This window comes from Calditrichia bacterium (assembly GCA_020634975.1).
Lineage (GTDB): Bacteria > Calditrichota > Calditrichia > RBG-13-44-9 > J075 > JACKAQ01.
In genome coordinates this window covers 1,637,056-1,752,398 of sequence record JACKAQ010000001.1, presented here as the reverse complement: position 1 = coordinate 1,752,398, position 115,343 = coordinate 1,637,056, and the positions used below count along the sequence as shown (strand labels likewise).

Below are 115,343 nucleotides of genomic sequence, written 5' to 3'. Positions count from 1 at the left end.
ATCTGCGCCGGCGTTCATTCCCACAACCAGATCTTCCTTTTTGGAATTGGCTGTCAGCATGATGATGTAGACATAATCCCGGTTATTTGTGTTGCGAATTTTTTCAACCAACTGCACACCGTCCATTTCCGGCATCATCCAGTCGGTTATCACCATCGAAAAATCATTCTGCTGAAAAGCACTTAACGCTTCAACGCCATTTGCGGTGGATACCACTTCGTATCCCCACTTTTCGAGCGTTTTTTGCAGCATCCGGCGCGATACGTTTTCGTCTTCAGCAATCAGCACTTTCATTAAATCAATCCTCCAGAGTCGAAAGGCAGCAAAACGATTTTTCACTGCTGATCTAATTATCGAAAATTATGTGAACTTCTTAATTTAATTTTTTTGAAGTTTTTTTGGGGATTATCATTTTGATGGTTAAATTCTGCAACTTTGTCGCGCTGATAAATTTTTGGTAACTTCAAGTTTTAAAACAGGTTAGCTGGTATAGCAGATGAAAGTTTTGCCGTTTATCAAATTTTCTTACAAAAATTATATGCGCCAGCACCGCTATCTGCGGGACCTTGCTGCGGTTGTTTTGTTCAGTATTTTTTTTGGTGGATTTTTAACCAGCGACCAGCTGCAAGAAGGTATTTGGTGGGTATTTGCCGTATTTGCGCTCATCCTCAATTTGCTAACGGCGCCATCCGTTTTTTTTATGGATAACGGCAATACGCTCTATTTTCTGTTGGGACAGCCGCACGGGCGCCGGCGATTGCTGATTGCCAAAATTGTGCTGATTGTGCTGATCGATCTCGCCTGGGTGGCAATTTTTGCGCTGGCTTACGGGCTCCGTTTTGCCGATGCCGGCTATTTTCTGCTGCTGCCGTTCCGGCTGATCATCATCGCGATGGTGCTGACCTTATCCACCCTTCTGCTCAGTTTCAGCTATACGTATCACCCGCAATTGAGCTGGTTAATTTTTTTGGTGCTGATTTTCGGGAACATTGTCAACAAAGAAAAGTTGTTTCCCATTGAAAAACTTTCGGATCTTCCCGGATTGCTGGCGTTATTGCTGCCGCCGTTTTTCGAAATCAACTTTATTTCCGTAGCGGTGGATGTTACTGTTTGGCATGCCGCATTTGCCGGGTTAGCAATCGTTCAGGGTGCCATCCTGTTTTGGCTGACATCCCGGAAAATGATGCAAAAAGACTTTTTTTAAATGGATATACGTCTGAAAAACGAACCATTGGGAATTGCAAAGTTACGCTGTTTCTGTTGAAAAGGAGAAAATGCGAATGTCGAAGTTCAGGAAAACCCGCTGGCAAATGATAATCGCCGTTTGCTGGATTACCTTTTTCGCCATCCAATCGGCTGCCGGTAAAGATGATGCCCAAACAGCAGATAAACCCGATGTTCCCGAAAACCGGCTGTATATCGATCCCCAAAGCCGCGATTTTGCTGCCAATCCTGAACTGCTGGACCGCATTTTGAAAGATCCGCACGGCTATTTCCGGTTTATAAATGTGTTGTTTAGCGAAGAAGTGTGCCGGCGGTTTTCGACAAAATTGCCCAATTCGCCATCGCTGAATTTGCATGGCGACGCCCATATAGAGCAATACGCGATCACCGATCTCGGGCGCGGGCTGACCGATTTTGACGATGCATCCAGCGGACCCGGATATCTGGATCTGCTGCGGTTTGGCGTATCGCTGAACCTGACCTGCCAATTGAATAACTACCCGGATTCCGCAAAAATTGCCTTCAACGAATTTCTGCGCGGCTATCGCGATGCGCTGAAAGACCCGGCGTTCGAAGTGCCGGAATGCGCATTGGTGCAAAACATTCGCAGCAAATTTTTCATCGATCGTGAAGCATATTTTAAATGGGTGGCAACCGTTGCAGACACAATGCCGGAAGCAGAAAAAGATACGCTGAAACGCGCGCTTCAGCCGTATGTTGATATGCAACTGCTGGAAAATCAATCGCTTACGCCGGAGTATTTTTCGATCGTTTCGCTCGGGTATTTGAAAATGGGTATCGGCAGCGCGTTGGATATCAAATATTTGGCGCGGATAAAAGGAAAAACGGACGACCCGATGGACGACGTTGTGCTGGAACTTAAGGAGGTGCGGGACTTGAGCGGCATTTCCTGCATCAACACCCAACACACAACCGATCCGTTCCGGATTTTGGTCGGGCAAACCCGGATCGCCTATCAGCCATTCAAGCACCTCGGCTATTTTCGCTTTCACGGACGCACATTTTGGGTGCATTCGTGGGTCGATAATTATAAAGAAGTAAACGTCAACAAATCCTTCCATAATTTTTCAGATTTACGGGATGTGGCATACGATGTGGGCATCCAGCTTGGCAAAGGGCATGTAAAACACATTGCCGCACCGCTGGATTTACAGCTCCGTCGCGAGCAGCAACTGCTTGTCCAGAAAAACCAGAAATTGCTCTGGCAAACCTGTGTAAATCTGTCCGAAGAAGCCACCAAAGCATGGGAGATGTTCCGCGATCAGGTCGCAAATCAGCAATAAAAGCACCACCCCCAAATGGCGTTAGAATTTCAATTTGGTAAATTCCGGGCAGTTGCGGCTCGATAAAAAAATCACGCTGCTGTCCAAAAAAAGTGCATATTCCCAATCAGTTTACAGCATTTCTTGAAAACGGGTGTTTCGCTCGCTAAATTGGCATCCTAATTAAAAATAATGGAATTGCATATGAAAAGTCGGTTGTTACACCGGCTCAATCCGTTTTTGGATATCGCCAAAACGGGATGGGAAAATCGCGATCAGCTGGGATACGCCTGGCGAATTTTGAACAAAGGCGTTTGCGACGGCTGTGCGCTGGGCACAAACGGCATGCGCGACTGGACGATGGATGGCATCCACCTTTGCTGGATTCGCCTGAATTTGCTGCGATTGAACACCATGCCCGCATTCGATACCACAATATTACGTGATATTTCCGCACTGCGGCAGCAATCCGAAAAAGAACTTCGCAAACTGGGGCGCATCCCCGCGCCGTTGCTGCGGCTGGCAGGTCAACCCGGTTTTACGCCCGTCAAATGGGAAAAAGCATACGAATTGATGGCGGATAATATTCGCCAAATTGATCCGGAACGGCTGGCATTTTATCTCGTTTCCCGCGGAACTGTAAACGAAACCTATTACGTTGCCCAAAAAGTTGCCCGGTTTTTGGGAACCAACCACATCGATAATTCTGCGCGGGTGTGCCACGCACCGAGCACCACCGCGCTGAAACAGACCATCGGATACGCCGCAACCACCTGCAGCTACAAAGATATGATCGGTTCGGATTTGATCGTATTTTTCGGCAGTAATCCCGCCAACAACCAACCGGTTGTGATGAAATATTTGCACTACGCCAAAAAGAAGGGCACCAAAATTATTTGTGTGAACACCTTCAAAGAACCGGGAATGCAGAAGTATTTTGTGCCGTCGGCGATCGATTCTGCGCTGTTCGGCACCGAAATCGCGGATGATTATTTTGTCATCAAACCGGGCGGCGATATCGCGTTTATCAACGGTGTGCTCAAACACCTTATCGAAAACGATTGGGTGAGCCATCGGTTTATCGAAGAAAATACCGGCAGTTGGGATGCACTGGTTCGCCTGCTGAAAAACCAGACATTCGAAGAGTTGGAAATGCTTTCAGGTGTTTCAACTTACGAAATGTTGCGATTTGCCCGAAAATACGCCGCGGTTTCTTCTTCAATTTTTGTGTGGTCTATGGGCATTACCATGCACAAACACGGTGTGGAAAATGTCAAAAGCATCGTTAACCTGGCGCTGTCGCGCGGGATGGTCGGCAAACCGAAAAGCGGTTTGATGGCTATTCGCGGGCATTCCGGCGTTCAGGGCGGTGCGGAAGTTGGCGCTGTGCCCAACCAGTTTCCCGGCGGATTTTCGGTAAACCCCGAAGAAGCGCGGCGCTTCGCCACATTTTGGGGATTCAAAGTGCCGGAAAAACGCGGTTATTTTGCTGCCGAAATGCTCGATGCCGCGCACGATGGAAAGCTCGATTTCCTGTATTGCATCGGCAGCAATTTGTTTGGCATTTTGCCGGACAGTCATTACGTAAAACAGGCCATCGGAAAAATTCCGTTCCGGGTGCATCACGATATTGTGTTGAACCCTCAAATGCTGCTCGATCCGGCGGAAACCGTACTCATTTTGCCCGCCACCACCCGATACGAAATGGCCGGCGGCAATACCGAAACCACCACCGAACGGCGGATCATTTTTAATCCGGAAATTCCCGGTCCGCGCATTTCCGGTGCACGGGACGAGTGGCAGGTGTTGATGAATCTTGCCAAATTGGTGAATCCGGATCATGCGAACCGTATCCATTTTGACGACACCGCCGCCATTCGCGAGGAAATTGCGCAGGCTGTGCCGTTTTATCGCGGCATCGAACAGTTGACGATGCCCGGTGACCAGTTTCAGTGGGGCGGCGAACGGCTGGGCAGCGGCGGGCTGTTCCCAACAGGTAATCGAAAAGCCAGTTTTGCACTCATCGTTCCGCCGCAAAAAGAGGTGCCGCCCGGTTACTTCCGGCTATCTACGCGACGCGGTAAACAGTTTAATTCTATGACATTTAGCGATACAGATCCGCTGGTAAACGGCAAGCGCGAAACGATTATTTTTTCACCGCAGGACCTGCGCGAAACCGGACTGACATCCGGCGATCCGGTGCGGCTGCACTCCGCCACCGGCGAATTTGTCGGCATCGCCGTAGCCGGCGAAGTGGTTCGCGGCACAATAATAATGTATTGGCCGGAGGCAAATGTGCTCATTCCCCGGGGCGTCAGCGATCCGCTTTGCGGCATTCCCGCCTATCGCGATGCCGTTGTCCAGATTGAAAAACTACCAAAATCCCAACCCGTTTCCTGATCCCCAAATTCTCAAAAGGAGTCGCCTGTTGAAACGAAAATTGTTGATTGTTCTGGCTGCATTGCTCATCGCCCCAATATTAATATGGTTTGTGGGACGATTTGTCCTCTCGTTTTCCGTCGCGGATTACAGCGGCGAAATCGCCATTTCCGGCGTAAAAAATCCCGTGGAAATTACATTTGACGAACGCGGCATCCCGCAAATCTGGGCGGAAACGGATGACGATCTGAACTTTTCGCTCGGCTGGCTGCACGCTTCCGAACGCCTGTTTCAGATGGAATTGACCCGCCGATACGTTCGCGGCGAACTCTCCGAAGCCTTTGGCGAAGCCGCATACGAAGTGGACAAACGCCAGCGGCGATTGCGGTTCAAACGCATCGGGCGAATGGCGGAAGCGGATTTGACGCCGGAAACCGCGCAGGCGCTGGAAAGCTATTGCGCCGGCATCAACGCGTGGATTGAACACAAATCCATTTTGCCGCCGGAATTCGTGATTTTGGGGATCGATCCCGAACCGTGGAAAATAAAGGATTGTTTGAGCATCGCCAGCTATCAGACGTGGTATGCGCATTCGCTGATGGATCGCGAGCCGGAATTTCGCGCACTCGCCGACAGCCTCGGCGAAGCCGTTTTCGAGAAATTGCACCAGCCGCAAAACTGGTCGCCGGCAACTGTGCCGCCAATCAGCGAAGATGCAATGTTCAGCGCAATCAACTACGATTTCCGGATGACCGAAGCCTCCAATTCCTGGGTCATCGCTCCGCAAAAATCCGCTTCCGGTGCAGCCATCCACAGCAGCGATCCGCATTTGGAAGTGCGTCGTGTGCCGGGATTCTGGTATCTCGCCGGGCTGCATTCCGCGCAGGGCACCGATGTTTTGGGCGTCACCGTTCCGGGCATTCCGGGCGTGGTGATGGGTCACAACGGAAAAATCGCTTTCGCGTTCACCGTCGCATCGGTAGATGTGATTGATTATTATCGATTTACGCGCGATCCGCAGGACAGCCTGAAAATTATCACGCCCGAAGGCAGCGTGGCGCTGGAAGTGTTCGAGGAAAAAATCCCCGTGAAAGACGAATCGCGCAGCCGCAGCGAAACAATGTTTGCCACACCGTTCGGTCCGGTGATCGACATGCAAAAAGATCATGTGGTGGTGATCCGCTGGGCAGGTTGGGATTTTTCGCCAGCGAAAATGATGGCATCGTCGCTCGAATTGCAAAACGCGGATAATTTTGCCGATTTCCGCAAAATCGTCACCAATTTTGGCGCGCTGGATGTCAACTGGACGTATTCGGATATCCGCGGGAACATCGGTTACCAGCTTGGCGCACCGATTCCGGTTCGCAACGATATCAACACGTACGCGCTGCTTAACGGTGCGGACAGCGTTCAACATTGGTCGGGATATCATCCGCTGGAAGAAACGCCGTATGTGTTCAATCCGCCTTCCGGATGGGCGGCAACCTGCAACAACCGGATCGTTTCGGAAAGCGAGTGGCCATATCCGCTGCCGGGATTTTACGATCCGTACCGGATTACTCGCGCAACGCAATTATTGCAGGAAAAACAACAGTTTAGCGTCGAGGATTGTTTCGCGATGCAGATGGACGATATCTCCGGCGTAGCGATGCGCTGGAAGCAACTGATGGCAGACGGCGCACGCACGCTGAACAACACGGAGCTGGCCGCGGAAATCGACAATTGGAACGGCGCGATGACTGCCGACAGCAAAACCGCGGCAACATTCCGGCTGTGGTGGGAATTTCTGCCAAAACCGGTATTTGAAGATGAGCTCGGCGATGGCTGGAAAACCGGCAAACGCATTTTGGAAGAAACGCTCAGCGATGGCTGGGCAACGGTTATCGACGATAAACGCACCGGCGACAAAGTGGAAAATATGGCGGATGTTTCCGGCAGCGCGTTGCAATATGTGCTCGATACTTTCGGTCGTCCGGCGTATGGCGAAATCAACAAATTGGTGATCGATCACCCGTTGGGTGTGGTCAGCATTTTGGACACATGGCTGGGGCTGAATCGCGGGCCGTATCCCATCGGCGGTGACAATGGCACGTTGAACGCCAATTTCAATTTCTGGATTGCCGACGAACAGGAATTCCACTGCGCTGCCGCGCCGAGCATGCGGTTTGTGCTGGATTGGGCAGATGTGGACGGCTTCACCATCAACGGAAATTTGGGACAATCCGGCAACCCGTTCAGCCCGCATTACGATGATTTTTTGAAAATGTGGCAGGAAGGCAAACGATGGAACGTGCCGTTCAGTAGGGAAAAAGTGTTCGCGCGAAAAACCAGCTTACTGAAATTACTGCCCGAGAAATAAGGATGAAGGTTGAAGGATAAAGGATAAAATTGGCTTAGAGGGAATAATGATTCGGGCGCTTCATGAAGCGCCCCTACTTTTGCCTTTATCCTTTATCCTTTATCCTTTAACCTTTTTCCTTGCCGCATATTCCTTTTTGCGCTTTTCAATCACCGCCACAATTCACTATATTGCCTGTCGAAAATCAGAATTTTGTCCTTCAGTGAACCTCAAAAAAACGGGAATTTTTGCCAATGGCTCGCAAACGTTTATTTTTGATAGATGGCTCCGCCCTGTTTTATCGCTCGTATTTTGCGTTTATCCGCAATCCGCTGATCAATTCCAAAGGTGAAAACACCAGTGCGGCGTGGGGATTTGCGCAATATTTATTGCGCATCATTTTGGATGAAAAACCCGAATACCTGGCAGTAGTTTTTGACCCGAAAGGTCCCACATTTCGTCACGAAATGTATGCGGATTACAAAGCCACCCGCGAAAAAATGCCCGAAGATATGGCGGTGCAATACCCGCGAATTGTGGAACTGACCAAAGCGTTCGACGTGCCGTTGCTGGAGAAAAAAGGATTTGAGGCAGATGATGTGATCGGAACGCTGGCCAAACGCGGCGAAGAGCAGGGCTTTGAGGTGTTCATGGCAACATCGGACAAAGATATGATGCAGTTGCTTTCCCCGCACATCCACATGTATAGCATGCGTCCCGGCTCCGATTCCGAAATTATGAACGAAGCGTATGTGATGGAAAAATTTGGACTTACGCCGGTGCAGGTGATTGACTATCTGGCGTTAATGGGTGACAGCAGCGACAACGTTCCCGGCGTTCCGAAAGTGGGCGACAAAACCGCCCGCAGCCTGTTGCAGGAATTCGGCTCGATCGATAAAATTTATGAAAATCTGGAAAATATCACCAAAAAAGCGGTGAAGGAAAGCCTCGCAGAAAACCGTGCCAAAGCGGATCTTTCGCGAACGCTGGTGACCATCAATACGGAAGTGCCGATCGATTTCGATTGGGAATCGATCAAAATTACGCCGATCAAACCGGATCTGCTTGCGCCGCTGTTTGAGGATCTGGAATTCCGCACGCTCATCCCGAAATTGTATGAAAATATGGGCGCCGAGCCGCCAAAAGCGGAGCAATCGTTTGACGATGCAAAACAAAATTATCATTTGGTGGACACGCCGGAAAAATTAAATTCGCTCGTCGAACTGCTGAAAAAACAAGCGTTTATCGTGTTCGATACGGAAACCACCGGACTGGATGCGTTCCGCTCAGACGTGATCGGTGTTGCCTTCAGTTGGCAGGCGAAAACCGCGTATTACGTAGCGTTCGGTCATCCGGAAAGCAAGCTTTCTCGCGACGAAGCGCTGGCTGCGCTAAAGCCCATTCTCGAAAATCCGGAGATCAAAAAAGGTGGGCAGAACATCAAATTTGATGCGCTGATGCTCTGGCAACACGGCATCGCGGTGCAGGGGATGGATTTTGATACGATGATTGCCAATTGCCTCGCCACCTCCGAAACCCGCCAGAACAAACTGGATGTGCTTGCCGAAAAATATCTCGGCTACAAAATGATTCCCATCGAGGAGCTGATCGGCAAAAAGGGCAAGAACCAGAAAAGCATGGATGAAATCCCGATAGCAGAAACCAGCCCGTATGCCTGCGAAGATGCGGACATCACGTTGCAATTGAAAGAAATTCTCGCGGAAAAATTGAAGGAATCTGAAACCGAAAAGCTGTTCCGCGAAGTGGAAATGCCGTTGGTGAATGTGCTGCTGAAAATGGAAATTAACGGTGTTGGGCTAGACACGGATTTTCTCGCGGAGATGTCCGTTCAGTTGGGCAACGATGCGGAACGGCTGACCGCGGAAATTTCCGAAATTGCCGGGGAAGCGTTCAATTTGAATTCGCCGCAGCAGTTGGGCAATATTTTGTTCGAGAAGCTGGAAATCCACAAAGAAATCGGTAAACGCGCGCCGAAGCGCACCGCAACCGGGCAATTTTCCACCGCGGAAGATACGCTGATGAAATATGAAAAACATCCGGTGGTGCACAAAATTTTGGAATATCGCAAGATGACCAAATTGAAATCGACGTATGTGGATGCGCTGCCGCTGCTGATCAGTCCGCGAACCGGTCGATTGCACACCTCGTTCAATCAGACCATCGCAGCTACCGGGCGGCTCTCCAGCAGCGATCCGAACCTGCAAAACATTCCCATTCGCGGTGAACGCGGGCGGGAAATTCGCAAAGCGTTTATCCCGGCGGATGCCAACAGCGTCATCCTTTCGGCGGATTATTCGCAGGTGGAATTGCGGATGGTTGCGCATATTTCCGGCGACGAAGCGCTGAAAGAAGCGTTCGTTCGCGGCGAAGATATTCACAGCAGTACGGCTGCGGCGGTGTTCAGCGTGCCGATTGCCGAAGTGACCGCCGATATGCGCCGCAAAGCGAAAGAAGTGAATTTCGGGATTATTTACGGCATCTCGCGATTCGGGCTGGCCGGACGGCTGGATATCGGTGTGGACGAAGCGGAAATGATTATCACCAATTACTTTGCGCGATTCCCCAAAGTGAATGATTATATTAGAGATACGATTGCGATGACCCGCGAACAATTGTATGTGACTACGCTGTTGAATCGCCGCCGCTACATTCCGGATATCGCCAGCCGCAACGGCACGCAGCGGCAAATTGCCGAACGTGTGGCTATCAACACGCCCATTCAAGGCAGCTCTGCTGATCTCATCAAACTGGCGATGATCAACATTCACAACCGTTTGGCGAACGAAAAACATCAGGCCAAAATGATTTTGCAGGTGCACGACGAACTCGTCTTCGAGGTGCCGAAAAGCGAAATCGATGCGGTGAAAAAACTGGTGGTCAGCGAAATGGAAAACGCCATGCAACTGGATGTGCCGCTGAAAGCGGACGCCGGTGTCGGCGCCAATTGGCTGGAAGCGCATTAATTTTGGCTATTGATAAAATCATTTTTCATCGCTATTCTCTAACGCAACTGCGAATCGGCAAAAATCACCGTATTTTGCCGTTTAACGTTTACAAATATTCATTGGAGATACACCTATGCGTTGGCAAGGCAGAAGACAAAGTTCAAACGTAGAAGATCGGCGCGGCAGCGGCGGCTCCGCACCGCGCAAGCTGTTTGGTGGCGGGATGGGCACAATCGTCATTTTGCTGATTGTGTGGATGCTTGGTGGTAACCCGCTGGATTTCCTGAATTTAACGGATTTGGGAAGTGCGCCTTCGGCGTCGAGCAATTATCAACCCTCTGCGGAGGAAGATCAACTGGCGCAATTTGTGTCCGTGGTTTTGGCGGATGCGGAAGATGTTTGGGAGAACCTGTTCCGGCAATCCGGTAGCAATTATCGCAAACCGACGATGGTGCTCTATAGCGGAATGGTGCAATCCGCCTGCGGGATGAACAGCTCCGCAACCGGACCGTTTTATTGCCCCGGCGATGAAAAAATTTATATCGATTTGTCATTTTACCAAGAATTGCAGCAAAAATTTAAAGCGCCCGGCGATTTCGCGATGGCCTATGTGATCGCCCACGAAGTCGGGCATCATGTGCAAAATTTGTTGGGCACATCGCAACAAGTGATGTCGCTGCGCAACCGGCTCAGCGAAGCGGAGTTTAACAAATATCTGGTGCGGCTGGAATTGCAGGCTGATTTTTATGCCGGCGTGTGGGCAAATCACGCCCAGAAAATGAAAAATATTCTCGAAGAAGGCGATATCGAGGAAGCCATCAACGCAGCCAGCGCCGTTGGCGACGACCGCATCCAGAAGCAAATGCAGGGTTACGTTGTGCCAGATGCATTCACCCACGGAACCTCCGAACAGCGGATGCGTTGGTTTTTGAAGGGCTTTAAATCCGGTGATGTGAATCAGGGCAACACATTTGAAGCTTCGTCGTTGTAATTACAATAAAAATAGATGGATACGCAGGGAAATTTTAACCGGAAGCCAGATCGCAAATGAGTAACGAAACCCGCCAAATGATGATTCGCGATTCGCGGATTATGATAACCCTGCTCAGTATTTTAACTGTGATGGGTGTTGGCGCTGTGCTGTATCAGGCACGCGGAATTGTATTACCATTTGCGTTGGCGGTGTTTTTTGGCTACATCCTTAATCCGGTTATTTTGTTTTTTGAGCACCGTAAACTGCCGAGCGCCATTGCCATTCTTATTTCAATAATTATTACTTTTATCATATTGTTGATGGTCGGGCTTCTCATCAACCAAAGTATTCAGTCGTTTGCAGAAGAATTCCCGTTTTACGAAGACCGCTTCAGCAAATTGATGGCAAATGTGTTCACCAATTTGGCAAAAATATTCAAGATTCCGCCGGAGTTGTATAACGAGCAGCTCGGCGGTTCCGAACGGTTTCAAATGTTGGCCGATCTGAACCAGCTTTCGATGACGGATATCATCACCACAACCCTCAGTTCCATTACCCGCTTTTTGTCCAACACGGTTTTGGTAATCCTGTTTCTGTTTTTCATTTTGCTGGGACGCAACCAGTTTATCAAAAAGCTGGATTTGGCGTTTGACGGCAAACGCTCCGCAAAAATTGTGGCGCTTTTTTCAAATGTGAACGAACAAATTCAAAAATATATTTTGATGAAAACCCTCATCAGTTTGGCGACGGCGGCTTTGGCCGCGGCGATTTTGTTCTATTTTGAGGTAGAATTTGCCATGATTTGGGTGATCCTCACGTTTCTGCTCAATTTTATTCCCAGTATCGGTTCGGTGATCGCTACCGTTTTGCCGCTTACTATTGCACTTATTCAATTCGAAAGCTACCTTACCATTTTGATGGTTGCGCTGTCGCTGACCACCATTCAGTTTATAATGGGCAGCGTGCTGGACCCGCAAATTGTCGGTGGCAGTGTCAATCTCAGTCCGCTGGTTGTGCTGTTCTCACTGATTTTTTGGGGCTGGTTGTGGGGAATTATCGGTATGTTTCTGGCTGTCCCGCTTTCTGTAATTATCAAAATTATTTTCGAAAACATCGACGAGCTACGGTTTCTCAGTATTTTGATGAGTAACGGCAAATAACTTCTGTTTCTATCGTAGGTTATCCCTTCTCAATTTCCCCCGGTAATGATATTTTTAAATTGAAAATTTTTAAACTAACGACCAAAAGTGGCGATGTTTATATATGTGGCCAAGACTCAGGGATGAGGCAAAGCTTAAAAATTACGATAGGGAATGTCGGAACAAAACAGGGGAAAGAAAATGCAATCGTTGTCGCATTCGTACGCAATGAAATCAAATCCGGAAATTTCATCGGTTACGCAGGATGCTTTGGTGTTGGCTTTTATCCGAAACCGGTTGAACGTTATTGGAACTTCGATGTATCTATTGGAAAATGTGGGCGAAAGCGACCCGTTTTCACGCCAGAAATATATAAATAAAATTAAATATGAGCTGGAAATCATCCGAAAATCCATTAATGAATAGACTGAAACCGGTTTATTCGGTAATTTGTGAACAATATTACGGCAGAAATTGACACAAATAAGCAATGCTTCTTTGAAAAACAAATGAAGTCCGCTCGATATTGTGAAGTGCCAACTAATTGATTTTTAGAAGTTTAAGCGAACAATTTAACGTTATTAAATAAATTATGGACGAATCTCAAATCCGGTTGTTGTTGGTTGATGATGAGGCAATCATCCTCACATTATTCAAAAGCGCCCTGCAAGCGTGGGGTTACACCGTAGATATTGCTGAAGACGGCAAAAAAGCCCTGCAACTGTGCAACGAGAATAATTACCATATTATGATCACGGATTTAAACATGCCAAATATGGATGGCATGGCGCTGTTGAAGCGTGTAAAATCCCGCTGGCCGATGATGGAAGTGATCGTTGTTACCGGTTATGGCACTATTGAAACCGCCATCGAAGCGATGAAAATGGGAGCGTCCGATTTTATTTTGAAGCCGGTAAACTTTGAACAAGTGCAGTTTACCATTAAAAAATGTTATCAGAAAATTAAAGCCGAGAGCGAAAATCAGGAGTTGCGGGAAATTAATGCCCAGTTGCGCTCGGTGAACGAAATGAAAGATAAATTTCTGGCGATCACCAATCACGAAATCCGGACACCGCTGACGATTATCAAAGGGTATCTGGAAATTTTGGAAATGATAATGGAATCCGATGATCCGGAAATTGCTGAAACCATCGATATTATCCGGCGAACCACGCTGGATTTAAACAGCACTGTTGAACGGATGCATGCCCTCAGCCGGGCCAATCAAATCACCTGGCAGGGGCGGAAAGAATCTGTCGATTTAAAGGAATTTCTCATAAAAATTCGCGAAGATATGAGCGGATTGTTTAAACATCGCAATATTACATTAACGGTTCAAACACCGGAAAAACAACAATTTGTGATGGGAACTACGCCCAGCATTCGCATCATTTTGCAGGAGTTGTTGCAAAACGCTCTCAAATTTACGCCGGATGAAGGCAAAGTAATCGTATCTGTAAAAGAGAAAGATGAGCACTTTGTGATTTCTGTTCAGGATACGGGCATCGGCATTCCGTATGAAAAACAGGACCTCATTTTTTCCGATTTTTATGAAGTGCAGGATACTATCAACCACAAAACATCCAAAGCTGAATTTATGGGCGGCGGAATGGGTATCGGATTATCGCTGGTTAAAGAAGTGGTGACTTCGCTGCGTGGCCAAATTGAGCTCGAAAGCGAACCGAACGTCGGATCAACCTTCAAAGTATATCTGCAAAAAGCGACGCTGCCGGAAATGCAGGATTAAAAAAATCTCGCCAAAGCTTCAAAATCACCTCCAAATTTCCAGATTAAGTGAATTTTTGTTCACTTAATTAAAATCAGTTTGCCATTTATACCGCTCTATCGTTATATTCTCGCCGCAAGATTATCAAAATACGAAATCGTTACCGGCTGCCATTTGGGTGTTGCGATTGCCGCCGGCAAGCGTTGTAGCGTTAAACACAATTGAAGAAGAGGTTCGCTGCATGTCGGAAAAAGATTTTTACGGATTAATAGCTCAGGAACTCAACTTACGCGCCATTCAGGTTGCCAACACAGTGGAATTGCTGGACGATGGCAACACGGTGCCGTTCATTGCGCGATACAGAAAAGAGCGCACCGGTAAAATGGACGAAGAGCAAATTCGCGCGGTTGAGGAGCGCATCAAATATTTGCGGATGCTGGAAGAACGTAAAACCACCATTCTCCATTCGATTTCCGAACAGGGCAAACTGACGCCGGAGTTGGAATCGAAAATCCGCGAAACCATGAAAATGCAGGAATTGGAAGACCTCTACCTGCCGTATCGTCCCAAAAAACGCACCCGCGCAACCATTGCCAAAGAAAAAGGGCTGGAGCCGTTGGCGGAAATTATTCTGAAACAGGATGTCAACAGCGGTAATATTTTAGATTTCGCCGCAAAATTTGTGGACGCGGAAAAAGAAGTGAATTCACCGGAAGAAGCTTTGGCCGGTGCCCGCGACATTATCGCGGAAGCCATTTCCGATGATGCAGAGGTGCGCAAAGCTGTTCGCGAACGCACCCGTTACGCCGGCATTCTCGTCAGCAAAGCCAAAGATCCTGACGCACAAAGCGATTACGAAATGTATTACGATTATGCCGAACCGGTGAAAAAAATTCCGCCGCACCGCATTCTGGCAATCAATCGCGCCGAGCGCGAGAAAATTCTCAAAGTGAGCATCGAAGTGATGGAAGAGGAGATGTTCGAGGAAATTCGCCGGCGGCATCTCAAAAATCCCAAATCCATTTTTGCAAATGAAATTGAAGCTGCGCTCACCGATAGCTACAAACGGTTGATTGCGCCCTCCATTGAACGCGAAGTTCGCTCGGAACTTTCGGAAGTTTCGGATGAACACGCCATCGGCATTTTTGCAACAAACCTCAAAAATTTGCTGCTGCAACCGCCTGTAAAAGGTAAAGTTATCATGGGTATCGATCCCGGATACCGGACCGGTTGCAAAGTTGCCGTTATCGATGAAACCGGCAAATATCTGGAAGGCGAAACGATTTTTCCGCATCCGCCACAAAACCAGGTGTTCCAATCCAAAGCTGTGCTGCGGGGAATGGCGGACAAATACGGCGTGCAGATTATCGCCATCGGAAACGGCACCGCCTCCCGCGAAACAGAGGCGCTTACCGCAGATTTGATCAAAGAAATTAAAGAAGGCGATCCGGCGCGCGAACTGATGTATATCATTGTGAACGAAGCCGGTGCATCGGTGTATTCCGCGTCGAAAGTGGCAAAAGAGGAATTTCCCGATCTGGAAGCCAGTTTGCGCGGGAATATTTCCATCGCGCGGCGATTGATGGACCCGCTGGCGGAATTGGTGAAAATCGATCCGAAACACATTGGCGTGGGGCTGTATCAGCACGATGTGAACCAGAAAAATCTGGATGGCGCGTTGACCAACGTTGTGGAATCCGCGGTGAACGCGGTGGGCGTGGATTTGAACACTGCGTCCGCCAGTTTGCTGCGCTACGTTTCCGGATTAACCAGCCGCACGGCGACCAGCATTGTTAATTTCCGCGACAAAAACGGTAAATTTAGCAGTCGCGAAGAGCTGCAAAAGGTATCCGGCGTTGGCGATGTGGCGTTCCAGCAAGCCGCCGGATTTTTGCGAATTCCCGATGCGACAGATCCGCTGGACAATACCGGCATTCACCCGGAATCTTATGAGGCAACACATAAATTGTTGAAATTGTTCAAGTTAGAGAATGATCGAAAATCGTGGAGTACCTTAAAAAATACCATTCGCCGGGAAAAACGCAGTCTGAAAGAAATTGCCGAGCAGATCGGTGTTGGCGAACCGACGCTGGAAGATATTCTCAACGATCTCGAAAAACCGGGGCGCGATCCGCGCGATGAGATGCCCAAACCGATTTTCAAAAGTGATGTGCTGAACATCGAAGATTTGCGCGAAGGCATGGTGCTGAAAGGCACGGTGCGCAACGTGGTGGATTTCGGCGCATTTGTGGATATCGGCGTAAAGCGCGACGGGTTGGTGCACGTTAGCGAAATGGCGGATCGTTACATCAAAAACCCGATGGAAGTGGTTGCGGTTGGCGATATTGTCAGCGTAAAAGTAATTGAAGTAGATATGCAGCGCGGCCGCGTGAAGCTGTCGATGAAAATTTGACTATTGCTCAAAGTCGTCATTCCCGTCCCGATAAATCGGGTCGGGTATGACAAGCTTAAAGTATGTTATTTGGGGCGAACGAACGGTTCGCCCTTTTTTTTATGCATCCAGATCGATCACCATTTTGCCATCTTTCAAAATCACGACATCGTCGATGGTGAGCGTGGGGTTGAGCAAAATGCCGTCCACATGAAACCCGACATCGCAGGTGCCGCCCATCGACATGTTATTTCCCAATGCCAGATGAACCGTGCCGAGTACTTTTTCATCTTCCAGAATAGTGCCGTTTATCTGTGCGGAATCGTTAGTGCCAACGCCCAGCTCCGCCAAATTGCGGGCTTTCGGCCCGACAGATTCGACAGTTTTGGCAAATTCGCGGGCTTGCTCGCCGCCCTCAATTTTTACGGCCATCCCTTTTTCAATCGTGATGCGCACCGGTTCGCCGGTGATCATCCCGATGCCGGCCAATGAGCCATCGACCACATAAACGCCTTCCGCTTCATTTTCGCGGGGCATCAGATACGCTTCGCCGGAAGGCAAATTGCCAAATTTGCCGCTATCCAACACCATTCCGGTAGATGGGATGCCGTTAATCCCAGCGATCGGCAAATAAATATCCGTGCCGGCGGGCGTAGTAACATGAGCCATTTTGCCGTTCGTGAGCAGCTCAGCCACTTTGTAGGTGCGTTTCGCGACAGATTTGTAATCCGCTTTCATGGTTCGGATCAAAATATCTTCGGTAATGCCGGGCATTGTGCCCACCCTTCCGCCGGCAGCGCAGGCGGTTCGCCGGGCGTTGGTGTGCGTCAGCGATGTGCTGGTCGGGCAAATGGAAACATCTACCGCCTTCATCGCCTCGGTAATTGCCGGCGGCGGTTCTTCGCCGTTTACCCGGCGCGGGGTCATTTCCATCAGCAGCACTTCTTTGGCAATGTCCTGGCATACCTCAAACAGCGCCATTCCAATACTGCGTCGTTTGATATCGGTAACGATCAAAACGCTTTCGTTTTTTTGAACACCCAAACAATCGCGCGCGGCAACCAGGGCGGCTTCGTGTAATGCGCTCATAAATATTCCCCATTTTATCCAGTTTGATTTTTGCGAAAAAATATACTTGAGTTTCCCGAAAATTAACCTTAGTTTCAACGTAAGATAAAAAATACATAATGTCAGTTTAGCGATTGAGGGTTTTATTTAAAAGTTCAAAGTGAAATTTGTGGCTTTGATAATTTCCCGTTTGGATGAGTGACTTAAATTATTCATAATATTATAGATGATGCGGTTTTATTTTACGCATCCGGAGTAACGGGCGAAACAAATTTTCGGTGTTGGGAAGGCTTAAATCCCCGAAAAACCGCAAATTCAAAATCCGAAAACGATTGCAGTGCACACAAAAACGGCTAATTAGCCGTTTAATTTATTTTAGGCGTTTTTTATTACCAAGGATTGCGTATGGGCGTGCTCGATACGGTAGACACGCAAAATGCTTTGTATCAGGATTTGCGCAAGCAGTTCGATCCACTCTATGAGCAGCTGATCAAAATTGTTCGCGAATATAATCCGCAATTCAACGAAGAAATGTTATACAAAGCCTATACTTTTGGGCTTTGGGCGCACCGGGAACAGAAGCGCCAATCCGGTGAGCCATACTATTTGCATTGCATGAACGTGGCAACCATTTTGGCGGAAGTAATGCGGATGGACAGCACAACCATCGCCGCCGGTTTGCTGCACGATGTTGCGGAAGATACAACCTATACGCTTGATGAAATTGAAGAAGAATTTGGACCGACCATTCGTTTGCTGGTAGATGGTGTTACAAAAATTACCGAAATGAGCGGCAGAAAAGGGCTAAGCCGGGAGTTGCGGCAGGCAGAAACATTTCGCAAAATGTTGCTCTCAATGGCAAAAGACCTTCGGGTGATTTTGATAAAACTGGCAGACCGGTTGCACAATATGAAAACGCTCGGCGCCATGCCGCCGGAAAAACGCAATCGCATTGCCATCGAAACCCGGGAAGTATATGCGCCGTTAGCCAACCGGTTCGGGATGCAGCGCGTCAAAAGCGAACTGGAAGATTTAACATTCAAATATCTGGACAACGCCGCGTTTCTGGATCTCAAAAACCGGCTGAACCAGAAAAAAGAAGAACGCGAAGCGTATATCCGCAAAATCATTAAACCGATCGAAGCGGAAATTGCGGCACATAATATTCAGGCATCTGTATACGGGCGACCGAAACATCTGTATTCCATTTACAAAAAAATAAAGGTGCGCAATAAGCCGTTTGAAGAAATTTACGATCTGCTGGCGATTCGGATTATCGTTACAAAAGTGGAAGAATCTTATTACGTGCTGGGGTTGGTTCACAACCTCTATACACCTGTTTATGAACGATTTAAGGATTATATCGCGATGCCGAAAATAAACGGCTACCAATCATTGCACACAACGGTGGTGGATAAACAGGGGCACATGGTAGAGATTCAGATTCGCACGCAAGAGATGCACAACATCGCCGAAATGGGGATTGCCGCACACTGGCGATACAAAGACGGCATGCCCGATCGTAAAAAAGATGAGATGGATCAGCAGCTAAACTGGGTTCGCCAGTTGCTGGATCAGTATAAAGAAAAAGAAATGGTTGATGCACAGGATTTTCTGGAATCGCTGAAAATTGACCTGTATCAGGACGAAGTATTTGTATTTACGCCGCGCGGCGATGTGATGCGGTTGCCGCTCGGATCAACGCCGGTGGATTTTGCATTTCAAGTGCACTCGAATGTGGGAATGCACTGCATCGGCGCAAAGGTGAACGGCCGCATTGTGCCGTTGAAATCTACGTTGAACAGCGGTGAAATGGTTGAGATTATCACAAGTTCTAACCAGCGCCCCAGCCAGGATTGGCTCACGTTTGTAAAAACCAGCAAAGCGCGGCATCATGTGCGGCGCTATTTGCGGGATATCCAGTTTGAACACAGCCTGAAACTTGGCGAAGAGATCATTGACAAATATTTTAAGCGCTTCAAAATAAAACATCAGGATGATAAGCTGGATGAAGCGGCTAAAAAACTGGGTGTCGAAGATGTGCCCAGCCTGAAGGCGGCTGTCGGACGTGGTGAGCTAACTATCGAAAAAATAATGGCTTCCATCTCCGAAAAACCGGTGGAAGATCTGCCAAAAGAATCGCTGTTGCAGCGCATTCTGCAAAAGAATCGCAAACATTCTGCCATTCGCGTTCAGGGAATGGATAATATTATGATTAACCTCGGGCGTTGTTGCCAGCCGGTTCCCGGCGACGATATTTTGGGATACATTACCCGTGGTAAGGGTGTGACCATCCATCGCCGCAACTGCCCGAACATGCTCAATCTGGTTGACCGGAAGGATCGCACCATTTCGGTAAACTGGACGGTGGAAGTAGAGGAAGAATTTCGGGTGCAACTGTCGCTGTTGGGTGAGGATCGCAAATATTTAATTCGCGATATTACTCAGGCACTTGCAACAAATAACATCAATATATTAAATTTGGACATCCGGGCGAAAGACAAAGTTGCGCTCGGCAAAATTATTCTCGAAGTCAAAAATCTGCCGCATCTTACGCGAGTGATTAATGCGCTCAACCGGGTGAATGGTATAATCAGCGTTGAACGTATAGAGCCTGCATCACGTAAAAAAGATTCGTAATTCCTATTCGTAATTTGGATATTTTAACCGCTTTTGTGGTAAAAGCGGTTCATTATTTTTGTGCCAGTTTGAAATAAATGTATAGCGAAGTTAAAGATTCGGAGGACTGCAAATGTCAAGTTTTATGTATATCTCCAAAGAAGGATTGGAGAAATTGAAAGCCGATTTACACTATCTGAAAGCCGAAAAACGCCCGGAAATTTCCAAAAAAATATCTGAGGCACGCGACTTTGGCGACCTTAAAGAAAACGCGGAGTACCACGCCGCCAAAGAGGCAATGGGATTGCTGGAATCCAAAATTACCCAGTTGGAAGAAAACATCCGCCGCGCCAAAGTGGTTGATACGAGCAAAGTGACCAATGAGCAGGTTGCTATTTACACCACCGTTGTGATGAAGGATTTGAAGCGCAACCAAACTGTGGAATATACATTGGTTTCGCAGGAAGAATCCGATTTCCGGGAATCAAAAATTTCCACGACATCGCCGGTTGGCAAGGCATTGCTCGGTAAAAAAGCCGGCGAGGTTGTCGATATCAAAGTGCCTGCCGGAATTATGAAGTATGAAATTCTCGAAATCAAAGCGCCAACAGCATAAACCGCGAAACTCTGACGGGTTTTTTACGTGTTATTAAATGGGAAAAACCCGTATGAAGGAGTGAAAATGGAAATGAATAACAAAACTCAGAAACTGTATCGTTCCAAAACCGATAAATACATCGGCGGGGTTTGCGGTGGATTAGCAACATACACCGGGCTGGAAAGCAATATGATTCGGCTGTTGATGGTCATCAGCGTGTTTGTCGCCGGTATCGGATTTGTTTTGTATATCGCCGCGTTGCTGATCGTTTCCGAAAACCCGAACGAAACAGAACCGGAACGCCCCGAGCGTCCGGAAACCGACAAAACCTTTTTGTGGGGCATTATTTTTGTCAGCATCGGCGCGTTAATTTTACTTCGCGAGATGGATTTATTTGACCTGATTTTTATCGATTTACCGTGGTCAACCATTTGGGCAATCCTGTTGATCGCCGCCGGTGCAGCGTTGATTTACCGGCAATATCAACAAAAAGAAACCCAAACAGAGATTGCCGAAATAGACCCGGATGCCGCATCGTCCAATGCTTCAACATCGCAAAAAAGCACATTCGATATCTATCGTTCCCGGAGCGACAAAAAAATCAGCGGTGTGTGCGCCGGAATAGCCAAACATTTTAACGTCGATCCGACACTCGTGCGGCTGGGTTGGGTGGTGCTGAGCATCGCCTCCAAAGGATTGGGCGTGCTGATTTATTTCGCGTTGGTATTTATACTTCCGGAAGAAGAATCGACCGAACAAACCGTTTGATACCGGGAAAATATGAGAAGGTAAGCAAAATGAAAAACAAGACATCTGCATTTATCGGTATTTTTCTGATACTTATTGGCGTGGTGCTGTTGCTGCGCGATTATATTGATCTGGATATCAATAAATACACTGTGCGCAGTTACGGGCTGCTTTTTCTCGGAATCGCCGGATTTTTGATGAATCTGCAGCGCAAACCGCGTCGCGGTATGTTTGTCTTCCCATTTCTTGGGCTTATCGGGTTGTATTACACGCTCGGTGAACTGGATATTTTGTCCACCACTCGCGGGATGACCTTATCCGCATTTACGATCGCTTTTGGTTTGGCGCATTATCCGGCATACATTTTTGGATCAATCCGCAGTCTCAACAAATTAATTGTAGGTAATATCGTATTGCTTGTCGGGTTGATTTTTTTAAGTTACGAACTGGAATATATTTCAACGCGGTTGTTTGTTACGATTATTGATGACTATTGGCCGGTGGCACTGATTTTGGTAGGTGTCGGGTTTATCATCAACAGCATTATCCAGCGGCGTTCGACAAATGGTCCGGTTTCGTCGAAAGAATTGCAACATCACCCCTGATTTTACTGAAAAAAAGAATCCTTTTGATACAGCCCGTAAACACAGATAACTGGTTTGCGGGCTTTTTTTTGCCGATTTTTTCGCATTTTTGAATAATCGGCGTGTGATTGCGCACGATTTTGTTTAAATTCCATACTTATTTTTTAAACGCATCGCATCAGTTTAGCAGAAATTGGCGCAGCGGAACAGATTACAGAGGGTTCTGTGGAAAATTTTGGATTACACGACAAGATTGAGATTTTTGACCGGGAATTTCACATTCACACCGGCGCAATGATTGAGCACAATCGTATCATCACCGAAGTTTTTGAGCGAGGGATGTTCCTGCTTTCCCGCCAATACGATATCAATTTGCGAAAAGACCGCATCGGGCACGATTACGATTTCCTGAGCAAAGTGACCGAAAATTTTCATCAGAATGTAATCGATGAACTGGAATCGCTGTATTTGGTTCAGGAAAAATTGATGCGCTACCGCCACCCGAAGTCGCATTATTATCTGGGTATTTTGTTCCTGAAGCGCAATTTGTTTGAAGAATCGATCCGCGAATTCAAAACCTCACTGGAGCAGGATCACAGTTTTAACCGGGCATTTATCGGATTGGGCGTCAGTTACTTGAAATCCCGGAAATTTGTAACCGCCAAAGAAACGTTCAAAACCGCGCTCAACATGAGCGAAAAATTCCCGGATTTTTTGAATTATTACGGATTGGCGCATCTTTTTTTGGACGAATATGACGAAGCTATGTCGCTGTTTAAGGAAGCAATTCGCCTGAACCCCAAATATGTGGAAGCCCAGTTTAACCTTGGCGTGGCGCTTTACAAATCCGCGTTGCACGGCGCGCATGACCCGGAAGCCGTTGCTGTTCCGGCACGCGTTTCCATCTATCTAAAGCAGGTGCGCGATTTATCAAAATATCGTGTGCCGATGTGGCAAAAAGAATTCAACCAATTGCTGGAGCTGTTGCGCGACAATCAACACAACACCATTATTCCGGAGCTGGAGCAATTCCAGCTAAAATTGGTCGATCTGGTTTCTGACCGGGAAAAAATATTTGAATTTTTTCTGCGATTTTTGTTTGGCGGAAAAGACCTCACGCTGGAAACGATCAATAAATACCAATCCATTTTTGTGGCAAACGATAGCGATACGCAACATTATCCGGACTATTGGAACGATTTGGGAACGTTCAACCTCATCAAAAGCCGTGGATTGTTGATGAAAGCCATGAGCGAGTTTGAAAAAGCGCTGGAGCTTGCGCCCGGTTTTGATGAAGCCCAAAAAAATCTGGATACCATTCGCAGCCACGAAAAAGGTTTTATGATTTTGCTGCGTGCGATTCTGAAATAATCACCCCAAAATACAGATACCATGCCCCAAATTCTCATCGTTGATAACGAAGAAAAATTCTGCAAAGTGATCAAAGCGTCGCTGGAGCTTGAGGCGTTGCCGGCAACCTACGTCACTTCCGGGGAGGCGGCGTTGGCGCATCTTTCGGAAAATACGGTGGATGTCATTATCAGCGATTTGCGAATGGACGGCATTAGCGGAATGGCGTTGCTGGAGCAGGTGAAACAGCAGTATCCGCAAACCGAATTTATCATGATGACTGCTTACGCCACGCAACAAACCGCCATCGAAGCGCTCAAAAAAGGGGCGTTTGATTATCTGATCAAACCGTTTCCGGATATGGATGAACTGACACTGCGAATCCGGCGGATTCTGGATCAGCAGCGGCTGATCGCCGAAAATCAACGGCTGAAAAAACAGGATGAAACGCCGGTATTTTTTAGCGAGATGATTGGCAAAAGCAAAAAGATGCAGCAGATTTACCGGCTTATCAAAAAGGCAAGCGAGAACGACGCAACCGTTCTGGTTCGCGGCGAAAGCGGCACCGGAAAAGAGTTGGTTGCACACGCCATTCACGGCTCATCGCAGCGGAAGAACAAACCGTTTGTGACGGTAAATTGTGCCGCACTACCGGAGAATTTGTTGGAAAGCGAACTGTTCGGTTTCGAAAAAGGGGCGTTCACCGGCGCAACGCACCGGCGCATCGGCAAATTTGAGCAGGCTGGCGGGGGCAGTATTTTTCTGGATGAAATCGGCGATATCAGTCCGGCAACGCAGGCAAAGTTGCTGCGCGTGTTGCAAAATAAGGAAATTTACCGGCTCGGCAGCAACGAGCGCATCATTGTGGATGTTCGGATTATTGCGGCAACCCATCAAAATTTGGAAGAAATGGTGGAAAGCGGGCGTTTTCGGCAGGATTTGTATTATCGCCTGAATGTTTTTCAATTGACACTGCCAACCTTGCGGGAGCGCAAAGAGGATATTCCGGCGCTGGTGCATCATTTTGTGGCGCAATCCGCTGCGCAGGATATCGACCGGCTGGCGCTGGCGGAATTGATGGATTACGATTGGCCGGGAAATGTGCGTGAATTGCAAAACGCGATTGAACGCGCCGCCATCGTTTGCAACGGCATGATTACGCGGGAAGATTTGCCCTCTACCCGCAAAATGATCGCGCATTCGGCAAAACCCGGTGAATTTGTTTTACCCGATTCAGGCATTAAACTGGATGATTTCGAGAAAAAATTGATCCGGCAGGCGCTGGAAAAAGCAGACGGCAACCGCACTCATGCGGCAGAGCTATTGGGCATTACCCGCCGCAGATTGTATTCGATGATGGAGCGTTTCGGTATCAACCCGGATGGCTGATGTTACGGTTTTTCGGGATATACAACAAAATCATCTTTCATCCCTTTATCCGCATCTTTTTTAACTTCATCGCGAACGCCTTCTTTTGGCGGCGTGCCCGGTCCCGGTGCCGGCGGTTTTGTGCCCGGTGGTTGAATCGGTTGATTCGGCCAAACTTGCGTCCATAAACGGCTTTCCGGCCCGGCAAGCTGGCTGCCTGGAGGAATTATATTGGCATCTTTTTTGGCATTCAGCTCTGCTATCGCGGTTTCTTTATTATTGAAAGGACCGATTGTTACCATGTAGCGTTTATCGCGTGTGAGAAAAACCTGGCTGGTCAACCCGCGTGATTGATATTTTTGCGCCTCAGCAATGGCGCTTTCCTGACTGTTGAGACCCTTCTCAACCAAAATGTAGGTATTCCCGATTTTACATCCGCTCACCAGCAGTAAAACAACGCCGATCACCCAAAGCTTCAACCGATTTTTTAACAGCATCGTACGCATATTTTTTTCTCAAATTAAATGAATACTCGTTTTTGACAACCGTTATGATAGTAAATATACATTATTCCCAAAGCAATGAAAAGCCGAAAACACATGTATTTAAAGCATTTAGCCCGGTTTTGTTTCCGCTGTCGACAATAAATGATAGTTAAATTAAATTTCCGGTCTGTGATATGCCAGTGACGATCCTACCCAGGTTTTGTTTTTATTGAAATCCACACCCATCATTTTGCCTTTGCTGGTGCGGAGTAAGTTATTGACCAGAATAGGTTTATCATCCCAAATAAACATCAGGCGAATTTCCACCCGGGCATGCTCGTCCGGTGTTTTGATGAGCGGTGCATATTCAATTTTTCGTTGCAAAATGTAATTCTCCCGATCGTCAATCTCGTTCAGCATTGCTTTGGTGACATCGACCTGAACGCCGGTACCGGCAAAGGAATACAGCGGTTTGAGCACATAATTTTCCAGATCATCAGGATAGCTCGTAAGCTCATGTAAATAATATGTTTGCGGGCAATATTTACTGTCGATCAACGGCAGCGTGTGTTTGCTGATTTTGAAAAACCAGTTGGGATGACCCACCCATTCTACATCCAGATCGGCGTTAATATCAAATCCCGGTTGGATATTTTTGCGAATGAGTTCATCAAAAATAAAGCGATAGTAAATTCGCTCGATGGGAATTTCCCGCCCGTTTTGGCGATAGAAAAGCTTGTTTCCGCGCTGGTAAACATCTGTGACGCAAACAAACGGAATCCCGAAATACTGCTCCGTCAGATAAAAATCGATACGGGTTTTTTGCTGCTCCGGCTGCAATTCCAACAGCACCACGTTTTCCGGCGCGCTGTTGCCGAGTAGCAGTTTCCCCAGTTTCTCTTTGTAAGTTTCCGAGTTTAGCCCGCTGAAAAATGGCAAAAATCCGTCCGGAATCGGGAAATATTCGCGAAGTTTGGTGTCCAGATAATGCTGAAAAGCATACAACGACGGAAATCCCTGCAGCTCGATCAGTTGCGGCAGCAGATGTCCGTTTTCGTCGCGGCAAATTGCAAAATCGACCTGCAAAAAATGGGTGTGCTGTGTTTCGTTCGCGACGCTCATTCCCGCCGGAATGGCGTTTTTGCAGCGATCGGGAAAATCCGGCTGGCGCACCACGCGCATCACATCATTTGCAGCTTCTATCAATTTATCCCGCAGCGCATCGGATAAAAACAGCGGCGTTTCGCAAACGCGAAAAACCAGGCTTTGCCGGTTGTTGCGGTGAATATCAGCGACGAACGCATCATATTTGCTCTGGTCAAAATTCGTGTTGAATTGTTCACGGATTTCCGGAATCATTATTTCCCCTGATGTTTTTGATTTACAGGAATTTACGCGATCAACCGATTGTTTTCAATGATTTATCAATTCTGCAGCAAAGGTATAAAAAAAGCCGGTGAAAAACTCCACCGGCTTATGTGCGATAAAAATGCTTTTGTTATTCGTCCAGACTGACAGGCAAGCCGAAATGTGTTTCTTCGATGATGTAGTCCACCACGTTTTTCAGATCGTAGGATTGCTCCCAAATGGCTAATTGGCGATCGGCGCCGCTGCCGCGTTCCACCATTGTTTTGATGAAATTCATTTCTTCGCGAACGCCCAAATCGTCCACCACCTCTTCCACAAAATCCAGCAATTCGCCAATCAAATCTTTGCAGGGCACTTCTTCCTGTTTTCCGAAATCGATCAGTTTGCCATCCAATCCGTAACGGCTGGCGCGCCATTTGTTTTCGAGAATCAGTGAGCGGCGATAGAGCCGGAAGCCCAGATTCTGCTTTTTGAGGCGATACAATTTGGCTACAATCGCCTGAAACAGCGCGGCAATTGCCAGCGTTTCTTCGGCACGCATGGGGATATCGCAAATGCGGAATTCCAGCGTATCGAAATAGGGGTGCAGGCGAATATCCCACCAGATTTTTTTGGCGTCGTCGATGCAATTGGTTTTGACCAACAGCTTCAGAAAATCTTCATAAACCGCGAGGCTGTCGAAATAATCCGGCAATCCGGTGCGCGGAAAACGATCGAACACTTTCACGCGATAGGATTTGAAACCGGTGTTTCGTCCCAGCCAAAAAGGGGAGTTGGACGACAGCGCCAAAACGTGCGGTACAAAATATCGCGCCGCATTCATGATCTGGATGCCATCTTCGCGATCGTCGATGCCGACGTGCACGTGCAACCCGAAAATAAGGTTGCCCCGGGCAACCATTTGCATGTCCTGCACAATGGTTTTGTATCGCGGATGTTCGGTTATTTTTTGATCTTTCCAGTGCGAAAACGGGTGCGTTCCGGATGCTGCGATCCGCAAATCCGCTTCCAGTGCGGTTTTCGCGAGCGCAGTCCGCAATTCCATAAGGTCTTCGCGGGCTTCCTGAATATTGTTGCACACATGTGTACCAATCTCCACAACCGACTGGTGCATTTCCGGTTTTAGCTGTTCGGTTAATCTGGGTAATTTACTGCCCTGAATAATCTGCTGTATATGCGATTTTAACTGCCGGGTTTCCGGATCGATAATCTGAAATTCTTCTTCAATGCCAATCGTAAATAGCTTGGACTTGCTCATACAAAACTCACTTTTTAGATGTGTTGAATGAACGCGGTGTAACACGTTGATTTTTTACCGCGTTGGTAACAAACTTGCCCCACGTCAGGTTAATTTTCCCGGGTTTATGTGCTTTTGCCAGTTCGATGGCGAAATTGGCAGATGTTTCCACAATCCATTCGAAATTTTCTTCGCCGACGGAATAGTAGTCGGCGTCCGGTGCCGGGTTGCCGAAATCGATGGCATACGGCTCGCCATCGCGGATAGCCAGTTCCACAGTGTTGAAATCGTAGCCCAAGCCGCTGCAAAGGCGCAATACTGCGTCCTCGATTTTGGCGTTCAGTTTTGCTTCAACCGGCGGCGCATTGCGAATATATTGCATGTGATAGGGCTGCTTCGGATCGTAGCGCATCACCCGGACGTATTTTTGTCCGAGGCAATAACAGCGGTAATAATCCGTAAACTGGATTTCTTCCTGCAACATCATCACCAGTTGTTCGGTTTGATTATATGTTTGATAAAATTGTTCGCGGTTTTCTATTTTGTAAACGTGTTTCCATCCGCCACCGGCAAAGGGCTTAAAGAACGCCGGAAAACCGACATAGCTGAAAATGGCATCCCAATCTAACGGATAGGAAAGGTTGCGCATGGAGCGTTCATCCGTATCCGGCGGATGGGTGTTAGAGGGCAACAAGACTGTGCGGGGCACTTTTACGCCAGCCATGAGCGCCAGCGAATTGTTGAAGAATTTATCATCCGCACTCCACCAAAACGGGTTGTTGATCACCGCTACGCCGGCGGATGCCGCATTTTTCAAATAGGCACGGTAAAATGGAATATCCTGCGATATGCGATCGATAATGACAGCATACTCATCGCATTCACCTTGCACTACTTTGCTGATATTTACAAATTCTGCAGAAATACCTTTCAGCTTTTTGGCATTAATGCGTTCGACAAATGCATGCGGATACGTGTTTTCTCTACCAAACAGGATACCGATTTTCTTCATGCGATAAAATCTCCTTAAAGGTTTTGGTCGCTTTCGTGAGTGTTTAAGTTGCGGCGTTGGGTGCTTTGCTCCAAATTACACTGCGAAAATCGGGCGTGCAAAATCCCGGTTACGCATTTTGAGGCAAAGGTAAATTGGGTTAAAACCCGCCTTCGCATGCGATTGATAACTTTACGACGATGCTACGAAAGTTTAATTTAGCAAGAAAAATGGTATTTCAAAAATAATTTTGGGGTGGTTTTTATATTTCACTATTTCCCGGTTTGACAAAATCGAAAGTGAAAAATGGCGAAAAAAAAGCGCGGTGTTTGCCTATAAAACAAATACCACGCTTTTTTTTGATAATATTGAAACTGCTGTTTTTATTTATTTTAATCTGCGTAAAGCACCAACTCTTCACCGGGTTTGATTTTGTTGTTCCGTTTGGCATTCCAGCGTTTGAGATCGTTGATGCTAACGTTGTGTGCGCGGGCAATATCCCACAGTGTATCGCCGGAGCGAACGATGTAAGTATTTTTGTTATCGCCGGATGTTTCAGTGACCGTTGCAGCACCCGGTACCGGCAGATTTGCGCTGGCCAACGCATCGTTTGTGCTACCGGATTGATTCGGGAGCCAGATATTCAGTTTTTGACCGGGCCGGATAATCCGTGAATAATTTAACCCGTTCCATTCGCGCAGTTCATTTACGCTGACGCCAAACTTTTTGGCGACTTCCCACAGGTTATCGCCGGAACGGATGGTGTAAACTTGTTTGTAATGTCCGGGAACATCAGCAACTACTTTGGCTGAACTGTTCAGGCTTGCGCTGGTTGAGCGCGGTGCGGTGCTTTTTCTGGCGGTGCTTTTGGGTGTGTTGCTGGCAACCGCTTTCGGGCTGTTTTTTCCGGCAGGAATAGGAATCATTAATGTGCGTCCGGCGCGAATCAAATTGCCGGATAATTTATTGAAATGTTTGACTTCTGTAATTGAAACACCATATCGCCGGGCGATTGTTGAAAGTGTTTCGCCGGAACGAATGCGGTGCTGCACCCAGTCCATTTTTTGGGATTTTGGCAAATTGTCGTATTTGCTCAAAAATGTGTCGCGGGTGCCGGAAGGCAGGTAGAGCAACCATTCATCAACATCCGGCGGTGTGCACCAGCGCAAAATAGCCGGGTTAAGGTCGCGAATCTCGTTGTATGTGCTGCCAACCGCTTCGGCAATTATATTCAGATCGATGCTTTGTTTGATGGTTACCGTATCAAATTCAATCGGGTTATCCGGGATAATATCTGCAAAATTATATTTTTCAAGATTGCTGGCGATCGTTACGGCTGCCAGATACGTCGGCACATAATTTCGGGTTTGTTTCGGAAGTTTTGGCAGATCCCAAAATTCGCTAACGTTATACGTTTTGATGCGTTTTTCAATTTTTCCGGGGCTGAAATTGTAGCCGGCAATGCCAATATACCAATCGCCGAAGCGCTCGTATAAATCGAGCAGGTGTTGCCCTGCCGCCCGGCTGGCTTTGATAACATCCTGACGGTCGTCGTACCACCAGCTTTGGGTTAATCCGTAATAGCGGCCGGTTGCGGAAATAAATTGCCACATCCCGACTGCGCGGGCGTATGAACGTGCCTGCGGGCGTAATCCGCTTTCGATCATTGCCAGATAAAACAATTCTTCCGGTGCGCCTGTTTCCCGCAAAATGCCTTTAACCAGCTTTTCATATTTTCCGGCACGTCTCAGCCAACCTTCGAAAGTTTTACGTCCGCGACGGGTTTCGGAAAAATATTTGATGGCATTTTCGATTTTTTTGTTGAGAATTAAGGGAATCCGAAGCTGTTCCAGCGAGTCCACCGCAAATCCGGCGGAGTCGGAAACGGCGAAAAGCCGTTCGATGTCGATCATCATCTCTTCTTCGGTAAGGGTATCCGCATCCAGAACAACCATGCGGTGAAGGTAGGAATCGTAAGAATCATTCACCCGGAAATACAGTGCGGTCAGCAACGAATCTTCCGGATAAAGCGTGGAAAGGCTGTCTGCCTTTTCCAATGCTTTCAAATAATTTCCATCTGTCAACATCGCGTCTTCGCTGATGCTGTTGCTTTCGGCGGCGTTGAGATAGGCTGAAATTTGCTGCAATTCAGCTGCCGGTGCCGTTTTGGGTGATTTTTTGAATATCCAAACATTACATGCTGATAAACTAACCAGCATTAACATACAACCTGCGATCTTCACGATCTGCTTCATGAAACGATTCTCCTTCCGTATAACAACCATTACTTCAGAATTCCTTTTCGGGTTAAAGCAACTACCTTTTCAACAAAATTGGTTGTGGATCGATTTGGTGTCAGTGGAATGGTTAGCACCCGTCCGCCACGTGCTTCAACAATGTCTTTCCCTACAATGTCGTTGATGTCGTAATCGCCGCCCTTGACCAACAAATCCGGTTGAACCGACCGGATAAGCTCATACGGCGTATCTTCATCAAAAACAGAAACATAATCAACAAAAAATAATGATGCGATAATAAAAGCGCGATCATCAGCAGGCATTAGCGGTCTTGCGGGACCTTTCAGCCGGGTGACAGAATCGTCGCTGTTGACGCCGACAATCAGGATATCGCCAAACCGTTTGGCTTCCTGCAAATACTCCACATGGCCGCGATGCAAAATATCGAAACAACCGTTGGTAAAAACAACATTACGGTCTTCGAAATCCCAATCTGTGCGCATCTGCGCCAGCGTATCACGTGTTTTGATTTTTTGTGCAACAGTCATCCGCTCACTCCCCGAATACTTACCCTTTAGCTCGTCAATATAGTTACTTTCAGGGAATTTGAAAAATTTTTTTGCAATAAATTTTGCCAAATTTTCGAAAAAATGCAGATTCCTAACGTAGTTGCGAATAAAATTGCACCGTGTCAAAGCATGGTTTACGGGGAAGGCCGTTCGCAATTCCAACGGTTACGGAGTACAGATGGTTGGGTTGTTGATGTGCCGCCTTCCCTGGCTGCCAATCACCTGAACAATATACATCTGACTTGCGTTACGTTAGTGCGCCATTTCAAGAATTCTAAAATGCAATTTTTTTAAGATTGACAAAAAATGTGTAACATTTTAATGCAGAAATAACAATTGGTTAGATGAACGTTTTTCAACAGCGCGAATAGATCAAATGACAGAATTTTGACGTATGGATTTTGGGTGGAAAGTTAAACAATTTCTGCGGCAAATCGGTTTGTTGCAAAAAAGGAATAAGTGCAATTTTTGCGAAAATTAAATATTTGGCGTATCTTCCATAAGCTTTGCAAAACAAGAAATGTTGTGAAAAAATAACGGAAAATCACGAATGAAGTTATCAAAACTTTGCCCGATTTGGTTATTGTGTACCATCGCGATGTTGCCGGTATGGGCACAAAAACCCATGTTCAATGCCGATAGCGCATATGCGCATGTTAAACATTTGAGTGTAACCATCGGCCCACGCCCGATGGGCTCGGCAAATGAGCAGCAAGCTTTGCGCTGGGCTGCGGAAAAATTCAAATCTTATGGCGCTGATACGGCATTTGTGATGCCGTTTTTGAAAGCGCCGCACGGTGTGAACACAACCAGCGGTGTTGCAGTTGCCCTGTTTCCGGGGCTGAGTGATTCCATAATTGTGGTTGGCGGGCACATCGATTCGGATAGCCGGGTAAATCCCGGAGCCAGCGATAACGCATCCGGCACAGCTTGTGTTATCGAGCTGGCGCGAATATGGGCAAAAGCTCCGCCGCAGCGATACACATTGCTGTTTGCCGCTTTTGGCGGCGAAGAGCGCGGTTTGATCGGCTCCAAATTTTTTGCAGAAAACTATCCCCGGATGGATTTGGTGCGGTTAATGTTCAGCATCGATATGGCCGGTACACCCGGTTGGTTGATTCCGTTTATCGATACGGAAACGCACCAGGCGCCACGCTGGCTAGTGGAAGATGCCTACGCTGTCGATCGCGCCTTGGGGTACAACAGCCTGGAATACCCGACCCATTTTTTCAGCATCAACAACGCCATTGGCGGTGCGGGTTCGGATCACATGCCGTTTATGGAAAAAAATATTCCGGCCATCGATTTTACTGCCGGCATCAACATCGACCCGATCCACACACCGCAGGACCACATTGGATTTGTGGATAAAAACATGCTGGCGCGCAGCGGACGAATCGTGAATGCGCTTCTGGAAAAATATCAGGAAAACGGTATTCCGTCAGATCATGCCGGGCACTACATGATGTGGGAAACCTTTTTGGGACGGCAATTTATCCCCACTTGGCTGATGTTTATTGTGGTAATCGTGGGGCTGATTGCCGGCGTAGGCGGTATTTTGCAAGCCCGTAAATTTGGCGATAGCAGCTTATCCAAAGGATTGTTTTCCGGCACAAAATTGTTTTTGTTAATGATTGTAATTGCTGCATTTACCCAGTTTGGCGAAGGGCTTTTGCAAATTATCAAAGGAACGCGTTATCCCTGGTTGACCCATTTCCACGAGTATATGATTTATGCCGCAATTTGGACGGTGGCTGGATTTTGGGTTGCAGCGCAAACCACGCGTCGCTGGCGGTTTAGCGAAAACGCCTTTGGATATGCCATTCGTGCAGCGGTGCTACTCATCCTGCTCACCGGTTTGCTGCTGACTGTCAATGCGCGATTGGCGCTTTATCCGGCGGTATCGTTGCTACTGTTGTATTTGGTGATCAATCTACGTCCCGCTGCGTTACAATTGCTGGCTGCGCTGGCTCTTCCGCTGCCCATGTTCCGGCTCATGTTCATGGAAACGCTCCCGTTTTTGGCGCGAAGCCTGACTATTGCCGGATTTCAGATTACCACGTTCAAACATGCACTGTTGTTTAGCGCGATACTTACTGCCGTGCTGACAATCTGGTTTTTGCCGACGTTGTTCACATGGGCATTTATTACGCGATATATTGCTTCCGTTCAGCAATTTGTTGAACAATTCCGGCGTTCGATTGTCGGGTTGATTATTCTATTCGCCATTTTGGGGTATGGTGGTTATCTCGTTGGCTTATCTGCGTTTAGCGATCGCTGGCAGCCGATGGTTCGGGTTCATGCAACATACGATATGAACACGAACGAATCCGGCATTACCGTTAACAGCAACGATTTTTTGCGAAATGTGAACGTGCAGGGTGTTCAGCTAAACCGGCAGATTGACGGGGAAATTCTGTCGGAAAAACTCGATGTTTCGTTTTTGGCGGATTGGTTAAAAGTGAACCGGATGGATTCGCTGGCGATTGGCGAAATGGATACTATTTTCATCGATTGGGCATTTGGGACAACGCACTCGTGGTATCGTGCTGAGCTAACGGTGACGTGTGATTCCGGCGCAATTCAACCGTTGATTGAATCTGTAAATTACGCTAAATTGTCGGATACAAAATTGCAGTTCCGATGGGAAGCTGAACCTGCAGAGCGCGTGCAGGTGACCGGACGCCTGATTATTCCTGCCGGAAGAAAACTGATTCGCGAGTGGAAAGGCGTTTATCCATTTTTACCAATGCCGTTGAATGTCACTGCGCAATCCGGGACGGTAATATATCAAACAGATGTCACCTTCCGCGATACACTTTCCACCGCTGATCCGGCCGGATTTCATTCCGGCATGTCAAAAATGTTCACCCCGGATTCAACTGATGCAACTATAATTGATCCTGAAATCGATTCCGTTATGCAAACAGAACCGGATTCGCTGCGAAGGCAAATGTAGGAGTGGTGTTTTCCGGCGGCCGGAAATTTGAAGCTGTGTGTCAAGATTTCAATGAAAATACCGATGTGAAGGATAGTGGCAATTCTAAATTGCTGCTATCCTTTTTTTGTTAAATAACGGGTGGTTTTCAAATTAATGGTATAAAGAGAGCATCATGAGTCAACAGAACGACCAATCCGGTATGTCCCGAAAAGACGAAGAAATGGTAAATGAATTATTCCAGAGCGATGACGGGCAAATCCGGGGTAAAATCAAACTCAGCGATTTTTTGATTTTGATAGTGGACGACCAGCTGATTAATCGGCAAATTTTATCGCGCGGCTTATCTGATTTGGGATATAAAACAGCAGAAGCTGAAAACGGTTTGGTTGCACTTGCCAAAATGAAGCGCACGAAACCGGATGTGGTGCTGATGGATATCGATATGCCGGAATTAAACGGATTGGAAACCACCCGCCGCATCCGCACTGTTCCCGAATGGCAGGACACCAAAGTGCTGATGGTTACCGCCAACGACAGTGTCAAAAAGCTCAAACAGGCGCTGTCCTGCCGGGTGGATGATTATATTGTTAAGCCCATCAAAATTACGGATATTGATCGCAGAATACGCCAGCATTTGAATCTCAACAACGCGACGTAATAATTTCGTCGCGTTTATCCTTCCAATATTTTTACATCTGACCATTCCGGAGTAAAAAACCGCACACAGTTTCGTCCGGCTTTTTTGGCGTCGTACAGTGCTTTATCCGCCAGTTTGATCAAATCTGCCGGTGTTACGGTTTTATCGAACGGCAATGTTGAAACGCCAACGCTGATGGTCACATGATTGGACACCCGCGAAGTTTTGTGTTCGATATACAAATCTTCCACTTTTTTGCGCAAAATTTCCGCGACATAAAGTGCGCCCTCGGAATTGGTATTCGGCAAAATAGCCGCAAATTCTTCGCCGCCATAGCGGAATAATCCATCACCGGTTCTGTGCAGTGCATTGTTCAGCACTTGCGCAACTTTTTGGAGGCATTCGTCGCCAGCCTGGTGTCCGTATGTGTCGTTGTAATTTTTGAAATCGTCTATGTCTAATAAAATCAACGAAATAAATTCGGATTCACGCGGCGTTCTGCGCCACTCCGTATTCAAAGATGTGTCAAATAACCGACGATTTTTAACTCCGGTCAGCCCGTCGTGAGTGGAAATTCGCTGTAATTCCAGATTTACTTCCTGCAGCTTTTCCTGAGCCTCGACCAATTCTTTTTCGCGTTGTTTGCGCTGATCCATTTCGCTTTTTAATCGCAACGCGGAACGGACGCGAGTGAGGATTTCGGTTTTATCGATCGGTTTGCGAATGTAATCGAACGCGCCGGCATTAAACGAGTTTTCCAGGCTTTTACTATCCGTGTTTGCTGTTACCATAATGATGATAACATCCTCGAAGCCCGGAATCGCTTTTAACCGCCCGGTTGCAGTAATGCCGTCCATTTCCGGCATCATAATATCCATCAATATCAAATCGACCTGTGGTTTTGCCTGCGCAGGATTATCAATACCAAGATATTCAAACAATTCCGCTGCTGAGCCAAAAGTTGTAACATCGGTATAGCTACCGATTTTTAATATTTTCTGGATCAGAATACGGTTTTCCAATACGTCATCAATGACAAGAATTTTCACAATCACTCCCCTAATTCAGTGATAAGCTATTTTACCCATATGCTAATTTAAGTGATTGTTTTCGAAAACATTTAACGCAGCGCAAATTTTCGAAAATCGATTCTCAAATAACATGGTTTTTATCGTGTTGTTTTTGCCCAAATACCTTATTGAACATGATAGCATACCCATAATCGACCGGTAAATGTGAATAATTAAGCCAGTGGGAAACATATTGTCAAGAAATGAAATTTGCGGGCTGATATGGGAAAAATGTTCACCAGCGCGCACTGAATGTGTTGATGTATCGGTTGGGTTTTTGGCGGATTTCGGAACGGATGATATGTGAGGCCTGTGTTGTTTGGGTAATTTGGTGTTCGGAAGTGGCGATAATAATATTCAATTTGTAAACAAAAAATCTGCAAATGAGATTTCTCTTTTTCAAATTGAATAAAATAAACAAATTGGCTAAATTGGATCTTGTCAACAAATGAATTGAGAGCCGGATATGTTTGATGAAAAAATGAATAAACTGATTCGCAAAAAACGCTCGTTGCTTTGCGTAGGGTTGGATACGGATATCGAAAAAATTCCGAACTGTTTGCTGTCCGAACTAGATCCGCTGTTCACATTCAATCGCGAGTTGATCGAAGCGACGCACGATTTTGTGGCTGCGTACAAAATTAACATCGCGTTTTACGAATCGCTGGGATTGCCGGGTTGGGAATTGCTGGAACGCACGTTGGACGTTATTCCGGATAATGTGCTGGTTATCGCCGATGCCAAACGCGGCGACATCGAAAATACCGGTCAGAAATACGCAGAAACCTATTTCAAAACATTCGATTTTGATGCAATCACCGTTTCGCCGTATATGGGGATGGATTCCATCACGCCGTTTTTGGAATATGAAGATCGCGGTGTGTTCATCCTTTGCCTCACTTCCAATCCCGGCGCAACCGATTTCCAATTCCTGAAAGTGGACGACGAGCCGCTGTATCTGAAAGTAGCCGAAAAATCGGTCAACTGGAATTTCCTTTACGGCAATTGCGGGCTTGTTGTTGGCGGCACGCATACCCATGAAATCAGGGAAATCCGCAATGTTGCTCCGGCGCTGCCATTTTTGGTGCCCGGCGTTGGCGCGCAGGGCGGAAATTTGGAAAAAGTTATCGAATACGCCACAGATGCGCGCGGCGAATCTACGCTGATCAATTCCAGCCGGACGGTGATTTACGCTTCGTCCGAACGCGATTTCGCGGAAGTTGCCCGCAATCGCGCCAAAGGGTTGCGCGATCGCATCAATATGCTGATCAGTATTCACAAAAACCCCGGATTGTTGGACTTAAATTGATGCGAACACGATATTGTATTTTAGCCAGCGGCAGTCGCGGCAACTCCATTTTTCTCGAAGCAAATAATACCCGTTTTTTGATTGATGTGGGGCTTTCCGCCAAACAAATTGAATTGCGATTGAAATCGCGCGGCGTTGAGCCATCCTCGATAGATGCCATTGTGTTGACCCACGCCCATCGCGATCATGTTCATGGTGTTGGCACGTTTGCGCAGCGCCACAAAGTTCCGGTCATCGGGCATCCGGACACGCTGGATTCCATCACCAATTTGCTCAAAATCGGTCAGGAAGTATTGCCAAAAGTGGATGCGTTTGAGTTCGGCGGTGTGCGTTTTAAGCCGTTCCGCGTGCCGCACGATTGCGACCCGACCCACGGATATCTCATCGAAACCGCCACAAAAACCTTCGGTATTTGTACGGATTTGGGCTACGTTACCGGCACGGTTCAGGAACACATCTGCCGGGCAAATATTTTGTTATTGGAAAGCAATCACGATCCCGAAATGCTGAACAACGGCAAATATCCCTGGGATTTGAAACAGCGAATCGCCGGACGGTTCGGGCATTTATCCAACCAGAACGCGGGCGAATTGCTGTATGACATTTTTGGCACACAGCTCGATCACATCATTCTCGGGCATTTGAGCGACGAAAACAATACGCCGGAATTGGCGTTAAAAACCGTGTTGCGGCACGTCGGCGATCAGTATCGCAGCCGTTTCACGGTGATGGTTCAAAAAACTGTTTCGGATATGTTTACGGCTTAGCGCCGGAAATTGAAAATAAATCCACTTTTTTTATCGACCACTGCGCATTACTTTTTTGTTGATAAAATTTGAATTACACTTTTTTCCAATTTGAAATTGATCAGGTGAGTAATGATGGCAAAAAAATGGCTGATTGCCCTGTTTTGTAGCGCATTTTTGATGAACGCAACCGCACACGCCGGATTGTTTGACGACCGTTTTCCCAGCCCGAAATTAAACGCGATGGGTGGCGCCGGTGTGGCAATCAACAGTGGTATTTGGGCCGGTTATTACAATCCTGCTGCGCTCAGCCAGGTTTCCAGAATTGGTGTTGGCAGCAGCTATCAGCGAATATTCAACACACCGTTTTTGAACAATTTTTTTGGTGCAGCAGCATATCCGATTTCTCCAAAATACGGCACGATTGGGGTTAACATCGAGTATTTCGGTGTGGATTACGAAGGCGAAAATCTCACCGGCGAATATGCCTTGCGCCTCTCGCACGGATTCGATTTGTTGCGCGATATCAACAGCAGCCTTTCGTTCGGCTATTCGTTAAAATTTCAATATTTGACGTATGGTGAATCCGTTGGCGGACAGGAACTCGGGAACGCAAATGTGATCGGATTGGATGTCGGGTTTCAGGCATCGGTATATTCCCGCACATTTGTGGGCGTCTATTTTCTGAATCTGAACGCTCCGCAGGTGGGTTCGGAATCGCCGCGCGATCTGCCGCAGCGCATTGTCGCGGGCATCGCATACCAGCCGTACGATGGCGTGACTACCACGCTGGACATCAACCGTTCGCTGGACGCCAATCAAAATGAAGTATGGGGCGGCGCGGAGTTCCGGGTATTTGACATGCTCGACCTGCGTTTTGGCGGCACCACCAATCCCAACCGCTTTACCGCTGGGCTGGGCATCAACTTCAAACAATTCAGCATCGATTACGCGCTCAAAACCCACAGCGAACTCGGCGAAACCCATGTTTTTGGCATAGTTTATGGGCTTTGATCGAGCTATTTATTTGTGCAACAGTAACTGATTTTGGTATAAAATTAATGGCAAAAACCTTCATTATTCTCGGCAGTATCAACATGTTTTTGACGGTAGCCTTGGGCGCATTTGGTGCGCACGGCTTGAAAGGCCGGTTGTCTGCAGATCTGATGGCGGTTTACCAAACCGCTGTGCAGTATCACGGTATGCATGCGTTGGGGTTGCTGTTGATTGGCATTATCGCCCATTGGCTGGGTCAATCGGCGCTGATCAACTGGGCTGGCTGGCTGCTGCTGACGGGAATTGTGCTGTTTTCGGGAAGTTTGTACACGATGAGTTTTACCGGCATTCGCATGCTCGGTGCGATCACGCCGTTTGGCGGCGTTGCCTTTTTGGCTGGCTGGCTACTGCTGGCGCTTGCCGCGTGGAAAGCGGCGTAATTTTTCACTCCTTTTCCGGCACTTCCGACTGTTTTTCGCCGGTTTTCCCACCATATTTGACATACAAATCCATCGCCTGAAAAATTTTGTGAATCAACTGAACATCGCGCAACTCAGGATTGGCGCGCCCGAACAGCCGTTTGAACCGCATGATAAAACGGTCCCAACTGTCGTGCGGCACAAAATCGAGCTGGCGCATTGTGGCTTCGAGATGTGTGTAAACACTTTCCGTTTGCACATGATTGGCAAGTTCCCATTCGTAAACCGGCGCATTGCCGGGACGGGCGTTGTAACAAGCGTAGGCATAAATCATCACCGCCTGTGCGAGGTTCAGCGAAGGATGGTTGATTGCCGCAGGAATCGAAGATGTCGCCTGGCAAATGCGCAATTCGTCGTTCGTCAATCCGCTTTGTTCGCGCCCGAAAACCAGCGCAATGTTGTGCTCCGGGGCAATCTGCGCAATGCGCGAACCCACTTCCTCCGGCGTAAATGTAGGCATGCGATATTCGCGAACGCGATTGGTGGTCGCCACCACAAAATGCATATCTGCAAGGGCTTCCGGAAGACTGGCGAACACCCTGGCGTTTTCCAGAATATCCTCCGAGGCATGCGCCAATTTCCGGGCATCTTCCGACAAATGGTCGCAGGGGTTGATCAGCCACAATTTGGAAAATCCCATCGTTTTGATGGCACGCGCCGCTGCGCCCACGTTTCCGGGCGAAAACGGTTCGACTAAAATAAAATGCACATTTTCCGGATTTACCGGCGGGAAGTTGTTGTTTTCCATCGCTTTTTCGATTTTGAGTTACAATTATTGCCAAATCTGCGCGAATAATATAGCCCGGGCGACCGGCTGCGTCAAGTACCATTGAGGGTTGGAGGAAACCCGATCCGTTCGTATATTCCCGCCCGATAAAATGAAAACAGGATGAGAAATGACAGCAAATATCTGGAAATTCCGGATTCCGAAAAACGCAAAAAATGACCTCGTGCGGATGCGCGTGGTGAACGAATTGAATCAGGGAACCACCCGAAAATTAACGCTGCTCACCGCGCCGGTGGGTTTTGGCAAAACCACCGCCATTCGCCAATGGGCGGATAACAGCGGTATGAAGCACGCCTATTTTGCCATCGATGCGTTGGACAACGATCCGGCGCTGTTTTTTAAAAACTTGGTGACGGCACTTCAATCGATCCAAAAAGGCTTGGGAAAAGGCGTTTTTGAATCGCTGCAATCGGCGAAAACCGTTTCGATGGAAGCTGCAATTGAGCAATTGTGCAACCAGATAGGCATGGTTTTGCAGGATCACGCCATTATTCTGGATGATTTCCATTTGATCAAAAATGATGCGGTGCACGGCATTGTGGCGTTGCTGATTGGCTATTTGCCGCCGCAATCCAAAATGATGATCGCCGCAGAAACAGATCCGCCGTTTGCGCTCGCAGAAATGCGATCTGCCGGACAATTGAAAGAAATTCACCCGCCACACCTCAGTTTTACAATGGACGAAGCCGAAGCATTTTTGAAAGTGGCGATGGAATTGAAGGTCGCTTACGGCGATGCTTCCGCGCTGGTTGTGCGCACCAAAGCAAAACCTGCGTCGCTAAAATACGCCGGATTGTGCCTGCGCCAATATCCCTCGCTTTCCGAATTTGTGAGTGAATTTGAAAAAGAAGAACGCGACGAAAGCGAGTTTTTGATCGATATTTTGTTAAAACACCAGACGGCGGAAATAGCCAAAACAGTGCCGATGCTGACCATCGCCGATGCGATTAATCCGGCGCTTGCGGCACAAATCAGCGAGCAAAAGGATTGCGGCTGGCTGCAGGAACTCGCTGAAAACGGCGTTTTTGTCACTGCTTGCGGCGATGGCTGGCTCCGGCTGCATCCGTTTTTGGATAACGTTTTTGCCAAAGTATCTGCTATCGAAAACAGCGGAGAAGCGCACACCCGTGCGGCGCTGTGGTTCGAGCAAAATAACCAGCCGCACAACGCAATAACACAGGCGTTGGCCGGCAATAATTTTCATTTTGCGGGACAGTTAATTGGCAATCATGCGATGGAAATGTTGCAAAACGGGGAGTTGCTGTCGGTTGTTGCTTGGCTGAATGCGTTGCCGGCATCACTGGATCAACTGTTGCCGATGCTCTCTGTTTGCCGGGCGTGGGTGAAAATCGTCCGGCAGGATTTCAGCGATATCGAGCCGTTGCTGGAACAGGCGATGGCCGCGAAAATGCACGCCGCAGCGCCGTCGGAAATTGCCGAACACGTGACCGCCATTCGCGAATATTTGGCGGATAAAAAATAAGCGGTTTAATCGGTCATCGATTGGGCGGGTAAAATAACCGGATTGAAGGCTTTGGCGGCGACAATCACGCGATCGCCGATGCGAAAATCCCGCACACTTTCCGGCGTGGCAATCACCCGGACTGGCGTGTTGCCCACCGCAACGGTGACAATCACCACCACATCGCTGGGCGTCATCGCCAAAATTTCTCCCTCAAATTTGAATTTGCCGCTCAGTTGTTTCCCGATCAGCACATCCGCCGGCGCGCCGATGTTTAGCTGTTTGCCCTCATCCAGCACCAACACGCGATTGCACAATTTGAAAATTTCGCCAATGCTGTGGGAAACCAAAATGGTGGTCATCCCGAATTCCTGATGCAGCCTGAGCAAATCATCCTGCAATTTGCGGCGCATTTCGTCATCGAGTGCGGAAAGCGGCTCGTCGAGCAGCAGCAATTTCGGCTGACGAACCAGCGCTCGCGCCAACGCCACCCGCTGTCGCTGCCCGCCGGAAAGCGTTTCCGGTGAGCGATTTGCCAGTGTCGTCAAATCCATTAATGACAATAGTTTATCGATGATCTCCGCTGATTGTCCGCGCGCCAGGGCATACGCCAGATTTTTGCGAACGCTCATGTTCGGAAACAGGGCGTAATCCTGAAAAACCATCCCGGTTGTGCGCTGTTGCGGCGGCAGGTTTTTGCGAGTTTTGGCATCGAACCAACATTCGCCATCAACAATAATTTGCCCGGAATCCGGACGAGACAGTCCTGCGAGAATGCGCAAAGTGGTGGTTTTCCCTGCGCCGGATTTCCCGTAAATCGCCAAAAATTCCCCGCGTTCCATCGAAAAATCCAGCGAAAGCGGATGCTCGCCGGTGGCCGTATGCAATATTTTTTGCACAGAAATTTGCAGCATCGGCATCAGAAATCGAAAATTTCTTCCAGAATGGATTTGTAGAGCTTCGATTTTTTCTTCTTTTTATCTGCTTTCAGCGATGCGGCACTGCCGGTGTTCATCGGTGCGCTGGCTGCGGCAACTGCTCCGCCCGCAGGCGTAATTTGCGAAACGGTTCGCTCGATAATTTTATCCAACTCGCCGCGATCCAGCCAAACGCCACGGCATTTCGGGCAATAATCAATCTCGATACCCTGTCTTTCGGTAATTTGTAAATCGATCAGGCAGCTTGGGCAATGCATGGCAACTTCTCCATTTGTGTTGGTGTCTGGTTCAAAACGCAGCCGTTAGTTAAAAAGTTTCCGGCGATTTGTCAAGTGAATGTGAACTTTGCGCGATTGCGAAAGTATAAAATGAGCGATTTGAGCGTTATTCTTGACTTGAGCGTTTTACATTGTTAATATCCGTCGATGAAAAAAGCCGTAACCCGATAGCTGTTCGGACATCTAACTTTCCGGGTCAATCCGGATCAAGTTCATTTAAAAACGGAGCGAAAAAGATGAAACAATCACTGGTAGACAGTGTTTCCATTTACGCAAAAACAAATTTACCCACCCTGTTCGGCGATTTTAAAGTTTACGTATTTCACAACACCATTGATCATAAAGAACATCTGGCAATCGTGAAAGGCGACCCCGCGAAGCAGAAAACCGTGCCTGTGCGCATTCATTCCGAATGTTTGACCAGCGAGGTGTTGGGTTCGCTGAAATGTGATTGCCGGGAGCAATTGCAAACCGCGCTCAAATATATTTCGGATAATGAAAACGGCATCGTTTTATACATGCGGCAGGAAGGGCGGGGCATAGGACTTGGCAATAAAATACGGGCGTATGCCTTGCAGGAAACCGGTTACGATACCGTGGAAGCCAATCACAAACTCGGTTTTGCAGATGATTTACGGCGATACGACGTTGCCGCAGCAATGCTCCACCATCTCGGTGTGAATCGCATTGAGCTGATCACCAACAACCCGAACAAAATTAACGGTGTGGAAAAATACGGCATCGAAGTCGCCAAACGGTTGCCGCTGGAAATTGAGCCGAATCCGTTTAACGAACAGTATTTGCACACCAAAGCCGATAAATCCGGGCACATGCTGAATTTGCAGCAGTGGGTAAATCATGTGGATTTAGCCGGCTGATTGCTGACGGATGAAATTGATAATTGAAACAGATGTTCGGCAGGACTATCGCACTGTTTTTGCGGGATTTAGCCGCGAATTATTTTTGGCGCTAAATCCGCCGTTCCCACCGGTTGAGCTGCAGAAATTTGGCATGGCGAAAGGCGATGAAGTTCACATTTTGTTGAAATTTGGGCTGTTTCGTCAAAAATGGGTGAGCCTGATTACCGAAACCGGCGAGAGTGAATCTGAAATTTATTTTGTTGACGAAGGCGTTTCGCTGCCATTTTTTCTGAAGAAATGGCGGCATCTCCATCGCATTTTGCGCCGGGAAAACGGCGCCCGAATCATCGACGACATTACATTTGAGGGGCGATTTTCGCTGCTCACCTACCTTTTATTCCCCGTTTTATATGCGCAATTCCGCTATCGCTCGCCGGTTTACCGGCGATTTTTCGGCAAACCGTGAGCAAAATTCCGGAAAAATTTACAGCGGACGCAGGGCGGATAATCCGCCGTCAACCGCGATAACCTGCCCGGTTATCCAGCCGGATTCCGGCGACAGCAAATATGCCGCAAGGCTGGCGACATCGTCCGGCGCACCAATTTTTTTGATGGGATGCCGGTTTTTTGAAGCCTCAACTTTGTGTTCGTTATTGAGCAAATGCCCGGCCAACGGCGTTTCGGTGATGGACGGTGCAATCACATTGACGCGAATATTCGCCCCCGCAAATTCAGCTGCCAGCGATTTGGCAAATCCTTCCACTGCCGCTTTTGCCGCGGCAATCGACGCATGAAAATTCATTCCCGCCAGCGAAGCAACGGTGCTAAACATAACGATTGACGCCGGTGCACCTTTTTTCAACATCGGCAAAACCGCCTGAATCACTTTCACTGCGCCAAATAAATTTACTTCCATATCGTTCTGGAAATCGGCGATGTTCAATCGTGGGAACGGTTTGAGGGTGATGGTTCCGGGGCAGTAGGCAATGCCATGCAGTTGCTCCGGCACAAAATCCGCCAAAGTTCCGAGCGTTTCGCCGGTGACATCCAGCGATAAGTGCGGTGCGTTCAGGCTGTCTGCTGCATCTTTCTGGTTACGCGATGCCAGCCAGATATTCGCCTCGCGTTCGCGCAACTGCCTTGCCAGCGCCAATCCGATTCCTGAATTTCCACCGATTATCAAATAATTGTTTTTGTTGAGATGCATGGTTTCCTCCGTTTCTCAAATATTGAAAAAGCTGTCGCAGATGTCTAATTTTTCGCGCCGAATAGCAATAAAAAAGGCAGCGAAAAAAGCGTCGCTGCCAAAAAATGGGCGAAAGTTGTTGCCATTCGCTAAATTTTATAAACTTGCTCAAAGGTTGTCAGGCGTTTGAAAACCGCCGGATGTTCGTAATTGAAATTGCTGAAACCCTGCCCGCCGACAAACACATGTACGCCATACGATTGGCAGGTATTGCACAGGTTCAAAAATTCTTCGCGGAAAGATTCCGGATCAGAAATCATGGTACTGGAAATGTAGAGGCGATCCGGTTTCAGCCGGTCAAAAATCTGGCGGATTTCCAGTGTCGGTGTAATTTGCCCACTGAACATAATTTGAAAGCCACGGCTTTCCAGAATGTGATCGACCATTTTTAGCGCGATATCGTGCAATTCCAGCGATGGGTTCAGGCAGAGCGCCCGTCCGACTTTCCGTTTGGGAATTCGAATAATGCCCTGAAGCCGGACAATGCTATCGCGGATGGTTTGAGTTGCCAAATGTTCGTCCATAATCGATACGACATCATTGCTCCAATTTTGCCCGATTCTATATAGCACCGGCGTAATCAGCTTGTCGTAAATTGCATGCAGCGGATATTGCCCAAGATACAAGCCATTCAGCACCTGCTGAACGCGATCACGGTTGCATTCGAACGCCTGATTATAAACATATTCGATCAGAAATTCGAAATTCCCTTTTAAAATGTAATGGCTGATATCGAGATCAACCTGGTTTTCCAACGGAAACAAATTGATTTTTGAGGTTTTTTTCTTGTTCTGATGGAGGAATTCCGCAAGGTGATCCATTAAAAATTTGCGATGTCCACCTACGCTTTTAATGCACTGAAGCTTGCCTTCGTCCGTCCAGCGTTTAATGGTCGAAACATTCACACCAAGAATTTTGGCTGCTTCTTGGCTGTTGAAATGTTGGATGTTCTCTTTAATCATAAGTCAGCCTCATTGTTAACGAAAGAATATAGTCGAAAAAATAACCCTTGTCAATCAAAAGAGCGTTTTGAGCGATTTTGCTTGACTATCTGTTTTTCGGGTCATATATTAAAAACGCTCATAACGCTCAAATTTACGAGCCAAGATACAGATTGCGTCACAAGTTCGCAACTGTATTTTGAATTCGGGCGAAACAGCTAAAAAAAGATTCAGGGTTTTAAATGGAAAAATTTACTGAACTAACAGAATCGCGTGAGATGTTTTACAAAGCACTGGATGATAAATCTGCTATCGAACCGGCTATTGAGCGATTTGGAAATTTAGCGAAGCAATACCCGGCAATTGCCGGCAGAATGAAAACTTACACCGGTGCGTTGGTTGGATTGAAAGCGAAATATGCATTTTGGCCGCAGGACAAGCTTTCCTATGTAAATGATGGTTTGAAATTACTGGATGAAGGTCTGGAAAAAATGCCGGATGATTTAGAAACGCTGTTTATCCACGGTACGGCATGCCATTATTTACCGTCGTTTATCGGGCGAGGTGCACAGGCTGCGGCAGATTTCGAAAAAATTGTTCATTTGCTGCCCAGTGCATATCAGTCGCATGATCCCGAGCTGATCGAAGATATTCTCAAATTTTTCTCAAAAGAAAAAGTTTTGAGCGGACCAGTGAATGAGAAACTGTTGGTATTTAAACAGCAAATGAAGCAATGAAAATCGAATATTTGATATACAATTTGATTGTGTTTAGCGGACCGTTTGTGCTCAGTTTCGACCGGAAAGTGAACTTTGTGCAATACTGGCGATTCGCGTTTCCCGCGATTGCGATTCCGTTGGTGCCATATATTTTTTGGGATGCGCTGGTGACCCATCGCCACTGGTGGTTCAACGAAAACTACACGCTCGATGCCCGTTTTTTGAATCTGCCGATTGGTGAATGGCTGTTTTTTATCTGCGTGCCATACGCCTGTTTGTTTATTTGGGAAGTGTTGGGCGCATATTTCAAAAATCCGCAAATCCCGGCGCTGTCGCGGTTGCACACCGCGATGTTGGTCGGCATTCCCGCCGGTATCTGGTTTTGGGTTGACGGAAAAGAATATACCGCGCTGGTGCTGATCGCGCTGGGTTTGGTCGGGTTTTTGGAACGTGCGCTGCAAACCGGGATTTTTTCGCAATCGCGAACCTGGCGTTTTTTGGCGATTGTCTCCGGATTGACACTGGTTTTCAACGGTTATTTGACGGCGCGTCCGGTGGTGATGTACGATCCGGCATTTCAACTGGATTTTCGCATTTTCACCATTCCGGTGGAAGATTTTGGGTATGGGATATCGCTGGTGCTGTTCAATGTTCTGTTGTTCGAATTCTTTAAACAAAAAGCAGCGGCAAAATCCGATACAATGGTCGAATCCGTAAATCAATTAGCGGATTAAAACAGGAGCAACTGTGAATCAGGAAGTAGTAATTATCGGCAGTGGATTGGGCGGATTGAGCGCAGCCATCCGGCTTGCGAAGCAGGGATTTCGTGTCCAGTTGTTCGAAAAAAATCCGGTTCCCGGCGGAAAAATGGGCGAATTTTCTGCAAATGGCTATCGTTTTGACACCGGACCATCGGTGCTAACGATGCCGTTTGTGATCGATCATTTGTTTGCATCTGTTGGTGAGAATCGCGAATCGCACCTCACTTTCCGTAATCTCGACCCGATTTGCCGCTATTTTTGGAACGACGGTTCGCAACTGGACGCCAGCGAAAATGTGGCGCAAATGCAGCAGGAAATGCGCCGCTTCTCCGAGTCAGACGCCAATAATTATCCCAAATTTCTGGATTACGCGGAGCGGATTTACGACATCACCGGCAATATTTTTCTGCAAACGCCGGTGCACGAAATGCGCCATTTGTTCAGCGAACTGGACATGGCAACGTTACTGAGATTTCCGCAAATCGATCCGCTGAAAACCGTGCATAGTAGTGTCGCCCGTTATTTTGGCGATCACCGCATTCAGCAATTGTTTGACCGCTTTGCCACTTACAATGGCTCCAATCCATACAAAGCGCCCGCCACGCTAAATGTGATTCCGTATGTGGAGCACGGTTTGGGTGCTTTTTATATAGAAGGCGGGATGTATCGGCTGGCAGAACAACTGGTTTCACTGGCGGAATTTTTGGGTGTGGAAATGCACTTTTCCTCGCCGGTAGAAAAAATCGAGCACGACGGTGGTCAATTGCGCGGCATTCGCGTGAATGGCGAATTTGTGCCGGCAGATTTTGCCGTGTGCAACGCGGACGAGGTGACCGCACACAACACGCTCATCGACGGATTTTCCGGACGGCGGCAATCGCTGAACCGGCTGGAGCCGTCGCTTTCCGGGATGGTGTTTATGTGGGGCGTTGGTCGGGAATTTCCGCAACTGGCGCATCATAATATCCTGTTTTCCGGCGATTACGCATTGGAATTCAAACAAATTTTTGATGAAAAACGTGCCCCGGATGATCCCACAATTTACATCGCCATCACTTCCAAAAGCGATGCGGGACACGCGCCGAAGGGCTGTGAAAACTGGTTTGTGCTGCTGAATATGCCGTATCTCGCCGGGCAGGATTGGGCGATTGAATCAGAGCGGATGCGCCGGATCGTGCTCAAAAAGCTGCGCGAAAACGGCATCGATGTTGAAGCGCATATTCAAACAGAACAACAGTTTACGCCGCAAAACTTTTTCGATTTTTATGGCAGCAATCGCGGCAGCATTTACGGCATTTCCTCCAATTCGCCGATGGCCGCGTTCAAACGTCCGGCGAACCGCAGCCGGGAAATTAACGGGCTGTATTTCGCGGGCGGATCGTCGCATCCGGGCGGCGGTATTCCGTTGGTGATGCTCTCCGGGAAAATGTGTGCCCGGCTCATCGCCGAAGCTGCCGGCGCATCCGCGGAAGCAGCACCAGTCGCCGAAGCTGTCGCATAATTTTTTGAATTTGAAATCATATGAAATGCACTATCGCCACAAACTGAACATTGCTCTGTGGCTAAAAAAGTAGAAGGAAAATAATGAAAAAAGCAGTTGTCATCGGTTCAGGATTTGGCGGGCTGTCCGCCGCCATTCGTTTGCAGGCGCGCGGGTTTCAGGTGTCGTTGTTCGAGAAAAACGCAATGGTCGGTGGACACGCCTATCAATTTAAAAAAGATGGCTACACCTTCGATATGGGACCGTCGCTGATCACCGCGCCGGAAATTATTCAGGAAGTGTTCCAGTCTGCCGGTCGCGATATGAAAGATTATCTCGATCTGATTTACCTCGATCCGTTTTACCGGATTTATTTTCACGACGGCAGATTTATGGATTACTCCGGCGACAGCGAAAAAATGAAACGGGAAATGGCCAAATTCAGCCCGGAAGACGCTGCCAATTACGATAAATTTATCGATTACGTCGAGAAATTATACAAAGCCGTGATTGTCGACCGGCTCGGTGCAAAGCCGTTTGACTTCCCGACGATGCTGCAATTTCTGCCGCAGGCGCTGAAACTGAATGCGCTGTTGCCTGCGTATTCGGTGGTCAAAAAATATTTCAAGCATGAGAACAATCGTTTTGCGTTTTCCTTTCACCCGCTGTTTATCGGCGGCAGCCCGTTCCGTTCGCCATCGGTGTATTTGATGATCCCGTATCTCGAAAAACACGGCGGTGTGTGGTTCACCAAAGGCGGGATGTATTCGCTGGTTCGGGCGTTCGAAAGCTTGCTTTCGGAAATCGGGGGACAAATTTACACCAACAGCGAAGTGCAGGAAATTGTCGTGAAAAACGGCAAAGCCTGCGGTGTTTATGTGAACGGAGAATTTCACGAAGCGGATGTGGTCGTTTCCAACGCCCATTTTGCGCATACGTATAGCGATCTCATCAAGCCGGAAAATCGCCGCCGCTGGACCGACAAACGCGTGAAAAAGCTGGCTTACGGCATGAGCACCTGGCTGCTTTATCTCGGCGTGAAAAAGCAATATCCGCAACTGCTGCACCACACGCTGATTCTTTCCGAGCGATACAAAGGGTTGGTGAAGGATATTTTCGACAATAAAATTTTGCCGGAAGATTTCTCGATGTATCTGCACGTGCCCACCCGCACCGATGCGGAAATGGCGCCGCCCGGCTGCGAGAGCATGTATGTGCTCATTCCCGTGCCGAATTTGCAGGGCGATATCGATTGGGAAAAAACCAACCAGCCGTTCACCGAAAAAGTGCTCGATTTTCTCGAAAAAGATTTCGGTTTGGACGGTTTGCGGGAAAACATCGAAGTGATGGAAACTTTTACGCCGCTCGATTTTGCGGCGAAACGCAACAATTATCTTGGCAGCGCGTGGGGCGTGGAACCGAAGCTCACCCAAACTGCCAGTTTTCGTCCGGGCAATCGCAGCGAGGATGTGAAAGGGCTGTATCTGGTTGGTGCGAACACCCATCCGGGTGCGGGCGTGCCGGGCGTTTTGCTCACCGCCGCCGCGACGGATCGCGCCATCGCGGAAGATCTTGGGCTGCCGGTTTTCCCGGCAAGCGTTGAAGAATCGCTCATCGAAGCGGTTTGAAATAATGTCCGGCAGCAATTTAGGGAGACCCCTGCCTTCGCAGGGGTGACCAAAAGCTGTCATTCCTGCGAAGGCAGGAATCTCCTGAAAATACCCGTATTTACCATTTTCGGAGAACAACAAAGTAATTAAACCGATCTGAAAAGATCAAATTTCGAACAATAATTTTCGATGATAAAAAGGAGGCAAGTCGTGAAATTCTGGTCTGATCCAAAATGTAAGACCGCATTTGAACATGCACGGATGCTGACTGCGTATTACTCCAAAAGCTTTTATATTTCCGCACGGATGCTCCCGACCGAGCGGCGCTGGGCAACCTTTGCCCTGTATGGATTTTGCCGCTATGCGGACAATTTGATCGATAATCCCCGCCATCGCAGCAACGCGGAATTGCTGGAGGAACTCAATAATTTTCGTACGGAGCTGGAAGTTGCCTATCGCACCGGCGAGTCCGAACACCCGATTATTTGCCCGTTCATTATCGTCGCGAAAAAATATGGCATTCCCATGGAATACCCGTTAGATTTGCTCGAAGGCGTGAAAATGGACATCTGCAACACCCGTTACGAAACCTTCGACGATTTGTATTTGTTCTGCTATCGCGTTGCGGGTGTGGTCGGATTGATGATGACCCACGTTCTCGGCTACAAAAACGAAAACGCGTTTTATTACGCGGAAAAACTGGGCATCGCGATGCAGCTCACCAATATTTTGCGCGATATCAAGGAAGATAAAGAAATGGGACGCATTTACCTGCCGCTCAGCGAAATGCACGTTATCGGCGTATCCGAAGATGATATTTTGAACGAGCGAATGACCCCGCAAATGCACAAATTGATGCGATTGTATGTGCAGCGCGCCCAGCGGTTTTATGAAGAAGCCGCACCGGGAATCCCGATGCTGTTGCGCCAGTCGCAATTTGCGATCTATTCCGCCAGCAAAATTTACAGCGGTATTTTAATGAAAATTGAGGCACGCGATTTCAATCCCTTTCTCGGGCGCGTTTTTGTTCCGCAAATGAAAAAAGTGGGCATCATGCTCCGGGAAATTATCCGTACGCGACTGTTGCCGCAGGGCAAACCCAAACCCATTTGGGAATACGAAACCGCGGAATAATGAAATCGTTTTGCCGCAAAGGCGCAAAGGGCGCAAAGAATGGTTTTATCGGTCATTCCGGGTTTGTCCCGGAATTTCCTTATTATTACTGCAATTGATGCCTTGCGAACGCCGCGCCGTTGCGGCAATAAAAGTGGCAACCAAAATCGAGCCAACCCATGATTCCAGCCAAACCCGCCCGTTGGGCAAACATCGTTTTTTCGAAGTATCTGAAGCGGTTGATGAAACGCAGTTTCAACAGCGTTCAACTGCTCGGCGATGTGCCGGATTTGGCGCCGGATTTGCCCGTTTTGCTGCTGCCCAACCACAGCACCTGGTGGGACGGATTTTTTGCGTATTGGCTCAATAAACAACTGTTTCAACGCCCGTTTTATTTGCTGATGCTGGAACGTGAGCTTAAAAAATACCCGTTTTTCCGGAAAGTCGGGGCATTTGGCATCACTCAGGAAAATCCTAAAAGTGTCATAAAAACAATGGCTTATGCGCGATCTTTGTTGGCGATGGATTCGCATCCGCTGATCACGATATTTCCGCAGGGCGAATTACTGCCAAATATGCGACGGCCGCTCGGCTACAAAAACGGCGTCGAGCGCATTCTCCAAAAATACGATGGTCGGGTGAATGTGCTGCCATTGGCGATCCGCTGCGAATTTTTGGGCAAACAACTGCCCGACGCCCATTTGTTGTTCGGCAAAAATCACGTTTTTTGCCGTGACAGCTTTCCCGGAATGCAGTGGCTGGAAGAAATTGAAGAGCATGTGCTTCAGGATTTGAGCCAGCAAATCGAAACCGGCGAAATCGGTTGCAACTTGCTGACCGCAATTCCTGAGCGTTCGAAAGACATCAGCATCACCGGCAATTTTTCCCGCGATATTGAGCTCTTAAATAAACCTGTTAATTTATTGAAATGATTACACTTGGCTACATTGTATTGGGTGTGCTGAGCCTGCTGTTGCTCATCACTATCTTCAACGCGATTACGGCGCCGCAATTGCGAAAATCGCCGCAACCGGTCGCGTTTCCACGGGTTTCCGTGCTGGTTCCGGCGCGCAACGAAGCGGAAAATATCGGCAACTGCCTGAGCGGTTTGCTGGCGCAAGATTACCCGGATGTTGAAATAATTGTGTTGGATGATCATTCGACCGACGAAACCGCAGAAATTGCCCACCGCTGGCAACAGCGATCCCCAAATTTGCGACTCATTTCCGGTGCGCCGCTGCCCGATGGTTGGCTCGGGAAAAACTGGGCGTGTCACCAGTTGAGCGAAGCCGCCAGCGGCGATATTTTAATTTTCGCGGATGCGGACACTCGCCACCAACCGTCGGCGATTCGCGGAACCGTGGGTTGGATGCAGCGCCAGCAACTCGGCATGCTCACCGCTTTTTTAACGCAGACAACCGGCACATGGGCGGAAAAACTGGCGGTGCCGCTCATTTATTTGCTCGTTTACAGCTCGCTGCCGCTGTGGCTCACGCGATTTTCACGATCGCAATCGACTGTTGCGGCGAACGGCCAGTGGATTGCGTTCACCCGCGACGCATACGAAAAGCTCGGCGGACACACAGCCGTTCGCAGCGAAATTGTGGAAGACATGTGTTTGGGACGATTAGCTAAATCTAAACATATCAATCAGTTGGCGGTTTCGGCTGCCGACGTGATTCGTTGCCGGATGTATCATTCGGCAGATGAGGTTTTTCAGGGATTTTCGAAGAATTTGTTCGGCATCGTTAATTACCGGTTGAGTGGTTTGGTGCTGTTGCTTGGCGTTCTGTTGTTCACCGGTGTTCTGCCTTTTGGCTTGCTATTTGTTCCGGGCGTTGCGAATTTGGGCATTGTCGCAGTTGCGCTGTTGTTGGCGATCCGCATCATCGCCGGGTGGCGTTTTGGCATTTCCGGCGGTTGGGGAATGTTGGCGCATCCGTTTGGCGTGCTGCTGGTTTGTGCGATCGCTTTTCGCTCGCTGTGGCAATATCGAAATGGCGGCATTCGCTGGAAAGGGCGCGAAATTCGCTCCAAACCGGATGCGATGCTTCACGAACAAATTCAATAGAAAGACTAACTTATGCGAAAAGTTGTGCTGTTTATCGCCTGTAGTTTGGATAATTATATCGCCGGAAAAAATCACGAAATCGACTGGCTGTTTACCGATCGCGATTATGGTTACGACGATTTTATCGCCGGGGTGGACACGGTAATTATGGGGCGAAAAACCTTCGATGTCGCGCAGTCTTTTGGCGAATATCCCTATCCCGATCAAAAAGGGATCGTGTTTTCCCGGAGTAAAGCCGGGCAAAAAACGCAACATGTGACATTTGTGGATGATGATATCGCCGCTGTTGTGCAATCGCTGAAAGCCCAGCCGGGAAAAGATATTTGGCTGGTTGGCGGCGCGCAGTTGACTATGGCATTTTTGCAGCAAAACTTGATCGATGAGTTTGTGATTTCCGTGCATCCGGTGCTGCTCGGCGATGGCATTCCGCTGTTTCCGGCGGGATTTTCCCGGCAAGATCTGGCGTTCGAAAATTGCCAGATTTTCAACACGGGTTTGGTGCAACTCACTTATTCCCGGCGATGAAAAATTTAGTAAACCCAATATGAACAAAGAATTACGTATCGAAAATAACTGGCGCAATGCCGAAATGCTGAAAATCGGCGGGCTGTATTTTTTTCTGCTGGCGGGCGGATTGTGGCATGTGCTCGGCGTTTTCCAAACGGTGATGCGCATTTCCGCCGGCGCGGTAATTACCGGATTGGCGCTGTGGGTGGCGTGGGAAGTGTGGCAAATTTTCGCGGATTCCGGCATTCGCCGGAAATTTGCGATATGGTGCAGCGCAGTCGTTTTGGCAACATTTTGGATTGAATTTGCGGGCGTTCACACCGGCGAAATTTTCGGGAGTTACGAATACGGCGCAACGCTCCAGCCGCAAATCGGCAGTGTGCCCGTTGCCATCGGTTTTGCCTGGCTGGTGATGCTGATTTCGTCCGTTGCGGTTGCGCAGCGATTGTTACCCCAAAAATGGCTTGCAAATCTGCCGCTGTTCGTCGTCGCTATCGGTGTGCTGATGGTGCTGTTCGACGCGGTGATGGAACCCGCTGCGATTCGCCTCAACTACTGGCACTGGTTCGGCGCAACTGTTCCGCTGAAAAATTATCTCGCATGGTTTGTGGTTAGCGCCGTTTTTGCGGGCATTGCGTTCCGGTGGCAACTGTTTCGCCAATCGCTGCCAAAAATCGCGTTTCATGCGTATGTTGCGCAATTTCTATATTTCGCAATAGTGCTTTTTGCCTGACAAAACCAAAAATTTATCTTTTATCACTTATCCTTTATCCTTTAAAAAATGAAATACGACAAACAACAAATTTCCCGAACCGGATTTGCCATCGCCGCAGGAATTATTTTGCTGTGGGCGGCGAATTTGGTTTTCTGGGTTTCCCGCGATTTGAGTGCGCTGCCGTTGGCGCTGGTGCCGTTGGGTATTGTGCTGCAAATTTTTCTGTACACCGGTTTGTTCATCACCGCGCACGATGCGATGCACGGCTGCGTAACGCCCGCCAATCACGGGTTGAACAATGCCATCGGCACGCTTTGCGTTGCGCTGTATGCGTTGTTTTCATTCAACAAATTGCACGAAAAACATTGGGAGCACCACCGCCATCCCGCCAGCGGCGACGATCCCGATTTTCACGATGGCGAGCACCCGCAGTTTCTGAGCTGGTACGGCCATTTTTTGTGGAGTTACATTAGCTGGTGGCAGGTTGCCGGAATGGCGTTGATTTTCAATGTGCTGGAACATGTGGCCGGCGTTCCGGCGCTCAATCTGGTGTTGTTTTGGGTGATTCCCTCGCTGTTAAGCACGTTCCAATTGTTTTATTTTGGAACGTTTTTGCCACATCGCGAGGAAGAAGCCGGTTTTAGCGATGAGCACCGGGCGCGAAGCAATTCGTTCAGTCCGTTGCTGTCATTGTTGACGTGCTATCATTTTGGCGGGTATCATTGGGAGCACCATGCGTATCCGCATGTGCCGTGGTGGAAATTGCCGGCAACGCGCAAAAATGCGGTTACGACTCACCGAGTAGCTGAGTGATTTTGCTTTTCACGATATCAATGGCGATGTGATTTCGACCGCCGCGCGGAATAATGATATCCGCATAGCGTTTGGACGGCTCGATAAATTGCAGATACATCGGGCGAACCGTTTCCTGATATTGCGCCAGCACCGAATCCACCGAGCGCCCGCGTTCGTTTATATCCCGCTGCAACCGGCGAATCAGACAGATGTCCGGGTCTGTATCCACAAAAATTTTGATGTCCATCAAATCCCGCAATCCGGGAATCGCCAAAATCAAAATACCTTCTAAAATAATAATCTGGTGCGGTCCGATTTTCCGGGTTTCGCTGGTTCGCGAATGCGTTTTGTAATCGTAAATGGGCTGCTCGATCACTTCGCCGTTGAGCATCTGGTGGCAGTGCGAAATCAGCAAACCGTGGTCGAACGCATCCGGGTGATCGTAGTTGAATTTGGCGCGTTCCTCGATGGGCATATCGCCCAAATCGCGATAATACGCATCTTCCTGAATAATCGCCACTTTGTCCGAACCGAGCGAACGGTGCAGCGTTTTGGCAACCAGTGTTTTTCCGGAGCCGCTCGCCCCGCCAAGTCCAATTAAAATGCCATGTTTTTCCATTTGATAATCAACCTAACTATTGTTAAAACAGATACTTAAAAAAGACTTGTGTACAGTCCGTACAGGGCAATCAATTCCCAAATAACGTTCAAAATAAACAGCGGATATGCTTTGTAAAACAGCGCATTTGCAATCAACCCAACGCTGCCGGCGGCGTTCATCAATTGATAATTCACCGATGAGCTATCCACCATTTTCAACGTAATCAAGCCGTATGCAACGAGAATCAGCACCATACCGATCCAGCCGAAAATATCTATCGCAAGTTTGTATTTTTTCATAAAATTGTCAGTATGTTATTCGATTTTTTGGTTGAAACCGGATTCCGGGCATTCTACATTCCACTGGTTAAGATTGCCAATTGCGAATGGCAAACCTGAAAAAATAAGCAAGTTTTCGCAAAAACCAAACGACTATCGGAAAAACTGGGCGAGCCGGAAATTATGATTCAAAGTGATTATGTGCGCAGATTAATTGAGCAGTTGGGAAAAGCGCTTCGGGCGATTTTGCAGGCGGAACAAACGGGTGATCGCCGTGGGTTGGAACAACACTTCGAAACCGGCGGGAAAACCTTGCTGGGCTTCGATTTGAAACTGCTGGATGCGCTGGATGAGCCTGCGCTGCGCAAGTTTTTTCAACCGGATGCGGAACTGGACGCTGGAAAATGCCTCGCCGCTGCGATGTTTCTGCGCGAGAAAGCCAGCCGTTTTGCGGATGAACTGGATGAAAACCGGCGATTGCTGCTCAATCAAAAAGCGTTGTTTTTATTGACGATAGCGCTGGAAGAAAGTCCGGTGCTGCGGGAAACGGAATTTGCCGCCGCGTTTCCGGAAATGCTGGCAGCCGTTCCGGTAGAATCGCGGACAGCCGGAATTTTGGGCGCGCTCCGCGATTATAACGAAACGCTCGGCGCATTCGCCAAATGCGAAGATGTGTTGTTTGAGCAAGTGGCGCAGCAGTTTATTTCGATCGACGACGCGCAGGATTTTTTGCGCGATTTGCTCCGGCGGAGCGACGCCGAACTGAGCGCCGGAAATTTGCCCCGCAGCGAAATTGAGGAAGCGATTGCCGAGCTGGAATATCGCAAAAAACCGCACCCGAAACTTCCCAAATTGACCCGCTGAGCCCTTTTCGCATCGAACAACCATCGCATAACAGTGCTGCAAATTGCGGATGTTATCGAGCCGGCTAAAAATCAATTACCGCCGCAAAATGAAGCAATTTTTCCGGCGAATTCGGTGATGTCCGCTCCGTTCAATTTACCAATTGTTTTGATAACCATTTTTCTGTCAATTGTTGCAAAGCGCATACGGATAAGTGACGGTTTGGGCAATTTGGCCAATTGCCATTCGCGGATGATATGATCGCTCGTTCTTTCGGATTTCAAATTGCTCGTCACAAACGCGATGACGATTTCATTTCCATGATTGTATTCGGTCGGAGACACAATCAGTGCTGGGCGCTTTTTGGTCGTCGATAAATCCGTAAACGGGAACGGCACCAGCACAATGTCCCATTTTTTACAGGTGATCATAAATTTCGTCTTCCGGATTGTCCCATTCCGCAAAAGTAGATTCGGACATTCGCATCACTTCGCTGATGTCATCCTGTTCCAGCAATCCGGCAAGGCGTTCCTTGTTTTCATTGATATAGTTTTCAATCCAATCCTCAACCAAATTACCCATCGTTTTGCCTTCGACAGAAGCGATTATTTTGAGCGCTTTGCGCTTCTGGTCATCGAGTCGGATACTCATAACAGCCATCGGATTCTCCATTTGTAATATTTACTACATGTAATATAAATGGACAATTGTGGAAATCCAACTCAATTGTCTCCGGTTAGCGAACCAGCAGCATTTTCCGGGTTTGCACAAACTGGTTTGCGCTAACGCGATAGAAATAAACGCCGCTCGGCAACTGGTTTGCGTCGAACGCAAATTCGTGCTGTCCGGCGGCAAGCTTGCCGTTGAACAGCTCCGCAACGTTTTGCCCGAGCATGTTGAACACCGTTATCTGAACGTCCGCCCGCTCCGGCAGCGAAACGGAAAACGCCGTTCCGGGGTTGAATGGATTCGGGTAATTCTGCGACAGCGCGTAATCGCTCGGCATTGCCGTTGGCGAATCGTCGATCGCGAGTGCAGAAGTGCCGCCGGAAATCGCCACCAATCGCCCGTCATCCGCTGCGCCGAGGATATCGACGGAGCCGTTGCCATCCAAATCTTCGTGCGGAAAAACCAGCGTTGCGCCCTGCAGAAAATCGCTTTTCATATCAAACGAATCGAAAATAGTGCCGTCTGTGCCGTTGAGCATGTATAAATTATCGTTGCGATTGGCAACGAGCACATCCTGAATGCCATCGCCGGTGAGATCGCGAATGGCGTGTCCGCTCCAACTGAAATCGCCGAGCAGCGTTTGCCAAATGATGCTGCCATCTGCGCCGCTCACGCAGTAAAAATTGCTGCTGAAGGTGGAAATCAGCAAATCGTCCAGCCCGTCGTCATCGAGATCCTCGATGATGCGGATCTGGTTCACCGCCGAAAAGCCGCCGGAAAATTGCCAAACCATATTTCCTGTTTCGCTATCGATGCGGTAAACCGTTGAAAAATATGCACCTGCGATCACATCCGCGGTTTCGCCGGGCACGTCGTAACGGATCACTTCCCGCCCGCCGCCAGCTGGTTCACCAATCGGAAAATTCCACAGCGATGCGCCGGAAACCGGATCGTACGCAATAATCGCGTATGTATTTTGGGTACCGGCGCCGGTGGCAACCACCACATCGTAGCTGCCGTTGCCGTTTACGTCACCGATGGCGGCGCCCATCCGCAAAAAGCTGCCGACAAACCGCGACCACAAAATTTGCCCGTTTGTCCCGTCGAAAAGGTAAACTGTCCGGCGTCCGCCGAGTCCGTTGTCCGTGGCGCTGCCAGTTGCCAAAATATCGTTTACGCCATCGCCGTTGAAATCGTCAACAGCCACAACGCCGGTGATGTCGCCCAATCCAAACTGGTTGGGGTCGTCGGTGCCGAAATCCCAAATAATTTCACCGGTTTGCCCGTCCAGCGCATAAACACGCTCGTTTCCGCCGCCGGTGCCGATGACCACATCCTCAAATCCGTCGCCGTTGAGATCGTTCGCGATCGCCAGTGCGCGCTGTTGCGGTGGCAAATCATTCGTATTGCCGATGGCGCCCGCACTGGAATTGGAAATGTAGCTGGAAAACCGCCACAGCTCGATGCCTTTATCGGCGCTTGCACCATCGAGACAGATCGTCCAGTAATTACGGGTGCAGAGCACGATTTCCCGAATGCCGTCGCCGGTGAGATCGGCAATGGTTTTCAGCGCCAGCGGGCGATATTCGTTAAAACTGGTCGCGGGATGATCGGGCACCTGATATTCAAAATATTGATAGCCGCCATTGAACGGACCGCTGACGCCCGTGCCGCGCAACGCAATTTTTTGCGATGCCACAGTCACATCAAAACTGGACAGCGTGAGTGTATCCAGATAAACCTGACCTTCGCTTGGCGAGAAAAACACCGTCACATCAAACGTATCACCGGGCGAAATAATCCAGATCGTCGGCGTCGGTTCGAGATAAAATGCCGGATCGTTGTTGCTGAACCCCTCGATATTCAGCGTTGAAATGCCTTCGTTGACCACCTGCAATTCCCATTCGACGATGCCTTCCTGCCCGACCCAGATGTTCCCGAAATCGTGCGAATCCGCGATCAAACCGATGGTCGGATTGCTGAACATCCCGCGTGCGGTGAGGCTCAGTTGCGCTTCCGGTTCCGCCGGATCGTTGCTGAAAATGCTCATCGTGCCGGATTGGTTGCCCGCAGTGTCCGGCGAAAAATAAACCCAAACTGTCTGGTTTCCGCTTGCCGGAATGTTGATCGGCAGCAAGTCGTTTTCAATAAAAAACAATGGGTTATCGAAAGAAATATTGTCGACGGTGAGCGTGCCGTTGCCGATGTTCAAAATATTCAGCGCGACTGAATCGACCGTGGCAACCTCCGTCAGCCCGAAATTGAGCAGCGATGTCAGCAGGTCGATATTGCCCGCGCCGCCGCCGGAAATCTCGAATTCGAACAGCGCCCGCTGCGCCGTTCCCACAGGATCGGCCACCAGCCACAGATGATTGCCGTCCCACGCCAGCCCGCGAGGACTGGTGGAAATCGGGTCGGCAATTGGGATCAGCCCGACCGTATCGGATTTGGCGGGATCATAAATGTAGATGTTCTCGGCGTCGCCGTCGTTGTTGTCCATTGCGTAATAAAAAAACTGTCCGTCGAACGCGATGCCCTGCGGCTGATCACCGAGCGTTTGAATGGTATCGACAATCGTTTGGGTGGTCACATCCATTTTATACAGCGCGGCGTCCTCGTTGGGATAATACAGCGAATACCACAGCCCGTCGCCATCCCAGCACAGCCCGCTGACGTAATTGGTGCCGGTGAGAATCGTGTCCACCGGCGTGCCGTCCGGCAGCAGTTTCACGAACGCGGATGTCGCGGTGGTGGCGCGCCGGAAATACCAGAAATGTGTGCCCGTCCACGTCAATCCCTGCGACGAGCCGAGCGTTGTTGGGATGGTGCCGGTCTGGTTGCCGTTCAAATCAAATCGGGTCAACTGGCCGGCGTTGCCCGCGCTGGTGCTGCCGCTGGACAACCAGATGGACGAACTGTCGGAGGTCAGCCCGTATGCCGAGTTGAAATACGCTTCGCCCGGCAATTCGTAAACATTTAGTAACGTTTGGGAAAACAACAGGTTAGCCCAAAAGAAAATCAAAATGGTCATGCAACGGAAAATCATTCGCGGATTTTGCATGAATTTTCTCCCCGTTTGAGATAAAAAATTTTGTTCGTTTTGGATTTCTGTGTTAAAACAGGTTACGAAGGGATTCCCAAAAAATCAACCCTGTTGGTTGCTGCGGCTGCTTTTTTTCGGCGATTTACCCGACCAGAACCCGGCCAGCAGCGAACCGGAAATATTGTGCCAGATGCTGAACAGTGCGCCCGGCAGCGCGGCTGCGGCGGAAAAATACTGGATCGCCAGCGCAACTGCCAACCCGGAATTTTGCATCCCCACTTCGATGGCGACTGTCCGGGCGATCTGCTCATCGTCCACAAATCGGCGGGAAAGAAAATAACCGCAAGCCATGCCGGTGAGGTTGTGCAACATCACCGCGAGCGCGACTGACGCACCGGTTTCGGCGATTTTCGGCTGGTTCAACGCGACAATCACGCCAATGATAAACACGATTGCCAGCATCGCCAGAAACGGGAACACCTGTTCGAGCGCGGCAATCTGTCTGCCAAAAAAATGGTTGAGCAGCAGTCCCGCAGCCAGCGGCAGCAGCACAATTTTGGCAACGCTCAGCAGCATATCTGCAACCGGAACGGGCACGGTTTGCCCGACATACAGCCAGGTGAGCAGCGGCGTCGCGAGCACCGCCAGCAGCGTGGAAACGAAGGTCATGGTGATGGACAGCGCCACATCCGCCCGCGCCAGATAGCAGATGACGTTGGACGCCGTACCGCCGGAAACGCTCCCGACCAGCACCATCCCCACGGTCAGCTCCGGCGAAAAACCGAACAACCGGGAAATCAGCCAGGCCACCGCCGGCATCAGGACATATTGCATCGCGACGCCCAGCGCAACAACGCCGGGACGTTTGGCAGCGCGCTTAAAATCTGCAATCGTGAGCGTTACGCCCATGCACAGCATTATCAGCATCAAAAACGGGACGATCAGGAATTTCATCCCGCTGAAATAATCCGGAGACAAAAATCCGGTGATCGAAAACAGGATCGCCCAGAGCGGGAATAATTTGGTGACAGTGGTTAGCATGGATCGTTTTCTCAATTTTTTCGGAACGGTCGCGCTTGCTCCTTTGGAGACCGCTCCCGGCTGGTTTGATTCGGGCAAACAGAAGATACGCAACTGAACGGTTTTCGTCAAATTTGCAATGTCCGGGTGTTCATTTGCGAACAGGTAGTGTGTTTCGATGAACAGTTTTTAACGCATCTCTCTATCAAAAATGATGCTAAATCCATAAAAAACAACATTGGCACAGCTTTTGATTTTAATCTATCAAATTTGCCAAACATGTTGGAGGCAACCATGTTTCGTAATTACATCATCACCGCTGCGCGGACGCTCTGGAAAAACCGGCTGTTTTCGCTGGTGAATATTTTGGGGCTTTCGGTCGGGCTGGCGATTGCTCTCGTCATTTATTTGTTTGTTTCCGCGGAGCTGAGTTACGATAAATTTCATGTCCACGGGGACCAGATTTACCGGGTGTTGCGCATCGGCAATATCAATGGCGAGAAATATCTGATCGGCGTTACGTCGCCGCCGTATGCCACCGCGCTGGAAACCGATTTTCCGTCGAGCGTGACATCTGCGGTGCGGGTGATGACCAGTGACGGGCAGGTGACCTACCAAAATCACTCTTTCCGCGAAGAAAATTTATTTCTGGCTGACGCCAATTTTTTTGAATTTTTCAGCTTTCCGCTGGCAAAAGGCGATCCGGCAACCGTGCTCAGCACGCCAAATTCGGTGGTCATTTCGCCGGAAATCGCCAAAAAATATTTCGGCGATGCCGATCCGGTCGGGAAAACGCTGCGGGTGGATAATCAATACGATTTCACCGTAACCGGCGTGACCGCGCCAAACAATTTGCGCTCGCACCTCAATTTTGATATGGTTGCATCGCTGGCGATGTTCGCGGATGCAGACTGGTATTCCAACTGGTGGAATAATAATTTGTATACATATGTGCAAATCGCCACGCCGACAGCGGCAGCGCAAGTTGAGGCGCAGTTGGGCGCATTTATCGATAAATATTTGGGCGATGATTTTGCGAATTTCGGCAGCCGCATCGATGTGACGCTGCAACCGCTGTCGGAAGTTTATTTTCAAAATGATGTGCGCTACGATTCCGTGCTTCATGGCGATCGCGGCGCGGTGATGATTTTCGCGGCTATCGCTTTGTTTATTTTGATGATAGCATGCATCAATTACATGAATTTATCGACCGCACGGGCGGGGCGTCGCGCCCGGGAAATCGGCGTTCGCAAAACGCTCGGCGCCAATCCGGGCACGCTGATTGTCCAGTTCCTCACCGAATCTTTTCTGGTCGCGTTGCTGGCGATGGTGATTGCCATTGCCGCCGTGGAACTGCTGCTGCCCGTGTTCAACACTGAATTTGCGCTGGATTTGCAATTGCCGTTGGCAGATCCGCACATGCAGCTATTGCTCGGCGCCGTGTTGCTGATCGTCACGCTGGCGGCGGGCAGCTATCCCGCGTTGATGCTCTCGTCGTTTCGTCCGGTGCGGGTGCTCAAAGGGCGTTCGCCGCGACTGGCGCACACTATTTTTCTGCGAAAAGGGCTGGTGGTTTTCCAGTTCGCGATATCCGTTGTGCTGATTATCGCGACGCTGCTGGTCGGGCGACAGCTCGATTTTCTGCGTAACAAAAATCTCGGTTTCAACGATAAGCAGGTGGTGCTGGTGCGGCTGGACAACAGCGAGATTCGCCAGAACCGGTTCCAATTTAAGGATCGATTGCGCAGCGAACCGGGTGTTCGCGCTGTTTCGCTGATGTCCGGCGAACCGGGCGGTTTTCACGATACGATGTCTCACGAGGTGACCGGACTCGACGAAAAACCGCGGTTGCGCACCGTTTTTTCCGATGTCGATTACGCCAAAACGCTCGATATTCCGATTGTCGCCGGTCGCGATTTTTCGGAATCGTTTGGCGCAGACGGGCAGCAATCCGTTTTGCTGAACGAAACTGCCGTCCGCAAACTGGGCTGGAGCAATGAAGAAGCGGTCGGCAAACGATTTAAAAATGTGTACACGGACAGCAGCTATCGCGAAGTGGTTGGCGTGCTGAAAGATTATCATTTTGCATCGCTGAAAACGCCGATTGAACCGCTGATTGTGAGCTGTCGGGATCGCGGCTGGGCGGGCACGATCGCCGTAAAAATTGACGCAGACAATGCCCGCGAAGCCATCGCCGCGATGGAAAAGCAGTGGAATGCGATATCACCGGAATATCCGTTTAACTATACTTTTTTGGACGATTCGTTTTTCCGGCTTTACCGGCAGGAGCAGCAGGAATCGCGACTGTTTTCCGTATTCACGATTATTGCAATTTTCATCGCATGTTTAGGCATTTACGCGCTGGCTTCGTTCGCGGCGGATGAGCGCACCCGGGAAATCGGGATTCGCAAAGTGCTCGGCGCAACCGTCCCGAACCTGATTCAGATGCTGTCTCAGGAATTTTTGCTGCTGGTGAGCATCGCCGGCTTGATTGCCGCGCCGTTGGCGTGGTTTGCGATGCGCCGCTGGCTGGAAAATTTCGCCTATCACATCACGATGGAGTGGTGGATTTATGCCCTCGCAATCGGACTGGCGTTGTTCGTTGCACTGGCAACAGTGATTTTTCAGGCGATCAAAGCAGCGCTGGCAAATCCAGTAAAATCATTGCGTTACGAGTAGAAGCGAAAACGACATAATGAACAAAACAGTTAAGTAAATCCCCCGGAGACCTCTGCCTTCGCAGGGGTGACAGCCAAAGTATCGTTTGTCATTCCTGCGAAGGCAGGAATCTCCCTGATAGTCATAAATAATTTACTTTTTTTGCTCAAAAACAGAGAGAACAACCCATGCTTTCCAATTATTTCAAACTGGCGTATCGCAATCTGCTGTCCAATAAAATGGTGTTTCTGATCAATATTTTTGGGCTGTCGATTGCCGTTGGCTGTTGCATCACGGTGTTTTTATTCCTGAAAAACAACTGGACGATGGATGATTTTCACGAAAACGGCGAACGGATTTTCATCGTCGAATACGCGGTTGACAACGACGGACAGGAGCAAATCTGGGGCTCATCGCCAATGCCGCTCGGTCCGGCGCTCGCGGATGAATTTCCGCAAATCGAGCGCGCCGTGCGCACAGAACTGATGGGCGGAAAAGTGTATTTGGACGATCGCGTGTTCAACGAGCTGGTGTATTTCGCCGATCCCGGATTTTTCGACATGTTCACTTTTCCGCTAAAAATGGGCGATCCGCAGGTGCTCAACGAGCCGAATGCCGTCATTTTGAGCGCAAATTTCGCGGAAAAATATTTTAATGATGAAAATCCAATGGGTAAAAATATCATTGTCGTCATCGATAATCAGCATAAAAGAATCTTCACGGTGAAAGGTGTGGCGGAAAAATTTCCGGAAAATATCGGCTTTGGATTTGATATTCTCACCGGATTCAACACGCTGGCATCCATTCGCCCGGACGCCCAAACCGATTGGACACAACCGGCCAGAGGCACATTTGTTCAGCTGCGTCAACCGGAAGATGTTCAAATTTTGGCGAAAAATATGGGAAAATTCGTTTCGCTGCACAACGCGGTGAATGACGATGTGCAGATCCAATCGTTCGTTTTTGACAATCTGCGCCACCCGAATGATGAAGCATATCAGGTGTATCGCCGCCCGTTCGAGGCATCGCACCCGTTGCTGACAGTCATGTTTTCACTCATTGCGCTGCTGATGATGGCGCTTTCCTGCTTCAATTACATCAATATTTCGCTGGGTTTGGCGGGCAAACGATTGAAGGAAATCGGCGTTCGCAAAGTGATGGGCGGAAAAAAAATCCAGCTCATCGCCCAGTTTATGTCCGAAAATCTGCTGCTCTGCCTGCTGGCGCTCATCGCCGGGCTGGCGCTCACCGAAGGCGTTTTTGCACCGATGTTAAACGCGAGAATGGTTACCAAAATATCCCTTTCGTTTGTCGATGATCCCTGGCTGTGGTATTTCCTGACCGGATTGCTGGCGCTTACCGGCGTTGCATCCGGCGCGTATCCGGCGTTTTACCTCAGTTCGCTGCAGCCGGTTTCCATTTTTCGCGGACAATCGTTGTTTAAACGCAAGAGTTTGCTCACCCGCATTTTTTTGACGATCCAGTTTGTGTTGGCGTTTTGCACCGTGATCATCGGTGTGGTGCTGGTGTTTGCGAGCGATTATTGGGAAAATTTGCCGTGGGGTTATCGACCGGAGCAGACGCTGGTGGTGCGGCTCGATCAGCCGGAAAATTACCCGTTTCTGAAAACAGAAGCGGAGCGAAACCCGTATGTTTTGCGCACTGCCGGAGCGATGAATCAGATTGGCGAATCGCTAAACCGGGATAATGTCTTTTTCGATGAAACGAAATTCGAGGTGGTACGTTTTGATGTCAGCGCCGGTTATTTCGAAACGATGGGATTGCGGCTGTCGAGCGGGCGCTTTTTTGATGAAGATCGCCAATTTGAAGATGCCGATGCGGTGGTGATCAACCAAACGTTTGCCGAAGCACGCGACTGGACAGCGCCACTCGGACAACAATTCCGTGCGGATGACAAAACCTACACGGTCATCGGCGTGGTGGATGATTTTAAAATTCTCGGTTCTGCGGCAACCCGTCCGGTGGTGTTTTATTCCGCAGATGCCGCAAAGCTGGCTTATCTCGTGATTCGTTACGAATCCGGCGCGGGCACCCGGGTTGAGCAATTCATGAAATCCGCCTGGCAGGGGCTTTATCCGGAAATCCCGTTCAGCTATTTCCATCAAAAACTGGTGTTCGAAAATTTTTATGAAAATTTTGACCGTGCGGCGAGTTCGTTTCGCTACATTGCCGGTTTGGCGTTGGTCATCGCGTGTCTGGGATTGTTCGGTCTGGCATCGCAAAACTATGCCAGTCATTTGAAAGAGGTGAGCATTCGCAAGGTGTTGGGCGCATCGGTGAAAGATATTGTTTTTCTTTCCAACCGTATGTTTTTGTTCATTTTAGCAATTGCGAGCATTGTGGCAACGACCGTCTGTTTTTCGGGAATTCAGTTGCTGCTCAGCGAGGTGAAAGAATTTACGGGAACGATGGAATTGGGGATCGCGCCGTATATTTTGGCAAACGCGCTGGTTTTCCTGACCGCATTCATCGCGATCAGCAGCCAAACCTACAAACTGGCGCGCATTTCCCCGGCGACGACGTTGCGGGATGAATAGAACTACGTTTAATCACGAAAACCGGGCAACCAGTTCATCCATTTTTTGATCGAGTTGCGGATCGACAGTTAGCCGCGCCGGATTAGCCGTGTGCCACTCGACGATTTCTTTCGCACCTTCGCTGAAGGGAATATCCGCGGAAAAATCCGGTGCCAGTCGTTTGATTTTGCTGTTGTCAAAAATGGCGCTGTGTGCTTTGTCGCCGAGCAAACTGCCCTGCCATTCCGGAATTTCCCGCTCCAGAATATGCGACGGAACGTGCAATAATTTTGGCGTCACGCCCGCCGCTTCGGCCATCAATTCGGTGATGCGATCCCAGGTCAGCCATTCATCGGAAGTGATGTGAAACGCTTCGCCGATTGCGCTGTTTTCGCCCAAAACACCGCCAAAGCCTTTCGCAAAATCGCGATGATGCGTCAACGTCCATAGCGATGTGCCGTCGCCCTGAACAATCACCGGTATCCCCGAAAGCAACCGCTGCAACGCGGTGCCGCCGCCGCGCAAAGGGATCATCGTCCGGTCATACGTGTGCGATGGTCGCACAATCGTCACCGGAAATCCGGTTTCGCGGTGCTCGCGAAAGAGCCGTTTCTCGCAGGCAATTTTCTTTTGTGAATATTCCCAAAATGGATTTTCCAGCGGCGTTTCTTCGGTGATCGGCAATTGTTTCAGCGGTTTTTGATAGGCGGACGCGCTGCTGATAAACACGTATTGCGCCGTCCGGTCGCGGAACAGCCGGATGTCGCGATCAACATCTGCCGGGGCGAATGCGATCCAATCGACGATCACATCAAATGTGTGATTGCCCAATTTGTCCGCAACCGCGTCCGGTTGATTGATGTCTGCGATCAGCGATTTTGCACCCTCCGGCACCGCCCGAAACGATTTTCCGCGATGGAGCAACACCAACTCGTGCCCGTTCGCAACACACCATTCGGCGCACGCCGAACTGATCACGCCCGTCCCGCCGATAAACAATATTTTCATGATTTTCCCTGCTTTTGGTTAACGGATTTGCCACAGAGACACGGAGAATCACAGAGAAATATTACAGTATCTTTTTCTTTAATTAATGCCTGTCTTTGATGATGATGAACTTTTTTTCTCAAACCGTTTTTTTATATTTCTTTAAAGAATCTCTGTGTGCCTCTGTGTCTCTGTGGCAAAAAATCAGTTCGTATCGAGCGGTTTGGGATTGCTGTTGCCGATATCCACCGCAACGCGCCAGTTGCCATCGATTTTTTTCCAGATGTTGAGGTATTTCCCGTAGCGAATTTGCGTTTCATTTCCCGTTTCGACGGTGAGGGTGTAAGTGCCCCAGGTCCAGCCGAGTTCGCCGGAATTGGCAACTTCCGCGTGTTGCGGCTGCCAGTCGAGCACGTAGCTGTCCGCATCATCTTTCATGGATGCGTAAATGCTGTCGCGACCGAATACCGGGAAATTGCCCGACGGCAACCCGATGGCATCTGTCGCGAGAAATTGGTTGAACGCCTCCGCAGCGTTTGTCGCGCGTGATGCCGCCGCAAAATCGCGATCCGCCTGCAGCAACTCCGCAGCTGCCTTTTCGCCGTTGACGGACATCGGTGCCGGATTCGCCGGTTCGTAATCATCCGCGCAGCCAAAAAGCAACGCAGCTATCATCAAAACAAACAAATATTTAAACATTCCACACCTCACATTGTTTTTTATCCTTTTCCCTTTTCCCTTTATCCTTTATCCTTGTGAAAATCACCAGTCCCCCGCATAAGCCAGACTGACACCCGAAAACTGCGCCGAAAAATATTCCCGCTGCAATCGATTGAGCTGCCGGATATGCAAATAATCATGCGCCAGCCAATTGGCAAGCACCATTTCCGCAGTCATTTTCCCGAGTGCCGGATGTTCAACGCTGAGCTGCCAATCAGGATTTTTTAAATCGCTCAGCCATTCAATCGATTTTTGTCGTTCCATTAAAAAACGGTTCAGCGATTCGTCCAGATCGCGCGCGTTGTAATTCCGTTCAATCACCCACTGCTGCGGCGCGATGTTTGGCATTTTTCCCGGCGATTGTTCGAGAATAAATCGCGTTCGCGCCCGGAAATCGTCGCGCTCCTCGTCATACAAATGATTGATCACTTCGACAATCGACCACTTGCCGGGAGCAGGTTGCCAGTGCGCCTGCGCATCGTCGATGCTGCTGCACTGTGCGGCAAAAACAGCCGCATTCGCCGAAAGGCGTTCGATGATGAATGGTAAATTCACGGTGATTTTCCCGTTTCTGGCAAGGCTGTTGAGCTTTAATTTTTATTGTCATTCCCGCACGTTTTAAGCGGGAATCCACTATTTGCAACGGTAAATTGGAAAATTGCTGTTTATGGATTCCCGATAAAAACACTCGGGATTGACCACAAAAGCATCACGTAAGCCATAATTTACAGCACTGCCTGTTTCGTGGAAAATACGAATTTTTAGGGAAAAATGTTTGGTGAGCGGCGAAATTGCCGTCAAAAAAACACGTCGCCGCGACAGATTAGCCGCGGCGACGCAAAAAAACTATTTGACGAGATGAATCCGGAGCGTGTTTGTCACATTGCCGTCAACTTGCAGTTGCACAAAATAAATGCCGCTCGGCAACGGATTGCCGAAGGCATCCTGCCCGTTGAATCGCACTTCGTGCCAGCCGGCGCCCAATGTTGAAATATCGATCACGACAACCAGTTGCCCGAGCATGTTGTAAATTTTGATGAACTTGATGCTGTTCGCGCTCGCGGCATCAACGAACAGCCGCATCGTGGTTGTGGGGTTAAACGGATTCGGGTAGTTATCCTGCAAAAACGCCGTTTCGATGCGCGTTGCATCCGGTTCGCCGGTAACGATTCCCGTAACGCTGGTTTCGTAATCCGCCCAATAGGATGTGTATCGGCAGCGAATCTCGTAGCGCAAACTGAGCGCAATCACGCTGTCTTTCAGTGCCGGCGTATCGCCGTAAACCGCAATTTGCCGTTCGATAGCGTCGATCATTTCCTTTGCCCACAGCTTTTCGGTGAAGCGCTGGCTCAGCGGATCGTCGCGAAATTCGATCTGCCAGTCCACTGCGGTGGTGCCGTTCACGCCATCGCCGCTGAGGATGAGCTGGGTATTTTCCGGCGTTACGTATCTGCCAGCCACAAAAAAATACGCCCCTGCGAAAGTGGTCGGATATTGTTGCGGAATGACGCTGTAAACATCTGTTTTGTTGAAATTTAGCAATACATTTTTCAAAATCGGCTGGCTGATTTTTTCGAACACGCGGAACATGCCGCTGCGCAAATTGTCGTTTTCATCGAAATAGGTGACGAAGCCGTTATTGAGCGCGGCGGTCATTTCCAGCCGTTCGCGATCCACATCATCGCCGATGCCGATGGCAAAAATGCCCACATCGTGCGGGTTGTCCTGCTGAATTTGCAGCGGATCGAGCGGCGAACGCCCGTCGGTGAACGCCAGAATCGCGTTGCTGGCGCTGCTGTTGGCAAACTGCTGCAGCGCGATAAACAGCCCCAAATCCAGCCGCGAGCCAAACTGCGGCGATACACCGTCGAGAAACGTTTTCGCGTCCGCGATGTTCGTTTCGGTTGCCGGAACCAGCGTATTTTGCCAACGCTCCGTGCTGCTGTTGAACAATATCACGTTGAAGCTGTCCGCAAGCGTTAGCAAATCCAGCGATTGGGAAATGGCCTGAATGCTTTGTTCAAGTTTGAAACCGGCCATCCGGCTGGAATTGCCGAGCAAAAATACGATTTTTTTATCGAAAATGTCTGTCGAATCGGCCTGATTTTCCGGGCGCACAAACAGCCCGAAATGCCCGTCCAGACTGTCGTTTGTGGCGGAAAAGAAATCGACATCCAGCACGTCATTTGCTACGGAAAAGCGGAATTCCAGATCGGTCGCGAGAAACGCGTTCGGCTTGCGCATCCGCAACGCCAGGTGATTCGGGTTATTTTCCAGCACCGTGAATCCCGGGTGCGTGGGCAGGTCAAATCCGGTGATATTTTGCGCGCTGTTCACCGTTACATTGAATTCCAGGTGATCGATCGGGTGCTGCACAAAATCCTGCGTATCGAGCGGATAGCGATAAACGCTTTCGCCTTTGTGGTAATCCAGCTTGCTGATGTAGTGCAGTTCCACTTTCTGAATATCGCCCGGCTGAATATTTTTGAGCTGCAATTTCAGCCCGTTTCGCCCGATGTATTGGTTCACCAGCGCCGCCAATCCGCCTTCCCCGGTTCCGGGATTCGGCGATTGCGGCTCCACCCGCAAAATGGCTTTGAACGTGGTATCGTTGCGGGTGTACAGCAGCATAGTGGAGCGCGCATCCGGCGGCAGCGGGAAGCTGTACACCGCATCCGTCGCGGATGTCCACTCGTTCACAAATTCTTGATAAACAACGGTTTCCGCCACCAATCCATTGATGGTTACGGTAATTTCTGTTACGCGATTTCTCAAAAAATCGGTGGGATAATTTTTATCGTTCGGCAGTAACAATCCGTCCGCAAACGTGCCGGAACTGCCCAACATCATCCCGAAAATGATCAGTAAAAATGTATATCGTTTCATGATTGCCTCGCTTTTTTATTTCGCATAGATGAGTTTGACAGCCGGGAGCGCCTCCGCCTGATTGCGGGCGTCGAACAGTTTCACGGATAGAAAATAGATGCCGTTGCTCACCGGATTGTTGCGGTCGTTTTCGCCGTTCCAGATAAACTTGAACTGCGATTGCCCCTCGCCAAACCGCACCGTGCGAATACGCTGACCGAGCACGTTGTAAATCGTCAGTTCGCCGCGTTTTTGCAACGGATTGAAAATATTGATGTTCGCAACCGGATTGAACGGATTCGGGAAACAGGTGACCGTCGCCTGTACGGCGGCTTCGGTATTCGCTGTCGGTGGTGTGAAGTTCGCAATTGCGCTGCCGCCGAGTCCGGCGTAATGGATTTCCAACTCCACATCGTGCGGCACACCTGCTGCGCCATCCGATTCATACGAAATCTGGAAAACACTTGTGCCGGGCAACCGGGAAAGTTCCAGCAAAATATCCCGGAAATTGCCGTAAATATTGAAATACAGCCCGCCGGTGGGAATCGTGATCGGCTCGTACCAATCCACCTGAAATGTCGGATTCCCGATGTTGTTCACCACAATGCCTTTTGCCAGCATTTCCGTCACCACTTCCTCTTTGGTCAATTGGGTGATATTATTGGCTTCGTGATAATCCGCGTCGGTGATCCAGATGAACACACGGTTCGCCGCCGGACGAAAATCGAACTGCGCCGCGCGCGACAGCGCATCCAGCGAGTTTTCTTTGTTATCACCGCCGCCGTGGGCATACTGCGCGGCAACGTAACTCTGGAACAGCGGCACGTCCGTTGTAAAATCATACACGTTTTCGATGATATCCAAAAATGTTACCATACCCAGCCGGAAGTCAATTCCGCGAGCGTTCAGACTGTCTGCAAATTCCGTAATATTGTTTTTTACGCCGTTGATTTCGTCGCCCATGCTGCCGGTTACATCCAGCACAAAAACGATATCCGCTTCGTTGACGCCGCCGGTGGTGTCCTTCCCAATGACAAAATCCGTGATGCGCTGCTGATCTTCATACAGAAAAATGTTCTCCTCCTGTAAGTCGAGCAGCAGCCGTCCGGTGGCTTCTTCCTCCGCGCGGAAATTCAATTTTACGGTCGGAAATTCACCGGTGATCACCGAATCGATGCTGACAACCAGCCCGCTGTCCGAAAGCGGCGCTGCCGGCACATACAGTTGGCGCAGCATTTCTGCGATAGATTGCCCGTCGTCCAGCGCCTGCAAAATGAGGGTTGTCCCGCGATCTTCGTACACTTCCGGCACTTTCACCGTTGCGCGATCGAACGCGGATTCACCGGCGGGAATGCTCAACAATGTGTCGGAGTCCCAGGCATCCACCAATACCGGCGATGTCAATCTAACTCGAACATTTTCAGCAACTTGCGATCCGTTGTTGTAAATCTGAACCAGCGGTTTTACGGTGCGCGGAAAAATGAGATTGTTCTCGATGGAGAGAAATTGCGGTAGATCGCTGCGCAAAAATAAACCGTCGGAAAATTCCGGTTGCAGCAGTTTGAATGTCAGTGTCACCGTTCGCGATTCGCCCGCTGCGAGCGGCGCGGCGTCCCAATTCATTTTGATCGCCAGATCAAAAATGCCGCCCAGCGCAATGCCCTGCGATTGGTGAAAATCGAACCAGTTGTCCAGTTGCAGCGAGTTGGGCGCGTCGCTGCCGAACTGCGCTGCCAGCCCGATGCCCTTCGGCGCGAGCCGCCGTTCCCAAATCTCGAATCCGGAAATACCCGCGCTCTGGATGGTCGTTTCCTCGTCATACCAGCTTCCGGCGATGTTCGCCGCGCCGTCGCCCCATTTGCCGAGCGCCGGATCGAGCATCATTCCCAGCCCGATATCGTGCGAGACCGTATCAAGATTTTCGATCGTAAGTGACAGATAAACAGCGCTTTGCGACGGGATCATTCCCACATCAAACGTCATGCGGACATTTGAGGAATCGGTGGAAATCAGCCGCAACAGCGAATCGCTTTCGATGTTCAGCCATCGCGTTTCGCCGTAAAAAAATGTTTCGGGATGCAGAAACTCGCCATCCAGCGAGAAAAACGGATACGAGGTGAGCGCGTACGGATGCCCGAAAGTGAGCTGGCAGCCATCGTCGATCCACTCTTGCGCATCCCCGCCGGTGATGCCGAAAGTAAAATACCCGTCGGCGGTCAGCGAAATGCCGGTTTGCGCATTTTCCAGTTTCCCGTAATCGCTGTTGGCGATTTTTGCCAAACCGCCGGGCGGGGAATCCGGAAAATCGAGATCCAGCGCCGATTTGTCCTGCGCAATTAGCGCGGTCGTCAGCGCCAAATAGCAGAAAAATTTCGTGAAAAAGTTCATTAGAAACCTCCTAAAAGTGTGAATCCGTTAATTAGATTCTGCATCATCTCAGTTTTTTGAAATTCAATTTGGGGTGTAAAAAAACCTGAAAAGTTCAGCCGAAACGACCTTTTCAGTGGGCTTTTAATTTTACAAAATGCGAACATCTTACGCAATACAATATTTTAATTGTTTATTTTGATACTATTTTATTTCGAATTTGCAATTAAAAGCCTGATTTCTGTAAAAATGATATGGTAAATTGGCGATTTTTTTCGCGATAGGCAATCCGGCATTTACTTTCTCGGGCGGGTTGCCTACATTTTCGGGAAGAGAAATCAACCGGAACGGAGCGTTTTTTGAGCGAAAAATTTGTGGAATGTGTGCCCAATTTTTCCGAAGGGCGGGATGCATCTGTGATTGCCGCAATTGCGGATGCGATAGCGGATGTGCCGGGCATTTCGTTACTGCTGACGGAAGCGGGCGTGGACGCCAACCGCACAGTGATGACCTTCACCGGTGCGCCGGACGCGGTTGCGGAAGCGGCGTTTCGCGGTATTGCTGTCGCTGCGGACCGCATCGACATGCGCAACCAGCACGGCATTCACCCGCGAATCGGCGCTGCGGATGTGTGCCCGTTTGTGCCGTTGCGCGGCGCAACGATGGCGGATTGCGTGGCAATTTCCCGCGCTGTCGGCAAACGCGTTGGCGAGGAATTGGGCATTCCCGTGTTTCTGTACGAGTTTTCCGCGACACGTCCGGAGCGGCGATTGCTGGCAAATATCCGCGCCGGACAGTATGAAAATCTGGCGCAAAAACTGGCCGATCCGCGCTGGCAGCCGGATTTCGGTCCGGCGATGTTCAACCCGAAAAGCGGCGCAACGGTCATCGGTGCGCGGGATTTACTGATTGCGTTCAATATAAATTTGGATACGCCGGACAGAACGGTTGCCGCCAAAATTGCGGCGGAATTGCGGGAAAGCGGCGCGCTTGTCCGCGATCCGGCATCCGGCGAACACATTCGTAAGCCGGGAATTTTCAAGCACTTGCGGGCGCTCGGTTGGTATGTGGCTGCATACGGAAAATCGCAGATCACCATGAATTTCACCAATTTCCGGGAAACGCCGCCGCACATCGTTTTCGAAAAAGCGCGGGAACTGGCGGCAGCGCACGGCGCAACGGTCACCGGGTGCGAGGTGATCGGCATGGTGCCGGATGAATGGATTGTATCGGCGGGCAAGTTTTATCGCGAAAAGCAGGGCAAATCAACAATTGTTACGACGGAAACGCTGATCGAAACGGCGATTACCGCAATGAATCTCGGTGAAGTCGCGCCGTTCGATCCGCAGCGTAAAATTTTGTGGTTGTAATTCACAACAGAAAAAACGCGTGCCGTTGGGGCAATCCGGTCGGATTTTTTTTATTTTCACCAAATTTATATTTGACATTCATTTGTTTTCGGGTTAAAATCTACACGAATCAAAAAACGATGGAAATGATGAACACTTTTTTCACCCACTTTTTCTTTTTTGGCTATTTTTATTTTTGGTTTCAACACCGGAGCCAGCGTGGGTGAATATTGACTGAACATCAATAAAAATGAAAAAACTCAAAGGCTCCGGTAATATCGGAGCCTTTTTTGTTATCTGGACGTTAGCATTTTAGCAACATAAATATCACCGAATGGAGCAAAAGATGAGTAAGCAATCTCCCCGTCTGGAAGTACTGACCCGCAGCGAATGGGTTCCCGAAAACGATAAACCGTTGATCATCGCCGGTCCGTGCAGCGCCGAAAGCGAAGAACAAGTGCTGGCAACCGCCCACGCCGTCGCCAAAGTGCCGGGTGTGAAAATTTTTCGTGCCGGCGTTTGGAAACCGCGCACCCGTCCCGGCGATTTTGAGGGACATGGCGTGCAGGCACTGCAGTGGCTCAAACGCGCCAAAGAGGAAACCGGACTGCTGACCGCCTGCGAAGTGGCAAATACCAATCACGTGTACGAAGCGCTCAAATTTGGAGTGGATGTGCTGTGGATCGGCGCGCGAACCAGCGTCAACCCGTTTTCGGTGCAGGAGATTGCCAACGCGCTCAGCGGCGTGGATGTGCCCGTTTGGGTGAAAAACCCGGTGAATCCCGATTTGCAACTGTGGATCGGCGCATTGGAACGGATGAGCAACGCCGGTATCAAACGGCTTGGCGCGATTCATCGCGGATTTTCTGTTTACAGCAAAATGCCCTATCGCAACGCGCCGAAATGGGATATCGCCATCGAGTTGAAACGCATTGCCCCGGAAATTCCGTTGATTTGCGATCCCAGCCACATCGCTGGCAAACGTGATCTGGTTCGCGAAGTGTCCCAAAAAGCGCTGGACATGGCGATGAACGGATTGATGATCGAAACCCATGTCGATCCCGAAAAAGCCTGGAGCGACAGCGCCCAGCAGGTCACGCCCGATTCGCTGAAAGATCTGCTCGAAAGCCTTACGTATCGCAAAGAAGAAGGCGAAGGCAACGGGAAGGAAATTCTTGTGGCATATCGTTCGGAAATCGATATTCTCGATCAGCAATTGTTGGACATCCTCTATCGCCGCAACCAAATTTCCGAAAAAATCGGGCAGTATAAAAAAGATCACAACATGGCGATTTTGCAGGTCGGACGATGGCATCACCTCATCGAAGACCGGCTGGAACAAGCCCGGCAAATGGGAATGGAAGATGCGTTCGTAAAAGAAATTTACCAAAAAGTGCACGAAAATTCGATCCGCATCCAGTCCAAATTGATGAACCCGAATGGTGATAAAAAGAAAAACGGAAAAGCGTAATTTGAGTTGTTGAGTAGGTAAGGGCGAACGGCATTCGCCAATAGTTTAATCGATTTTTTCACCATTTTCGACCCTGATCTCAGGGATCAACAATTTATCCGTAATCATTAACCCTTTATCCTTTATAAAATGTATCGCATAAAAACTGCAAAAATCACAGAAAAAATCGTCGCGCTGCCGACCTCCAAAAGTGTGAGTCACCGGATTTGCATTTTGGGCGCGATGAACAGCGGCCCCACTCGCATCAAACATTTGCTGGCATCGGAAGATCTGGAAATTACCCAAACCGCGCTGCAAAACATGGGCATGAAATCGCGGCAAAATGGCGATGTTCTGGAAATTGAATCACCCATCGGGACAGTAACAAAACCCGATGCGTTTTTGGGAAATTCCGGTTCATCAGCGCGATTTTTGGTGCCGCTGGCGGCGCATCTCGATCAACCGTTTCGTTTTTACGGAACGGATCGATTGCACGAACGCCCGTTTTTGCAAGTGTTTGATGCCTGCGCAAAGCTGGGGATTCGCATTGATCATCGCGGCGGATCGCTCCCGGCAACGGTTCATCCGGCAACATTGCCCGGCGGGAAAATTCATTTCGACAATCTGCCGACTTCGCAAATTATCACCGCGATGATGATGTCTGCACTGTGGATGGAAAATGATTTGACCATCGAATTGCAGGAAAATATCCCCTCGCTGCCGTATATTTCGATGACGTATAAGTTGATGAAACGGCTGAACTTACCGGTTGAATTTTCCAAAAATGCTATTTGGGTGAAAGCGCAGAAACCGGATTATATCTGGAATTATCAGGTGGAAAAAGATTTTTCCGCAGCCGGATATTGGGTGGCGCTCGGGTTGATTCACGGGGCAAAAATATCGCTGACAGACGTGATGCTGCCATCGCTGCAGGGCGATGAACGCATTTTCGAAATTGCGGAAGAAATTGGCGCGCGGGTGATGCTCTATCCCGATCGCGTGGAAATTTCCGGCGGCATCGAACGCGGTTTTACGGTCGATTGCGTGGATATTCCCGACATGGTGCCGACGTTGGCGATCATCGCCATGTTTGCACCGGATGCGGTAAAACTCACCGGCGTGGAAAATCTGCGATTTAAGGAAAGCGACCGCATCGCTGCGGTGCAAAAAAATCTGGCGGCGCTCGGCGGAAAAAGCGATTACGCCGACGGCACGCTGACAATTTTCCCGCAAAAAAAATATCACGGGGCAGCGCTGCAGGCGTTCAACGATCACCGCATCGCGATGAGCTTTGCGCTGGCGGGCACCAAAATTCCCGGCATCACCATCGACGAACCGCAGTGCGTCGCCAAATCCTACCCGGATTTCTGGGCGCATCTTGAGCTTTGGGAAGAAGTTTAACCGCAGGGGTTAAAACGAAATTTTTATATCGTAGGGTTCTGTTTGTGTGTTTTAAATTTTAGGGAATGGAAAATAGTCCCAAGATGTAATTGCGGGAGATTCCGGGGCAAGCCCGGAATGATAATAAAATCATACATTTAGCTGTCACTCCTGCGAATGCAGGAGTCTCCTTGGTTATTCGCTAGAGGTGTTTTTTACTTTGGCGTTGTGAATAGCATTTTGAATTAATTAGTGTGTATTTGTGACCATTTGTGGCAAAAAATTGGAGAAAATATGGCAGGCAGTAAATACGGATCGTTGTATGCCGTAATGACCTTTGGCGAAAGCCACGGCCCGTATATCGGCGCAGTAATTGATGGCGTAAAACCGGGTATTTCCATCGATATCGACGAAATCCAGCGGGAAATGCAGCGGCGACGACCCGGACAAAGCAAAGTGAGCACGCCGCGAAATGAGCAGGATCGTGCCATAATTGTGTCCGGCGTTTTTGAGGGGAAAACCACCGGAACGCCCATTTGTGTGCTGGTGAAAAATGAAGATCAGCGCAGCAAAGATTATTCAAAAATTGCCGAAGTAGTGCGCCCCGGTCATGCGGCATATACCTATCTCAAGAAATACGGCATCTTCGATTTTCGCGGCGGCGGACGTGCCTCCGGTCGGGAAACCGCTATGCGGGTTGCTGCCGGCGCCATTGCCAAACAGGTGTTGCGGGAACACGGCATCGAGTTTTACGGATTTGTGCGGAAAATCGGCAAACTTGAGGCGCAAACTGTGGATTACGATTTCATTGAGAAAAATCCGGTGCGCTGCCCCGATCCGGCAGTTGCCGCACAAATGGAAACCTACATTCGTGACATCGCTGAAACCGGCGATTCGGTTGGCGGCGTGGTGGAACTGCACATCAAAGGTTTGCCGGCAGGATTGGGCGATCCGGCATTCGAAAAACTGGATGCGGAACTGGCGCACGGTCTGCTTTCCATCGGTGCGACAAAAGGCATCGAATTCGGTAGCGGATTTGCCGCAGCGGAAATGCTCGCCAGCGAAAACAACGACGTATTTCACGTGAACGGCAGCGGCGAAATTGTGCCGAAAACCAATCACGCCGGTGGACTGCTCGGCGGTATTTCCACCGGTCAGGATGTGATTCTGCGGCTGGGTGTAAAACCGCCGTCGTCGATCAATAAAATTCAGCATACGGTCAACCAGTCCGGCGAAACCGTGCCGCTATCCGTCGGCGGACGTCACGATCCCTGCATTTGTCCGCGTGTGGTGCCGGTTGCCGAGGCGATGGCAGCGATTGTGATTCTCGATCTGCTGCTGGTGCAACAACAAATTCAATCGGACGTAACTGCAGGTAAACAAAGCGAGTTAGATGTAGTGGACGCACAACTGGCGCTGCTCATCAAAAAGCGCATGGAACTGGCAAAACAAACCGGCAGCACATCGCCGAAACACCTCGATGATTTTGCGGAGCAATTGGGGATTGATAAATCTGTGCTGGCGGAAATTTGGAGGAAACTGGGATAGTAGTATAGCGTTCTTGTTGTAAGTATTGAGATAATGGTAGGTGTTTTTTAATCCCATAAAGTTGGCATATATGGACCTGATTTCCATTCCAACTCGTACAGAATGGGAGATAGATTTACAAATGAAGTAAATATCCCGTTCTGCATATATTGACAAAAGCGATCATATGTGATCCCTTGAATTGTGGGCCAATTGAACAAAATGTTATCAAATATGGATTCATCACTGTTAAAAGAAGGACGAATGATATCTCTATGTGCTATTTTGTTTCTTAATGATTCTATAAGTGAGCCCCAATTATTTGGGTTTAGACCTTCCCAATCCGATGTCCCAAATATTTTACTGCGAAAATATTCATTAACTAATGATGCTTTTTGAGAAAACGGGTCTCCTAAAGTTTTGTCTAATTCCTTATAAAACTTTGATTTAGTAATACTTCCTTGATGACCAGTTTTGAGAAAAAAACAAATATAAAGCATTAAAAAATCTATCAAAGAGCGTGATTGGAATAAAAAGCCTTCCAAAACAAAAGAAACCATTATCAATTCATTATCAAAAACATCGAGACGATCTAGGCTGTTTTTAAGAGCATAATCCAGCTCACGGCGTTTCATATAGCTGAGAGACCATAATTGTTCTAAGCTAATGGTAGTTAATTGAAATTTATATGCCACTGCTTTAAGATAGTAATCGAGTTGTTTTATTTGTTTTTGAGTGTAAAGCGTGGGATTATTTTTTAAATATATATCTTGCATAGCAATAATTTTCTGTAAAGGAATTTCTGCATGGTCTTTACTCTCTACGGTGAGAGCTAATAGTCCTTTTAAAATATCTTCATTCATTTAATTTTTTTTCCAGTCTTTATTAGACATTGAGTAATTGTCATAACGATTACAAGTAACCATATTTAATAGTTACTTTTATCTTAATCAAGTATCTAGCTCGATTCACGGTGCCATTTTCTCTGAAAAGTATCAATTTTAAAAGCTTGTATTACTTTTTTAAAAACAATAAGTTAACCAGTCTCGGAACGTCTGTTTTATCATCCGCGATAAACCGTTCGGTGAGCTCGATGCAACGCAAATTATTGTGCAGCGCAGCCTGCCAGAATTCGGAAATGTGGTGGGTGAAACAGGTGAGTACGATGTCTTTTTCGCCATTGTTGAAGTTGGCTTTCCCGCCGATGTATTGTTTGAACGGATGTAGTTCGGATACGAAAAATCGTCCGTTGTTGCGCAGCGTACGCTGCGCTTCGCTGAACACGAAATCCAGATTTTCGATGTGCTCCAGAACGAGGTTGCAGGTGATGAAATCCGCGAAATCGTCGGCAACCGGCCACGTTTTGGCGATATCCGCCTGAACAAATTCGATATTCGGCGCAGGCACTTTTTGGCGCGCTTTTGCCAGCATGCCCTCCGAAAAATCCATCGCGATTACAGTTGACGCTTTTTTTGCCAGCAACGCCGTGTTTTTTCCGGTGCCGCAACCGATTTCCACTGCCGTCTTGAATGGCAATCGTTCAACAATATCCTGCATCGCCTGAAAATCGAGATCTCGGGTGCGGTTTTCCATTTGGTCATAATTGTCCGACCAGCGGTTGTATGCGTCATTTATGTTCATCAATTATTCCGTGATCTTTAAACCAGTGCACTCTCCTGCCCGGAATCTTTCACAAATAAACAGGACGAATTGGTCCATTCGGAAGTGTTACGCATAAAATCGAACGACGGTTCATCGCCGATGCCAAAAATGTTCACATCCGCACGCGGGGCGAGGGCAATGGCTTCGCGGAAATTACCCTGCAGCACCACATATTCCGTCAGCGATGGCAGCCGCGCCATATCGCTCAAATGTTCCAAAAAGTCATACATTCGCTGTTTGTCCGCTTCCGATTCTGCGGTGGTAACCAGGTTCAGTTTTCCACCCCAATTTGTTTGTAAATATAGACTTATCAAAATTGCCAAATGCCAATTGGTGCTCTTTTCCCGCAGCCAGAGGTTGATATTTTTGTGCATGCCGAATGCCACACGCGGGTGTTGCCGGAGCATCAAAATGCCCAATTCATCGCGCGATGCTTCGGCGATCAGTTGGCGGGCATCGTCATCCCGGGAAGTTTCGTTGCCGAGTGTGAGGAATAAAATATTTGGGCGAAATGCGCCGCCGTGCAGTGTTTGAATCACCGATTTTGCGCCGCGAACAAAATTTTCATTTTCGATGACCGCCGCGTTCACAAAAATGTCCTGGCTTTTGAGCGGGAACAGCAGATTTTTTATCTCCTGCAACTGTGCTTCGCGACCATTTGGGCTGACTGTAAATGCAAAAATACTGCCGGATGGATGGGTGATATCGCGGATGAACATCAGCGAGCCGGACCACACTTTGGGATCGTCGATCGGCAGCAGCAAATCCGGTTTCCAGGAAATCTGGTGGCGTGGATATTTGGCTGCCACCCGCGAAGCACGCTCTGCCAGCGCCAAAAACATACCGCCGCGAATATCGCCAAATTCCGAATGCAGTTCCTTTCGCGTCAGCCAAAAATACAACAAAATGATGATGATAATCGCAACAGTGCTGAACACCGCGTTGATCAAAAACATCATAAAAATGCAGCCGACCGCACCAAAAAGCGATACAAATTGGGGGATGCGAATGGTCGGGCGGAAGCTGATAATTTTCATGCTTTGCTGGATGAACACAACAAGATTCAGCATGCCGTAGGTGATCAGGAAAAACATGGTGATCAGCGTTGCCAAAATATCCAGATTACCGGGGATGAGCGCCAAAACAACCACTGCGCCGGTAAATAACGCTGCGTTGCGCGGCTCTCCGCCGGCTGTTTTTTTGGAAAACAGATCGTGCAGCGGCACAATTTTGTGTTCTGCCAGCGCCTGCAAAATGCGCGGTGCGCCCATTATGCTGCCCAACGCGGATGAAAATGTTGCCGCCAAAATGCCGATCAACACGATGGGGCGGTAAAATGCGGTGTCTGCCATAATCATTTGGTTGCCGCGCAAATCTTCCGGAGCGATGTATGCGCCCAAAACATACGCGAGCGCTACATAAATTATCAGCGTTAAACCGATGGCGGAAAGCGTGCCGGATGGTATCGATTTTCGGGGATCTTTGAGATCGCCGGACATGTTTGCGCCGGCCATAATGCCGGTAACCGCGGGGAAGAAAATAGCGAAAACCTGCCAGAATCCTGCGTCTTCAAATTTGCCGATGAGCTGCGGCTGGGCGATGGGCTGGCTGTCCATCATCAAAAAACTGGCGATGGAAAGGGCAATCAACAGCATGATTATATATTGAATACGAATCGCGAAAGTGGTGCTGACACCCGCCAGAATCATCAAAATTAACCAGGTTGCCAAACCGACCAGCAGCGGCGGGTGATCCGGAAAAAAACCGAGCCAACCTTCAGTAAAACCAATAATATACAGCGCTGTGGATAACGTTTGCGACACATAAAACGGGATGCCGACACTGCCGCCGGTTTCCAGTCCCAGCGATTTGGCGATGATTGAATACGCGCCGCCCGCGCCGATTTTGATGTTGGTAGTGATTGACGCCATCGACAAACCGGTGCAAATGGTGATCGATTTTGCCAGCAAAATGATGGCTATCGCGCCGAGCAGCCCGGCGTTGCCAACCACCCAGCCGAGGCGCAAATACATGATCACGCCCAAAATCGTGAGCACCGTTGGTGAAAAAACACCGCCAAAAGTGCCGAATTTTAAACCGGCAGGCTCACCGGTGTTTTCCTGATTTCCGCCGCTGAGCAACGTTTTTACTTCTTCCGCAGTCGCTTTCATGCCGTATTCCCCAAGTTATATCCGCGTGATATCCCAATCTGATACAGATTACTGCGTTTGAATTAAAATGCAAGTGATGTTTTTGGGAAATTTGAGGATTTGAAAATAAATGGTTGGATTTATATGAATGCATCCAAGCAATAACGCATCAAAAAAATATTCCGATATCATCCGCGCCATAGATGTGTTATTATTTCATTCCAAAATATTGCATTAAATAACCCTTATCACATAAACTTTGGAGGTCTATGTATGAATAAATTTTTTAAGATGTTGGTAGCTGGAATGCTGGTGTTTGGCGCAACCGGATTTGCGCAGGATGAACCGCCCAAACCGCGGGTGAGTCCGGCTGCGAGTGTTTCGCAAACGATTGGTAAAACCACGGTTGTTACAGTCGATTACGGCCGTCCGGCGGTAAAAGGCCGCACGGTTTGGGGCGAACTGGTGCCGATGGACAAAGTTTGGCGCACCGGTGCCAACGAAGCCACCCGTTTTTCAGCGAGCACGGATGTGCTCATCAACGGCGAAAAACTGGCTGCCGGCGAGTATTCGCTGTTCACCATTCCGGGAAAAGATAGCTGGACAATCATTTTCAACAAAACCGCAAAACAGTGGGGCGCATACGAATACGACGAAAAAATGGACGCACTGCGCATCACCGCAACACCGCAAGGCGCACCGCACGCAGAATGGCTGAGCTTCGGTTTTGAATCGCTGGACAGCACCAAAGCCACCGCCGCCATTCACTGGGAAAAAGTGAAAGTGCCGTTTACCGTGGTAACTGCCGAGCCCGGCAAAGATATCCGCAAAAGCCTCAAAAGCACCGTTGCCCAAACCATTGGCGTCGACACCAAAATTGAGGTTGTTTACAGCCGTCCGGGTGTAAAAGGCCGCACCATTTGGGGCGAACTGGTTCCGTTGAACGAACTCTGGCGCACCGGCGCAAACGAAAATACGGTTTTCACAACCAGCTCGGACGTAACCGTCAATGGACAAAAATTGCCCGCCGGCAGCTACGGTTTGTTCACCATTCCCGGTGAAAACGAGTGGACAATCATTTTCAATAAAAAAGCAGACCACCGTGGCACAGAAGGTTATGACGCCGCAAACGATGCACTGCGCATCACCGCAACGCCGGTAAAAACCGAAACCGCTACCGAATGGTTCACGATTGCCGCCAACAATTTGACGTTGACAGACAAAACCATCACCGCTACAGAAATGCACATCACCTGGGATAAATTGGCTGTGCCATTCACCGTCGCACTGCCGTAAATTTTTTTATCAGGTTTGGTTATCAGAAAGGCGCTCATTTGGGCGCCTTTTTTTTTGACCAAAAAACCTTGCATGACCCCTTTTAATTTTTATATTGAAAAAGGACCCTCGTTAAAATGCAATATCTGTGCACAATCATAGCCATCGTTCTGTTAAAACAGCTTTTTTTTACGGACGAGCCATTCAAATAAACGGAAAGGATGTTAATCATGCCGAATACCGTCCCGGATAATTTTGCTTCGAAAAAAGTAACCGCGCATATTATTTCGCACAACCATTGGGATCGCGAGTGGATTTTCACCGCGAAATATGCCAATCGCTGGTTGCCGCCGTTTTTCGAAAACCTGTTCAAACGGTTGGAAGAATATCCGGAATACCGCTTTGTGCTGGACGGGCAAACGCTGATGATCGAGGATTATCTCGACCAACTTTCCCGCGATGAAGCCAGCGCTGCCAAACGCGCCATCCGCAAATACGCCGGGGAAGGGCGGTTGCTGGTCGGACCCGCGTATTTGCAGCCGGATTGGGGATTGGTCAGCGGCGAAGCGCTGGTGCGCAATCTGCTCATTGGCGTAAAAATGGCCAAACAATATGGCGGCGGCAACGTGATGAAAGTCGGGTGGATGCTCGACAACTTCGGGCAGATTGCTCAGGCGCCGCAAATTTATCGCGGATTCGGCATTGAGGGTGCGTTCGTTTGGCGCGGCGTTGAGCTGCCGCCGGACGATCTCAAATCGGAATTCTGGTGGGAATCGCCGGACGGTTCCAAAATTCTCAGCGTGTATCTCGCGGACAGCTATCGCAACGCGATGGTACTGTCGCTAACCAAAGAAATCGCGCTGGAACGCATTTACAAACATACCAACGATCTGCTGCCGCTGGCATCTACGCCAAACGTGGTGCTGATGAACGGTTACGAACAAGTGCCCTGGCCGGACGACGTGTTCCCGATTATCGAGGAATTTAACGAGAAACGCGGCGAAACCATTCACTGCAAACAATCCACACCAACGGAATATCTGGAAAAAATCCGCGAAGCAGCACCGGAATTGCCGACCGTTCGCGGCTATTTGTACAGCGGCAAATACATGCCCATTTTGAAAGGCGTGTTCTCCAGTCGCAGCCGTTTGAAAAGCCAGAACAACGAAGCGCAGCGGGAATTGGAGCGTTGGGCGGAGCCGTTTGCCACGCTCAGTTGGGCGTTCGGCAGCGTTTATTCGCGCCGGAAATTTGAGCGCATCTGGAAAACGCTGCTGGTGAACCACACGCACGATGACGTTTGCGGCTGCAACATCGACACCATCGCGCGGGACATGCACGAACGCTTCAACGATGTGATCCGCTCCTCGCGGGACATCACCGAAATCAGCTTGCGCACCATCGCCCAAACCATCAACACGGGCAAATTTCCCGATGCGATTCCGGTGGTGGTGTTCAATCCGTCATCGCGGACGCGCGGACATGTGTTTGGCATTTCCATCGATCTGCCGGAAAAATTCCGCGAGTTCAGCATCAAAAACGGGCGCGGCGAATCCGTTGCCTTCCAACATTCCTGGCAGGATGAGGATCGCGCGGACATCTACATTTTTGCCAACGATGTGCCTTCGCTCGGTTACAAAACCTATTACATTTTCCCCGAAAAACCGGAAACTGTGCCGCATCGCCGGGTTCATATTTCCGAAAAAAACTGCACGATGGAAAACGATTACCTGAAAGTGCAGATCAACCCGAACGGCACGCTGAACGTGCAAAATAAGGAAACCGGCGATCATTTTGAGCATCTGGCGATGTTCGAAAACGGCGGTGATGCCGGCGATACTTACGATTATTCCTATCCCGAATCGGATGAAATTGTCACGAGTCGCGATGAAACAGCGAACATCCGGCTGGTGCACGATGGCGATTGTCTGGCCTGTTTCAGCGTTGCGCTGAACTTGCAACTGCCCGAATCGCTCACGAAAGACCGTCAATCGCGCAGCCCGCAAAAACGCGATTTTCCCATCGAGATGTTTGTGGAAATGGCTGCCGCATCGCGCCGGGTGGAGCTGCATATTCATTTGAAGAATACCATCAAAGATCACCGCCTGCGGCTGATGTTCCCGAGTAATATTCAAACCGAAGAATCGTATGCGGAAGAGCCGTTTGATGTCGCCAAATTTCCCCTCAGCGATCCATCGACCGATCAGCATATTCCCGAAAAAATGAGCCGCCTGATGCTGGCCGGACGCTACACAGCGCCGGTGAACACGCGCATTTTCCACAATTTTGCGGGTCTGAGCGATGGCAAAAAAGGTCTGACCGTGATCAGCGGGAAGCTGAGTGAATACGAGATTTTGGAAAAAAACCAGACCATCGCGGTAACGCTGATGCGCTCGGTCGGTTGGCTGGCGCGATACGATTTGCAAACGCGCGTCGGTGATGTGGGACCGCATATTTTCACGCCGGAAGCGCAGGAAATCGGCGATCACTATTTCTCCTGCGCGATTTATCCCAACACCGGCAATTTCAAAATGGACAAACCGCATTTTAAAGCGGACAACCACAACATGAAATTCCGGGCGGTGCGCACCGGCGTACACGACGGCGGTTTGCCGGACGAATTTTCGTTGCTCAATTGGGTGAATGAAGATGTCCCCGGCGCGCTGCGCCTCACCGCGCTCAAGCGCTCCGAAGATGGTGACAGCGTGATCGTGCGGTTTTACAACACGCTCAACGAACCGGTGAACGCCGGATTGCAGATCAATTTGCCGGTTGCGGCAGCGCATCTGGCAAATTTGAATGAAGACGAAATTTCTCCCGTAACGCCGGAAAACGGAGTGGTTTCTATTTCGGCTAAACCCAAAGAAATCATTACGTTGCGGTTAGTGCTGGAGTTGAACCAAATTGCCAATCAACGATTGTCGAACGACACGAAACTGCTGGGCGGACTGGAATTGCACCCGGATTTACCGGATGTGGCATTCCCGCCGGTACTCACGCCGCAGGAAGTTGGCGAGGAGCGCGATCGCTATTATCAAATCCAAAATGAACTGCGCGATTTGCGAAACGAAGCGTATAAAAAAGAAGACGAAATTGATCGCAGCGGCAAACAGGAGCTCGAAAAAATGGCCGAATTACAGCGGGTGAAAGCGCAAATTACCACGCTCACCCGCAAATTATATGAGGCGCGCATTTCCACTCTGCTCAACCAGCAACTGCTGGACACCATCAAAATGGAAAACGAATTGGAGGAAATTGGTGAGGAATTGTGTTGGGCGCGCACCAAAAAACGGGTGTATGAATATCTGTCCAATTATTACGAAAAACGATTGTCGGAGGAGAAAAAATGAGAATCGAAATCCCCAGAGAAGCGGAGCGAATTGGCTCCAACCTGTTTTACGGACTGCAAAAAGTGTACGAACTGGATTCCGGCGTTAGCAAAAACGCCAACGATGAATTGCGGGTCGTGGAACGCATTTCGTACGAAACTTTGTATGACATCGAGGAGCAAATGGCGGTTGTCGTGCCGATGAAAGATGAAAACCTGAAACTGCTCGAAGGCGTATTGTATGGCATTCCGCACCAGTGTTTGATCATCATTGTGTCCAACAGCCCGCGCGAACCGGTGGATCGTTTTGCGCTGGAATGCGCCGCCATCGAAACCTATCAGCGATTCAGCCGCAAACATATTTTGATCGTGCATCAAAAAGATCCGAAACTGTCCGAAGCCTTTGCGGAAACCGGTTACAGCGAAATTTTATCCAAAGATGGCATCGTAAAAAACGGCAAAGCCGAAGGCATGATTATCGGGACAATGCTGGCGCGCCTCGCGGGCAAAAAATATATTGGATTCATCGATGCCGACAATTATTTTCCGGGATCAGTACATGAATATGTTCGCATTTATTCCGCCGGATTTGCATTGAGTAAATCCAAATATTCGATGGTGCGAATTTCCTGGCACAGCAAACCGAAAATTGTAGAATCCGAATTGTTTTTCGCCAAATGGGGACGCACTTCTGTGATCACCAATTCATTTTTAAACCGCTTGCTCACCCATTACACCGGATTCGAAACCGAAGTGATCAAAACCGGCAACGCCGGCGAACACGCAATGACGCTGGATTTGGCGATGCAGCTCGAATATTCCACCGGATATTCGATCGAGCCGTATCATTTTATGAACATGCTGGAGCGATTCGGCGGCATCAGCAACAATCCGCACGAGGAAATTTTGAAACAGCAGATCGAGGTGTTTCAGATCGAGTCGCGAAATCCGCATTTGCACGAACAAAAAGGCACAGAGCACGTTGAACATATGATTTATGCGGCGCTGCAGGTTATTTTTCATTCGCCGGTAACGCCACAGGCGATCAAAGATGCTATTTTTGAAGAAATGTTGCAGCGAAAATTTGTGAAAAAAAACGAACAACCCAAAAATGCCAGCTATTATCCGGCGCTTTCGAAAATTGATTTGCGTAAATTTTTTGATATTATAAAAAATGAAGGTTACACCGAATTGATGAAAGCACGTGAAGCTGCAAAATGAAACAACTCATTTTCACTGATCTGGATGGAACGTTGCTGGACGAAAAATATCGCTATGATGTGAGCCGTCCAGCTGTGCAATGGCTGAAATCACTGAACTTTCCGGTGATTTTTTGCTCGTCCAAAACGTTCGCGGAACAGGAATTTTACCGGACGGCGCTGGATATTTCGGCGCCGTTTATCGTGGAAAACGGCAACGCCGTGTTTATCCCGAAACATTATTTTACCGTTCCGGTGAATGCGCAACGCGAAACCGCCGATTTTTTGGTGATTGAATTGGGCAAACCGGTTGCGGAAATCAGGGCGACGCTGGCAAATATCCGTTCGGAAACGGGCATCGGGTTCAAATGTTATTGCGATTTGTCTGTTGCGGAAATTTGCGCAATTACCGGGCTGGACAAAGCCGCTGCAAAATGCGCCGCCACCCGCGATTACAGCGAAACAATACTTACGCCACTCACCGAAACAGAACAGCAGACCATCCGCGATGCGCTAAAACCGTTCGGTTTGGTTGCGGTTTCCGGCGGGCGATTTTTTACCGTTACATCCGCGACTGCGGACAAAGGCACTGCTGTTCGCCTGCTCGCAGAAATTTTCCGGCAGCAATTTGGCGAGGTTCACACCGTCAGTTTGGGCGACAGCGCCAACGACGTTTCGCTGCTGGCAGCTACCGATGTGGCGTTTCTCGTGCAAAAACAGGATGGTACCTGGCAGGATATCCCATTGCCTAACTTGCATAAAATCAACGGTATTGGTCCAAAAGGCTGGGTGATAGCGATGGAAATTTTTCAGAAACAACTGCTATCAAAATTGCGGTGATTGCGCGAAAATATTATTGCATCATCACCTCAAACGGGACGCCCATTGTGTTGTGAATAGAGTTCCCAAATTGGGAACAAATGGTTTTTTTCAAAAAAAACGCCCCGGCAAATGTCACCGGAGCGTTGGTACGAGGAGGGATGGATTGGATATTCAACTGCGAATCAGAAAAATGTCCCGATCGAAAAGCGTTTGACCGGTGAGCCGAAATTCTGCAAATCGGTTGGCCACGCCAGTTCGTATTGCAGCAAAAAGTAGCCGATGTTCAGCCGTGCCGCAAGACCTACCGCCGCATTCAAATCGTTCAGGCGAAAGCCGTTTTCGTTGCTAAACGGCTGGAAAGTGGGATTGTCGTAAAATCGCGAATTGATGCCCCACGTGCCGGCGGCATCGGCAAACGCCGCACCGCTCAGGAAATCCATCGTCGGCGGTAAAAATGGCAGCATCGGGAAACGAAACTCCAGATTGCTCAGCAGAAAATTCGAGCCGATCAGCTCGTTGTAATCCGCTCCGCGATAATAATACGGTCCGCCGATATCGAAAAACCGGTCATCTTTACCGACACTTCCGGCGCCCATAAACCGCCACGCCAAAACTGTGCGGCTGCTGGTGCGGAAATATTTCCGGTAATCCGCCAGCAACGTGGTCGACTGGATATCGTTTGTGGTTGTTTCCACCGAAAAGCGGCTGCGATACCCTTTGGACGGTCCCAATGGTCCGTAGGTGGAATGATCAAAAACCATCGCCGCGCTGAACAGCCCGTAATTGAACGTACCGATATCGGTCGTTTCGCGATCGAGCCCGCTAAAATTGTAGGTTTCCACCACAAAATCTTCGTTAATCCAGGTGATGCCGCCGGTTAATTCCAATCGCGCAAATTTGCTGAACGGATATGCAACCAGTCCGTTGAATCCGCGATAGGTATCGCGAATCAAGCCCACCTGATTAAAATTGGCAGCGGTGAGATAGCTAAGACTGGACTGAAACGCCTGCACACCCCAACTCCAGCGATTGGCCTGGTTAAAATAAGTCAGCCCGAAATCCGAATAGCGCGGATCGGAAAACTGCAGTTCGCTGGACAAATACAGCGTGTGATTGCCCAGCATATCGCTGAACAGAAATGCCGCGCCACCCTGCACACCGAAAAACGTGTTGTATCCGCCGCCAACCTGTACGGCGTCCAGTTTGAAATTGCTGCTGTAATCGCGGGTTTCCACGGAATCATCCGGCGACAATTCGTAGCCCGTGTAAATGGTGTTGATATCGGGAATTTCCGGCAGCCATCCGGCAGTTGCGAGCATCGGCGCGGTGTTGATTACGCTGTCTTTTACGGCTATCGATTGGTTATCGATTTGAACCGTAACCGCGCTGTCCGGCGTTTCTTCTTCTGTTGGAAATGTGTTAAAAATGCGCTTTTCGAGCGCCGTTTTTTGCGCTTTTTTGGCGGTGTCCGGCAGGGCTTCTGTCGTCACGGAAATGGCGATAGCCGCGTTTTTCCCGGCGTTTTCGCTCACTTTTTCCGGCGAAACCGGGATTTCGGCAACCAGATCATCCGGGTTAACTTTGAACAACTGCCAGCTTGCGTCCACAAAAGCGGAGAACACCATCGCGTTGCCATTGGCAGACCAACTGAACGCCGGTGTGGTTTCCGTGATGCCCGAAACGCCGCTTTTCAGTGCGGTCAACCGGCGAATTTCGCCGTCATTCAACCGGATTCTGTAAATATTCGGGATGCCCTCGTAATCGGAAATAAAGGCGATTTCGCTGCCATCCGGCGACCATTGCGGGCTGGTTTCGCTGCCCGGCAAATCGGTGACGAGCTGAATCGTGTTGTCGCTTAAATTGTAAATTGCCAAATCGTAATCGCTGAACAGCAGTTGCCCGGCGTTGCTGTTCTTTCCGCGATCGGTGATAAAAACGATCTCATTTTCCGGTCCCCACTGCGGGTGGAGTGTGGCAAATTTATCGTTCGTCAGCCGCCGCAAATTGCCATTTCCCAAATTCAACAAATACAAATCGGAGATGCCACCCTGCAATCCGGCAAACACCAGCCGCTCGCCTTCCGGTGAAAATGTCGGCGAAAGCAAACCGTTCAGCCGCTCGAACTGGAATTCCTGAAGCACTTTTCCGCTGTGCGAATCGACGATGTAAATGACATCTTTTGCCCCGGATTTGGAGATAAACGCCAGTTTTTTGCCATCGCGGGACCAACCCATCGCCGTTTCAAAATAACGCAGCGTTTCGAACTGGCGGCTTTTTCCGCCGCTGATGAGGTGTTTTTGCTCATAGCTGCCGTCCGGTTTTTGGGTCAGCATGTATATTTCCTCATCGAGGTCTTTGTTGGCAACATAGGCAACACGCTTGCCGTCCGGACTGACCGCCGGAGCGATGTTCATCCGGTGATAATACGATCCGCGATGGGTCAATTGCTGCGCAACATCGGCGGGCATCGCCATTGTGGTATCCGCCGGAACGGTTAGCGATTTTGCGTAAGTGTGCCACGCCGTTGTGAGCTGCTTTAAATCCATGTTTAAATAGGATTTGATGGCTCTTTCAACGTTACCGGAACGGGCGGCCATTTTAAAAATTTTGCCGACCATTTCCTTTCCGTAATTTTCGCCGATGTAATGCCAGAGCGATTGTCCAAGGCGATACACCCGGATGTCGTATGTGCCGTTCAGCTTCTGTACGCTCATCAAATCATCGTGAATCAGTCCGTCGCGAACCCACATCCGAGTGGTGTTGTCCATTCCTGCGGAAAGGTATTCCGCCATGCCTTCCACAAACCACAGCGGCGGGTTAAAACGAGTGATGTTCAGCTCGTTATTGAACATAATATCATATTGAAACGCGTGCACCAGTTCGTGCACCAGCACATGATTAAACTCGCGATACGAGCCGGTGATGGGCAGCGTTACCCGGTTTTTCAGGCTTTCGGTAACCCCGCGTGTGCCCTGGTCGAGCAATCCGTTAATTACATTCGTTTGGGCAAAATCGTTTAGCGAGGCGTATAAAATGAGTGGAATGCGATCTTTTACGTTGTGCCCCAGCGTTTTGCTCAAATATGCGTAACCGCGTTCTGCCATTCGTGCGGCATCGCGGGCGGTAATGTCTGTTTCATTATAATAATAGACATCAAAATGCTCGGTCCGGTAAACCTTCCAGTCAAAATCTTTATAGCGAACCTTGTTTTGTCCAAAGTAGTAGCCAACTTGCGCTTGCAGCGCCGGTGTCAGCAAAATGATGATAGCCACTGCTTTGAACACGGCTCGCGAAAATCGGTTGCGGATCATACTTTCCTCCGTTTTGATTAAATTTCGCTTGTCCAATCATAAATTTCAGCGGCGCGTTAATTCATATCCCTGTTAGGGTTAACGTCTTTTTTTGGGAAAAGAAGCGTCTCATATCTGCAAAAAAAATACCTGTCAACGTTTTAGCTTATCGCAGCATTCAGCCTCATTTGTTTATTGATTAGACGCGTTTGATGCCTGTCGCGTTTACAATTTTTTCAGAAAATCCTACAGCAAACGGGAAAAATATGACGCAGATCATCATATGGGATAAGCCCAATCATTGTCTGCGGTTACGTATTTTTTGTACAATAAATCAACAGGATTTTTCAGGAGGGAAACATGATCGCATTTGGCCCCGTTCCCTCGCGGCGATTGGGCGACAGCTTGGGAATCAACAATATTTTCCCCAAATTTTGTTCGTATGCCTGTGTGTATTGTCAGGTTGGGCACACCAACCATATGCAAATACGCCGGCGACCGTTTTATTCACCTCACACAATTTTCCGGGATGTACAAACCCGTGTTTCGCAAGTGCTTTCAAAACAGGGACATATCGATTATCTATCGATTGTTCCGGAGGGCGAACCGACGCTGGATATTCAGCTTGGCGAAACCATCCGGCTGCTCAAGGTTTTGGGTTATCCGGTGGCTGTTTTCACCAACAGCTCGCTGCTGTGGATGGACGACGTCCGGGAGGATTTGTGCCGCGCGGACTGGGTTTCGCTAAAGGTAGATACCGTGGACGAAGTGATTTGGCACAAGCTGAACAAGCCCCACGGGCAACTGGAGCTGGACCGGGTGTTGAAAGGGATTATGCAATTCCGGAACGAATTTACCGGCAAATTGGCAACCGAAACGATGTTGGTAAAAAACGTAAACGATCCCCACAATGTGTTGCTGCGGACCGTTACTTTTCTGGAACAACTGGCGCCGGAATATGCGTTTATTGCCACGCCCAGCCGCCCGCCGGTGGAGCGTTGGGTGCAAAAACCGGATCTGGACGGATTGTACCGGGCTTACAAATTATTTTCCCAATATCTGAAACAGGTGGATATGCTGCTGGTGGAACGCGGCAGCCAGTACGGCGCAACCGGTTTGGTGGAGGAAGATTTGCTGCGAACCCTCGCCGTTCAACCGATGACCGAAGAAGCCGTCCGGGAATTGCTGAAACGCAACAATGCCGGATGGTACGTGGTGGAAAAAATGATTGCCGATGAGCAATTGGCAATTGTTGAATACGACGGACACAAATTTGTCGTCCGGTGTCATCCGGAAAAAGCCAAAAAAACAGCGCGGAAAAACCACTGATTTTTACAAAATAATTATATATAACTTCTTTAAAAACAGGAATGAAGGAATGTCGGATTACAAAAGTGATATCGAAATTGCACGGGAAGCGAAACTGCGCCCCATTGCGGAAATCGCCGGAAAAATCGGGTTGAATCCCGGAGACCTGATTGCTTACGGCGAGCACAAAGCGAAAATAAAAATGCGCAGCATTCAACGGTTATTTGCGGAAACACCGGCAAATGGCAAATTGATTTTGGTGAGTGCTATCACGCCAACGCCGGCCGGCGAAGGCAAAACCACCACCAGCATCGGGCTGGCGGAAGGATTCGGGAAAATCGGGAAAAAAGTGGCGCTCGCCCTCCGCGAACCGTCGCTCGGACCCTGTTTGGGAATGAAAGGCGGCGCAACCGGCGGCGGTCGTGCGCAGGTGCTGCCGATGGAAGATATCAATCTGCATTTTACCGGCGATTTACATGCGGTAACTGCCGCACATAATTTGATTTCCGCAGCGCTGGACAGCCACCTCCATTTCAGCGATTTGCGGGGAATTTCCAGCCGCAAAATCACCTGGAAACGGGTGCTGGATATGAACGACCGTGCATTGCGGGATATCGTTATCGGGTTGGGCGGCGCTCAAAACAGCGTGCCGCGCCAAAGCGGATTCGACATTACCGCCGCATCCGAAGTGATGGCGGTGCTCTGTCTGTCGCTCAGCTATTCGGAATTGAAAGAGAAAATCGGCAACATTGTGCTCGGTTTTACGGAAGAAAACCAGCCGATTACCGTGAAACAACTGAAAATTGAAGGTGCGGTTGCCACGTTGCTGAAAGACGCGCTGCTGCCCAACATCGTGCAAACGATGGAAGGGAATCCGGCGTTTATTCACGGCGGACCGTTTGCCAACATCGCGCAGGGCGCCAACAGTATTATGGCCACAAAACTGGCGATGCATTTGTCCGATTACGTCATCACCGAAGCGGGTTTCGGTTTCGATCTTGGCGCGGAAAAATTTTTCGATATCGTTTGCCGCTACGGTAATTTCCATCCGGCAACTGTTGTGTTGGTAGCAACCGCACGCGCGCTGAAAATGCACGGCGGCATGCCCAAAACCGATCTCAAAACGCCCAATCCGGAGGCAGTGCTGGCAGGACGCGGAAACCTGGAAAAACACATCGAGAATATCCGCAAATTCGGGGTGAAACCGGTCGTTGCGCTCAACCGTTTCGTTACGGATACGGAAGAAGAATTGGAAGCGCTGGCGCTCATCTGCCGGGAAAAAGGCGCGGCATTTGCGCGGATTAACTCATGGGAGGAAGGCGGCCGCGGTGCCACCGAACTGGCCAGGTTGGTCGCGGATGTCGCAGATGCCAATCAGGTGAAATTCACCCCGCTGTACGACTGGGAAATGCCGGTGGAGAAAAAAATCGAGCGGATCGCCACGGAAGTTTACGGCGCCAGCCATGTCGATTTTCTGCCGCAGGCAAAAAAAGATTTGAAAATCATCAACGAATTCGGATACAACAATCTGCCGATTTGCGTTGCCAAAACCCAAAATTCGCTGTCGGACAATCCCCAATTGCTCGGTCGTCCGAAAGATTTTTTGGTGACGGTTCGCGAAATTATCATCTCCGCCGGTGCCGGATTTTTGGTGCCGCTGACCGGCAACATCATGCGCATGCCCGGATTACCGCGCAACCCCGCCGCAGAAGGCATTGATATTGATGATGCGGGAAACATCACCGGATTATCATAATCCCACATTAACCGGCAGTGCAGATGTGCTGCCGGTTTTTTATTAACGCCTGCCGTGTTCACCTTAATTTTTTCTCAACAAAAAATCTCTGTTTATCCCCATCAAAACAATTGATTTTATTGAAATTGTTTAATATATATGAAAGTGGCAAAAACGACTTTTAGCGCATAAAACAATCAACCGGGATCTCAATGAAGGGCATATTTCAGGGCAGCGTGAACCGGACCGTTCACGAAAAAAACGGGAACGCATACGTTCAGGTGGGGCACAAAGGGCAACTGTATCGCGTCGAATTCGCCCGGACAGAAAGCGAACTGGCAGCAGTAAAAGCGCTGGATGACCAGTATTTCCCGCCGGAACAACAGTTGACAAATGATGAACTGCGGATAATGCCGCAATGCGGTCACGTACTTTATTTTCGCGAAAAACCAAACGCCCCGATGCTGGGCGCCTGCCAGATCTTGTTTCAGTCGATCACCCGGCAGGAAGTGCGGATGCACGAGGCGTTCAGCTTTGGCACGGTTGGGCGCGGATTCGGGCAAATTTTGTATAAAGCGCAGGAAATTGTGGCGCGGGAAGCGGGCAAAAAATTGATTCGTTCCACCGTTCGGCTGGAAAATACCGAGTCGATCCGCTCCCATTTGAAAAGCGGCTATCGCATCACCGAATACGATCCCACCCGTTACGGGCTCACCGAAGAAGGCGGGGCACGGCTGATTATGGTGAAAGATCTCATCAACGAACAACTGCCGTTTCGTCCGGATCTGATCGCGCCGAAGGTGATGAACGGCGATATCCCGATTTTATCCGATCCCTCAAAAGCGCCGGAATTGCTGGCAAATCAACCCTTCCGGCTGGGCATTTTTGTCAAAAATATCGCGAAAGTGAATCTGGAAATTCATCAATTGCTGCAAGCGGTGATGCAGGAAGGCTACACTGGCATTGCGCTGATTTTACCGATGGAAATTGGCGAGGCAGGCAGCGATCGCTATTTGCTCATTTTCCATCGCAAAGATGCCCCGCCAGATGCCGACCGGCTCAGTTTGCCGGTTAATGTGCATTCGGAATTCGGGCGGCTGCGCGAAGTAATTGTGTCGTTCACGCCGGAAAATGCCCAAATCCGGGCGGAATTTGCCATCAACGATGTCGCCAAAAAAAATGTGAACAACATCGACCCGATTTCGTTTCGGGAAGAATACAAGCTGTTTGTGGGTACGCTGATCGATCAGGGCGTGAAGGTGGTGCACACCAACGCCATTGGCAAAGAGGGAAAATCGGCAATTTTCACCCGCGATCCCGCAATGAGCATCGGCAATACATTTGTGATCGGCAATTTGCGACAGGCGCAACGCGTGTACGAACTGGAAGGTATGCGCGAAGTGGCATCGGACAGCGGATATCTGGATATCAGCGATGCGCGGGACGGTTTTGTCGAAGGAGGCGACGTCATTTTTATCGGCGAGAAAAAACTGGCTGTGGGACTCGGGCAGCGCTCCAGCTTAGCGGGTTTGAAGCGCTTGCAGGCCGCTTTTCCGGAATACGAATTTGTCGGCGTACCGCACGACGAGCTGCATCTGGATGTGCTGTTTACCGTGGTCGGGCACAAAAAATGTCTCGCGGATGTCACGCGATTGCCGGATTTGTTTCTGGAAATGCTCAAAACGGATGGCTACACCATCATTGTTGCGGACCCCGATGAGCAGGTGACGCTCGGCTGCAACGTGGTGTGCATTTCGGATCACAAAGTGATTGCCGTAAAAGAAAATGCCGAAACCATTCGCCGGTTGCGGAAAAACGGTGTGGACGTGGTAGAAGTGAGCATGCCGAATGTCATCAAATGGGGCGGCGGCCCGCGCTGCATGACTTGCCCGACCCATCGTGGGCTGTAAATTTTTATAACGGAACAACAATCGCTTTTTTTCTGCGGGCAGTTTTCTTAAATTTGTTTCGCTACGCCAAATCCGGATGTTTCGATTTAACAATTGATACGACATCTGAACACGCTGGCGGCAGAAAATGTGTTAAGTCAGTAAAAAAATCAGTACTGGGCATCGCCCGAAAAAGTGAGATCATAATGCAAAAAACAGAAAATAGAGAAGTAATTTTTTTAGTGGTGGAAGATAATCCCGCCGATCAGAAATTGACAATGAAAGCGTTAAGCCGCAACAGCGAAAAAAACGTGGTTGTCATTGCCAATGATGGTCAGGAGGCACTGGATTATCTGAATGGCCACGGTGAATTTGGCAATCGTAAAAAACACCCGTTTCCGGATATTATGTTGCTGGATATTAATATGCCGCGTTTAAACGGCAAAGATTTGTTGCAGCGAATCCGCATTTCTGAACAGTTGAAACACTTGCCTGTCATCATGCTTACCAATTCCGTTTACGAAGTAGATATTGTTGAATCCTACCGTTTGGGCGCAAATGCGTATGTCCAAAAACCGGTTACCATCAGAGAATTTTTTGAAGCAGTGGACAATCTGGAAAATTTTTGGCTGAACACCACCAAACTGCCGGGTTATTTCCAAAATTGACCAACGCCCGTTTCAGGCAAAAAACGCCAGCAACTCCATTACATTTTGCAACCAGATCATCCATTTTGATGTCCATTTCCACGCTGCCAGCGGTGCGCTGCTTTGCCGTACCCAACTGTTGTTAACAGAATTGACGTCGAGCACCAGTTTCCCGGACGGATCGACCTCCACTTTTTGCAACTTTGCGCCTTTGATGTAACGGAACATTTTCCAGCGATCCCGTCCGTCCCAACGTTCCAATTCCTCTTCGCCATTGTCGAACGTCAGTTTCACTTCCACCGGAAAAATCGCTTCGCCCCAGCGACGCACATAAACCGTGCTGCGGTAGGCTGCCGTTTGGGCAGCAGCATCTTCCGGATTCGGCGATTTAAAGACAATGTTATCCTGGTCGTAATCAAAGCCTTTTAAAGCGTTGATTTTTTCCGATTTCACCTCGCCAACGGCGTAATCGAAAACGTTGGTGCCAAAATAAGCTTCGTGAAAAAACCAGCTTAAATCCTGTCCGCTCACCTCGTTTACCACTGCAAAAAAATCTTCCGGCGTCGGGTGATGAAACCGAAATCGTTCAAAAAAAGTGCTCAACACACTCTGGAATGTTTTCCAGCCGAGATAATTTTCCAGCGTTTGGAGCATCAGCGCGGGACGATTGTACGCATTGATGCGATATGCACCGGGGCCGTTTTTCCACGATGGCGTAGACATCGCGTCGCGTTTTAAACCCGATTCCAGACCGCGATACATATCTGCGCCGTCGCTGCGTTCTGCCCGGAACACATCGTTGTAAACGAGCGGCAAAAAATCATCCATATAGCGCCGGGTTAACTGCCAGCGGGAAAGGTGTTGGCGAAAAATGCGGTGCTGCGAATACGTGTTGATGCCCTCATCCAGCCAGGCATGCTCAAACTCATTATTGGCGATCAGCCCGTACCAAAATTGATGCCCCGCTTCGTGAATGGTAACACTTTCCGGCTGGCGGCTGCCGGGCGGCGAGAGCCATCTTGCGCCGCCCGTGAACAGGGTTGGATACTCCATCCCGCCGGATTGCGATTGATACGCCGGATCGATAATCGTAATATGCCCGTACGGATACGGTCCGTACCACGTGCCGTAATAATTCAGCGCGGTTGCCGCAGCCTGAAAATAGCGTTCGCGTTTGTCCAGATTGTAGGGCATCAGCAACAGGCGCATATCTACCGGCGGTAGTCCGGGCATCTCAAATTGTTGATAAAATTCGCGAAAAACCGGGCTGGCGACCCACACAAAATCGTGCACGGCGTTCTGGAAATAGTGATAAACCGTCGTGTTCGGCAGCGTATCCACCCGCGAAATTTCCCGTCCGGTGGCGCCAACCTGCCAGTTTTTGGGCACGGTCAGCCGCACATCGTAGGTGCCGAAATCCGCGTAAAATTCCGTTTGGATAAATTGATGCGCATTCCACATGCCGTTGGGATCGAACACCGCGATTTTTGGGAACCACTGTGCGATAAAAAAATAATCGTTCAAATAGCCGGTGCGGGCAACCGGTCGCGGCACTTTGGACACCCATTCGATATCCAGCTCGATGGTTTCGCCGGGAAAAACAGAGCGCAGCAGCGGTAGTCGCATCACCGTCCGATCGGCAGAATTGCCGTCGTCAGGTTGTTCGTAAACCAGTTTGCTCAGCACATCTTCGCCTTCAAAATTGCCGTTCGGCACGATGCGGATGGTTTTGATTTCGCAATAGCCCCAATCCGCTTCGCCGTAACCGGATACATCGCGATTGTTGTATCGAACCGAATTCAGAAAAGAGCTTTTGTTGTTTCGCCAGGCGTTATAATAAAGGTGAAAATACAGATCGGTAGCCGGAAAAGCAGTGGCATTTTGCCAAACCAGGCGCATTTTTCCATCGATAAGTTTGGTGTTCACATCCAGCGTTACGTCCATCCGGTAATTGGCGATGCTATCCGGCGGCACATCCGGCTGATTTTCGGCGAAATAGCGCAAAATAGTATCTTCCGGAACTACGAAAAATTCGTCATATTCCTGCGCGATGGCACCGGTTGTCCATAAAATAATCAGCGATAAAAATGACAGCCAAAGCTGTGTTGGTCGCATGTTGTGGTATCCTTTTTCGATTACCCGCCAACTTAGCGAAAAACCGGAAAATAATCAAATTTCAGAGTGAATGTAGTGGTTTCGCCCGATGGATTATTTGTGAATTTCGCCAAATGTGCTATATTTGTCGCAGTTTTTTCTGGAATGTGAATATCGAACAATGTCCGGTTTTATTGCGAAGGAGCCGAAATGTCCGAAGTCCGATTGCCGAAACGATTTTCCGCATTTATTGCCACCCAAAGCCTTGGCGCGTTTAACGACAACCTGTTCAAAATGCTGTTGCAATTATACGTACTGCAAATAGTTGCAGTAAAAGTGATGACGGACGAGCTGTTTATTTTTATATCCACGCTCATTTTTGCAGTGCCGTTTTTGTTGTTCGGCTCGTGGTCGGGTTATTTTGCGGACAAATATTCCAAAACCGCGGTGATGCGCGTGGTGAAATTCGCGGAAATCGGCATCATGCTGTTTGGTGCGCTGGCGTTTTATCTGGACAGCGTTTGGCTGATGTTCGCGATGCTTTTTCTGATGGCTTCGCAAAGCACCTTTTTCAGCCCCGCGAAATACGGCTACATTCCCGAAGCTTGCGCGCCGCAGTCGGTTTCCCGCGCCAACGGATGGGTGGAAATGAGCACTTTTCTCTCGATCATTTTGGGCACGGCAATCACCGGATTTCTGCTCGGTTTTCACGAAAACAACGCGCAAATCGCGGCGCTGTATTGCATCGGCGTGGCGGTGCTCGGCTCGCTCTCTGTGATCACGATTCCCAACATTCCCGCCGCCGGAACGGATAAAAAATTCCCGCTCAATCCCGTGATCGACATGTGGCGGGAGCTGGCGTTCCTCAAAGCGCAAAAAGGGCTGTGGCTGGCAGCACTGGCGAACAGCTATTTTTGGCTGGTCGGGCTGCTGTTCCAAACCAATATTCTGATTTACGGCGACCGCATGCTCGGCGACGATCCCGCATCCACCGTAAAACTGGCGCTGATGCCAGCGTTTATCGGCATCGGCATTGCGATGGGTTCGCTGCTGGCCAGCCGTTGGTCAGGCAAAAAAGTGGAACTGGGATTGGTGCCGCTCGGCGGCATCGGCATCGCGATTGCGGGCATCGCCCTGTTTTTCACGAAAAGCTCGTACACGGCAACGGCAATCACCCTGTTTTTGGCCGGCGGGATGGGCGGATTGTATATCGTGCCGCTGTATGCCTACCTGCAAGCCTATTCCCGCGAGCACGAAAAAGGGCGGGTGATGGCGGCAACCGGCATTCTCAACGGGCTGTTTATGGTGCTCGGCGCGTTGCTGTACGGGCTGTTTTCGGTGACGTGGGCTATTCCGCCGGACATGATTTATCTGATTATGGGATTCGTGAGCATCGGCGCGGTGGTCTATATTTGCACCGTGATCCCGGAATATTTTGTGCGATTCTGCTTCTGGCTGCTGACGAATACCTTTTACCGGATCAACATTGTCGGCGAGGAAAATATCCCGCTGAAAGGTCCGGCGCTGCTCACACCCAATCACGTGACATTTGTGGATGCGTTTATTCTGGGCTCGACAATGCAGCGGTTTATCCGCTTTATTATGGCGGAAGAATTTTTTGCGATCCCGGTGGCCAAGTGGTTGTTTTATTTAATGGATGTGATCCCGATTGATCCCTCCAAAGGGCGCGAATCGATTATGAATAGCCTGAATCTGGCCAAAGAGCGGATGAAAGACGGGCATGTGGTGTGCATTTTCCCGGAGGGAAAACTGACCCGAACCGGCGAAATGAGCGAGTTCCGCAAGGGATTTGAAACGATTATGAAAGGGATGGACGCACCGATTATACCGGTGTATATGCACAATTTGTTCGGCAGCATGTATAGCTACGCGCACAGCGGCTCGAAAGTGAAACGCCCGCGCAGCCTCTTCCGCAAAGTGACGGTAATTTTTGGCGAACCGTTGCCGCCGGATACCAAGACACCGGAATTGGAGGCGGCTGTCCGGCAATTAAAAGCAAAAGTTGCCGGGTGAAATTGGCTACAATTGCCGGTCGGCAACCAGAATGCCGTCCGCATCCGCATAGACAAAATGTCCGGGAACAAAGCGCACCCCGGCAAACGTGACCGGCACATTGGTTTCGCCCTCACCGCGTTTGATGCTCCGGCGGGGCGTGGTGTTCAGCGCCCGAATGCCAATATCGATACTGGCAATTTCCGCCGCATCGCGGATGCAGCCGTTGATGATCACGCCGCTCCAACCGTTATCCGCACCCATTTGGGCGAGGTTGTCGCCCATCAGCGCAACGCGCAGCGATGCACCGCCGTCCACCACCAGCACCCGCCCGTTTCCCGGCGATGCTAACTGTTGTTTTACCAATACGTTATCCTCAAAAACCCGCACGGTAACAATCTCGCCAAAAAACGCGGTTTTCCCGCCATAAATCAGAAAAATTGGCTCGGCGATGTGCAGATAATCCGCGAATTCGTGGGCATCGCAAAGGTCGGCTGTGGCAAATGTGGGCATGGTTTTTTCCCGGTTTAATGGGTGAAATGATAAAAAAATTGCCACGGAGACGCGGAGGGTGCGGAGAACTTTTTGTTAAAAAATGACATTCAGGAATATAGTCAGGAGATTCCTGTCCCAAAGGGACCAGCATTCGCGCGAATCCTTCGGAGCAGGAATGACAGTAAAGTTTATGTCACCCCTGCGCAGGCAGGGGTCTCCCGATTGATTCACAGACAAATTGTAAAATCTTCCTCCGAACGCGCCGTGTCGCCGGTGGCAAAAAGCTATTTTTTGAACGCGCTCAACACATCCAGCGCGTAATTAATGTCCGTTTCCGTATGCGCCGCGTTGATCTGGAAACGCATGGTTTCATCGCCTTTCGGCACCACCGGAAACGTAAGCCCGACCACCAGAATGCCTTTTTCATACAAATGTTGCACCATTTGGTGGGTTTTGGCGGTATCGCGAACCATCAGCGGCACCACCGGATGCGGTCCGGGAATCGATTCCATGCCTAGCGCAGCCAATCCGTCGCGGAATTGTTGGGTGCGGGCTTTCAGGTGTTTCAGTCGCTCGATGCCTTCCGGGCTGTCTGCGATGTTGATGGCTGCGGTTGCAGCGGCGCAATCCGCCACGCTGAGTGGATTGGTGTAAATGTAGGTATCCGCTTTCTGGCGAACCGCTTCAATCAACTCCGGGCTGCCGGCGATGAACCCGCCGTTCACGCCAAACGCTTTGCCAAAGGTGCCGACGATGACATCCGGCTGCGTGTTTGTGTGTTCCGGTGTGCCGCGTCCGGTGGCGCCATACGCGCCGATGCCGTGCGAATCATCCACCACGGTGACGATACCGTCCCGCACTTTCCCGCGATTCGGTGCCACCAGTTTTTCAATTTCGTCGATGGGCGCAAAATCGCCGCGCATGCTGAAAATCCCGTCGAAAATCACCACTGCTCGCTCAATCCGATCCGGGATGTTTTCGAGATGCGCTTTCAGCTCGTCCATGCTGTTGTGTTTGTAAATGGCTTTATTTTCACGCGGAACGTTGGAAATGCGCATCGCGCGGATGATGCAGTTGTGGTTCAACGCATCGCCGATCCAGTAGGTTTGATCGTTGTTGATGGTCAGCGCCAGCGCCAGATTGGCGGTGTATGCGGAGTTAAAAATTTTTGCCGCAGGTTTGCCGACATACGCCGCAATCCGCTCCTCCAGTTCCACGTGATAATTAAACGTGCCGTCGATAAAGCGCACTGCGCCGGGACCGACGCCGAATTTGTGGGTGGCTTTGTCCGCCGCTTCCACCACTTTCGGGTGGTTGGACAGCGAGAGATAGCTGTTGGAATTCATGCGGATAAATTCGTTGTCCGAGCCTTTCAGTTTGTAACGCGGACCGCGCCCGTTTTTCGCGGGCAAATAATCCACGATGATGCGTTCCGGCGCTTTCGCGCGACCTTCCGCTTTCAGCGCGGCAACTTCTGCAACGAGTGATTTATTCAGTTTTTCCAAAGACATGTGGGGACCTCTTTTTGGTTTGATCGCGTGATTTTTTTGCCGTAAAGGCATTATTTTTCGAGCAGCGCAGCCAGCATCGGACGGATCTGCTCGGCAGTGGGCATTTCCCGGAAAACAAAGCCGTAATTCCGGAAATATACGGATTCCGCCAGCGTTTCCGCAACGAGAGAGTCCTTTTGCAGCACCTTCGCCACGCCGATGATCAGCGGTGGCGCTTCCGCATCGTGCACCTGCTGCAACCGGCTGAGCAAATGACTCGCGTGCCACGGATGAAACAGCTCCAGCGCAATTTCCCGCCCGGATTCATGCCGCAAATTGAAATCGGGAAAACAGTAAAAATCGCCCGGCAGCGGCACAAAATTAGCCGCCGGTTCGATTTGCCAATCCGCAATTTTCTGCGAAAAAACATCCTGAAACATGCTGATTTCTTCCGGCACATACGCCAGAAACTGGTGCGAATACGGTCGCAATCCGCTGGTTTGGTCGAGTGTCAGGCGATATTCCCGACGATTGTTAATTTTAATCATCGCCTGCACTTCCCACACCGGTTGGTGCAGTACCGCCGGAAAAAACAGCGCCAGATTCATCCCGTATTTTTGCGATTTGTAAAAGAGGTTGAGCGGGCCGTCAACGGTAATCAAAAAATCGCCGCTGTCATCTTTGCGGATGCTCGCGAGCAACTGGCGAAAGCGCAGATATTTGAACAACTGGCGCATCTCCGGTGCACCGGAATCGCTCAATTTCAGGGTCAGTTCGCTGCAGCGCATCAGCAATGCCTGCACTTGCGCCACGTTGTAGCGCAGCAGCAACCGCTCTACAGAATACGGTTTGAAATGGGTAACACGCTGAAAATCCGGCAAATCTGCATACAATTCTCCGGCAATGGTTTCGGACGGTTGCCCGATTGTCGCGGCAACTTGCTGTCGAAAATCAGCTTCGCTGGCGAACGGTTTTTCGCGGAGCAATTGCGCGGTTTCGCTGAAAATTTGCTGCCGGAAATCCATCAGTTCGGCATTCGGGGCAGTGTCGAATTCGGTGCGATCCTGCAATAATTTATCCAATCCCCGGGCAACAATCGCGGAAAATGGCGCGGCGTCAATCACCGGTTTTACGGCTTCCGCCAGTTGATTTCGATTATTTTCCCCAACCGCTGCTTTGTAAATTTCAATCAATTCCGAAGCGACCGTCAGCAATTTCGGCTTTTCGGGATCGATAAATTTCGGGAAAATTTGCCCGGATTTGGCATCGTAACGCAGCAGGTCTTTGGTCAGCACGGCATTCTCCCGGGTGTTTTTGGTTCAAATAAATATACCTGAAGTTGCTGAAAATCGGAAGTTTTCAGACTGGTTTTTATCAAAAAGCATCAAAAAGCAATTGATTTCGGCTGAAAATTGGCGGTTTACTGAAACAAAAGGCTTGATTTTTAATTTCTGAACATTTACTTTTTTGCCCGACAAAACTTCCCGCAAATCGGGACGGTTCTATTAGTTAAATTCAGTTCTAATATTATGTAAGGAGTATTCAGATGGCAGATCGTACTACCGGTACCGTCAAGTGGTTCGATGCGAAAAAGGGTTTTGGTTTTATAACCAGCAATTCCGATCGCGATATTTTTGTGCATTACTCTTCGATTCGTGAATCGGGTGGTTTCCGAACACTGGAAGAAGGCCAACAGGTTGAATTCACGCTGAACGAAACAGAAAAAGGCCCGCATGCACAGGATGTCGTGCCGGTTTAAAACGCCATAAAATTTGAAATCAAATCAGCGCAGGGCGAAGTTTTTTGTCCTGCGTTTTTTATTGAACGATCCACAATTCCCGCTGCGGCGTATCGATGTTGATCACGCCATTTTCCCGCACCCAGATTTCCTCCTCAATAGTTACCGTGCCGTGCTGCGGCACAAACAATCGCGGTTCGATGGTAAACACCTGCCCCGCTTCGATGGGTGTAAACGGCGTTTGCCCGTAGCGATCCCACGCCGGTGCGAGCAATGCCCCGCCGTCGTGCGGCTCGCGACCGAGCTGGTGCCCGAGTCCGTGCGGATAGCCTTCGTAGCCGTTTTTTTCCAGAAATCCGCGGGCGATGGCGTCGATATCCGCGCCCAAAACGCCGGGTTTGATGGCATTTGCGGCGCTGTCGATGGCAGCGCGGAGCACCCGGAACCCGTTGGTAACGGCATCGGGAACGCCCTCACCGGAATGCGGCACATACCAGGTTCGTTGCAAATCTGCGCAGTAACCGTCAAATTTTACGCCGAAATCCATATTGACCAGATGTCCGGTTTGCACCTGCCGGTCTGTTGGTGCGGCGTGTGCGCCGGCGGTATCCGGCCCGGTGAATACCGCCGGGCAAAACTGGCGGCTCCACGAAGTTTCCAGACCCGCGCGATCTACTTTTTCCAGCACAAACGCGGCAATTTCCTTTTCCGTTTTTCCGGGGCGAATGAAGCTGCCGACCTGCGAAAAAATGTCCAGCGTGAGGTGTGCGGCTTTGCGCATCCGGTCGATTTCCGCATCCGTTTTACGCCCGCGTAAGGCATTGATCAGCGGTTCCGCGCTGATCAGTCGTTCGGCAAACGGCGTGTTTTGGAGATGCGCCTGCAATTCGCGATACAATCCGAGTGTCAGTCCATCCGCAACCGGGCTGTTTTGCGAATAATTGATGGCGATGCTGGCAGGATTGATCCGGTTCAGCGTCGCCAAAAGCGGTTCGCGAATCGATTGCACATAGCTGTGCACCTGCGAATAATGCCCCTGCGCAGCCAATTCTGCAACATCCAGATTTCCGGCGATAACCAGCGCCTCACCCGTCGCGGTAATGATAAATGCGGTTTGCCAGGTCACATCGCTTTCGGCGATGAAGCCGTGCATCGGATCGCGGGTAACTTTGCTCTCGCGCTCGAAAGTGAGCCACAAATCGATATTTTTTTCGCGCAAGATATCGATCGCCTGGGCAATTTTCTCACGAATCATATCGGTTCTCCTGTGTTGCGGTTTGCCTGTTGCTGTTTTCGGTGTACAACAAAACAGGGCGAAAACGGGTTCGCCCTGAAAAATTTTGCCGAAAAATCACATCGGATACAGAATGTTGTTTTGATTTTTACAGTTAGCTTTTGGCGTTTTTAGGCAGATGTTTGGTGATCATCAACTCAAATGCGCGGTAGGAGCGCATGCCCAAAACATCTTCAACAATATTGCCTTCTGTGTCCAGCACAAATGTGCGCGGGATGGTTGTGACGTTGCCAAATTTCGATGCCAGACGGGCATCCGCCGGTAAAATCGGGTAGTTCATTTCCAAATCGCTGACCATTTTCCGCACCTGGTTGGATGGCGAATTGACGACCAATCCGAGCACCTCAAACCCTTGATCTTTATAGGTGTTACGCAGTTTTACCAAATCGGGAATTTCCTTTACACAGGGCTGACACCAGGTTGCCCAAAAGTTGACCAGCACCACTTTCCCGCGATAATCCGCGAGCGAAACTTCGTCGCCATTTAACGTGGTTAATGCGATATCGCCGCTGCGCTCAACGCCCATTTTGGCGGGATCGCCATCCGGCGAAAAAAAATGATAGCCGAAAGCAATCACCGCTATTAAAAGAAACAGACCCGATAAATATTTGTTTTTGCTGAACATCGACAACTCCTTTTAATCATCTGTTGGTTGTTTAAAATATTAGCATAAAAATTCGCCAAAAAAAATCATATTTGTATCACGATAGTAAGATGATTGTATATCGCAGTGGTTTCGCAAATTTTGATAAAACAGCCGCATCTCGATTACCGTTGATCGGCATTCACCATTTCTTTTCCGACAACATTTGTTGTTTCTTTTTCGTCGATATTTGTCTAAAATTTTACCGTTTAAAATCTCAACAACGGGAGTGTGTTATCGATGAAATCAAATTCGCAAATTCCATATTCGCAATTCCGGGAGTATCCGCCGGAGGAAATGCTGCGCCGGTCGCAGGCATTTTACGAAGATATTCGTCGCCGGCGAACGGTGCGCGATTTTTCGGATCGTCCGGTTGCGCGAGAAGTTATCGAGCAATGTTTGCTGGCAGCGGGCACCGCGCCAAACGGTGCCAATCGTCAGCCGTGGCATTTTGTGGCGATCAGCAATTCGGCTGTAAAGCGGGAAATCCGCATTGCTGCGGAAAAAGAGGAGCACGAATTTTATCACGGTCGCGCCACCGAAGAATGGCTGGATGCGCTCACGCCTTTTGGCACAGACGAGCACAAACCGTTTCTGGAAACTGCGCCGTATCTCATCGCAATTTTTGCGGAAAGCTACGAAATTGCGCCGGATGGAGAAAAAATCAAAAATTATTACGTCACGGAATCAGTGGGAATTGCTACCGGATTTTTGATCGCCGCGCTGCACAACGCCGGACTGGCGACGCTCACCCACACACCCAGCCCCATGAAATTTTTGAACGAAATTTTGGATCGCCCGTCGCAGGAGCGCCCGTTTTTGTTGTTGGTGGTCGGCTATCCCGCGGATAACGCAACCGTGCCGGATATCGCTAAAAAACCGCTGCAATCGATTGCCTCATTTGTCGAATGAGCAGAAAACCGTCGCGTTTGGGCGGCGGGAAATTTTTTCCGGCTCGTCCCGCAATCCTTGCATTTTTGGATTTTTGTGTTACTTTAGATAGCCGCTGTTCGCACAACTCCATTGTAACGGCTTTTTACTTTTACCTTTTTAATGCGAATCACGGCTTGAATTTTAATCTGTGAAAAATGTCAGGAGACCCCTGCCTTCGCAGGGGTGACAGCTTCAAAACAGGAGTGTCATTCCTGCGAAGGCAGGAATCTCCCAGTAAATTCAACCCAATTATCCTTTAACCAATGCCCGAAGGCCCCGAAATAAAAATTGCTGCCGATAAAATTGCCGCCGCGATTAGCGGGTGCGAAGTGCAGGAAATATTTTTCGCATTCGAACACCTTAAACCGTTTGAGGCGCAATTTTCCGGACAAATTATTCGTGCCGTTGAGCCGCGCGGAAAAGCGTTGCTCATCCGATTTCCGGATGGCTGGAATATTTACAGCCACAATCAATTGTATGGCAAATGGATCATTCGCAACGCACACGATTTTCCGCAAACCAAACGGCAACTGCGGCTGGCGATTCACAATCACAAAAAATCGGCGTTGCTGTATAGCGCTTCGGATATCGAAGTGCTCCACGATGAGGAATTGGCGGATCACCCGTTTTTGCGAAAACTCGGCCCGGACGTGCTCGATCCGCAAACAACGATTGACGACGTGCTAGCGCGCTACCGCGATAACCGTTTTCGCGGAAAAAAATTGACCACGCTGCTGCTCGATCAGGGATTTTTGGCAGGATTGGGCAATTATTTACGAACGGAAATTATGCACATCGCCGGTGTTCATCCAGCCAAACGTCCGGCGGATTGCGACGAAAAAACGCTGGAAAAACTGGCGCAAGCCTCGCTGGAACTGGCGCGACGCTCGTATCAGACCAACGGTATCACCAATGATGCGGAACGGGTTGCGAAACTGAAATCTGTCGGGCAAACCCGTCACGACTACCGTTTTTTCGTGTTCGATCGCGCCGGAAAACCGTGTTACACCTGCGGCGCACTTATCGAAAAAACCATGCAGGGCAGCCGTCGGTTTTATCATTGCCCGGAATGTCAATCGATATAAATTGTTCACAAACAACAGGATAGCCATGAAAGCAATGCGATTATTTTTCGTAATGATTATAACTTGTCTGTTCGGAAATGCAGGCATTTTCGCCCAAACCAGCTACCAACTGGATTTTGTCGGATCGATGACATTTCCGGCCGATCCCTCCGGTTGCGGCAGCGCAGACACCACCGGTGGCACCGATGTGTGGGGCTACACCGCGCCAGACGGTTCGGAATACGCCATCATGGGCGTTCGCGACGGCATCGCTGTTGTGAAAGTGCCGGAAATGGAATTGATCGATCTCATCGACGGTCCGAGCAGTTTCGATTGCTATTATCATCGCGACATCAAAACTTACGGGCATTACGCTTTTGCGGTCGCAGAAATGTATGGCCCGCGGGAAGGGTTGATGATTCTCGATCTGCAATATCTGCCGGACAGTGTGCGATATGTGCGCAGCTACACCGCGCTCGGCGAAACGATTTCGCACAATCTGACCATCGATGAAGCAACCGGTTTTGCCTATTTGTGCAGCAACAACGACGCGGGTGTGCGGGTGGTGGATATCAACGATCCGGAAAATCCGGTGGATGTGTTCAAATTTAATGTGGGACGCGCCCACGATGTGTATGCCCGGAACGATACGCTGATCATCTCCGAAGGCAGTCAGGGCAAATTCTCGATTTGGGATATGAGCGTCAAAAATATTCCGGTGCGGCTGGTGCGTTTCGGTCCGCCGAATGCCGGATATGCCCACAACGCCTGGCTCACCGATGACGGAAAATACTTGATGACCACCGAAGAAACCATCGGTAAAACGTTGAAAATGTGGGACATACAGGATCTCGGGAATATCTCGCTGTTGGGGCAATATCTGGGTGCGAGCAACATCGCGCACAACACGCACATCATGGGAAATCTGGCGTTTGTGTCGCATTACAAATCGGGCGTTTCGGTGGTGGATATCAGCGATCCGAATGCACCGGCGGAAGTTGCTGTTTACGATACTTATCCGCTGAACGACAACACCGGTTTTGAGGGCAATTGGGGCGTTTTTCCCTATACCCAAAACGGCTATGTGTACGCCAGCGATATGAACGGAAAATTGACAGTACTGAAATTGCAGATCACCACCGGCATTGGCGATCAACCAGAAGTGCTGCCCTCACAAATTGAACTGACCCAAAACTTCCCGAATCCGTTTAACCCCGCGACTCAAATTCAAATCCGGCTGCCGGAAATGCAGGAAATTTCGCTGAAAATTTATGATTTGCAGGGGCGATTGGTGACATCGCTGTCCGATGGCATTTATCCGGCGGGGAGCCATTCCTTTATCTGGAACGGGCGGAATAATTATGGCGAGAGCGTTGCTTCCGGCGTGTATGTGTACACATTGCAGGCGGGAAATGCGGTGTTCAGCAAAAAAATGGTGTTGGTGGAATAACGAAATTTTTTACCGCGTTGGGTTTGCCGCGAAGTTGCAAATATCGCTTTGCGACTTCGCGGCAAAAAAAATCACTCCCACCGGAAATTCCGTACGGAAAACAGGAAGCAGACAATCAGCCAACCCGTGAGAATAATAAGTTGCGGCCAGTAAAAAATAATCGATTCGCCGTGGCTGAAAATACCGCGAATGGTTGTCACCAAATGGGTTAACGGCAGAACGGCCACCAACGGTTGCAGGTATTCCGGCAAACTTTCCGGCGAAAAATAGACGCCGCTCAAAAACGTCATTGGCAGGAACAGCGAATTGGCGATGCCGGACGCGCTTTCCGGCGTTTTGGCAACGCTGGCAATGGCGTATCCGAGCGAGATAAACGCAAACATGCCGATCGACAGCGCCACAAAAAACTGCCACAAACTGCCCACAATACTCACATCAAACATAAAAACAGCGATCGCCAACAGCAGCAGCGCCTGTGCCAAAACCACAAAATATCGGGTGAGAATTTGTCCCGCTATAAAAATAGCTTTTGGCAGTGGCGTAATTGCCAAACGGCGCAATTTGCCTTTTTCGCGATAGCTGACAACCACCACGCCAATGGAAAAAAGGCAGGTTGCCATCAGGCTGAAACCGATTAATCCCGGCACCAGAAAGCTGATATAGCTGTAATCCTGCCGCACCGGCCGCACCGGTTGCGGCTCGATGGTGATCAGCGGTTCCCGGTCGATGAGCTGCCAGTTTACCCGGTCGATCATCTGTTGCAAAATGGGTGTTACAATTTGCACCACCTGCTGCTGATCGGGATTATACAACGCCTGCAGCGAAACCGGCGATTCTGCCGCAACGCTTTTTCCGTAACCTTCCGGCACCACAATCGCGAAACTTTTTTCGCTGTTTTGCAGTGACACATACATTTCCGCCGATTCCATCGGCGTGAGGTCCAGCACCTCAACCCGCATCAATTCCATCATCAGGTTACGGGATGCGTTGCTGTTATCGTAATCCACAAATGCAACGCCCAGCCGTATCGAATCCGGTTGGTTGAACACAAATCCGAACAGCAAAATCAGCAAAATCGGAAAAAAATATGTCCAGAAAACAGATGCCCGGTCCCGCAAAAACAGTTTGGTTTCGATGCCAAGCTGCCCCATCAGCATTTTTAAATATCGATTCATAAGCAGTTTAACCAGTCTTTCGGGCGATAGTTATTCGCGCAGCCGCCGACCGGTCAGCTCCAGAAATACATCCTCGAGCGTTGGGCGGCGAATGTGCAAGTCGTTTATGTTAACTTGTTTATTCTCAGCGGTTTCCAGCAAACCCACCAGCGTTGATTGCGGGTGTTTCGAAAACACTTCCACATTGCCGCCGCGCTGCTGCACCCGCGTTACCGCCGGCAATGCGGAAAGCAAATCCGCCGGTAATTCTGCAATTTCCTGAAATTCGATGCAGTTGTCCACCTTCATTTCTTCGATAAGTTTGCCGGTGGTGCCTTCTGCAATCACTTTGCCGTGATCCATAATGGCGATGCGGTCGCACAACTGTTCGGCTTCTTCCATGTAATGCGTTGTCAAAATAACGGTTTTGTCATCCGAACGCATCACGTTGATGATGTCCCACAAATTGCGGCGCGCCTGCGGATCGAGTCCGGTGGTCGGTTCATCCAGAAAAACCACCTGCGGATCGTTCACCAGTGTAAGCGCCAGCGCCAACCGCTGCTTTTGCCCGCCGGACAAATTTTTGTGGTAATCGTTGCGTTTGTCTTCCAGCGCAACCAGTTCCAGTAGCTCGGTTGTTGAGCGCTGTTTGCGATAATAGCCGCCATACAGCGAAAGCGCTTCGCCAACCTTGATTTTGTCATACAGCGAAGTCGCCTGCAACTGCACGCCGATCACTTCTTTCACCTTGGCGAGATCGGTGCGCACATTCATTCCGTTGATGAAAATTTCGCCGGCATCCGGCTGGCGCAATCCTTCGATCATCTCCAGCGTTGTGGTTTTTCCGGCGCCGTTGGGTCCCAACAGCCCGAACACTTCGCCGCGAAATGCGGAAAAACTGAGCGAGTCAACCGCAAGCGTGCTGCCATAAGATTTGCTGATATTTCGAACTTCTACGGTGGGTGATGTTGACATGCTTTTCCTTTATTAAACAGACGCCAAATTTAATACGGATCAGCCCGAATAAAAACCTTGATTTTTTCAGTGGAGAGAAATATTTTGGTATCAGGTTGCCAAAAGCCGCCTTTCACGCCGCCAGAACATGCACAATTTCAAGGATAGCTCATGAAATTTCAGCTGCATTTGCCCGAACCGCCGCTGTCGGAATTTATCGAATATTTCTTTTTTTACACAGAAAACCAGCCCGATCACCTGCTGGAACGGCTGATGCCGGACGGCGCTGTGGAAATGATTATCGATTTGACGGAGCCGCC

General features: G+C 49.4%; 93 protein-coding genes (2 of these 93 only partly in view). 56 read left to right on the top strand and 37 right to left on the bottom strand.

Annotated features, from left to right (window positions below; genetic code table 11):
* Positions 1 to 294 carry the start of a SpoIIE family protein phosphatase gene (locus H6629_07100; protein ID MCB9067562.1) on the bottom strand. Its footprint begins 891 nt before the window's first position, so the window shows 294 of its 1,185 coding nt (coding positions 1-294); the start codon lies at positions 292 to 294; its stop codon lies beyond the left edge, outside the window.
* Positions 295 to 496: 202 nt separating this feature from the next.
* Between H6629_07100 and H6629_07095 the strand changes: the two genes are divergently transcribed.
* The 10 genes from H6629_07095 (at position 497) to H6629_07050 (ending at position 16,441) form a co-directional block, all read left to right on the top strand.
* Positions 497 to 1,204, top strand: coding sequence for a hypothetical protein (locus H6629_07095; protein MCB9067561.1), 708 nt, complete (start codon positions 497 to 499; stop codon positions 1,202 to 1,204).
* A gap of 76 nt (positions 1,205 to 1,280) precedes the next feature.
* Positions 1,281 to 2,528, top strand: a complete 1,248-nt coding sequence (locus H6629_07090) for a DUF2252 family protein (GenBank protein ID MCB9067560.1) — start codon at positions 1,281 to 1,283, stop codon at positions 2,526 to 2,528.
* Between the two features lie 183 nt (positions 2,529 to 2,711).
* Positions 2,712 to 4,907, top strand: a complete 2,196-nt coding sequence (locus H6629_07085; protein MCB9067559.1) for an FdhF/YdeP family oxidoreductase — start codon at positions 2,712 to 2,714, stop codon at positions 4,905 to 4,907.
* A 28-nt stretch (positions 4,908 to 4,935) separates the two neighbouring features.
* Positions 4,936 to 7,245: a penicillin acylase family protein gene (locus tag H6629_07080; protein ID MCB9067558.1), complete on the top strand. Its 2,310-nt coding sequence runs from the start codon at positions 4,936 to 4,938 to the stop codon at positions 7,243 to 7,245.
* Between the two features lie 233 nt (positions 7,246 to 7,478).
* The gene (gene polA, locus H6629_07075) at positions 7,479 to 10,208 is read left to right on the top strand and encodes a DNA polymerase I (protein ID MCB9067557.1); all 2,730 of its coding nucleotides are present in this window, start codon (positions 7,479 to 7,481) and stop codon (positions 10,206 to 10,208) included.
* A gap of 115 nt (positions 10,209 to 10,323) precedes the next feature.
* Positions 10,324 to 11,181: a zinc metallopeptidase gene (locus tag H6629_07070; GenBank protein MCB9067556.1), complete on the top strand. Its 858-nt coding sequence runs from the start codon at positions 10,324 to 10,326 to the stop codon at positions 11,179 to 11,181.
* 56 nt (positions 11,182 to 11,237) lie between these two features.
* Complete coding sequence (locus H6629_07065) at positions 11,238 to 12,323, top strand: AI-2E family transporter (GenBank protein ID MCB9067555.1); 1,086 nt, start codon at positions 11,238 to 11,240, stop codon at positions 12,321 to 12,323.
* A 180-nt stretch (positions 12,324 to 12,503) separates the two neighbouring features.
* Positions 12,504 to 12,728: a hypothetical protein gene (locus tag H6629_07060; GenBank protein ID MCB9067554.1), complete on the top strand. Its 225-nt coding sequence runs from the start codon at positions 12,504 to 12,506 to the stop codon at positions 12,726 to 12,728.
* A gap of 166 nt (positions 12,729 to 12,894) precedes the next feature.
* The gene (locus H6629_07055) at positions 12,895 to 14,049 is read left to right on the top strand and encodes a response regulator (GenBank protein ID MCB9067553.1); all 1,155 of its coding nucleotides are present in this window, start codon (positions 12,895 to 12,897) and stop codon (positions 14,047 to 14,049) included.
* A 220-nt stretch (positions 14,050 to 14,269) separates the two neighbouring features.
* Entirely contained in the window at positions 14,270 to 16,441 is a 2,172-nt protein-coding gene (locus H6629_07050; GenBank protein MCB9067552.1) for an RNA-binding transcriptional accessory protein, read from the top strand.
* Positions 16,442 to 16,540: 99 nt separating this feature from the next.
* On the opposite strand, the gene H6629_07045 is transcribed toward H6629_07050, so the two are convergent.
* On the bottom strand, positions 16,541 to 17,509 hold the full coding sequence (locus H6629_07045) for an aminopeptidase (GenBank protein MCB9067551.1): 969 nt from the start codon (positions 17,507 to 17,509) through the stop codon (positions 16,541 to 16,543).
* A 384-nt stretch (positions 17,510 to 17,893) separates the two neighbouring features.
* Here H6629_07045 and H6629_07040 point away from each other — a divergent pair, with 384 nt between their 5' ends.
* From H6629_07040 to H6629_07015, 6 genes are all read left to right on the top strand, one after another.
* Entirely contained in the window at positions 17,894 to 20,128 is a 2,235-nt protein-coding gene (locus H6629_07040) for a bifunctional (p)ppGpp synthetase/guanosine-3',5'-bis(diphosphate) 3'-pyrophosphohydrolase (GenBank protein ID MCB9067550.1), read from the top strand.
* 112 nt (positions 20,129 to 20,240) lie between these two features.
* Entirely contained in the window at positions 20,241 to 20,723 is a 483-nt protein-coding gene (gene greA, locus H6629_07035) for a transcription elongation factor GreA (GenBank protein MCB9067549.1), read from the top strand.
* A gap of 72 nt (positions 20,724 to 20,795) precedes the next feature.
* Positions 20,796 to 21,473, top strand: coding sequence for a PspC domain-containing protein (locus H6629_07030; GenBank protein ID MCB9067548.1), 678 nt, complete (start codon positions 20,796 to 20,798; stop codon positions 21,471 to 21,473).
* 29 nt (positions 21,474 to 21,502) lie between these two features.
* Positions 21,503 to 22,057, top strand: coding sequence for a hypothetical protein (locus H6629_07025; protein MCB9067547.1), 555 nt, complete (start codon positions 21,503 to 21,505; stop codon positions 22,055 to 22,057).
* 204 nt (positions 22,058 to 22,261) lie between these two features.
* A complete protein-coding gene (locus H6629_07020) occupies positions 22,262 to 23,407 on the top strand; it encodes a tetratricopeptide repeat protein (GenBank protein MCB9067546.1) in 1,146 nt (381 codons plus the stop codon).
* 21 nt (positions 23,408 to 23,428) lie between these two features.
* A complete protein-coding gene (locus H6629_07015; GenBank protein MCB9067545.1) occupies positions 23,429 to 24,775 on the top strand; it encodes a sigma-54-dependent Fis family transcriptional regulator in 1,347 nt (448 codons plus the stop codon).
* Between the two features lie 2 nt (positions 24,776 to 24,777).
* Here H6629_07015 and H6629_07010 read toward each other — a convergent pair whose 3' ends face one another.
* The 6 genes from H6629_07010 to rfaE2 form a co-directional block, all read right to left on the bottom strand.
* Complete coding sequence (locus H6629_07010; protein ID MCB9067544.1) at positions 24,778 to 25,260, bottom strand: SPOR domain-containing protein; 483 nt, start codon at positions 25,258 to 25,260, stop codon at positions 24,778 to 24,780.
* A 153-nt stretch (positions 25,261 to 25,413) separates the two neighbouring features.
* A complete protein-coding gene (locus tag H6629_07005) occupies positions 25,414 to 26,598 on the bottom strand; it encodes a hypothetical protein (protein MCB9067543.1) in 1,185 nt (394 codons plus the stop codon).
* A gap of 139 nt (positions 26,599 to 26,737) precedes the next feature.
* Positions 26,738 to 27,865: a carboxylate-amine ligase gene (locus H6629_07000; protein ID MCB9067542.1), complete on the bottom strand. Its 1,128-nt coding sequence runs from the start codon at positions 27,863 to 27,865 to the stop codon at positions 26,738 to 26,740.
* A 7-nt stretch (positions 27,866 to 27,872) separates the two neighbouring features.
* Positions 27,873 to 28,856 (bottom strand): hypothetical protein, encoded by a 984-nt coding sequence (locus H6629_06995; GenBank protein ID MCB9067541.1) that lies wholly within the window; start codon positions 28,854 to 28,856, stop codon positions 27,873 to 27,875.
* 371 nt (positions 28,857 to 29,227) lie between these two features.
* Entirely contained in the window at positions 29,228 to 31,090 is a 1,863-nt protein-coding gene (locus tag H6629_06990) for a LysM peptidoglycan-binding domain-containing protein (protein ID MCB9067540.1), read from the bottom strand.
* A 29-nt stretch (positions 31,091 to 31,119) separates the two neighbouring features.
* On the bottom strand, positions 31,120 to 31,620 hold the full coding sequence (rfaE2, locus tag H6629_06985; GenBank protein ID MCB9067539.1) for a D-glycero-beta-D-manno-heptose 1-phosphate adenylyltransferase: 501 nt from the start codon (positions 31,618 to 31,620) through the stop codon (positions 31,120 to 31,122).
* Positions 31,621 to 32,191: 571 nt separating this feature from the next.
* Here rfaE2 and H6629_06980 point away from each other — a divergent pair.
* Positions 32,192 to 34,600, top strand: a complete 2,409-nt coding sequence (locus tag H6629_06980; protein MCB9067538.1) for a M28 family peptidase — start codon at positions 32,192 to 32,194, stop codon at positions 34,598 to 34,600.
* A 154-nt stretch (positions 34,601 to 34,754) separates the two neighbouring features.
* Complete coding sequence (locus H6629_06975; protein MCB9067537.1) at positions 34,755 to 35,240, top strand: response regulator; 486 nt, start codon at positions 34,755 to 34,757, stop codon at positions 35,238 to 35,240.
* A gap of 14 nt (positions 35,241 to 35,254) precedes the next feature.
* Here the strand turns inward: H6629_06975 and H6629_06970 are convergent, their stop codons facing one another.
* A complete protein-coding gene (locus H6629_06970) occupies positions 35,255 to 36,268 on the bottom strand; it encodes a diguanylate cyclase (GenBank protein ID MCB9067536.1) in 1,014 nt (337 codons plus the stop codon).
* A gap of 487 nt (positions 36,269 to 36,755) precedes the next feature.
* Here H6629_06970 and pyrF point away from each other — a divergent pair, with 487 nt between their 5' ends.
* The 4 genes from pyrF to H6629_06950 all read left to right on the top strand — a co-directional run bounded on the left by pyrF (position 36,756) and on the right by H6629_06950 (position 39,780).
* Entirely contained in the window at positions 36,756 to 37,598 is an 843-nt protein-coding gene (pyrF, locus tag H6629_06965; protein MCB9067535.1) for an orotidine-5'-phosphate decarboxylase, read from the top strand.
* Complete coding sequence (locus tag H6629_06960; GenBank protein ID MCB9067534.1) at positions 37,598 to 38,365, top strand: MBL fold metallo-hydrolase; 768 nt, start codon at positions 37,598 to 37,600, stop codon at positions 38,363 to 38,365. Before pyrF ends, H6629_06960 begins: the two co-directional genes overlap by 1 nt.
* Positions 38,366 to 38,476: 111 nt before the next feature.
* Positions 38,477 to 39,358, top strand: a complete 882-nt coding sequence (locus tag H6629_06955; protein ID MCB9067533.1) for a hypothetical protein — start codon at positions 38,477 to 38,479, stop codon at positions 39,356 to 39,358.
* Positions 39,359 to 39,405: 47 nt separating this feature from the next.
* Positions 39,406 to 39,780, top strand: coding sequence for a DUF423 domain-containing protein (locus H6629_06950; GenBank protein ID MCB9067532.1), 375 nt, complete (start codon positions 39,406 to 39,408; stop codon positions 39,778 to 39,780).
* A gap of 4 nt (positions 39,781 to 39,784) precedes the next feature.
* Here the strand turns inward: H6629_06950 and H6629_06945 are convergent, their stop codons facing one another.
* The gene (locus H6629_06945; protein MCB9067531.1) at positions 39,785 to 40,567 is read right to left on the bottom strand and encodes an RNA methyltransferase; all 783 of its coding nucleotides are present in this window, start codon (positions 40,565 to 40,567) and stop codon (positions 39,785 to 39,787) included.
* 148 nt (positions 40,568 to 40,715) lie between these two features.
* Between H6629_06945 and H6629_06940 the strand changes: the two genes are divergently transcribed.
* A complete protein-coding gene (locus H6629_06940; protein MCB9067530.1) occupies positions 40,716 to 42,089 on the top strand; it encodes a hypothetical protein in 1,374 nt (457 codons plus the stop codon).
* Between the two features lie 5 nt (positions 42,090 to 42,094).
* Here H6629_06940 and H6629_06935 read toward each other — a convergent pair whose 3' ends face one another.
* Positions 42,095 to 42,982 carry an ABC transporter ATP-binding protein gene (locus tag H6629_06935; GenBank protein MCB9067529.1) on the bottom strand — a complete coding sequence of 296 codons (888 nt, stop codon included), beginning with the start codon at positions 42,980 to 42,982 and terminating at the stop codon, positions 42,095 to 42,097.
* A 5-nt stretch (positions 42,983 to 42,987) separates the two neighbouring features.
* The gene (locus tag H6629_06930; GenBank protein MCB9067528.1) at positions 42,988 to 43,263 is read right to left on the bottom strand and encodes a zf-TFIIB domain-containing protein; all 276 of its coding nucleotides are present in this window, start codon (positions 43,261 to 43,263) and stop codon (positions 42,988 to 42,990) included.
* Between the two features lie 257 nt (positions 43,264 to 43,520).
* On the opposite strand from H6629_06930, the gene ribA reads away from it, so the two are divergent.
* Together ribA and H6629_06920 are read left to right on the top strand one after the other, a co-directional pair.
* Positions 43,521 to 44,162, top strand: coding sequence for a GTP cyclohydrolase II (gene ribA / locus H6629_06925; protein ID MCB9067527.1), 642 nt, complete (start codon positions 43,521 to 43,523; stop codon positions 44,160 to 44,162).
* A gap of 10 nt (positions 44,163 to 44,172) precedes the next feature.
* Positions 44,173 to 44,610, top strand: a complete 438-nt coding sequence (locus tag H6629_06920) for a hypothetical protein (protein MCB9067526.1) — start codon at positions 44,173 to 44,175, stop codon at positions 44,608 to 44,610.
* Between the two features lie 18 nt (positions 44,611 to 44,628).
* Here the strand turns inward: H6629_06920 and H6629_06915 are convergent, their stop codons facing one another.
* Both H6629_06915 and H6629_06910 read right to left on the bottom strand, forming a co-directional pair.
* Positions 44,629 to 45,351: an SDR family oxidoreductase gene (locus tag H6629_06915; GenBank protein ID MCB9067525.1), complete on the bottom strand. Its 723-nt coding sequence runs from the start codon at positions 45,349 to 45,351 to the stop codon at positions 44,629 to 44,631.
* A 128-nt stretch (positions 45,352 to 45,479) separates the two neighbouring features.
* A complete protein-coding gene (locus H6629_06910; GenBank protein MCB9067524.1) occupies positions 45,480 to 46,352 on the bottom strand; it encodes a helix-turn-helix domain-containing protein in 873 nt (290 codons plus the stop codon).
* Between the two features lie 221 nt (positions 46,353 to 46,573).
* Here H6629_06910 and H6629_06905 point away from each other — a divergent pair, with 221 nt between their 5' ends.
* From H6629_06905 to H6629_06860, 10 genes are all read left to right on the top strand, one after another.
* Entirely contained in the window at positions 46,574 to 47,068 is a 495-nt protein-coding gene (locus H6629_06905) for a hypothetical protein (GenBank protein MCB9067523.1), read from the top strand.
* A complete protein-coding gene (locus H6629_06900) occupies positions 47,065 to 47,784 on the top strand; it encodes a lycopene cyclase domain-containing protein (protein ID MCB9067522.1) in 720 nt (239 codons plus the stop codon). Before H6629_06905 ends, H6629_06900 begins: the two co-directional genes overlap by 4 nt.
* A 13-nt stretch (positions 47,785 to 47,797) precedes the next feature.
* On the top strand, positions 47,798 to 49,312 hold the full coding sequence (gene crtI, locus H6629_06895) for a phytoene desaturase (protein ID MCB9067521.1): 1,515 nt from the start codon (positions 47,798 to 47,800) through the stop codon (positions 49,310 to 49,312).
* Between the two features lie 83 nt (positions 49,313 to 49,395).
* Positions 49,396 to 50,919, top strand: coding sequence for a phytoene desaturase (gene crtI / locus H6629_06890; protein MCB9067520.1), 1,524 nt, complete (start codon positions 49,396 to 49,398; stop codon positions 50,917 to 50,919).
* A gap of 192 nt (positions 50,920 to 51,111) precedes the next feature.
* Positions 51,112 to 52,035 carry a phytoene/squalene synthase family protein gene (locus H6629_06885; GenBank protein MCB9067519.1) on the top strand — a complete coding sequence of 308 codons (924 nt, stop codon included), beginning with the start codon at positions 51,112 to 51,114 and terminating at the stop codon, positions 52,033 to 52,035.
* A 158-nt stretch (positions 52,036 to 52,193) separates the two neighbouring features.
* On the top strand, positions 52,194 to 52,946 hold the full coding sequence (locus H6629_06880) for a 1-acyl-sn-glycerol-3-phosphate acyltransferase (protein MCB9067518.1): 753 nt from the start codon (positions 52,194 to 52,196) through the stop codon (positions 52,944 to 52,946).
* On the top strand, positions 52,943 to 54,085 hold the full coding sequence (locus H6629_06875) for a glycosyltransferase (GenBank protein MCB9067517.1): 1,143 nt from the start codon (positions 52,943 to 52,945) through the stop codon (positions 54,083 to 54,085). The genes H6629_06880 and H6629_06875 overlap by 4 nt, the downstream gene beginning before the upstream one ends.
* Before the next feature lie 12 nt (positions 54,086 to 54,097).
* Positions 54,098 to 54,610: a dihydrofolate reductase gene (locus H6629_06870; protein ID MCB9067516.1), complete on the top strand. Its 513-nt coding sequence runs from the start codon at positions 54,098 to 54,100 to the stop codon at positions 54,608 to 54,610.
* A gap of 19 nt (positions 54,611 to 54,629) precedes the next feature.
* Positions 54,630 to 55,325 carry a carotenoid biosynthesis protein gene (locus H6629_06865; GenBank protein MCB9067515.1) on the top strand — a complete coding sequence of 232 codons (696 nt, stop codon included), beginning with the start codon at positions 54,630 to 54,632 and terminating at the stop codon, positions 55,323 to 55,325.
* Positions 55,326 to 55,373: 48 nt separating this feature from the next.
* Positions 55,374 to 56,120, top strand: coding sequence for a fatty acid desaturase (locus H6629_06860; protein ID MCB9067514.1), 747 nt, complete (start codon positions 55,374 to 55,376; stop codon positions 56,118 to 56,120).
* Here the strand turns inward: H6629_06860 and udk are convergent.
* Both udk and H6629_06850 read right to left on the bottom strand, forming a co-directional pair.
* A complete protein-coding gene (udk, locus tag H6629_06855; GenBank protein MCB9067513.1) occupies positions 56,095 to 56,721 on the bottom strand; it encodes a uridine kinase in 627 nt (208 codons plus the stop codon). The two genes, H6629_06860 and udk, sit on opposite strands and share 26 nt — an antisense overlap.
* 35 nt (positions 56,722 to 56,756) lie before the next feature.
* The gene (locus tag H6629_06850) at positions 56,757 to 57,002 is read right to left on the bottom strand and encodes a hypothetical protein (GenBank protein ID MCB9067512.1); all 246 of its coding nucleotides are present in this window, start codon (positions 57,000 to 57,002) and stop codon (positions 56,757 to 56,759) included.
* A gap of 162 nt (positions 57,003 to 57,164) precedes the next feature.
* Between H6629_06850 and H6629_06845 the strand changes: the two genes are divergently transcribed.
* Entirely contained in the window at positions 57,165 to 57,845 is a 681-nt protein-coding gene (locus H6629_06845) for a hypothetical protein (GenBank protein MCB9067511.1), read from the top strand.
* Positions 57,846 to 57,916: 71 nt separating this feature from the next.
* Here the strand turns inward: H6629_06845 and H6629_06840 are convergent, their stop codons facing one another.
* The 4 genes from H6629_06840 to H6629_06825 form a co-directional block, all read right to left on the bottom strand.
* Entirely contained in the window at positions 57,917 to 58,252 is a 336-nt protein-coding gene (locus tag H6629_06840; GenBank protein ID MCB9067510.1) for a type II toxin-antitoxin system PemK/MazF family toxin, read from the bottom strand.
* Entirely contained in the window at positions 58,242 to 58,484 is a 243-nt protein-coding gene (locus H6629_06835; GenBank protein ID MCB9067509.1) for a hypothetical protein, read from the bottom strand. The genes H6629_06840 and H6629_06835 overlap by 11 nt, the downstream gene beginning before the upstream one ends.
* Positions 58,485 to 58,560: 76 nt before the next feature.
* Complete coding sequence (locus tag H6629_06830; protein MCB9067508.1) at positions 58,561 to 61,554, bottom strand: choice-of-anchor D domain-containing protein; 2,994 nt, start codon at positions 61,552 to 61,554, stop codon at positions 58,561 to 58,563.
* 84 nt (positions 61,555 to 61,638) lie between these two features.
* Positions 61,639 to 62,577: a bile acid:sodium symporter family protein gene (locus H6629_06825; GenBank protein ID MCB9067507.1), complete on the bottom strand. Its 939-nt coding sequence runs from the start codon at positions 62,575 to 62,577 to the stop codon at positions 61,639 to 61,641.
* Between the two features lie 273 nt (positions 62,578 to 62,850).
* On the opposite strand from H6629_06825, the gene H6629_06820 reads away from it, so the two are divergent.
* Together H6629_06820 and H6629_06815 are read left to right on the top strand one after the other, a co-directional pair.
* On the top strand, positions 62,851 to 65,235 hold the full coding sequence (locus H6629_06820; GenBank protein MCB9067506.1) for an ABC transporter permease: 2,385 nt from the start codon (positions 62,851 to 62,853) through the stop codon (positions 65,233 to 65,235).
* 167 nt (positions 65,236 to 65,402) lie between these two features.
* Positions 65,403 to 67,772 (top strand): ABC transporter permease, encoded by a 2,370-nt coding sequence (locus H6629_06815; GenBank protein MCB9067505.1) that lies wholly within the window; start codon positions 65,403 to 65,405, stop codon positions 67,770 to 67,772.
* A gap of 12 nt (positions 67,773 to 67,784) precedes the next feature.
* Here H6629_06815 and H6629_06810 read toward each other — a convergent pair whose 3' ends face one another.
* The 5 genes from H6629_06810 to H6629_06790 all read right to left on the bottom strand — a co-directional run bounded on the left by H6629_06810 (position 67,785) and on the right by H6629_06790 (position 74,711).
* Positions 67,785 to 68,759 carry an SDR family oxidoreductase gene (locus H6629_06810; GenBank protein MCB9067504.1) on the bottom strand — a complete coding sequence of 325 codons (975 nt, stop codon included), beginning with the start codon at positions 68,757 to 68,759 and terminating at the stop codon, positions 67,785 to 67,787.
* Between the two features lie 183 nt (positions 68,760 to 68,942).
* Positions 68,943 to 69,437 carry a nuclear transport factor 2 family protein gene (locus tag H6629_06805; protein ID MCB9067503.1) on the bottom strand — a complete coding sequence of 165 codons (495 nt, stop codon included), beginning with the start codon at positions 69,435 to 69,437 and terminating at the stop codon, positions 68,943 to 68,945.
* Between the two features lie 63 nt (positions 69,438 to 69,500).
* On the bottom strand, positions 69,501 to 70,013 hold the full coding sequence (locus H6629_06800) for a DinB family protein (protein ID MCB9067502.1): 513 nt from the start codon (positions 70,011 to 70,013) through the stop codon (positions 69,501 to 69,503).
* Between the two features lie 291 nt (positions 70,014 to 70,304).
* A complete protein-coding gene (locus H6629_06795) occupies positions 70,305 to 72,344 on the bottom strand; it encodes a VWA domain-containing protein (GenBank protein MCB9067501.1) in 2,040 nt (679 codons plus the stop codon).
* A 15-nt stretch (positions 72,345 to 72,359) separates the two neighbouring features.
* Positions 72,360 to 74,711, bottom strand: a complete 2,352-nt coding sequence (locus tag H6629_06790) for a VWA domain-containing protein (GenBank protein ID MCB9067500.1) — start codon at positions 74,709 to 74,711, stop codon at positions 72,360 to 72,362.
* 338 nt (positions 74,712 to 75,049) lie between these two features.
* On the opposite strand from H6629_06790, the gene ftcD reads away from it, so the two are divergent.
* From ftcD to aroC, 4 genes are all read left to right on the top strand, one after another.
* Complete coding sequence (gene ftcD, locus H6629_06785; GenBank protein ID MCB9067499.1) at positions 75,050 to 76,060, top strand: glutamate formimidoyltransferase; 1,011 nt, start codon at positions 75,050 to 75,052, stop codon at positions 76,058 to 76,060.
* A 325-nt stretch (positions 76,061 to 76,385) separates the two neighbouring features.
* Positions 76,386 to 77,510: a bifunctional 3-deoxy-7-phosphoheptulonate synthase/chorismate mutase type II gene (locus H6629_06780; protein ID MCB9067498.1), complete on the top strand. Its 1,125-nt coding sequence runs from the start codon at positions 76,386 to 76,388 to the stop codon at positions 77,508 to 77,510.
* A 129-nt stretch (positions 77,511 to 77,639) separates the two neighbouring features.
* Entirely contained in the window at positions 77,640 to 78,890 is a 1,251-nt protein-coding gene (gene aroA, locus H6629_06775; protein MCB9067497.1) for a 3-phosphoshikimate 1-carboxyvinyltransferase, read from the top strand.
* A gap of 273 nt (positions 78,891 to 79,163) precedes the next feature.
* Positions 79,164 to 80,417, top strand: coding sequence for a chorismate synthase (gene aroC / locus H6629_06770; GenBank protein MCB9067496.1), 1,254 nt, complete (start codon positions 79,164 to 79,166; stop codon positions 80,415 to 80,417).
* 47 nt (positions 80,418 to 80,464) lie between these two features.
* Here the strand turns inward: aroC and H6629_06765 are convergent, their stop codons facing one another.
* The 3 genes from H6629_06765 to H6629_06755 form a co-directional block, all read right to left on the bottom strand.
* Positions 80,465 to 81,259, bottom strand: coding sequence for a hypothetical protein (locus H6629_06765; protein ID MCB9067495.1), 795 nt, complete (start codon positions 81,257 to 81,259; stop codon positions 80,465 to 80,467).
* Between the two features lie 151 nt (positions 81,260 to 81,410).
* Complete coding sequence (locus H6629_06760) at positions 81,411 to 82,037, bottom strand: class I SAM-dependent methyltransferase (GenBank protein ID MCB9067494.1); 627 nt, start codon at positions 82,035 to 82,037, stop codon at positions 81,411 to 81,413.
* Positions 82,038 to 82,054: 17 nt separating this feature from the next.
* Positions 82,055 to 84,229, bottom strand: a complete 2,175-nt coding sequence (locus H6629_06755; protein ID MCB9067493.1) for a Na-K-Cl cotransporter — start codon at positions 84,227 to 84,229, stop codon at positions 82,055 to 82,057.
* Positions 84,230 to 84,970: 741 nt separating this feature from the next.
* Here H6629_06755 and H6629_06750 point away from each other — a divergent pair.
* The 4 genes from H6629_06750 (at position 84,971) to mpgP (ending at position 90,850) form a co-directional block, all read left to right on the top strand.
* Positions 84,971 to 85,504 carry a DUF2911 domain-containing protein gene (locus H6629_06750; GenBank protein ID MCB9067492.1) on the top strand — a complete coding sequence of 178 codons (534 nt, stop codon included), beginning with the start codon at positions 84,971 to 84,973 and terminating at the stop codon, positions 85,502 to 85,504.
* Between the two features lie 209 nt (positions 85,505 to 85,713).
* Positions 85,714 to 88,833, top strand: a complete 3,120-nt coding sequence (locus tag H6629_06745) for a hypothetical protein (protein ID MCB9067491.1) — start codon at positions 85,714 to 85,716, stop codon at positions 88,831 to 88,833.
* Positions 88,830 to 90,032, top strand: a complete 1,203-nt coding sequence (locus H6629_06740) for a mannosyl-3-phosphoglycerate synthase (GenBank protein ID MCB9067490.1) — start codon at positions 88,830 to 88,832, stop codon at positions 90,030 to 90,032. The genes H6629_06745 and H6629_06740 overlap by 4 nt, the downstream gene beginning before the upstream one ends.
* A complete protein-coding gene (mpgP, locus tag H6629_06735) occupies positions 90,029 to 90,850 on the top strand; it encodes a mannosyl-3-phosphoglycerate phosphatase (GenBank protein MCB9067489.1) in 822 nt (273 codons plus the stop codon). The genes H6629_06740 and mpgP overlap by 4 nt, the downstream gene beginning before the upstream one ends.
* A 164-nt stretch (positions 90,851 to 91,014) precedes the next feature.
* Here the strand turns inward: mpgP and H6629_06730 are convergent, their stop codons facing one another.
* On the bottom strand, positions 91,015 to 94,143 hold the full coding sequence (locus tag H6629_06730; GenBank protein MCB9067488.1) for a PD40 domain-containing protein: 3,129 nt from the start codon (positions 94,141 to 94,143) through the stop codon (positions 91,015 to 91,017).
* A 339-nt stretch (positions 94,144 to 94,482) separates the two neighbouring features.
* Between H6629_06730 and H6629_06725 the strand changes: the two genes are divergently transcribed.
* The 4 genes from H6629_06725 (at position 94,483) to H6629_06710 (ending at position 99,722) form a co-directional block, all read left to right on the top strand.
* Positions 94,483 to 95,451 carry a radical SAM protein gene (locus H6629_06725; GenBank protein MCB9067487.1) on the top strand — a complete coding sequence of 323 codons (969 nt, stop codon included), beginning with the start codon at positions 94,483 to 94,485 and terminating at the stop codon, positions 95,449 to 95,451.
* A 49-nt stretch (positions 95,452 to 95,500) separates the two neighbouring features.
* The gene (locus H6629_06720; GenBank protein MCB9067486.1) at positions 95,501 to 97,186 is read left to right on the top strand and encodes a formate--tetrahydrofolate ligase; all 1,686 of its coding nucleotides are present in this window, start codon (positions 95,501 to 95,503) and stop codon (positions 97,184 to 97,186) included.
* 191 nt (positions 97,187 to 97,377) lie between these two features.
* Positions 97,378 to 99,075, top strand: a complete 1,698-nt coding sequence (locus H6629_06715) for a hypothetical protein (GenBank protein MCB9067485.1) — start codon at positions 97,378 to 97,380, stop codon at positions 99,073 to 99,075.
* Positions 99,076 to 99,260: 185 nt separating this feature from the next.
* Complete coding sequence (locus H6629_06710) at positions 99,261 to 99,722, top strand: response regulator (GenBank protein MCB9067484.1); 462 nt, start codon at positions 99,261 to 99,263, stop codon at positions 99,720 to 99,722.
* Positions 99,723 to 99,734: 12 nt separating this feature from the next.
* Here H6629_06710 and H6629_06705 read toward each other — a convergent pair whose 3' ends face one another.
* Positions 99,735 to 101,816 (bottom strand): M1 family metallopeptidase, encoded by a 2,082-nt coding sequence (locus tag H6629_06705; protein MCB9067483.1) that lies wholly within the window; start codon positions 101,814 to 101,816, stop codon positions 99,735 to 99,737.
* Between the two features lie 189 nt (positions 101,817 to 102,005).
* Here H6629_06705 and H6629_06700 point away from each other — a divergent pair, with 189 nt between their 5' ends.
* Positions 102,006 to 103,829: an MFS transporter gene (locus H6629_06700; protein ID MCB9067482.1), complete on the top strand. Its 1,824-nt coding sequence runs from the start codon at positions 102,006 to 102,008 to the stop codon at positions 103,827 to 103,829.
* 6 nt (positions 103,830 to 103,835) lie between these two features.
* Here H6629_06700 and rraA read toward each other — a convergent pair whose 3' ends face one another.
* The 3 genes from rraA to H6629_06685 all read right to left on the bottom strand — a co-directional run bounded on the left by rraA (position 103,836) and on the right by H6629_06685 (position 107,088).
* Complete coding sequence (gene rraA, locus H6629_06695; GenBank protein MCB9067481.1) at positions 103,836 to 104,321, bottom strand: ribonuclease E activity regulator RraA; 486 nt, start codon at positions 104,319 to 104,321, stop codon at positions 103,836 to 103,838.
* A gap of 266 nt (positions 104,322 to 104,587) precedes the next feature.
* Positions 104,588 to 105,814 carry an aminotransferase class I/II-fold pyridoxal phosphate-dependent enzyme gene (locus tag H6629_06690; protein MCB9067480.1) on the bottom strand — a complete coding sequence of 409 codons (1,227 nt, stop codon included), beginning with the start codon at positions 105,812 to 105,814 and terminating at the stop codon, positions 104,588 to 104,590.
* Between the two features lie 50 nt (positions 105,815 to 105,864).
* Positions 105,865 to 107,088, bottom strand: coding sequence for a DUF790 family protein (locus tag H6629_06685; protein MCB9067479.1), 1,224 nt, complete (start codon positions 107,086 to 107,088; stop codon positions 105,865 to 105,867).
* Positions 107,089 to 107,339: 251 nt separating this feature from the next.
* On the opposite strand from H6629_06685, the gene H6629_06680 reads away from it, so the two are divergent.
* Complete coding sequence (locus tag H6629_06680) at positions 107,340 to 107,552, top strand: cold shock domain-containing protein (GenBank protein MCB9067478.1); 213 nt, start codon at positions 107,340 to 107,342, stop codon at positions 107,550 to 107,552.
* A gap of 58 nt (positions 107,553 to 107,610) precedes the next feature.
* On the opposite strand, the gene H6629_06675 is transcribed toward H6629_06680, so the two are convergent.
* Entirely contained in the window at positions 107,611 to 108,786 is a 1,176-nt protein-coding gene (locus tag H6629_06675; protein ID MCB9067477.1) for an aminopeptidase P family protein, read from the bottom strand.
* Between the two features lie 133 nt (positions 108,787 to 108,919).
* On the bottom strand, positions 108,920 to 109,450 hold the full coding sequence (locus tag H6629_06670) for a TlpA family protein disulfide reductase (protein MCB9067476.1): 531 nt from the start codon (positions 109,448 to 109,450) through the stop codon (positions 108,920 to 108,922).
* A 258-nt stretch (positions 109,451 to 109,708) separates the two neighbouring features.
* Here H6629_06670 and H6629_06665 point away from each other — a divergent pair, with 258 nt between their 5' ends.
* The 3 genes from H6629_06665 (at position 109,709) to H6629_06655 (ending at position 112,915) form a co-directional block, all read left to right on the top strand.
* Entirely contained in the window at positions 109,709 to 110,380 is a 672-nt protein-coding gene (locus H6629_06665; GenBank protein MCB9067475.1) for a nitroreductase family protein, read from the top strand.
* Between the two features lie 284 nt (positions 110,381 to 110,664).
* Complete coding sequence (gene nei, locus H6629_06660) at positions 110,665 to 111,486, top strand: endonuclease VIII (protein MCB9067474.1); 822 nt, start codon at positions 110,665 to 110,667, stop codon at positions 111,484 to 111,486.
* A gap of 25 nt (positions 111,487 to 111,511) precedes the next feature.
* Positions 111,512 to 112,915 (top strand): choice-of-anchor B family protein, encoded by a 1,404-nt coding sequence (locus H6629_06655; protein MCB9067473.1) that lies wholly within the window; start codon positions 111,512 to 111,514, stop codon positions 112,913 to 112,915.
* A gap of 71 nt (positions 112,916 to 112,986) precedes the next feature.
* Here H6629_06655 and H6629_06650 read toward each other — a convergent pair whose 3' ends face one another.
* Both H6629_06650 and H6629_06645 read right to left on the bottom strand, forming a co-directional pair.
* The gene (locus tag H6629_06650; GenBank protein MCB9067472.1) at positions 112,987 to 114,090 is read right to left on the bottom strand and encodes an ABC transporter permease; all 1,104 of its coding nucleotides are present in this window, start codon (positions 114,088 to 114,090) and stop codon (positions 112,987 to 112,989) included.
* A 30-nt stretch (positions 114,091 to 114,120) separates the two neighbouring features.
* A complete protein-coding gene (locus tag H6629_06645) occupies positions 114,121 to 115,044 on the bottom strand; it encodes an ABC transporter ATP-binding protein (protein MCB9067471.1) in 924 nt (307 codons plus the stop codon).
* Between the two features lie 150 nt (positions 115,045 to 115,194).
* On the opposite strand from H6629_06645, the gene H6629_06640 reads away from it, so the two are divergent.
* Positions 115,195 to 115,343, top strand: the 5' end (the start) of a protein-coding gene (locus H6629_06640; protein ID MCB9067470.1) for a helix-turn-helix transcriptional regulator. 700 nt of this gene lie beyond the right edge of the window; only the first 149 of its 849 coding nucleotides appear in the window; its start codon is at positions 115,195 to 115,197; the stop codon falls past the right edge of the window.

Bases quoted from the DNA above. Each gene is read 5' to 3' on its own strand.
- H6629_07030 (MCB9067548.1), top strand. From the start codon at position 20,796: ATGAATAACAAAACTCAGAAACTGTATCGTTCCAAAACCGATAAATAC.
- H6629_07070 (MCB9067556.1), top strand. From the start codon at position 10,324: ATGCGTTGGCAAGGCAGAAGACAAAGTTCAAACGTAGAAGATCGGCGC.
- H6629_06945 (MCB9067531.1), bottom strand. From the start codon at position 40,567: ATGGAAAACAACAACTTCCCGCCGGTAAATCCGGAAAATGTGCATTTT.
- H6629_06930 (MCB9067528.1), bottom strand. From the start codon at position 43,263: ATGCATTGCCCAAGCTGCCTGATCGATTTACAAATTACCGAAAGACAG.
- H6629_07015 (MCB9067545.1), top strand. From the start codon at position 23,429: ATGCCCCAAATTCTCATCGTTGATAACGAAGAAAAATTCTGCAAAGTG.
- H6629_06650 (MCB9067472.1), bottom strand. From the start codon at position 114,090: ATGAATCGATATTTAAAAATGCTGATGGGGCAGCTTGGCATCGAAACC.
- H6629_06980 (MCB9067538.1), top strand. From the start codon at position 32,192: ATGAAGTTATCAAAACTTTGCCCGATTTGGTTATTGTGTACCATCGCG.
- H6629_06950 (MCB9067532.1), top strand. From the start codon at position 39,406: ATGGCAAAAACCTTCATTATTCTCGGCAGTATCAACATGTTTTTGACG.
- nei (MCB9067474.1), top strand. From the start codon at position 110,665: ATGCCCGAAGGCCCCGAAATAAAAATTGCTGCCGATAAAATTGCCGCC.
- H6629_06715 (MCB9067485.1), top strand. From the start codon at position 97,378: ATGAAGGGCATATTTCAGGGCAGCGTGAACCGGACCGTTCACGAAAAA.
- H6629_07000 (MCB9067542.1), bottom strand. From the start codon at position 27,865: ATGAGCAAGTCCAAGCTATTTACGATTGGCATTGAAGAAGAATTTCAG.
- greA (MCB9067549.1), top strand. From the start codon at position 20,241: ATGTCAAGTTTTATGTATATCTCCAAAGAAGGATTGGAGAAATTGAAA.
- H6629_06780 (MCB9067498.1), top strand. From the start codon at position 76,386: ATGAGTAAGCAATCTCCCCGTCTGGAAGTACTGACCCGCAGCGAATGG.
- H6629_06790 (MCB9067500.1), bottom strand. From the start codon at position 74,711: ATGAACTTTTTCACGAAATTTTTCTGCTATTTGGCGCTGACGACCGCG.
- H6629_06825 (MCB9067507.1), bottom strand. From the start codon at position 62,577: ATGCTAACCACTGTCACCAAATTATTCCCGCTCTGGGCGATCCTGTTT.
- H6629_06810 (MCB9067504.1), bottom strand. From the start codon at position 68,759: ATGAAAATATTGTTTATCGGCGGGACGGGCGTGATCAGTTCGGCGTGC.
- H6629_06705 (MCB9067483.1), bottom strand. From the start codon at position 101,816: ATGCGACCAACACAGCTTTGGCTGTCATTTTTATCGCTGATTATTTTA.
- H6629_07065 (MCB9067555.1), top strand. From the start codon at position 11,238: ATGAGTAACGAAACCCGCCAAATGATGATTCGCGATTCGCGGATTATG.
- H6629_07005 (MCB9067543.1), bottom strand. From the start codon at position 26,598: ATGATTCCGGAAATCCGTGAACAATTCAACACGAATTTTGACCAGAGC.
- polA (MCB9067557.1), top strand. From the start codon at position 7,479: ATGGCTCGCAAACGTTTATTTTTGATAGATGGCTCCGCCCTGTTTTAT.
- aroA (MCB9067497.1), top strand. From the start codon at position 77,640: ATGTATCGCATAAAAACTGCAAAAATCACAGAAAAAATCGTCGCGCTG.
- pyrF (MCB9067535.1), top strand. From the start codon at position 36,756: ATGTTTGATGAAAAAATGAATAAACTGATTCGCAAAAAACGCTCGTTG.
- H6629_07045 (MCB9067551.1), bottom strand. From the start codon at position 17,509: ATGAGCGCATTACACGAAGCCGCCCTGGTTGCCGCGCGCGATTGTTTG.
- H6629_06730 (MCB9067488.1), bottom strand. From the start codon at position 94,143: ATGATCCGCAACCGATTTTCGCGAGCCGTGTTCAAAGCAGTGGCTATC.
- H6629_06960 (MCB9067534.1), top strand. From the start codon at position 37,598: ATGCGAACACGATATTGTATTTTAGCCAGCGGCAGTCGCGGCAACTCC.
- H6629_07010 (MCB9067544.1), bottom strand. From the start codon at position 25,260: ATGCGTACGATGCTGTTAAAAAATCGGTTGAAGCTTTGGGTGATCGGC.
- H6629_06875 (MCB9067517.1), top strand. From the start codon at position 52,943: ATGATTACACTTGGCTACATTGTATTGGGTGTGCTGAGCCTGCTGTTG.
- H6629_06940 (MCB9067530.1), top strand. From the start codon at position 40,716: ATGACAGCAAATATCTGGAAATTCCGGATTCCGAAAAACGCAAAAAAT.
- H6629_06680 (MCB9067478.1), top strand. From the start codon at position 107,340: ATGGCAGATCGTACTACCGGTACCGTCAAGTGGTTCGATGCGAAAAAG.
- H6629_06690 (MCB9067480.1), bottom strand. From the start codon at position 105,814: ATGTCTTTGGAAAAACTGAATAAATCACTCGTTGCAGAAGTTGCCGCG.
- H6629_06990 (MCB9067540.1), bottom strand. From the start codon at position 31,090: ATGAAGCAGATCGTGAAGATCGCAGGTTGTATGTTAATGCTGGTTAGT.
- H6629_06995 (MCB9067541.1), bottom strand. From the start codon at position 28,856: ATGAAGAAAATCGGTATCCTGTTTGGTAGAGAAAACACGTATCCGCAT.
- H6629_06805 (MCB9067503.1), bottom strand. From the start codon at position 69,437: ATGTTTAAATATTTGTTTGTTTTGATGATAGCTGCGTTGCTTTTTGGC.
- H6629_07060 (MCB9067554.1), top strand. From the start codon at position 12,504: ATGCAATCGTTGTCGCATTCGTACGCAATGAAATCAAATCCGGAAATT.
- H6629_06740 (MCB9067490.1), top strand. From the start codon at position 88,830: ATGAGAATCGAAATCCCCAGAGAAGCGGAGCGAATTGGCTCCAACCTG.
- H6629_06645 (MCB9067471.1), bottom strand. From the start codon at position 115,044: ATGTCAACATCACCCACCGTAGAAGTTCGAAATATCAGCAAATCTTAT.
- H6629_07050 (MCB9067552.1), top strand. From the start codon at position 14,270: ATGTCGGAAAAAGATTTTTACGGATTAATAGCTCAGGAACTCAACTTA.
- H6629_07025 (MCB9067547.1), top strand. From the start codon at position 21,503: ATGAAAAACAAGACATCTGCATTTATCGGTATTTTTCTGATACTTATT.
- H6629_06880 (MCB9067518.1), top strand. From the start codon at position 52,194: ATGATTCCAGCCAAACCCGCCCGTTGGGCAAACATCGTTTTTTCGAAG.
- mpgP (MCB9067489.1), top strand. From the start codon at position 90,029: ATGAAACAACTCATTTTCACTGATCTGGATGGAACGTTGCTGGACGAA.
- H6629_06835 (MCB9067509.1), bottom strand. From the start codon at position 58,484: ATGGCTGTTATGAGTATCCGACTCGATGACCAGAAGCGCAAAGCGCTC.
- H6629_06845 (MCB9067511.1), top strand. From the start codon at position 57,165: ATGATTCAAAGTGATTATGTGCGCAGATTAATTGAGCAGTTGGGAAAA.
- H6629_06865 (MCB9067515.1), top strand. From the start codon at position 54,630: ATGAACAAAGAATTACGTATCGAAAATAACTGGCGCAATGCCGAAATG.
- H6629_06920 (MCB9067526.1), top strand. From the start codon at position 44,173: ATGAAATTGATAATTGAAACAGATGTTCGGCAGGACTATCGCACTGTT.
- ribA (MCB9067527.1), top strand. From the start codon at position 43,521: ATGAAACAATCACTGGTAGACAGTGTTTCCATTTACGCAAAAACAAAT.
- H6629_06665 (MCB9067475.1), top strand. From the start codon at position 109,709: ATGAAATCAAATTCGCAAATTCCATATTCGCAATTCCGGGAGTATCCG.
- H6629_06760 (MCB9067494.1), bottom strand. From the start codon at position 82,037: ATGAACATAAATGACGCATACAACCGCTGGTCGGACAATTATGACCAA.
- H6629_07055 (MCB9067553.1), top strand. From the start codon at position 12,895: ATGGACGAATCTCAAATCCGGTTGTTGTTGGTTGATGATGAGGCAATC.
- H6629_06910 (MCB9067524.1), bottom strand. From the start codon at position 46,352: ATGATTAAAGAGAACATCCAACATTTCAACAGCCAAGAAGCAGCCAAA.
- H6629_06655 (MCB9067473.1), top strand. From the start codon at position 111,512: ATGAAAGCAATGCGATTATTTTTCGTAATGATTATAACTTGTCTGTTC.
- H6629_06935 (MCB9067529.1), bottom strand. From the start codon at position 42,982: ATGCTGCAAATTTCTGTGCAAAAAATATTGCATACGGCCACCGGCGAG.
- H6629_06700 (MCB9067482.1), top strand. From the start codon at position 102,006: ATGTCCGAAGTCCGATTGCCGAAACGATTTTCCGCATTTATTGCCACC.
- crtI (MCB9067520.1), top strand. From the start codon at position 49,396: ATGAAAAAAGCAGTTGTCATCGGTTCAGGATTTGGCGGGCTGTCCGCC.
- H6629_06915 (MCB9067525.1), bottom strand. From the start codon at position 45,351: ATGCATCTCAACAAAAACAATTATTTGATAATCGGTGGAAATTCAGGA.
- H6629_06860 (MCB9067514.1), top strand. From the start codon at position 55,374: ATGAAATACGACAAACAACAAATTTCCCGAACCGGATTTGCCATCGCC.
- rfaE2 (MCB9067539.1), bottom strand. From the start codon at position 31,620: ATGACTGTTGCACAAAAAATCAAAACACGTGATACGCTGGCGCAGATG.
- H6629_06975 (MCB9067537.1), top strand. From the start codon at position 34,755: ATGAGTCAACAGAACGACCAATCCGGTATGTCCCGAAAAGACGAAGAA.
- H6629_06815 (MCB9067505.1), top strand. From the start codon at position 65,403: ATGCTTTCCAATTATTTCAAACTGGCGTATCGCAATCTGCTGTCCAAT.
- H6629_07040 (MCB9067550.1), top strand. From the start codon at position 17,894: ATGGGCGTGCTCGATACGGTAGACACGCAAAATGCTTTGTATCAGGAT.
- H6629_06830 (MCB9067508.1), bottom strand. From the start codon at position 61,554: ATGCAAAATCCGCGAATGATTTTCCGTTGCATGACCATTTTGATTTTC.
- H6629_06905 (MCB9067523.1), top strand. From the start codon at position 46,574: ATGGAAAAATTTACTGAACTAACAGAATCGCGTGAGATGTTTTACAAA.
- aroC (MCB9067496.1), top strand. From the start codon at position 79,164: ATGGCAGGCAGTAAATACGGATCGTTGTATGCCGTAATGACCTTTGGC.
- H6629_06765 (MCB9067495.1), bottom strand. From the start codon at position 81,259: ATGAATGAAGATATTTTAAAAGGACTATTAGCTCTCACCGTAGAGAGT.
- H6629_06900 (MCB9067522.1), top strand. From the start codon at position 47,065: ATGAAAATCGAATATTTGATATACAATTTGATTGTGTTTAGCGGACCG.
- H6629_07085 (MCB9067559.1), top strand. From the start codon at position 2,712: ATGAAAAGTCGGTTGTTACACCGGCTCAATCCGTTTTTGGATATCGCC.
- H6629_06675 (MCB9067477.1), bottom strand. From the start codon at position 108,786: ATGATTCGTGAGAAAATTGCCCAGGCGATCGATATCTTGCGCGAAAAA.
- H6629_06795 (MCB9067501.1), bottom strand. From the start codon at position 72,344: ATGAAACGATATACATTTTTACTGATCATTTTCGGGATGATGTTGGGC.
- H6629_06725 (MCB9067487.1), top strand. From the start codon at position 94,483: ATGATCGCATTTGGCCCCGTTCCCTCGCGGCGATTGGGCGACAGCTTG.
- H6629_06745 (MCB9067491.1), top strand. From the start codon at position 85,714: ATGCCGAATACCGTCCCGGATAATTTTGCTTCGAAAAAAGTAACCGCG.
- H6629_06850 (MCB9067512.1), bottom strand. From the start codon at position 57,002: ATGAAAAAATACAAACTTGCGATAGATATTTTCGGCTGGATCGGTATG.
- udk (MCB9067513.1), bottom strand. From the start codon at position 56,721: ATGGAAAAACATGGCATTTTAATTGGACTTGGCGGGGCGAGCGGCTCC.
- H6629_07095 (MCB9067561.1), top strand. From the start codon at position 497: ATGAAAGTTTTGCCGTTTATCAAATTTTCTTACAAAAATTATATGCGC.
- H6629_06820 (MCB9067506.1), top strand. From the start codon at position 62,851: ATGTTTCGTAATTACATCATCACCGCTGCGCGGACGCTCTGGAAAAAC.
- H6629_06955 (MCB9067533.1), top strand. From the start codon at position 38,477: ATGATGGCAAAAAAATGGCTGATTGCCCTGTTTTGTAGCGCATTTTTG.
- H6629_06755 (MCB9067493.1), bottom strand. From the start codon at position 84,229: ATGAAAGCGACTGCGGAAGAAGTAAAAACGTTGCTCAGCGGCGGAAAT.
- H6629_07090 (MCB9067560.1), top strand. From the start codon at position 1,281: ATGTCGAAGTTCAGGAAAACCCGCTGGCAAATGATAATCGCCGTTTGC.
- rraA (MCB9067481.1), bottom strand. From the start codon at position 104,321: ATGCCCACATTTGCCACAGCCGACCTTTGCGATGCCCACGAATTCGCG.
- H6629_06720 (MCB9067486.1), top strand. From the start codon at position 95,501: ATGTCGGATTACAAAAGTGATATCGAAATTGCACGGGAAGCGAAACTG.
- H6629_06710 (MCB9067484.1), top strand. From the start codon at position 99,261: ATGCAAAAAACAGAAAATAGAGAAGTAATTTTTTTAGTGGTGGAAGAT.
- H6629_06670 (MCB9067476.1), bottom strand. From the start codon at position 109,450: ATGTTCAGCAAAAACAAATATTTATCGGGTCTGTTTCTTTTAATAGCG.
- H6629_06870 (MCB9067516.1), top strand. From the start codon at position 54,098: ATGCGAAAAGTTGTGCTGTTTATCGCCTGTAGTTTGGATAATTATATC.